General features: G+C 70.7%; 119 protein-coding genes (2 of these 119 cut by a window edge). 67 read left to right on the top strand and 52 right to left on the bottom strand.

Going from position 1 to position 109,453, the window contains the following annotated elements:
- The 9 genes from A3CQ_RS0121620 to A3CQ_RS0121580 all read left to right on the top strand — a co-directional run.
- Nucleotides 1-299, top strand: partial view of a flagellar motor switch protein FliM gene (locus A3CQ_RS0121620; RefSeq protein ID WP_020513037.1) — the final stretch only. The gene continues 619 nt to the left of window position 1, outside the view; the window shows 299 of its 918 coding nt (coding positions 620-918); its start codon lies off the left edge, out of view; it ends in the stop codon at nucleotides 297-299.
- Nucleotides 296-1,048, top strand: coding sequence for a flagellar motor switch protein FliN (fliN, locus tag A3CQ_RS0121615; protein WP_020513036.1), 753 nt, complete (start codon nucleotides 296-298; stop codon nucleotides 1,046-1,048). The genes A3CQ_RS0121620 and fliN overlap by 4 nt, the downstream gene beginning before the upstream one ends.
- Nucleotides 1,049-1,053: 5 nt before the next feature.
- On the top strand, nucleotides 1,054-1,419 hold the full coding sequence (locus A3CQ_RS0121610) for a FliO/MopB family protein (protein ID WP_020513035.1): 366 nt from the start codon (nucleotides 1,054-1,056) through the stop codon (nucleotides 1,417-1,419).
- Entirely contained in the window at nucleotides 1,416-2,252 is an 837-nt protein-coding gene (fliP, locus tag A3CQ_RS0121605; protein WP_026205999.1) for a flagellar type III secretion system pore protein FliP, read from the top strand. The genes A3CQ_RS0121610 and fliP overlap by 4 nt, the downstream gene beginning before the upstream one ends.
- Nucleotides 2,249-3,013 carry a flagellar biosynthetic protein FliR gene (locus A3CQ_RS0121600; RefSeq protein ID WP_020513033.1) on the top strand — a complete coding sequence of 255 codons (765 nt, stop codon included), beginning with the start codon at nucleotides 2,249-2,251 and terminating at the stop codon, nucleotides 3,011-3,013. The genes fliP and A3CQ_RS0121600 overlap by 4 nt, the downstream gene beginning before the upstream one ends.
- Before the next feature lie 13 nt (nucleotides 3,014-3,026).
- On the top strand, nucleotides 3,027-4,118 hold the full coding sequence (locus tag A3CQ_RS0121595; RefSeq protein ID WP_020513032.1) for an EscU/YscU/HrcU family type III secretion system export apparatus switch protein: 1,092 nt from the start codon (nucleotides 3,027-3,029) through the stop codon (nucleotides 4,116-4,118).
- Nucleotides 4,119-4,210: 92 nt separating this feature from the next.
- Nucleotides 4,211-6,253, top strand: coding sequence for a flagellar biosynthesis protein FlhA (locus tag A3CQ_RS0121590; RefSeq protein WP_020513031.1), 2,043 nt, complete (start codon nucleotides 4,211-4,213; stop codon nucleotides 6,251-6,253).
- The gene (locus A3CQ_RS0121585; protein ID WP_026205998.1) at nucleotides 6,231-7,754 is read left to right on the top strand and encodes a hypothetical protein; all 1,524 of its coding nucleotides are present in this window, start codon (nucleotides 6,231-6,233) and stop codon (nucleotides 7,752-7,754) included. Before A3CQ_RS0121590 ends, A3CQ_RS0121585 begins: the two co-directional genes overlap by 23 nt.
- Nucleotides 7,751-8,005, top strand: a complete 255-nt coding sequence (locus tag A3CQ_RS0121580) for a hypothetical protein (RefSeq protein ID WP_020513030.1) — start codon at nucleotides 7,751-7,753, stop codon at nucleotides 8,003-8,005. The genes A3CQ_RS0121585 and A3CQ_RS0121580 overlap by 4 nt, the downstream gene beginning before the upstream one ends.
- A 49-nt stretch (nucleotides 8,006-8,054) precedes the next feature.
- Here A3CQ_RS0121580 and A3CQ_RS57615 read toward each other — a convergent pair whose 3' ends face one another.
- The 14 genes from A3CQ_RS57615 to A3CQ_RS63695 form a co-directional block, all read right to left on the bottom strand.
- Nucleotides 8,055-10,055: a flagellar hook-length control protein FliK gene (locus A3CQ_RS57615; RefSeq protein WP_026205997.1), complete on the bottom strand. Its 2,001-nt coding sequence runs from the start codon at nucleotides 10,053-10,055 to the stop codon at nucleotides 8,055-8,057.
- A 32-nt stretch (nucleotides 10,056-10,087) separates the two neighbouring features.
- A complete protein-coding gene (locus A3CQ_RS63700; RefSeq protein ID WP_040432697.1) occupies nucleotides 10,088-11,089 on the bottom strand; it encodes a transglycosylase SLT domain-containing protein in 1,002 nt (333 codons plus the stop codon).
- A gap of 5 nt (nucleotides 11,090-11,094) precedes the next feature.
- Nucleotides 11,095-11,547: a flagellar FliJ family protein gene (locus A3CQ_RS0121565; protein WP_020513028.1), complete on the bottom strand. Its 453-nt coding sequence runs from the start codon at nucleotides 11,545-11,547 to the stop codon at nucleotides 11,095-11,097.
- A gap of 108 nt (nucleotides 11,548-11,655) precedes the next feature.
- Entirely contained in the window at nucleotides 11,656-12,963 is a 1,308-nt protein-coding gene (locus tag A3CQ_RS0121560) for a FliI/YscN family ATPase (protein ID WP_026205996.1), read from the bottom strand.
- A 20-nt stretch (nucleotides 12,964-12,983) separates the two neighbouring features.
- Nucleotides 12,984-13,664 carry a FliH/SctL family protein gene (locus A3CQ_RS0121555; protein WP_245577294.1) on the bottom strand — a complete coding sequence of 227 codons (681 nt, stop codon included), beginning with the start codon at nucleotides 13,662-13,664 and terminating at the stop codon, nucleotides 12,984-12,986.
- A complete protein-coding gene (gene fliG, locus A3CQ_RS0121550; protein WP_020513025.1) occupies nucleotides 13,648-14,673 on the bottom strand; it encodes a flagellar motor switch protein FliG in 1,026 nt (341 codons plus the stop codon). Before fliG ends, A3CQ_RS0121555 begins: the two co-directional genes overlap by 17 nt.
- A 90-nt stretch (nucleotides 14,674-14,763) precedes the next feature.
- Nucleotides 14,764-16,380 (bottom strand): flagellar basal-body MS-ring/collar protein FliF, encoded by a 1,617-nt coding sequence (fliF, locus tag A3CQ_RS0121545; protein ID WP_020513024.1) that lies wholly within the window; start codon nucleotides 16,378-16,380, stop codon nucleotides 14,764-14,766.
- Between the two features lies 1 nt (nucleotide 16,381).
- Nucleotides 16,382-16,708, bottom strand: a complete 327-nt coding sequence (gene fliE, locus A3CQ_RS0121540) for a flagellar hook-basal body complex protein FliE (protein ID WP_020513023.1) — start codon at nucleotides 16,706-16,708, stop codon at nucleotides 16,382-16,384.
- An 11-nt stretch (nucleotides 16,709-16,719) separates the two neighbouring features.
- The gene (locus tag A3CQ_RS0121535) at nucleotides 16,720-17,112 is read right to left on the bottom strand and encodes a flagellar basal body rod protein FlgC (protein ID WP_020513022.1); all 393 of its coding nucleotides are present in this window, start codon (nucleotides 17,110-17,112) and stop codon (nucleotides 16,720-16,722) included.
- A gap of 3 nt (nucleotides 17,113-17,115) precedes the next feature.
- Nucleotides 17,116-17,463, bottom strand: a complete 348-nt coding sequence (locus tag A3CQ_RS0121530) for a flagellar basal body rod protein FlgB (protein WP_020513021.1) — start codon at nucleotides 17,461-17,463, stop codon at nucleotides 17,116-17,118.
- 170 nt (nucleotides 17,464-17,633) lie between these two features.
- Nucleotides 17,634-17,954, bottom strand: a complete 321-nt coding sequence (locus A3CQ_RS0121525) for a hypothetical protein (protein WP_020513020.1) — start codon at nucleotides 17,952-17,954, stop codon at nucleotides 17,634-17,636.
- A gap of 4 nt (nucleotides 17,955-17,958) precedes the next feature.
- Entirely contained in the window at nucleotides 17,959-18,339 is a 381-nt protein-coding gene (gene fliS / locus A3CQ_RS0121520) for a flagellar export chaperone FliS (RefSeq protein WP_026205995.1), read from the bottom strand.
- Nucleotides 18,340-18,349: 10 nt separating this feature from the next.
- Nucleotides 18,350-19,762, bottom strand: a complete 1,413-nt coding sequence (gene fliD, locus A3CQ_RS0121515; protein ID WP_020513018.1) for a flagellar filament capping protein FliD — start codon at nucleotides 19,760-19,762, stop codon at nucleotides 18,350-18,352.
- Between the two features lie 116 nt (nucleotides 19,763-19,878).
- The gene (locus A3CQ_RS63695) at nucleotides 19,879-21,216 is read right to left on the bottom strand and encodes a flagellin N-terminal helical domain-containing protein (RefSeq protein ID WP_020513017.1); all 1,338 of its coding nucleotides are present in this window, start codon (nucleotides 21,214-21,216) and stop codon (nucleotides 19,879-19,881) included.
- A 253-nt stretch (nucleotides 21,217-21,469) separates the two neighbouring features.
- Here A3CQ_RS63695 and A3CQ_RS0121505 point away from each other — a divergent pair, with 253 nt between their 5' ends.
- From A3CQ_RS0121505 to A3CQ_RS0121475, 7 genes are all read left to right on the top strand, one after another.
- On the top strand, nucleotides 21,470-21,955 hold the full coding sequence (locus A3CQ_RS0121505; RefSeq protein ID WP_020513016.1) for a flagellar protein FlgN: 486 nt from the start codon (nucleotides 21,470-21,472) through the stop codon (nucleotides 21,953-21,955).
- The gene (gene flgK / locus A3CQ_RS0121500) at nucleotides 21,955-23,358 is read left to right on the top strand and encodes a flagellar hook-associated protein FlgK (RefSeq protein WP_020513015.1); all 1,404 of its coding nucleotides are present in this window, start codon (nucleotides 21,955-21,957) and stop codon (nucleotides 23,356-23,358) included. Before A3CQ_RS0121505 ends, flgK begins: the two co-directional genes overlap by 1 nt.
- A gap of 42 nt (nucleotides 23,359-23,400) precedes the next feature.
- A complete protein-coding gene (locus A3CQ_RS0121495; protein WP_020513014.1) occupies nucleotides 23,401-24,312 on the top strand; it encodes a flagellin N-terminal helical domain-containing protein in 912 nt (303 codons plus the stop codon).
- A 2-nt stretch (nucleotides 24,313-24,314) separates the two neighbouring features.
- Nucleotides 24,315-24,752 (top strand): flagellar assembly protein FliW, encoded by a 438-nt coding sequence (fliW, locus tag A3CQ_RS0121490; RefSeq protein WP_051115304.1) that lies wholly within the window; start codon nucleotides 24,315-24,317, stop codon nucleotides 24,750-24,752.
- A gap of 67 nt (nucleotides 24,753-24,819) precedes the next feature.
- Nucleotides 24,820-25,056 carry a carbon storage regulator CsrA gene (gene csrA, locus A3CQ_RS0121485; protein WP_020513012.1) on the top strand — a complete coding sequence of 79 codons (237 nt, stop codon included), beginning with the start codon at nucleotides 24,820-24,822 and terminating at the stop codon, nucleotides 25,054-25,056.
- Between the two features lie 136 nt (nucleotides 25,057-25,192).
- Nucleotides 25,193-25,918, top strand: a complete 726-nt coding sequence (locus A3CQ_RS0121480; RefSeq protein ID WP_020513011.1) for a hypothetical protein — start codon at nucleotides 25,193-25,195, stop codon at nucleotides 25,916-25,918.
- Nucleotides 25,919-25,999: 81 nt separating this feature from the next.
- On the top strand, nucleotides 26,000-26,869 hold the full coding sequence (locus tag A3CQ_RS0121475; protein WP_157296129.1) for an SRPBCC family protein: 870 nt from the start codon (nucleotides 26,000-26,002) through the stop codon (nucleotides 26,867-26,869).
- 13 nt (nucleotides 26,870-26,882) lie between these two features.
- On the opposite strand, the gene A3CQ_RS0121470 is transcribed toward A3CQ_RS0121475, so the two are convergent.
- Nucleotides 26,883-28,649, bottom strand: coding sequence for a sensor histidine kinase (locus A3CQ_RS0121470; protein WP_245577293.1), 1,767 nt, complete (start codon nucleotides 28,647-28,649; stop codon nucleotides 26,883-26,885).
- Nucleotides 28,650-28,704: 55 nt separating this feature from the next.
- On the bottom strand, nucleotides 28,705-28,917 hold the full coding sequence (locus tag A3CQ_RS0121465) for a DUF7455 domain-containing protein (protein ID WP_020513008.1): 213 nt from the start codon (nucleotides 28,915-28,917) through the stop codon (nucleotides 28,705-28,707).
- A gap of 248 nt (nucleotides 28,918-29,165) precedes the next feature.
- On the opposite strand from A3CQ_RS0121465, the gene A3CQ_RS0121460 reads away from it, so the two are divergent.
- The 3 genes from A3CQ_RS0121460 to A3CQ_RS0121450 all read left to right on the top strand — a co-directional run bounded on the left by A3CQ_RS0121460 (nucleotide 29,166) and on the right by A3CQ_RS0121450 (nucleotide 32,592).
- Nucleotides 29,166-30,353 (top strand): S8 family peptidase, encoded by a 1,188-nt coding sequence (locus A3CQ_RS0121460; RefSeq protein WP_020513007.1) that lies wholly within the window; start codon nucleotides 29,166-29,168, stop codon nucleotides 30,351-30,353.
- A gap of 76 nt (nucleotides 30,354-30,429) precedes the next feature.
- Entirely contained in the window at nucleotides 30,430-30,834 is a 405-nt protein-coding gene (locus A3CQ_RS0121455; RefSeq protein ID WP_020513006.1) for a response regulator, read from the top strand.
- Nucleotides 30,835-31,005: 171 nt separating this feature from the next.
- The gene (locus A3CQ_RS0121450) at nucleotides 31,006-32,592 is read left to right on the top strand and encodes a CBM96 family carbohydrate-binding protein (RefSeq protein WP_020513005.1); all 1,587 of its coding nucleotides are present in this window, start codon (nucleotides 31,006-31,008) and stop codon (nucleotides 32,590-32,592) included.
- 10 nt (nucleotides 32,593-32,602) lie between these two features.
- Here A3CQ_RS0121450 and A3CQ_RS53600 read toward each other — a convergent pair whose 3' ends face one another.
- Together A3CQ_RS53600 and A3CQ_RS0121440 are read right to left on the bottom strand one after the other, a co-directional pair.
- Nucleotides 32,603-33,406 (bottom strand): hypothetical protein, encoded by an 804-nt coding sequence (locus A3CQ_RS53600; protein ID WP_020513004.1) that lies wholly within the window; start codon nucleotides 33,404-33,406, stop codon nucleotides 32,603-32,605.
- Nucleotides 33,407-33,413: 7 nt separating this feature from the next.
- Nucleotides 33,414-34,166, bottom strand: a complete 753-nt coding sequence (locus tag A3CQ_RS0121440) for an SDR family NAD(P)-dependent oxidoreductase (protein ID WP_020513003.1) — start codon at nucleotides 34,164-34,166, stop codon at nucleotides 33,414-33,416.
- Between the two features lie 98 nt (nucleotides 34,167-34,264).
- Between A3CQ_RS0121440 and mshA the strand changes: the two genes are divergently transcribed.
- From mshA to gad, 4 genes are all read left to right on the top strand, one after another.
- A complete protein-coding gene (mshA, locus tag A3CQ_RS0121435) occupies nucleotides 34,265-35,572 on the top strand; it encodes a D-inositol-3-phosphate glycosyltransferase (protein ID WP_051115303.1) in 1,308 nt (435 codons plus the stop codon).
- Nucleotides 35,566-36,048 (top strand): type III secretion system chaperone family protein, encoded by a 483-nt coding sequence (locus A3CQ_RS0121430; protein WP_020513001.1) that lies wholly within the window; start codon nucleotides 35,566-35,568, stop codon nucleotides 36,046-36,048. Before mshA ends, A3CQ_RS0121430 begins: the two co-directional genes overlap by 7 nt.
- Nucleotides 36,049-36,601: 553 nt before the next feature.
- A complete protein-coding gene (locus A3CQ_RS0121425) occupies nucleotides 36,602-37,318 on the top strand; it encodes a YrhK family protein (protein WP_020513000.1) in 717 nt (238 codons plus the stop codon).
- A complete protein-coding gene (gad, locus tag A3CQ_RS0121420; protein WP_020512999.1) occupies nucleotides 37,290-38,666 on the top strand; it encodes a glutamate decarboxylase in 1,377 nt (458 codons plus the stop codon). Before A3CQ_RS0121425 ends, gad begins: the two co-directional genes overlap by 29 nt.
- On the opposite strand, the gene A3CQ_RS0121415 is transcribed toward gad, so the two are convergent.
- Together A3CQ_RS0121415 and A3CQ_RS53595 are read right to left on the bottom strand one after the other, a co-directional pair.
- Entirely contained in the window at nucleotides 38,647-39,885 is a 1,239-nt protein-coding gene (locus A3CQ_RS0121415; protein ID WP_020512998.1) for an MDR family MFS transporter, read from the bottom strand. The two genes, gad and A3CQ_RS0121415, sit on opposite strands and share 20 nt — an antisense overlap.
- A 74-nt stretch (nucleotides 39,886-39,959) precedes the next feature.
- A complete protein-coding gene (locus A3CQ_RS53595; protein WP_040432662.1) occupies nucleotides 39,960-41,321 on the bottom strand; it encodes an MDR family MFS transporter in 1,362 nt (453 codons plus the stop codon).
- Between the two features lie 99 nt (nucleotides 41,322-41,420).
- On the opposite strand from A3CQ_RS53595, the gene A3CQ_RS0121405 reads away from it, so the two are divergent.
- Nucleotides 41,421-42,176 (top strand): phosphoglyceromutase, encoded by a 756-nt coding sequence (locus A3CQ_RS0121405; RefSeq protein ID WP_040432661.1) that lies wholly within the window; start codon nucleotides 41,421-41,423, stop codon nucleotides 42,174-42,176.
- A 75-nt stretch (nucleotides 42,177-42,251) separates the two neighbouring features.
- Here A3CQ_RS0121405 and phoU read toward each other — a convergent pair whose 3' ends face one another.
- Nucleotides 42,252-42,905, bottom strand: a complete 654-nt coding sequence (phoU, locus tag A3CQ_RS0121400) for a phosphate signaling complex protein PhoU (RefSeq protein WP_020512995.1) — start codon at nucleotides 42,903-42,905, stop codon at nucleotides 42,252-42,254.
- Between the two features lie 198 nt (nucleotides 42,906-43,103).
- Between phoU and A3CQ_RS0121395 the strand changes: the two genes are divergently transcribed.
- Both A3CQ_RS0121395 and A3CQ_RS0121390 read left to right on the top strand, forming a co-directional pair.
- On the top strand, nucleotides 43,104-44,399 hold the full coding sequence (locus A3CQ_RS0121395; RefSeq protein ID WP_020512994.1) for a sensor histidine kinase: 1,296 nt from the start codon (nucleotides 43,104-43,106) through the stop codon (nucleotides 44,397-44,399).
- 31 nt (nucleotides 44,400-44,430) lie between these two features.
- Nucleotides 44,431-45,114: a response regulator gene (locus tag A3CQ_RS0121390; protein WP_020512993.1), complete on the top strand. Its 684-nt coding sequence runs from the start codon at nucleotides 44,431-44,433 to the stop codon at nucleotides 45,112-45,114.
- Between the two features lie 8 nt (nucleotides 45,115-45,122).
- Here the strand turns inward: A3CQ_RS0121390 and A3CQ_RS57610 are convergent, their stop codons facing one another.
- From A3CQ_RS57610 to A3CQ_RS0121370, 4 genes are all read right to left on the bottom strand, one after another.
- Nucleotides 45,123-45,569: a hypothetical protein gene (locus A3CQ_RS57610; RefSeq protein WP_020512992.1), complete on the bottom strand. Its 447-nt coding sequence runs from the start codon at nucleotides 45,567-45,569 to the stop codon at nucleotides 45,123-45,125.
- Between the two features lie 2 nt (nucleotides 45,570-45,571).
- The gene (locus A3CQ_RS53585; protein ID WP_020512991.1) at nucleotides 45,572-46,639 is read right to left on the bottom strand and encodes a WXG100 family type VII secretion target; all 1,068 of its coding nucleotides are present in this window, start codon (nucleotides 46,637-46,639) and stop codon (nucleotides 45,572-45,574) included.
- Entirely contained in the window at nucleotides 46,639-46,965 is a 327-nt protein-coding gene (locus tag A3CQ_RS0121375) for a hypothetical protein (RefSeq protein WP_026205991.1), read from the bottom strand. The genes A3CQ_RS53585 and A3CQ_RS0121375 overlap by 1 nt, the downstream gene beginning before the upstream one ends.
- 78 nt (nucleotides 46,966-47,043) lie before the next feature.
- A complete protein-coding gene (locus tag A3CQ_RS0121370; protein WP_020512989.1) occupies nucleotides 47,044-47,871 on the bottom strand; it encodes a DUF3109 family protein in 828 nt (275 codons plus the stop codon).
- Nucleotides 47,872-47,982: 111 nt separating this feature from the next.
- Between A3CQ_RS0121370 and A3CQ_RS0121365 the strand changes: the two genes are divergently transcribed.
- Nucleotides 47,983-48,804 (top strand): sugar phosphate isomerase/epimerase family protein, encoded by an 822-nt coding sequence (locus A3CQ_RS0121365; RefSeq protein WP_020512988.1) that lies wholly within the window; start codon nucleotides 47,983-47,985, stop codon nucleotides 48,802-48,804.
- A 61-nt stretch (nucleotides 48,805-48,865) separates the two neighbouring features.
- Here A3CQ_RS0121365 and A3CQ_RS0121360 read toward each other — a convergent pair whose 3' ends face one another.
- A complete protein-coding gene (locus A3CQ_RS0121360; RefSeq protein WP_020512987.1) occupies nucleotides 48,866-49,402 on the bottom strand; it encodes a CGNR zinc finger domain-containing protein in 537 nt (178 codons plus the stop codon).
- Between the two features lie 78 nt (nucleotides 49,403-49,480).
- Between A3CQ_RS0121360 and A3CQ_RS0121355 the strand changes: the two genes are divergently transcribed.
- From A3CQ_RS0121355 to A3CQ_RS0121335, 5 genes are all read left to right on the top strand, one after another.
- A complete protein-coding gene (locus tag A3CQ_RS0121355) occupies nucleotides 49,481-50,401 on the top strand; it encodes a proline dehydrogenase family protein (RefSeq protein WP_020512986.1) in 921 nt (306 codons plus the stop codon).
- Between the two features lie 171 nt (nucleotides 50,402-50,572).
- A complete protein-coding gene (locus A3CQ_RS0121350) occupies nucleotides 50,573-50,785 on the top strand; it encodes a helix-turn-helix domain-containing protein (protein ID WP_020512985.1) in 213 nt (70 codons plus the stop codon).
- A 181-nt stretch (nucleotides 50,786-50,966) separates the two neighbouring features.
- Nucleotides 50,967-51,068 carry a 30S ribosomal protein bS22 gene (locus A3CQ_RS59255; protein ID WP_007465623.1) on the top strand — a complete coding sequence of 34 codons (102 nt, stop codon included), beginning with the start codon at nucleotides 50,967-50,969 and terminating at the stop codon, nucleotides 51,066-51,068.
- Between the two features lie 69 nt (nucleotides 51,069-51,137).
- On the top strand, nucleotides 51,138-52,220 hold the full coding sequence (locus A3CQ_RS0121340) for an NAD-dependent epimerase/dehydratase family protein (protein ID WP_026205990.1): 1,083 nt from the start codon (nucleotides 51,138-51,140) through the stop codon (nucleotides 52,218-52,220).
- Complete coding sequence (locus tag A3CQ_RS0121335; protein WP_020512983.1) at nucleotides 52,217-53,227, top strand: lysophospholipid acyltransferase family protein; 1,011 nt, start codon at nucleotides 52,217-52,219, stop codon at nucleotides 53,225-53,227. The genes A3CQ_RS0121340 and A3CQ_RS0121335 overlap by 4 nt, the downstream gene beginning before the upstream one ends.
- 78 nt (nucleotides 53,228-53,305) lie before the next feature.
- Here the strand turns inward: A3CQ_RS0121335 and A3CQ_RS0121330 are convergent, their stop codons facing one another.
- Together A3CQ_RS0121330 and A3CQ_RS0121320 are read right to left on the bottom strand one after the other, a co-directional pair.
- A complete protein-coding gene (locus A3CQ_RS0121330; protein ID WP_040432691.1) occupies nucleotides 53,306-54,472 on the bottom strand; it encodes a DUF5667 domain-containing protein in 1,167 nt (388 codons plus the stop codon).
- 196 nt (nucleotides 54,473-54,668) lie between these two features.
- A complete protein-coding gene (locus tag A3CQ_RS0121320; protein WP_084699173.1) occupies nucleotides 54,669-55,532 on the bottom strand; it encodes an ECF subfamily RNA polymerase sigma factor, BldN family in 864 nt (287 codons plus the stop codon).
- 459 nt (nucleotides 55,533-55,991) lie between these two features.
- Here A3CQ_RS0121320 and A3CQ_RS0121315 point away from each other — a divergent pair, with 459 nt between their 5' ends.
- From A3CQ_RS0121315 to A3CQ_RS53575, 9 genes are all read left to right on the top strand, one after another.
- Nucleotides 55,992-57,479 (top strand): AMP-binding protein, encoded by a 1,488-nt coding sequence (locus A3CQ_RS0121315; RefSeq protein WP_245577292.1) that lies wholly within the window; start codon nucleotides 55,992-55,994, stop codon nucleotides 57,477-57,479.
- Nucleotides 57,476-57,724 carry a glutaredoxin family protein gene (locus A3CQ_RS0121310; RefSeq protein ID WP_020512978.1) on the top strand — a complete coding sequence of 83 codons (249 nt, stop codon included), beginning with the start codon at nucleotides 57,476-57,478 and terminating at the stop codon, nucleotides 57,722-57,724. The genes A3CQ_RS0121315 and A3CQ_RS0121310 overlap by 4 nt, the downstream gene beginning before the upstream one ends.
- A gap of 10 nt (nucleotides 57,725-57,734) precedes the next feature.
- On the top strand, nucleotides 57,735-58,376 hold the full coding sequence (locus A3CQ_RS0121305; protein WP_026205989.1) for an HAD family hydrolase: 642 nt from the start codon (nucleotides 57,735-57,737) through the stop codon (nucleotides 58,374-58,376).
- A 222-nt stretch (nucleotides 58,377-58,598) separates the two neighbouring features.
- Nucleotides 58,599-59,345, top strand: coding sequence for a redox-sensing transcriptional repressor Rex (locus tag A3CQ_RS0121300; protein WP_020512976.1), 747 nt, complete (start codon nucleotides 58,599-58,601; stop codon nucleotides 59,343-59,345).
- Nucleotides 59,342-60,631: a glutamyl-tRNA reductase gene (locus A3CQ_RS53580; protein WP_020512975.1), complete on the top strand. Its 1,290-nt coding sequence runs from the start codon at nucleotides 59,342-59,344 to the stop codon at nucleotides 60,629-60,631. Before A3CQ_RS0121300 ends, A3CQ_RS53580 begins: the two co-directional genes overlap by 4 nt.
- Complete coding sequence (hemC, locus tag A3CQ_RS0121290; RefSeq protein WP_020512974.1) at nucleotides 60,628-61,551, top strand: hydroxymethylbilane synthase; 924 nt, start codon at nucleotides 60,628-60,630, stop codon at nucleotides 61,549-61,551. Before A3CQ_RS53580 ends, hemC begins: the two co-directional genes overlap by 4 nt.
- On the top strand, nucleotides 61,548-63,134 hold the full coding sequence (locus tag A3CQ_RS0121285) for a bifunctional uroporphyrinogen-III C-methyltransferase/uroporphyrinogen-III synthase (protein WP_020512973.1): 1,587 nt from the start codon (nucleotides 61,548-61,550) through the stop codon (nucleotides 63,132-63,134). The genes hemC and A3CQ_RS0121285 overlap by 4 nt, the downstream gene beginning before the upstream one ends.
- An 18-nt stretch (nucleotides 63,135-63,152) precedes the next feature.
- Nucleotides 63,153-64,133, top strand: coding sequence for a porphobilinogen synthase (gene hemB, locus A3CQ_RS0121280; RefSeq protein ID WP_020512972.1), 981 nt, complete (start codon nucleotides 63,153-63,155; stop codon nucleotides 64,131-64,133).
- A 511-nt stretch (nucleotides 64,134-64,644) separates the two neighbouring features.
- On the top strand, nucleotides 64,645-65,091 hold the full coding sequence (locus A3CQ_RS53575; protein WP_245577291.1) for a helix-turn-helix transcriptional regulator: 447 nt from the start codon (nucleotides 64,645-64,647) through the stop codon (nucleotides 65,089-65,091).
- 25 nt (nucleotides 65,092-65,116) lie between these two features.
- On the opposite strand, the gene A3CQ_RS0121270 is transcribed toward A3CQ_RS53575, so the two are convergent.
- Nucleotides 65,117-66,079 carry a GNAT family N-acetyltransferase gene (locus tag A3CQ_RS0121270; RefSeq protein WP_020512971.1) on the bottom strand — a complete coding sequence of 321 codons (963 nt, stop codon included), beginning with the start codon at nucleotides 66,077-66,079 and terminating at the stop codon, nucleotides 65,117-65,119.
- Between the two features lie 148 nt (nucleotides 66,080-66,227).
- The gene (locus tag A3CQ_RS0121265) at nucleotides 66,228-67,619 is read right to left on the bottom strand and encodes a lytic murein transglycosylase (RefSeq protein ID WP_026205987.1); all 1,392 of its coding nucleotides are present in this window, start codon (nucleotides 67,617-67,619) and stop codon (nucleotides 66,228-66,230) included.
- A 121-nt stretch (nucleotides 67,620-67,740) separates the two neighbouring features.
- Between A3CQ_RS0121265 and A3CQ_RS59250 the strand changes: the two genes are divergently transcribed.
- Together A3CQ_RS59250 and A3CQ_RS0121260 are read left to right on the top strand one after the other, a co-directional pair.
- Entirely contained in the window at nucleotides 67,741-67,965 is a 225-nt protein-coding gene (locus A3CQ_RS59250) for an FmdB family zinc ribbon protein (RefSeq protein ID WP_040432659.1), read from the top strand.
- A gap of 692 nt (nucleotides 67,966-68,657) precedes the next feature.
- A complete protein-coding gene (locus A3CQ_RS0121260) occupies nucleotides 68,658-71,462 on the top strand; it encodes an adenylate/guanylate cyclase domain-containing protein (RefSeq protein WP_026205986.1) in 2,805 nt (934 codons plus the stop codon).
- Here A3CQ_RS0121260 and A3CQ_RS0121255 read toward each other — a convergent pair.
- Nucleotides 71,425-71,925 carry a phospholipase gene (locus A3CQ_RS0121255; RefSeq protein ID WP_020512968.1) on the bottom strand — a complete coding sequence of 167 codons (501 nt, stop codon included), beginning with the start codon at nucleotides 71,923-71,925 and terminating at the stop codon, nucleotides 71,425-71,427. The genes A3CQ_RS0121260 and A3CQ_RS0121255 overlap by 38 nt on opposite strands.
- A gap of 164 nt (nucleotides 71,926-72,089) precedes the next feature.
- On the opposite strand from A3CQ_RS0121255, the gene A3CQ_RS0121250 reads away from it, so the two are divergent.
- Nucleotides 72,090-73,103 carry a potassium channel family protein gene (locus A3CQ_RS0121250; protein ID WP_026205985.1) on the top strand — a complete coding sequence of 338 codons (1,014 nt, stop codon included), beginning with the start codon at nucleotides 72,090-72,092 and terminating at the stop codon, nucleotides 73,101-73,103.
- A 505-nt stretch (nucleotides 73,104-73,608) separates the two neighbouring features.
- Nucleotides 73,609-74,262, top strand: coding sequence for an NYN domain-containing protein (locus A3CQ_RS0121245; RefSeq protein ID WP_020512966.1), 654 nt, complete (start codon nucleotides 73,609-73,611; stop codon nucleotides 74,260-74,262).
- Nucleotides 74,263-74,272: 10 nt separating this feature from the next.
- On the opposite strand, the gene A3CQ_RS0121240 is transcribed toward A3CQ_RS0121245, so the two are convergent.
- Together A3CQ_RS0121240 and A3CQ_RS0121235 are read right to left on the bottom strand one after the other, a co-directional pair.
- The gene (locus A3CQ_RS0121240; protein WP_026205984.1) at nucleotides 74,273-75,310 is read right to left on the bottom strand and encodes a 2-oxoacid:ferredoxin oxidoreductase subunit beta; all 1,038 of its coding nucleotides are present in this window, start codon (nucleotides 75,308-75,310) and stop codon (nucleotides 74,273-74,275) included.
- Complete coding sequence (locus tag A3CQ_RS0121235; protein ID WP_040432688.1) at nucleotides 75,303-77,174, bottom strand: 2-oxoacid:acceptor oxidoreductase subunit alpha; 1,872 nt, start codon at nucleotides 77,172-77,174, stop codon at nucleotides 75,303-75,305. The genes A3CQ_RS0121240 and A3CQ_RS0121235 overlap by 8 nt, the downstream gene beginning before the upstream one ends.
- Nucleotides 77,175-77,379: 205 nt before the next feature.
- On the opposite strand from A3CQ_RS0121235, the gene ndhC reads away from it, so the two are divergent.
- The 5 genes from ndhC to A3CQ_RS0121210 all read left to right on the top strand — a co-directional run bounded on the left by ndhC (nucleotide 77,380) and on the right by A3CQ_RS0121210 (nucleotide 80,064).
- Entirely contained in the window at nucleotides 77,380-77,757 is a 378-nt protein-coding gene (gene ndhC / locus A3CQ_RS0121230; RefSeq protein ID WP_020512963.1) for an NADH-quinone oxidoreductase subunit A, read from the top strand.
- A gap of 69 nt (nucleotides 77,758-77,826) precedes the next feature.
- Nucleotides 77,827-78,348, top strand: coding sequence for a DivIVA domain-containing protein (locus tag A3CQ_RS0121225; RefSeq protein WP_020512962.1), 522 nt, complete (start codon nucleotides 77,827-77,829; stop codon nucleotides 78,346-78,348).
- Entirely contained in the window at nucleotides 78,345-78,827 is a 483-nt protein-coding gene (locus tag A3CQ_RS0121220) for an SRPBCC family protein (protein WP_020512961.1), read from the top strand. The genes A3CQ_RS0121225 and A3CQ_RS0121220 overlap by 4 nt, the downstream gene beginning before the upstream one ends.
- A gap of 81 nt (nucleotides 78,828-78,908) precedes the next feature.
- The gene (locus tag A3CQ_RS0121215) at nucleotides 78,909-79,508 is read left to right on the top strand and encodes a DNA-3-methyladenine glycosylase I (protein WP_026205982.1); all 600 of its coding nucleotides are present in this window, start codon (nucleotides 78,909-78,911) and stop codon (nucleotides 79,506-79,508) included.
- A gap of 13 nt (nucleotides 79,509-79,521) precedes the next feature.
- Nucleotides 79,522-80,064: a hypothetical protein gene (locus A3CQ_RS0121210; protein ID WP_020512959.1), complete on the top strand. Its 543-nt coding sequence runs from the start codon at nucleotides 79,522-79,524 to the stop codon at nucleotides 80,062-80,064.
- Nucleotides 80,065-80,166: 102 nt separating this feature from the next.
- Here the strand turns inward: A3CQ_RS0121210 and A3CQ_RS0121205 are convergent, their stop codons facing one another.
- From A3CQ_RS0121205 to A3CQ_RS0121195, 3 genes are all read right to left on the bottom strand, one after another.
- Nucleotides 80,167-80,979: a serine protease gene (locus tag A3CQ_RS0121205; protein WP_026205980.1), complete on the bottom strand. Its 813-nt coding sequence runs from the start codon at nucleotides 80,977-80,979 to the stop codon at nucleotides 80,167-80,169.
- 104 nt (nucleotides 80,980-81,083) lie between these two features.
- Nucleotides 81,084-81,872 carry an enoyl-CoA hydratase-related protein gene (locus tag A3CQ_RS0121200; protein ID WP_020512957.1) on the bottom strand — a complete coding sequence of 263 codons (789 nt, stop codon included), beginning with the start codon at nucleotides 81,870-81,872 and terminating at the stop codon, nucleotides 81,084-81,086.
- Nucleotides 81,869-82,681 (bottom strand): PaaX family transcriptional regulator, encoded by an 813-nt coding sequence (locus tag A3CQ_RS0121195; RefSeq protein ID WP_020512956.1) that lies wholly within the window; start codon nucleotides 82,679-82,681, stop codon nucleotides 81,869-81,871. Before A3CQ_RS0121195 ends, A3CQ_RS0121200 begins: the two co-directional genes overlap by 4 nt.
- A 274-nt stretch (nucleotides 82,682-82,955) precedes the next feature.
- Here A3CQ_RS0121195 and A3CQ_RS59245 point away from each other — a divergent pair, with 274 nt between their 5' ends.
- A complete protein-coding gene (locus A3CQ_RS59245) occupies nucleotides 82,956-83,123 on the top strand; it encodes a DUF3117 domain-containing protein (protein ID WP_014447667.1) in 168 nt (55 codons plus the stop codon).
- 199 nt (nucleotides 83,124-83,322) lie between these two features.
- Here the strand turns inward: A3CQ_RS59245 and A3CQ_RS0121185 are convergent, their stop codons facing one another.
- Nucleotides 83,323-83,895, bottom strand: coding sequence for an O-methyltransferase (locus A3CQ_RS0121185; RefSeq protein ID WP_245577302.1), 573 nt, complete (start codon nucleotides 83,893-83,895; stop codon nucleotides 83,323-83,325).
- A 273-nt stretch (nucleotides 83,896-84,168) separates the two neighbouring features.
- Here A3CQ_RS0121185 and A3CQ_RS0121180 point away from each other — a divergent pair, with 273 nt between their 5' ends.
- Nucleotides 84,169-85,449 (top strand): S1C family serine protease, encoded by a 1,281-nt coding sequence (locus A3CQ_RS0121180; protein ID WP_157296158.1) that lies wholly within the window; start codon nucleotides 84,169-84,171, stop codon nucleotides 85,447-85,449.
- Nucleotides 85,450-85,517: 68 nt separating this feature from the next.
- Complete coding sequence (locus A3CQ_RS0121175; RefSeq protein WP_020512953.1) at nucleotides 85,518-85,931, top strand: twin-arginine translocase TatA/TatE family subunit; 414 nt, start codon at nucleotides 85,518-85,520, stop codon at nucleotides 85,929-85,931.
- Between the two features lie 3 nt (nucleotides 85,932-85,934).
- Here A3CQ_RS0121175 and A3CQ_RS0121170 read toward each other — a convergent pair whose 3' ends face one another.
- From A3CQ_RS0121170 to A3CQ_RS0121160, 3 genes are read right to left on the bottom strand one after another with little or no spacing between them, the layout of a single operon-like run.
- Entirely contained in the window at nucleotides 85,935-87,083 is a 1,149-nt protein-coding gene (locus A3CQ_RS0121170; protein WP_020512952.1) for an Mrp/NBP35 family ATP-binding protein, read from the bottom strand.
- Between the two features lie 21 nt (nucleotides 87,084-87,104).
- Complete coding sequence (locus A3CQ_RS0121165; protein ID WP_020512951.1) at nucleotides 87,105-87,653, bottom strand: DUF1003 domain-containing protein; 549 nt, start codon at nucleotides 87,651-87,653, stop codon at nucleotides 87,105-87,107.
- Nucleotides 87,650-88,978: a magnesium transporter MgtE N-terminal domain-containing protein gene (locus A3CQ_RS0121160; protein WP_020512950.1), complete on the bottom strand. Its 1,329-nt coding sequence runs from the start codon at nucleotides 88,976-88,978 to the stop codon at nucleotides 87,650-87,652. Before A3CQ_RS0121160 ends, A3CQ_RS0121165 begins: the two co-directional genes overlap by 4 nt.
- Nucleotides 88,979-89,005: 27 nt before the next feature.
- On the opposite strand from A3CQ_RS0121160, the gene A3CQ_RS0121155 reads away from it, so the two are divergent.
- Complete coding sequence (locus A3CQ_RS0121155; RefSeq protein ID WP_020512949.1) at nucleotides 89,006-89,881, top strand: PhzF family phenazine biosynthesis protein; 876 nt, start codon at nucleotides 89,006-89,008, stop codon at nucleotides 89,879-89,881.
- Here A3CQ_RS0121155 and A3CQ_RS0121150 read toward each other — a convergent pair.
- Nucleotides 89,871-90,374: a hypothetical protein gene (locus A3CQ_RS0121150; protein WP_157296127.1), complete on the bottom strand. Its 504-nt coding sequence runs from the start codon at nucleotides 90,372-90,374 to the stop codon at nucleotides 89,871-89,873. The two genes, A3CQ_RS0121155 and A3CQ_RS0121150, sit on opposite strands and share 11 nt — an antisense overlap.
- Nucleotides 90,375-90,397: 23 nt before the next feature.
- Nucleotides 90,398-91,111, bottom strand: coding sequence for an HAD family hydrolase (locus A3CQ_RS53565; RefSeq protein WP_040432658.1), 714 nt, complete (start codon nucleotides 91,109-91,111; stop codon nucleotides 90,398-90,400).
- A 145-nt stretch (nucleotides 91,112-91,256) separates the two neighbouring features.
- Here A3CQ_RS53565 and A3CQ_RS0121140 point away from each other — a divergent pair, with 145 nt between their 5' ends.
- From A3CQ_RS0121140 to A3CQ_RS0121130, 3 genes are all read left to right on the top strand, one after another.
- Nucleotides 91,257-92,177, top strand: a complete 921-nt coding sequence (locus A3CQ_RS0121140; RefSeq protein ID WP_051115301.1) for a DMT family transporter — start codon at nucleotides 91,257-91,259, stop codon at nucleotides 92,175-92,177.
- 395 nt (nucleotides 92,178-92,572) lie between these two features.
- Nucleotides 92,573-93,007 carry a hypothetical protein gene (locus tag A3CQ_RS60950; RefSeq protein ID WP_157296125.1) on the top strand — a complete coding sequence of 145 codons (435 nt, stop codon included), beginning with the start codon at nucleotides 92,573-92,575 and terminating at the stop codon, nucleotides 93,005-93,007.
- A gap of 94 nt (nucleotides 93,008-93,101) precedes the next feature.
- Complete coding sequence (locus tag A3CQ_RS0121130; RefSeq protein ID WP_020512944.1) at nucleotides 93,102-94,013, top strand: SDR family NAD(P)-dependent oxidoreductase; 912 nt, start codon at nucleotides 93,102-93,104, stop codon at nucleotides 94,011-94,013.
- A gap of 160 nt (nucleotides 94,014-94,173) precedes the next feature.
- Here A3CQ_RS0121130 and A3CQ_RS63690 read toward each other — a convergent pair whose 3' ends face one another.
- From A3CQ_RS63690 to trxA, 4 genes are all read right to left on the bottom strand, one after another.
- Nucleotides 94,174-94,749, bottom strand: a complete 576-nt coding sequence (locus A3CQ_RS63690; RefSeq protein WP_040432686.1) for a DUF4190 domain-containing protein — start codon at nucleotides 94,747-94,749, stop codon at nucleotides 94,174-94,176.
- 88 nt (nucleotides 94,750-94,837) lie between these two features.
- Nucleotides 94,838-95,245, bottom strand: coding sequence for a CoA-binding protein (locus A3CQ_RS0121120; protein ID WP_020512942.1), 408 nt, complete (start codon nucleotides 95,243-95,245; stop codon nucleotides 94,838-94,840).
- Between the two features lie 499 nt (nucleotides 95,246-95,744).
- Entirely contained in the window at nucleotides 95,745-97,688 is a 1,944-nt protein-coding gene (locus A3CQ_RS0121115; RefSeq protein ID WP_020512941.1) for an intein-containing Rv2578c family radical SAM protein, read from the bottom strand.
- A 139-nt stretch (nucleotides 97,689-97,827) separates the two neighbouring features.
- On the bottom strand, nucleotides 97,828-98,190 hold the full coding sequence (gene trxA, locus A3CQ_RS0121110) for a thioredoxin (protein ID WP_026205977.1): 363 nt from the start codon (nucleotides 98,188-98,190) through the stop codon (nucleotides 97,828-97,830).
- 432 nt (nucleotides 98,191-98,622) lie between these two features.
- Between trxA and A3CQ_RS0121105 the strand changes: the two genes are divergently transcribed.
- The 7 genes from A3CQ_RS0121105 (at nucleotide 98,623) to A3CQ_RS0121075 (ending at nucleotide 103,661) form a co-directional block, all read left to right on the top strand.
- Nucleotides 98,623-99,255, top strand: a complete 633-nt coding sequence (locus A3CQ_RS0121105; protein WP_026205976.1) for a TrmH family RNA methyltransferase — start codon at nucleotides 98,623-98,625, stop codon at nucleotides 99,253-99,255.
- Nucleotides 99,256-99,319: 64 nt separating this feature from the next.
- Nucleotides 99,320-100,000, top strand: a complete 681-nt coding sequence (locus A3CQ_RS0121100) for a DUF6758 family protein (RefSeq protein WP_342663679.1) — start codon at nucleotides 99,320-99,322, stop codon at nucleotides 99,998-100,000.
- Nucleotides 100,001-100,132: 132 nt separating this feature from the next.
- On the top strand, nucleotides 100,133-100,291 hold the full coding sequence (locus A3CQ_RS61705) for a hypothetical protein (RefSeq protein WP_020512937.1): 159 nt from the start codon (nucleotides 100,133-100,135) through the stop codon (nucleotides 100,289-100,291).
- Between the two features lie 9 nt (nucleotides 100,292-100,300).
- Entirely contained in the window at nucleotides 100,301-101,149 is an 849-nt protein-coding gene (locus tag A3CQ_RS0121090) for a PH domain-containing protein (protein WP_020512936.1), read from the top strand.
- Nucleotides 101,150-101,230: 81 nt separating this feature from the next.
- A complete protein-coding gene (locus A3CQ_RS0121085) occupies nucleotides 101,231-102,091 on the top strand; it encodes a PHP domain-containing protein (RefSeq protein WP_026205975.1) in 861 nt (286 codons plus the stop codon).
- A 52-nt stretch (nucleotides 102,092-102,143) separates the two neighbouring features.
- The gene (locus A3CQ_RS0121080; RefSeq protein ID WP_020512934.1) at nucleotides 102,144-102,761 is read left to right on the top strand and encodes a MarC family protein; all 618 of its coding nucleotides are present in this window, start codon (nucleotides 102,144-102,146) and stop codon (nucleotides 102,759-102,761) included.
- Nucleotides 102,762-102,848: 87 nt separating this feature from the next.
- Nucleotides 102,849-103,661 (top strand): RecB family exonuclease, encoded by an 813-nt coding sequence (locus A3CQ_RS0121075; protein ID WP_084699172.1) that lies wholly within the window; start codon nucleotides 102,849-102,851, stop codon nucleotides 103,659-103,661.
- Nucleotides 103,662-103,830: 169 nt separating this feature from the next.
- On the opposite strand, the gene A3CQ_RS0121070 is transcribed toward A3CQ_RS0121075, so the two are convergent.
- Nucleotides 103,831-104,694 (bottom strand): oxygenase MpaB family protein, encoded by an 864-nt coding sequence (locus A3CQ_RS0121070; protein ID WP_040432657.1) that lies wholly within the window; start codon nucleotides 104,692-104,694, stop codon nucleotides 103,831-103,833.
- A gap of 67 nt (nucleotides 104,695-104,761) precedes the next feature.
- Nucleotides 104,762-105,196: a Fur family transcriptional regulator gene (locus tag A3CQ_RS0121065; protein WP_020512931.1), complete on the bottom strand. Its 435-nt coding sequence runs from the start codon at nucleotides 105,194-105,196 to the stop codon at nucleotides 104,762-104,764.
- Nucleotides 105,197-105,388: 192 nt separating this feature from the next.
- Here A3CQ_RS0121065 and A3CQ_RS0121060 point away from each other — a divergent pair, with 192 nt between their 5' ends.
- Complete coding sequence (locus A3CQ_RS0121060) at nucleotides 105,389-105,850, top strand: DUF2231 domain-containing protein (RefSeq protein WP_020512930.1); 462 nt, start codon at nucleotides 105,389-105,391, stop codon at nucleotides 105,848-105,850.
- A gap of 335 nt (nucleotides 105,851-106,185) precedes the next feature.
- Here the strand turns inward: A3CQ_RS0121060 and A3CQ_RS0121055 are convergent, their stop codons facing one another.
- Nucleotides 106,186-106,515 carry a hypothetical protein gene (locus tag A3CQ_RS0121055; protein WP_020512929.1) on the bottom strand — a complete coding sequence of 110 codons (330 nt, stop codon included), beginning with the start codon at nucleotides 106,513-106,515 and terminating at the stop codon, nucleotides 106,186-106,188.
- Nucleotides 106,516-106,578: 63 nt separating this feature from the next.
- On the opposite strand from A3CQ_RS0121055, the gene A3CQ_RS61700 reads away from it, so the two are divergent.
- Nucleotides 106,579-106,755 (top strand): hypothetical protein, encoded by a 177-nt coding sequence (locus A3CQ_RS61700; RefSeq protein WP_020512928.1) that lies wholly within the window; start codon nucleotides 106,579-106,581, stop codon nucleotides 106,753-106,755.
- Here the strand turns inward: A3CQ_RS61700 and A3CQ_RS0121045 are convergent, their stop codons facing one another.
- From A3CQ_RS0121045 to A3CQ_RS0121030, 3 genes are all read right to left on the bottom strand, one after another.
- Nucleotides 106,756-107,265, bottom strand: coding sequence for a hypothetical protein (locus A3CQ_RS0121045; protein ID WP_020512927.1), 510 nt, complete (start codon nucleotides 107,263-107,265; stop codon nucleotides 106,756-106,758).
- A gap of 214 nt (nucleotides 107,266-107,479) precedes the next feature.
- The gene (locus A3CQ_RS59240) at nucleotides 107,480-107,842 is read right to left on the bottom strand and encodes an FmdB family zinc ribbon protein (protein WP_084699161.1); all 363 of its coding nucleotides are present in this window, start codon (nucleotides 107,840-107,842) and stop codon (nucleotides 107,480-107,482) included.
- A gap of 67 nt (nucleotides 107,843-107,909) precedes the next feature.
- Nucleotides 107,910-108,530, bottom strand: coding sequence for a 5-formyltetrahydrofolate cyclo-ligase (locus A3CQ_RS0121030; protein ID WP_026205974.1), 621 nt, complete (start codon nucleotides 108,528-108,530; stop codon nucleotides 107,910-107,912).
- 81 nt (nucleotides 108,531-108,611) lie between these two features.
- Here A3CQ_RS0121030 and A3CQ_RS0121025 point away from each other — a divergent pair, with 81 nt between their 5' ends.
- Nucleotides 108,612-109,453, top strand: the start of a protein-coding gene (locus A3CQ_RS0121025; protein ID WP_026205973.1) for a diguanylate cyclase. 1,087 nt of this gene lie beyond the right edge of the window; the window shows 842 of its 1,929 coding nt (coding positions 1-842); its start codon is at nucleotides 108,612-108,614; the stop codon falls past the right edge of the window.

The raw sequence follows: 109,453 nt of genomic DNA, 5'->3' as shown, positions 1-109,453 counted from the left end.
TCAGCGACAGCGAGCGGGCCAGTCGCGACCTGGCGCTGCGCAACCTCACGGCCGGACTTTTCGCGGCTCCGATCGACGTTGCGGTGCGATTTCAGCCCATTCGCATGCGTACCGATGACATCGTGGATCTGCGTCCCGGTGACGTCGTGCCGCTGGCTCACGCGACCAGCCGGCCGCTCGAGGTGACCGTCAACGAGACCGTCTTCGCTCACGCAGTTCCCGGTAATCAGGGCGCCCGCCTCGCGTGTCTCGTGGTGCCGGCGCCCCCGGAGTCGTCCAAGGAGTCTGGCCGCCCATGACCGCGCCCACCATCACCGCGCCGCAGCTGGCGCTCGCCCGGACCGCCGCCGAGGCCGCACTCGCCGTCCTGCCCACCAGCCGCGAGCTCGCCGTTGCCGCCCCGGTTGCCGCGACCGTGGACGCCCTGACCGAGGGCCAGGCGGTCACGGCCAAGTTCAGCGGCGCGGCCAACGGCGAGGTCGTCGTGGTGGTCGGCCAGGACCTCGCGGACGCGCTCAAGGAGAGCCCGCTCGGCGAGCTGGACCTGACCGCCGCCGTGCGGCCGGCCCTGGAGGCGGCCGCCCGGGTCTTCGGGCCGGTGGTCCTCGACCCCGGCGTGGTCATGGAGCCCGGAGTCGCGCTGAGCGCGCTCGCGGCCAAGGACGACGCCGTGGCGGTTCCGCTGGTCGAGGGCGAGGAGGTACGCGCGGTGCTCGCGCTCGCGCTGAGCCCGTGGCCGAGCGACGAGCCGGGACAGGTCGACGTGGCCCGCCGGGAGAACGCGGCGCCGGCCGTACGCCGGGGCGGCCTCGACATGCTGCACGACGTCGAGATGGAAGTCTCGGCCGAGCTCGGTCGCACCCGGATGAGCGTGCGGGAGCTGCTCTCGCTGAACCCGGGCGCGATCGTCGAGCTGGACCGGGCCGCCGGGAGCCCGGCCGACCTGCTGGTCAACGGCCGCCTGATCGCGCGGGGCGAGGTGGTCGTGGTGGACGAGAACTTCGGCATCCGGATCACCGAGATCGTCGCACCGGGCGCCGAGGGGTAACGGCCTTGTTCGAGCTCGTCCTGCGGATCGGCTTCTCGCTGTTCGTCGTCCTCGGCCTGATGTGGGCCCTGGCGCGAGTGGTTCGCCGGCCGCTGGGCGCGGGCCGGGCGCACGGCCAGCTCGCGGTGCTGAACCGGCAGCAGCTGACCCGGGGCGCGGCGGTGACGGTGGTGAAGGTAGCCGACCGGGCGATGATCCTCGGGGTCACCGAGCAGCAGGTCAGCTTCCTGGGCGAGGCCGACATCGCGGAGTTCGAGCACCACCCCGAGCAGCGGGACCACGTCGAGCTCCCCGGCACCCATCCGGAGGCAGCCGTCGGCCGCCTCGACCGGACTCTGGACTATCTCCGCGACCGGACCTCGAGGCGATGATGCGACGCGCGATCCTGCTCCTGCTGGCGAGCGTCGGCCTGGCGCTGGTGCTGCTCCCGGGTGCGGCCTCGGCCGAGCCGCGCCCCCCGGCGCCGGTGGCCGTGACCGTGGCGCTGCCGGATCGCGCACCGTCGCCCACGCCGCCGGTGGCGCCGACCAAGCCGAGCATCAACCTCAACATCAACGGCACCAACCCGGACGGCAGCAAGCCCGCCTCGTCGCTGGTGATCATGCTGGGGCTCACCGTGCTCTCGGTGGCGCCGGCCCTGCTGCTGCTCTGCACGTCGTTCACCAAGATCTTCATGGTCCTCGGGATCACCCGCAACGCGCTCGGCCTCACCAGCATGCCGCCCAACCAGGTGCTCGCCGGGCTGGCGCTGTTCCTGAGCCTGTTCATCATGGGCCCGACCGTCTCCGCCATGAACCAGCAGGGAGTGCAGCCCTACCTCAAGGGCGACAAGTCGCAGTCGGTGGCCTTCCACGACGGCGTGCAGCCGCTGCGCGACTTCATGTGGAAGACGACCCGCCAGGACGAGGTCGCGCTGATGGTGAAGCTCGCCGGCACCGAGCAGCCGAAGAACAAGGACGACGTCCAGCTCACCATGCTGATCCCGGCGTTCATCCTCTCCGAGCTGCGGGCCGCCTTCATCATCGGCTTCGTCATCTTCATCCCGTTCCTGCTGATCGACATGGTGGTCTCCGCGTCCCTCATGTCGCTGGGCATGATGATGCTGCCCCCGGTGACCGTGTCGCTGCCGTTCAAGCTGCTGCTCTTCGTGCTGGTCAACGGCTGGGGGTTGATCCTGACGGCGCTGGTGGCGTCGTACCGATGAACTGGGACGTCCCGATCGCGGACCTGCTCGCGATCATGCTGGGCGCGGCCCGCACCGGGGCCTGGCTGATGATCGCCCCGCCGTTCAACTCCCGGTTCATCCCCGGCACGGTCAAGGCGCTGCTGTCGATCGGGCTCACCCTGCCGCTCGCGCCGTACCTGCGCGGGACGATCCCGTCGCTGGGCACCGCCGACATCATCGCCAGCGCGGTGCTGCAGATCTTCGTGGGGGCCGCGCTCGGCTTCATCACCGCGCTGCTGTTCGCGGCGCTCCAGGCCGCCGGCGACCTGCTCGATCTGTTCGGTGGCTTCACCCTGGCCATGGGGTACGACCCGCTGTCGCTCAACCAGAGCTCGGTGTTCGGACGTTTCTACAATCTGGTGGCGGTCACGATCCTGTTCGCGACCGACGGCCATCAGGTGATCCTGCGCGGGTTCCTGCAGTCGTTCCGGACGATGCCGCTGAACCTGCATTTCGACCTGGCCACCTTCAGTCAGCTGCTGCTCAAGGGCATCGGCGAGATGTTCCTGGCCGCGCTGCAGATCGCCGGGCCGCTGGTGGTCGTGCTGTTCCTCACCGACGTCGCGTTCGGCCTGCTCAACCGGGTGGCGCCGGCGCTCAACGCGTTCCAGCTCGGCTTCCCGGCCAAGATCTTCCTGGTGCTGGTCCTCTCCGGGATCGCCATCAGCACCCTGCCGCAGGTGATCGAGACGCTGGTCGACCGGTCGGTGACCGCCGTGCTCAAACTCACCGGCGGATAAAGGGGGAGGTGGGATGGCCGGGGAGAAGACCGAACAACCGACTCAACAGCGGCTCAAGAAGGCCAAGCGGGAAGGCCAGATCGGCCGCAGTCCGGACATCGGCGCCTGGTTCGGCATGCTGGCGGCGAGCATCATGCTCCCCCGCACCATGGGGACCGCGCTCGACCACGCCCGTGACCTGCTGTCGAAGGTGCCCGAGGTGATGGAGAACCCCGAGCCCGCCCTGGCCATCCACATGCTCAAGGACGCCGGGCTCGGCCTGGCCTGGGCGGTGCTGCCGCTCGCGGCCACGCTGATGGCGGTCGGCATCGCGGCGGCGGGCGCGCAGGGCGGCATCCGGGTCGCCACCAAGCTGTTCATCCCGAAGTTCAGCCGGCTCAACCCGCTGCCCGGGATCAAGAAGATGTTCGGGCCGCAGGCCCTCTGGGAGGCGACCAAGGCCCTGGTCAAGACCTCGGTGCTGGCCGCCGTGCTGTACACCACGACCAAGGACGTCATACCCACCCTGATGACCGCCGGTCAGCTGCCGCTCGCGGCCCTGCTCGCGGTGGTCAAGGACGCCACGATCGGGCTGATCCGGGCCGCTTCGGTGGCCGGCATCGTGATGGCCGCGGCCGACTATTTCGTGGTGCGCCGGCGCACGAACAAGCAACTGCGGATGACCAAGGAAGAGGTCAAGCAGGAGAACAAGAACACCGAGGGCGACCCGCTGATCAAGGCACAGATCCGGGCCCGGCAGATCGCGATGGCCCGCAACCGGCAGATGGCCGACGTGCCCACCGCCGACGTGGTGCTGGTCAACCCGACGCACGTGGCGGTGGCGCTGCGCTACGAGCCGACCAAGGGCGCGCCCCGGGTGGTGGCCAAGGGGCAGGGCCCGGTCGCCACCAAGATCCGCGAGCTGGCCGCCGAGCACCGGGTGCCGATGGTGCAGGACGTGCCCCTGGCTCGCGCGTTGCACGGCGGGTGCGACGTGGGCGCCGAGATCCCGGCCGAGTTCTTCGCCGCGGTGGCCAAGGTGCTGGCGTTCGTGATGAGTCTCAAGGCGCGCGGCTCGGCTGCCGGTTTGCACCGCAACCCACACTCCGCCCCAGCAGCCGCATAACCGAAAATTTAGGAGATTTCCTCACATGCGTCCCTCGAACGGGGGAGGATCTGGCTGATGGGTGAGCCACACCCTGTTCTCGGGAAGGTGCCGTGAAGAACCGCAACATCAGCCGTCTTGCCGTACCCATCGGGGTCATCGGCATCATCATCATGATGGTCGTACCATTGCCGACCTTCCTGCTGGACACGCTGATCGCGTTCAACATCACCGGCGCCCTGCTCATCCTCCTGACCAGCATGTTCGTCCAGCGGCCGCTCGACTTCTCGGTCTTCCCGGCGCTGCTGCTGGTCGCCACTCTCTTCCGGCTCGCGCTCAACATCAGCGCCACCCGGCTGGTGCTGCGCGACGGCGACGCCGGCAAGGTGATCCACGCGTTCGGCAGCTTCGTGGTCGGGGGCAACCTGGTCATCGGCCTGGTGATCTTCCTGATCCTGGTGATCGTCCAGATGATCGTGGTCACCAAGGGCGCCGAGCGGGTCGCCGAGGTGGGCGCCCGGTTCACCCTCGACGCGATGCCCGGCAAGCAGATGGCGATCGACGCCGATCTCAACGCCGGGCTGATCGACGAGAGCGAGGCCAAGAAGCGCCGCGCCGAGGTGGCCGCCGAGGCCGACTTCTACGGCGCCATGGACGGTGGCTCCAAGTTCGTCAAGGGCGACGCGATCGCGGCCATCATCATCACCCTGATCAACCTGATCGGCGGCTTCGCGGTCGGCATCATCCAGCAGGGCCTGTCGGCGACCGACGCGATGAACCAGTACAGCCTGCTGAGCGTCGGCGACGGCCTGGTCTCCCAGGTGCCCGCGCTGCTGCTGTCGGTCGCCACCGGTCTGATCGTGACCCGCTCGGCCACCTCCGGCGACATGGGCAGCAGCGTCACCGCCCAGCTCAGCCAGAACAAGCTGGCGCTGAGGATCGGCGGTGGCGCCGCGCTCGCCCTCTGCGTGATCCCGGGCCTCCCCAAGATCCCGTTCCTGCTGGTCGGGGTGGTCGTGCTGGTGATCGCGCAGCGGGTCAAGGACCCGGTGCCCGAGGACGAGGCCGCGGTCACCGAGGCGGTCGAGATGCCGGCCGCCGACTCCCCGGAACAACTGCTCGGCGAGATGCGGGTCGACCCGCTGGAGCTCGCCCTCTCCCCGGATCTCGTCGACCTCGTCGACGCGAGCAGCGGGGACCTGCTCGACCGGGTGCGCGCCCTGCGCCGCAAGATGGCCATGGAGCTCGGCGTGATCATGCCGCCGGTGCGCACCCGGGACGATCTGGACCTGCCGCTCTCCTCGTACGCGATCAGGATCTCCGGTGTCGACGCCGGCACCGGCGAGGCCCCGCCCGGCACGGTGCTGGCGATCGGCGAGGGGCTTCAGGGCCTGCCCGGACGCGCCGGAGTCGAGCCCGTCTTCGGCCTGCCCGGCAAGTGGGTGCCGGCGGAGCTGCACTACCAGGCCGAGCTCTCCGGGGCGACGGTCGTGGACCGGGCCAGCGTGATCATCACGCACCTGGCCGAGGTGGTGCGCAGCAACGCGAGCCGGCTGCTCGGCCGCGAGGATGTGCGGGCGCTGACCGAGGTGGTCAAGCGCACCCATCCGGTGGTGGTGGAGGAGCTGACCCCGTCGCTGCTCAGCCTCGGCCAGATCCAGAAAGTCCTGCAGGCCATGCTGGACGAGGGCGTGCCCATTCGCGACCTCGTCCGCATCTTCGAGGCGCTCAGCCTGCGAGCGAAGATCTCCGTCGACCACGACGGCCTGGTCGAGGCGGCCCGTGCCGCGCTCGGACCGGCCATCGCCGCCCAGTACACGACCGGCGGCCGGCTCACGGTGATCACTCTCGAACCCATGCTCGAGCAACAACTGCTCGAATCGTTGCGGCCGAGCGAGACGGGAGCCTTCATGGCGATCGACGGCTTGCGTGCCGAGGCGATCGTCAGCGAAGCCGCCCGCTTGGCCGAAACCGCGGAGCAGCAGGGGCTCGCGCCCGTGCTCGCCTGCTCGCCACAGCTGCGGCTGCCACTGATGCGACTGCTGCGCGCCGGCTCGCGCCGGGTGCAGGTGTTGTCGTACGGCGAAATCTCTGGTTCCACAGCACAGATCGAGACGATAGGGGTGGTGAACGGTGCCTACGCGGGTGCTGCTTGAGGGACCGGCCATCGAGCCTTTGCTGGCTCAGGTACGCGATGAGTACGGCTCCGGTGTCCGGATCATCTCCGCCGACAAGGTCCGCAGTGGCGGCGTCGGTGGCTTCTTCGCGAAGCAGCATTACGAGCTTTCCGTGGAGGTTCCGGACCCGAACGAGGACAGGAATGACATGGCGAAACGTATGACCGCGGAGAACAGTCACACGCTGGAGCGATTGCTCGAGCGGGCCGAGTCCCAGGATCGGATGGACGAGCCGGGCCGGCCGGCGCGGACGGTCACACCCGCCACGTTCGGCACGGCGCGGCCCGGCGAGACCACCTTCTCGCGCCCGGCCGCACCGGCCCGCCCGGCCGCACCACGACCGGCGGAGCCGCCACGCGCCGCGCCGCGACCGGCGGAGGAGGCGAGTCCCGATGCGGAGCTCAGCCGCGGCGCCGGGGTTCAGGACACCAGCGCGGCCTTCGCCGAGCTCATGGCGGGGCTGGACACGAGCGCCGAGCCGGGCATCGAGCGCACGCCGCCGAAGCCCAAGGTCGCGACACCGATACGCGGCGAGGAGACACCGACGGTCCGCCCGTTCCGCCCCGCCGCGACCACGGAGACGCCGGTCAACGCGCCGCAGAAGGCGGCCATGCCCAGCCTCGCCGAGCGGATCGGCGGTCTGGCCGGTGAGGTCGAGATCGAACAGGACGCTCCGATCGACGTACCGGAAAAGGAGCGTGAGCCGGCTCCGGCCGCGGTCGCACCGACGATGAAGCCGATGTCGCCGGCATCGCCGGCGCACGCGGCGCCGGTTCCGGACAACGAGCCGGTCGTCCGCAACCTCATGTCGGTCGGCATGCCCGAGCCGATGGCCCGGCAGATCACCGGCGCCGACACCTACGCGGGTGTGCTCAGCGTGCTCGCCGCGCGGCCCTCGGCGCCGGGCATCCCGGACGGGCCGGGCGAGATCCTGGTGCTCGCCGGGGACGTCAACCTCGGCGTGGCCATCGGGCGGCAACTGCTCGACCAGATCGGCGTGCCGGAGAACCATCTGCTGCTCGCGGCGGAGACGACCGCCGGCACCGGGCTGCACTCGTCCCGGCTGATCTCCACGCAGGAGGCGGCCGAGTCCCGGGTGGAGAAGCTGCACAACGCCGAGCAGGCGTGGGTCGTGGTGATGGACGCTCCGGTGGGTGGCACCGACCCGCTCTGGGTCAACGAGATGTGCGACGCGATCGGGGCCACCGCGGTCTGGGCGATCGTCGACGCCACCCGCAAGACCGCCGACACGGCCCGCCACCTGCGGACGCTCGGCGAGGTCGAGGCGCTGCTCGTGCACAGCGTGGAGATCACCGCCGACCCGGCCTCGGTGCTCGGGCTCGACCTGCCGATCTTCTCGCTCGACGGCAAGCCGGCCACCCCGCACGTCTGGGCCGCGATGCTCTGCGCCCGGATCGCCACGGACGTCATGCCGGTGGCGGCCCCGCCCCGGCGGGCGTCCCGTCCGGTGCGGCAGTGATTCGTCCGTCGGTCCTGCTTTTCGCGCTGGTGATCAGCGCTCCGGCGCTGTACCGCCTCGTGCTCGACCAGTTGGACCTCACCGACGTGCTGATCCGCTTCATCATCGCGGTGCCGATCGCCGCGCTGCTGCTGGCCGCGTTGCGCTTCGTGACGGCGGGGTACGGCCGCACCGAGGACGACGAGGAACCGGAGGGCACGCTCGTGACGCCCACCCCGGTGGACGTGCACGAGATGGAGAAGCCAGCATGAAAGCGCCGGTGGACACGTGTGGTGTCCACCGGCGCTGTGCTCTCCCGAATTAGGCGTGCACGTCCAGGCGGCTGCTCCCGGGCGCCCGCCGGACCGCGGGCCCGGTCTCGATGACCGGGGCGGTCGGCGCGGCCGGTCCCGAGTCGCGCCGACCCGACGAGGCGTACTCGGCCGAGGCGAACTGCTGGCGGGCCCGCTCCTGCTGTGCCGTGCCCTGACGCAGGTCGAGCGTGCAGTTGGAGAAGCCCGAGTCCTCGAGCTCCCGGCGCAGGTCGCCGAGCGCGTCGCGCAGCGCGTCCGTGCCCGCGTCCGTGGTGCCGGTCAGCTGGAGGCTGATGTCACCGTTGCGCACCTCGGCCACCACCTGGATCGGTCCGAGGTCGACCGGGTGCAGGTGGACGGTCAACCGATGCACGCCGTCGGGCTCCAGCCGCAGCGGCGCGATCCGCATCGCCATCTGGGCGGCCGGCGGCGGAGTCGGTACGGCGGTGGGGCTCGGCGGCGGGGTTCCGGCCGCCGGGGCGGCGGGAGCGGTGGGTTGCGGCCCGGTGACACCGGCCAGGCCGGCCTGACCGAGTACGCCCGGGGTCGCCGCGCCGTCGGCCGCGACTCCGGGGGTCGTCGCCGGGGCCGGCGGCAGGCCGGTCGGCGACGGGGTCGTGGCGTCGGGGGTCGCCCGCTCGGCGGCGGGCGCGGGGGCCGGCGGGGTGGCGGCACTCTGGGCGGTGGCGTCCGGGGCGGGCGGCGTGGTCGCGGGCGCGGCCGGCTGGGTGCCGGCCTGGGCGTCCGGGGTCGCCTTCGCCGGGCCGGGCTGCGGGGCCGGGTCGGCCGGGGCGGCCGTCTTGGCGGGCTCGGCCGGGGTCGCGGGCGCTGCTGTCGTCGCGGCCGGTCCGGGCTGAGTGCCCGGCGTCGACGGGGTCGCCGGAGCGTCCGCGGCCTTGACTCCCGGCTGGGTGGCCGGTGCGTCCGCGGCCGGCTTGCCCGCGGCGTCGCGGACCGTGCCGGTGGGCGCGACCGTCGCGGCGACCGCGTTTCCGCCCGGTCCGGCCGGCGTGGCCGATCCGGGTGCGGCCGGCTGGGCCCCGGGCTGAGCCGGGGTGCCGGGCGCCGCGGCCGGGGTCGCGGGCGTCGTGGCCGTCGGTGCGGTGGCGGGTGCGACCGCCGAGGCCGGCGCGACACCGGTCTTCGCCGGGGGAGCGTCGGTCTCCTTCTGGCCGGCGGTGGCGGGTGTGGCGGCGACCGGGCCGGGCGCCACCGCCACCGCGGCCGCGGCGGCCGCGGCGGGGAGGCCGGGCTGAGCCTGGACGGGCGGCTGGGCCGGCTCGGTGCCGGTCGTCTTGGCGTCGCCGGTCTTCGCGTCGTCCTTGCCCTTGGCGGCGTCGGTCTTGCCGGTCTCGTCCTTCGTGTCCTTGGCCTCGACGGGTGACTGGTCGCTCGGGGCGTCCTTCACCTCGTCGGCGCCGTCGTTGTCGTCGGCCGTCCTGGCCTTGTCCGCGCGGGCCTTGTCGGCCTGAGACTTGTCGGCCCGGGCCTTGTCGGCCTGGGTCTTCGCGGCGCGCGAGGCATCGGCACGGTCGCTGTCGGCCCGGCTGGCGGTGTCCCGCTGCAGCGCGTCGTGGTCGGCCGCGGCCTTGTCGGCCGCCCGGTTGTCGGCTGCCCGGTTGGCGGCGGCCTTGTCGGCCGCGCGGTTGGCGGCGGCCTTGTCGGCCACGGCCCGGTCCGCGGCGGCCCGGTCTGCGGCGGCGCGGTCGGTGGCGGCCCTGTCCGCGGCGGCGCGGTCTGCGGCGGCCCGGTCTGCGGCGGCCCGGTCGGTGGCCGCGCGGTCGGTGGCCGCCCGGTCCGCCGCGGCGCGGTCGGCCCGCTGGGCGGCGGCCTTGTCCGCGGCATCGCGGGTCGCGGCGGCCGTGGTGTCCTGGTCGCGGCCGGGCCGGTCCAGCTCGGCCGAGAGCGCCGAGCCGAAGTCGGCGTCCCCGCGCTTACCGCCGGCGCGGCGTCCGGCGTCGGGCGCGCCGGCACGCTCCGGTCCCGTCACGGAAGTCGGCATCTTCATGCGGTTCTCCTGGTCAGTCGTGGGATCGGAGGTCAGCCGCCGAGCGCGGCGAGGGCGTTCTGGACCTTCGGCACGTAGGCCTGGGTCTCGGCATAGGGCGGGATGCCGCCGTACTTCTTCACGGCGCCGCCGCCCGCGTTGTAGGCGGCCAGCGCCAGCGGCAGCGACTTGAACTCGTGCAGGTTGTGGGCGAGCAGCTTGGCCCCGCCGAGGATCGCCTGCTCGGGGTCGAAGGCGTCGTCGACACCGAGGCCCTTGGCGGTCGACGGCATGAGCTGCATCAGGCCGCGGGCGCCGACCTTGCTGACCGCCTGCGGGTTGTAGCCGGACTCGACCTTGGCAACCGCGGCGAGCAGCTTCGGCGAGACGCCGTACTTCGTGCCGGCCTGGACGAACAGGTCCGCGTACGGGACGCCGTCGAGCCCGCCGGTGCCACGCAGCGCGGCCGGCCGGAGCGCGGCCATGTTCTGCGCCGCGACCGCCGCCGCGTCGGTCACTACGCGGCGGATGTGGGTCGGCTCCTCGTACACCTTCTGGATCTTGACGTGGTCCCCGGTCTTGGGCGCCGCGATCATCTGGTTGTCGCCGAGGTAGATGCCGACGTGGTGCACCGGCGAGCCGAAGGCGAGGATGTCGCCCGGTTTCGCCTCGGCGAGGCTCGCCACCGGCTGACCGGCCTTGGCCTGCTCCCACGAGTTGCGCGGCAGCTGGATGCCCAGGTCGGCGTAGGTGCGCTGCACCAGGGCCGAGCAGTCCAGGCCCTTGTTCGCGTCGGTGCTGCCGAAGACGTACGGAAGGCCGAGGTACTTCTTGGCCGACGTCACGACGTCGTCACCGGAGACGCTGCCGCCCGCGTCGAGCGACGGCCCGCCACCGGTGGCGTCGGAGAGCAGCGCGGCGAACGTGGGGTCGGTGGTCGTCCCCGGCCGGGTGGTGACGGTGCCGCTGACGACGTTGGTGTCCGGGTCGACCGGGTTGGTGGTGAGCTGGCCCTGCAGTTCCTGGATCCGGGAGAGCACCCCGGAAACGCCCATCAGCGTCACGCCGTGCTCCCCTCGACGAGGTTGCGAGCCCGGTTCCGGGCCTTCGAGGTCACCGCCAGCTCGTCCAGCGCGGCCTGTTCGACCCGCAGGTCGTGGGCGCGGATGATCTCGGCGTGGCGCTCGGCCATCATCTCGACGGCGCGCCGGCGCTTGGCCGCGTCGGCGAGGATGGCCTGCCGCTCCCGCTCGACCTGCTCGGCGTCGTGCACCATGCGCTGGGCGCTGAACAGGCCGGCGGCCAGCGACTGGCGGGCGACGAGCGAGGCAACCATCGCGCGGGCGGTGCCCTCGGTCGGCGCCTCGGCGCCGACCAGGTCAAGGTGACGGCGCTTCACCAGGGCCTGAGCCTCGCGGATCTCGGCGCGGGTCTGGGTCACGGCACCACGGGCGGCGTCCTCCTGCGCCTTGCGGGCGCGGAGCACGGGGCCGAGTCGGAACAGGCGGTTCAAGGTTTTCTGCCTCCTAGCGCGGGCGGGCTGGGCCATCCCTCACATGACCGGTTCGGCCCGGTGCCCGCAGCGCTGAGGCCTGCACCCGACTAGCAACAGACCTCGGGCTCAGGTCGCCGTGACGATGGCGTGCAGGGCGGCCCAGGAGGCTTCGGGGGTTGTCTGCTCGTCGAGGTCCTGGCGCAGGAAGGCGGTGATGTGCGCCCAGAGGGCGTTGGCCCGGTCGGCCTCCGGGTTCGTGCCGGGGACGTACGCGCCGATCTCGACCAGCTCGCGCACCTCCCGGTGGGCCGCCAGCAGACGGCGCAGCTCGGTCGCGTCGGCGCGCTGCTGGGGCGTGGTGATCCGGTTGGCCACCCGGGAGATCGAGTCGAGGGCCTGGACGGCCGGGAAGTGGCCCGCGGTCGCCATCTTCCGGTCCAGCACGATGTGCCCGTCGAGGATCGAGCGGGCCGCGTCGGCGATCGGCTCGTTGTGGTCGTCGCCCTCGACCAGCACCGTGTAGAGGCCGGTGATGCTGCCCCGCGCGCCCGGCCCGGCCCGCTCCAGCAGCGACGCGAGCATGGCGAAGACCGACGGAGGGTATCCCCGGGTGGCCGGCGGCTCGCCGACCGACAGACCGACCTCGCGCTGCGCCATCGCCGCTCGCGTCACGCTGTCCATCAGCAGCAACACGTCGGCGCCCTCGTCCCGGTAGTACTCGGCGATCCGGGTCGCCACCGCGCCGGCCCGCAGCCGCACCAGCGGCGCCGCGTCCGAGGTCGCGATGACCAGGACCGAGCGGGCCAGGCCCTCCGGCCCGAGGTCGTGCTCGATGAACTCGCGCACCTCGCGGCCGCGCTCGCCGACGAGGGCGACCACGTTCACCTCGGCCGAGGTGCCCCGGGTGATCATGCTGAGCAGGCTGGACTTGCCGACGCCGGAGCCCGCGAAGATCCCCATCCGCTGCCCTCGGCCGCACGGCACGAGCGTGTCGAGCACGCGTACGCCCAGGGGCATGGGCGCGTCGACCAGCTGGCGCTCCATCGCCGAGGGTGGCGCCGCGGTGATGCTGACCTGCTCCCCGCGCAGCGGCGGCCCGCCGTCCATCGGGCGGCCGAGGCCGTCCAGGATCCGGCCGATCAGGTCGGGGCCGACGGGTACCCGCAGCGGCCCGCCGGTGCTGGTCACCGGGGTGCCGGTACCGATGCCGGCCAGCGGGCCGAGCGGCAGGCAGGAGAGTTTCTCGCCGTCGAGCGCGGCCACCTCGGCGAGCACCGCGTCCGGGCCGTCGCCCATCCGCAGCAGGTCGCCGACCCGGGCCTCGAGCCCGCTCACGGTCACCCGCAGACCCACCGCGCCGGTCACCTTGCCGCGGGCGAGCGGCCGGGCCGCCTTCACCGCCGCGCTCATCCGATGACGGAACAGATCGGTCATGATCAAGCCTCCCAACGGGGTCAGACCCGCAGCGCCTCCCGGGCGCGGGCCACCGCGGACGCGATGGTGGCGTCCACGGATGCCATGCCGGTATCGGCCGTGGCGTCGCCCGGCCGCAGCGTGGCGTCCGGCCGCAGGCTCACGTGGCGTCCCTCGTAGTCGAAGTCGTCCGTCCCGTCCGTGCCGACCAGCGTCTGGTAGTCCTCGGGGGAGAGGCTGACCACGAGCGGGCCGGAGTCCGGCGCCGCGGCCATGGCCCGGCGCAGGGCGTCGGCGGTCCGCCGCTGCGGGTCGTCCAGGGATCGCCCGACGATCGCCTCGGCCAGCTCGAAGGCGTTCGCGAGCAGCACCTCCTGCAGCTCGGCGAAGGTCGGCATGAGCTGGTTCTCGAGCTCGGTGACGGCCCGGCCGAGCGCGTTGACCGCCTGGGCCAGGGCGGCCGCGCGACGCTGGTCGTACGCCTGCTCGGCGATCCGGGCCCGGTCCGCGGACTCCGCGGCGGCCACCGCCGCCTCGCGTTGACCCTGCGCCCAGCCCTCGGCGTACCCGGTGGTGCGGGCCTGCTCCTTGGCCCGCTCGATGCCCTCGGCGCTGTCGGCCGGGGCCGGATGGCGCAGGTCCTTGCCGAACTTGGCCGCGGCCGCGCCCTCCGCGACGGCGCCGCGGATCACCGGGTTGCGTGGGTCAGGCGATGAGCTCATCGGCCTCGCCGCCGCGCTGGACCTCGATCTGGCCGGAGTCCTCGAGCGAGCGGATGACCGAGACGATCTTCGCCTGGGCCTCCTCGACCATCTTGACCTTGACCGGGCCGAGGAGGTCGATCTCCTCGAGCAGGTTCTCCCGGCCGCGCTCGGACAGGTTCTTGGTGACCTTGTCGCGGACGGTCTCGGGCACGCCCTTGAGGGCGGTGGCCAGGTCGGCCGGCTCGACCTGCCGCAGCACCAGCTGCACGGCGCGGTCGTCGAGGTTGATGATGTCCTCGAACATGAACATCCGGCGCCGGATCTCCTCGGCCAGCTCGGGGCTGCGGGCGTCCAGGGCCTCCAGGATGAGCCGCTCGGTGGTGCGGTCGGCGCGGTTGATGATCTCGACGAGGGGTTGCAGGCCGCCGACCGTGGAGAGCTCGTCGGGCTGCAGCACGGTGGAGAGCTTGCGCTGCAGCGCCGCCTCGACCTGGCGGATGATCTCCGGCGAGGTGCGGTCCATCACCGCGATCCGGTGCGCGACCTCGGTCTGCACCTCCAGCGAGAGCCCGGCCAGGATCGACGAGGCGAGCGCCGCGGGGATGTGCGCGAGGACCAGCGCGATGGTCTGCGGGTGCTCGTACTGCACGTACGAGAGCAGCTGCCGGGGGTCGGCGTGGCTGAGGAAGTTGAACGGTATGTCGTTCATCGAGGCTTCGAGGCGGTCCAGGATCAGCGCCGCGCGCTCCTTGCCCAGGGACGCCTCGAGCAGCTCGCGGGCGTAGTCCATGCCGCCGGACCCGGCGTACCGGGTGGTCGCCATGGCGTAGAACTCATCCAGCACGTCGTCGACGACTATCGGGTCGAGCTTGCCCAGCCGAGCGATCTCGGCCGAGATCATCTCGACCTCTTTCTCCGACATGCTCGCCAGGACCTGCGCGGAATGCTCCTTGCCGAACTGCACCAGCATGATTGCCGCTTTGCGCACGCCCGTCATCGACAGCGTGGTGAGTTGCGGTGTCGTCAACGCGTGCTCCCTCAGCCCGGCCTAAATCCATCTTAAAACGCAGATCGCAGCAAAACGGGCGGCCGGCGAAAGCCGGCCGCCCGTCCGGGCTCAGTGCGCCGCGTCGGCGGCGAGCCAGCCGCGCAGCAGCGTTGCCATCTCCTCGGGCTGGTCCTTGACCATCTGCTCGATCTCCCGCACGCGCTCCTCGCGGGCCTCCCCGTCCGAGTACGTCTCGGGCGCGGCCTCGAGCATCTGGGCCGGGATCGCCTCGTTCAGCTCGATCAGGCGTTGCTGCTCGAGCGCGGCCTGCATGTCCTCGAGGTGCCTGCGCTCCTCCGCGGTCAGCGACTTGCGCTTCTTCGACCGGCGGCTGGCCCGCCAGGCGAGGAAGAGCAGCGCCAGGACCACGGCGCCGAGCGCGCCGGTCTTGATCAGCGACACCTGCTTGGCCGACTGGTCGGCCGCCGCGGCCGCGTTCAGGGCCTTCTGGGCGGCCTGGGCCGCGCTGGTGTCGAACGGCATCGCGCTGACCGCGATCGTGTCGCCGCGGGTGGCGTCGACGCCGGCCGCCGCGCTGACCAGCTGCTGCACCTGGGCCGGGTCGATGGTGCCGGCCGTGGTGCTGTCCAGCAGGACCGCGACGTTCATCTTCTTGATGCTGCCGGGCGCGCTCTTGCGGACCTCGTTGGTCTCGTTGATGGCGTTGTTCTTGACGGACTGGCTGTTCTCGTACTGGCCGGTGCCGGTGGTGCCGGTGTTGCAGCCCGGGCCCGAGATGTTGTCCGGGCCGAGGACGCCGCCGGCACAGTTGCCGGCCCCGTTGTACGCCTCGCGGCTGTTGCTCTCGGAGAGCGCCGGCAGCGACGGGTCGGAGTTGTAGGTCTTGCTGGTCGTCTGGGTCTGGTCGAAGTCCAGCTCGGCGGTGGTGGTGACCACCGCGTGCCCCGGGCCGACCACGCTGTCGAGCATGTTCTGCAGCGACTGGTTCATCCGGTTCTGGAACGCGATCGTCTGCGCCTCGTTGCCGTTGTCCCCGCCCGTGCCGATGGCCTCGCCGCCGCCGGTGGACAGGATCTTGCCGTCCGCGCCGGCCACGGTGATCTCGGTCGGGTCGAGGCCCTCGACGCTGGAGGCGACCAGGTGCACGATGGCCTGCACCTGCTGGCTGCTCAGCGGCTGGGTGGTCTTCGAGGCGACCAGGACCGAGGCGGTGGGCTTGTCCTGGTCGTCCGCGAAGACGTCCTTCTGCGGGATGACGAGGTGCACGGTGGCCGCCTCGACGCCGTCGATCGACTTGATGGTGTTGGAGAGCTCGCCTTCCAGGGCCCGCTGGTAGTTCGTGTGCTGCATGAAGTCGCTGGTGGTGATGCCCTGCTGGTCGAGCAGCGCGTAGCCGGTGCCGGCGTCGCCGGGCAGGCCCTCGCCGCTCAGCGACAGTCGCAGGCTGTTCACCTGGTCCTGCGGGACCAGGATGGTCTGCCCGTCGTTGGCCAGCTCGTACTTGGTGCCGCCCTTTTGCAGCGACTCGACGATCGCGCTGGCGTCCTTGGTCGACAGGTTGTTGAACAGGATCGAGTACGTCGGCTTCGACGCCCACGTGGCGAAGAAGTAGGCGCCCACGATGAGGGCGATCACCGCCGCGATGGTGACGGCCTTCTGGCCCGGCGTGAAGGACCGGAAGGTGTCCGTGATGCGGCGAACCGGAGCGGGAAGGCGGTCCGTCATGTCAGGCCTGCATCCTCATGATCTCCTGGAAGGCTTCGACGGCCTTGTTCCGGATGGCGAGCGTGAGCTGAAGTCCGAGGGAGGCCTCGGTCGCGGCCATGGTGTACTGCGCCGGGTCCTGCAGCGTCCCGTCGGCGACCTGAACCGCGAGGTTGTCCGCGTTGGTCTGCGAGTCCTGCACGGACTGCAGGCCCTTCGAGAGCATGCTCGTGAAGTCCTCGTTCGGACCCTGGGCGGCGGTCGTTCCGGCGCTCGCGGCGAGCCCGTCGATGCCCTGCACGGGGTCGAGACCGCCGACCGCGGAAAGCGCGCTGATGGGAGAGGTCATCTACGTCGTCCTCACTTTCCGAGGTTGATCGCGGCGGTGTACGAGTCCTTGGCCCGGTCGACGACCGCCAGGTTCGCCTGGTAGGCGCGCTGGGCCATCATCATCTGGGCCATCTGGCCGCCGAGGTCGATGTCCGGGCGCCGGACGTAGCCCTTGGCGTCGGCCAGCGGGTTCTCCGGGTCGTACGTGAGAATGCCTTGCGCGCTGCCGAAGGCGACGCCGCCGACCTCGGCGCCGTTGCCGTCCTGCGCCTCCTGGGCGACGACGTACCGGGCCTGGAAGGCCTTCTCCGAGGTGCGGCTGACGTTGTCGATGTTGGCGATGTTGTCCGACACCGCGTCGAGCCACTTGCGGTAGACGGTGACGCCGGTGCCGGCGACCCCGATCGCGTTGAACGTGCTCATCTATCAGGCCCCCTTGATGGCGTCGCGCAGCATGCCGTACTTGCTGTCCATGGCCCGCAGGGTCAGCTGGTAGCGCATCGTGGTGTCGATGTGCGACAGCGTCTCCTCGTCGAGGTTGACGTTGCTGCCGTTGAGCCGCGTGGGTTCCAGCGAGGTCTGCGTGCTCGGGGTGATCCCGGCCGGCGACTCGCCCCGGGCGACCGCACCGTGCAGGGCCTGCTCGAATTCCACCTTACGGGCCCGATAGCCGGGGGTTTCGATGTTCGCGATGTTGTTGGCGATGGCGCTCTGCCGGGCGGCGAGACCCGCGGCGGCGACGCGAAGGGAGGACGACGAGAGATCGTCGAACACAGCAGCTCCTTGGATGAGTCAAGGGGCGCCGATCCGTGGCTTTTCCTCTGAGCAATCCGTGCTCGTACCATGCAGTTCGGCCTGACCTGCGATCCGCTGAGCGTGTAACGGTTGCCGCGAGGTTGCACACGAAAACGTCCCGGAGCCCCCAGGGGGACTCCGGGACGCGGTCACATCGCGCAGTCGACGTAGACGGGGCGCTTGATCGCCTCGCCCGTCTCGATCCGCGAGGTCATCGCCATCTGCTGCCGGTTGGCGGTGAGCCGCCGGGCGATCTCCTCGGCGGCCCGCAGCTGGCGGGTGAGGATCTCGTCGGCCCGCGGCTTGAGCTCCAGCGGCAGCGCGCCGAGCTCGGTGGGCGGGCGCCACAGGCTGGCCGGCGGCGTCTCGGCGTGCCGGTGCTCGTCGGCCAGCATGATCTCGACCTGCGACACGTCGAGCTCGAGATCGTCCAGGGCGGCGGTCCAGGCGCCGCGCCAGTCGTCGGCCATCGGCTCAGCCGGCGACCGCCGCGGCGGCCGCCTCTCGCCAGGCGTCGCGCAGCGGCTCGACCAGAGTCCGGCACGCGGCCACCCGATCGGTGTCGCGGGCGATGTTCGCCCCGATGAGCTCGGTGAGCAGGTAGCCGTAGAGGTTGGCCAGCGCAGGAGCGCCGGACCAGGCCTCCACGTCGAGGCTGGTGCGCAGCTCGAGGACGATCTCCTGGGCGTGGGTGAGCCGCTCGTGCGACTGCTCCCGGTCGTTCGCTTGCAGCGCCTCCTCGGCCTTCATGAGGTCGAGCACGAGCCGGTCGTACAGCATGAGCAGGAGCTTGCCGGGCGAGGCCGTGTTGATCGAGTCCTGCAGGTAGCGGTCACGCAACTGCGGAGAAGTCATCGGTTTCCAATCAGGAGAGGCCGGCGAGCTGGCCGGAGAGCCAGCTGGACTGGTCCTTGAGCTTGCCGAGCGCCACCTCGAGGTCGGAGTACTGCTTCTGCAGCGCCTCCCGCTTCGCGGCGAGCCGGACGTCCCAGTTGCTGATCTGGTCGTTGAGGCTGCTGATCTCGTTGTTCCGGCCGGTGATCACCGAGGTGAGGTTGGTCGACATCGTGCCGCCCATCTTCTCGATGGTGTCGCCGAACCGGATGCCGGCCTCCTGGGCGCGGGCGGGGTCCTCGGAGTACGTGTTCAGGAACGCGGCCCGGTCGAAGCTCAGCTGCCCGGTCGAGTCGAGCTGGATGCCCAGCTCCTTGAGCGTGTTGATCTTCCCCGAGATGTCCGTGCCGGCCTTCTTCTCGGCGCTCCAGTCGACGCCGAGGCTGACCGAGCCGAGGATCTGCTGCGACATGTTGCGCACGGCGAAGTCGCCGGTCAGCGGCGAGCCGGTCTTGGTGGCGGCGTCGTACTTGGTCTGCGTGCCGATCTCGGTGAGCGCGGCGTTGGCCGCGTCCACCATCGCCTGGAACTTGTCGGCGATCGCGCCGGTGTCGTTGGAGACGTCGACGGTGACGTTGTTCTCCTTCTGCGACACGGTCAGGGTCACGCCGGCCATCAGGTTGGTGAACGTGTTGGTGCTGCTGTTGACGGTGTACGTGCTGCCACCGCCGCCGTTGACCGTGAGCTGCGCGTCGGACGCGTACGTGGTCAGTGGCACCTCGCCGCCCGAGCCCGCGCCGTCCAGGCCGTCGATCTGGAAGCCGTTGGACGCGCCGGACTTGGCGCTGGTCATCTGCAGGACGCCGGCGGTGTCGCCGGTCTTCATCACGTACGCCGTGACGCCCGCGTTGGCCGCGTTGAGGGCCTTGGCGATCCCGGCCGCCGACTTGTCCGCGTGGATGTCGACCGACACCGGCTGGCCCGATCCGGCGGTGAAGACCCCGTCCGCGTCGTACGACCCGGTGGTGACCGTGATCGTGTCGGGGACGTTCAGCTGAACCGGGTCGTCCAGCTTGCCGTCCGCGTCCTTGGCGTAGAACGTCGTCACCGGCAGCGTGGTGACCTGCTTCGAGGCCAGCGACGTCACGTTGAAGGAGAGGCTGCCGGTAGCGGCGTTGATGTTGGTCGACGTGGTCGCGCTGACGCTGGTGGAGCTCGAGGTCGCCTTGATGGCGCGCCACGAGGAGAGCTGGCTGAGGGCGTCGCCGGCGCTCTTGAACGTGGAGATCTTCGAGTTGACCGACTGATATGAGGTCACGGCGGTCTGCGCCGTGGACACCTTGGTCTTGAGCCGGTCCTGCGGAGCGGCCTCGACCGTCATGAGCTGCTGGATCAGGGACGAGGTGCTGAGGCCGCTGACGAGTCCGTCAACAGAGCTGGTCACAGTGGCCTGCCTTTCAAGCGGAAAAAGAAGCGGGGGCAGCCGGCGCCGTCTGCCAGCTACCCCCACCTATTCGGCTGTGAGCGTTGAGTATTCAGTTCGCGAGGGTGGTAACTCGGTTAGCGGAGCAGCGAGAGCACGTTCTGCGCGGACTGGTTCGCCTGCGACAGCATCGACGTGCCGGCCTGGGTCAGGATCTGCGCCCGGGTGTAGGACACCATCTCCTGGGCCATGTCGGTGTCGCGGATGCGCGACTCCGACGCGGACAGGTTCTCGACCGCCACGTTCAGGTTGTTGATCGTGTGGTCGAACCGGTTCTGGTACGCACCGAGCGAGGCACGCGAGTCGGAGACCGACTGGAGCGCCTTGTCGAGAACCGTGATCGCGGTGTCCGGGTCGCTGGTCAGGTCCAGGGCAGCGGTGCCCAGGTTCTGCGAGTCCACGGCGCCGATCTGGATGTTGATCTTCTGGTTGGCGTTCGCGCCGACCTGGAACGCGCCCTTGTTGCCACCGGTGGTGTCGAGCGCCGTGGTCAGGTCGATGCCGAGACCGCCGGTGTTGACCGTCGCTCCGGCCGCGACCGCGGGCGCGCCGCTCAGGATGCCGTCGGCGGTGTCGTCGACGGTGAAGTCACCGGCGCCGCTCATGCTGTACGTGGTCGCGTTGTTGGCGTCGACCTTGACCGACATGGTGATCTCGTTGCCCTGGAAGCCGCGCGCCTTCAGCGCGTCGGAGAGGGCGCTGTTGACCGCCTTCGCGACGTCCTGCGGCGTCGCGTCCGAGGCGAGCGCCGGAATCTCGACGGCGATCGGCGTGCTCGTGAGGTCGGTCGTGCCGGTGTCGTTCGGCGCCTTGCTGAGGCCGGCGACCTGGGTGAGGCTGAAGCCCCAGACGGGGGTGATGCCGTCCGCGGCGGTACGGGTCGGCGCCACGATCTTTCCGGTCGGGTCGAGCGACGCCAGCTTGCCCGAGTCGGTGGTGATGGAGTTGGTCGCCGCATCGGTGAAGTGGGTCTTCACCGTGGCACCGAAGGTCCCGTCGAGCAGCTTCTGCTTGCCGAAGGCGGTGGTGCTGCCGATCCGGTCAAGCTCCGCGTTGAGCTGCGACATCTCCTTGTTGGCGGCAGCGGCCGCGTCCGCGTCGGTGGCGCCGGAGTTGGATGCCTGCACGGCGAGGTCGCGCATGCGCTGCAGGATCGAGGTGACCTCGTTGAGCGAACCCTCGGCGGTCTGCGCGACGCTGACGCCGTCCTGGGTGTTGCGCACGGCGACCTTGAGACCGCCGATCTGCGAGCGCAGGCCCTCGGAGATCGAGAGGCCGGCCGCGTCGTCGGCCGCACGGTTGATGCGGAAACCACTGGACAGCTTCTCCAGCGACTTCGACATCTGGCTGTCGGTGATCGACAGGTTCCGGTAGGCGTTCTGCGCGGCGATGTTCTGGTTGATGCGGAGACCCATGTGAATTTCCTCCTTGAGGGGTCAGTCCGGCCCATCCGTGAGCCGTGGCGTTACGCCGGGTCCGATCGGCGTGCCGCCGCCGGTCATGAGCAGTCTCCGAGATTTCTTCGCCCTTTTCCGGCGAACCGGAAGAAAGCCCTTGATGGTCCGATCGGGGGAAATTCCTCAGCGGAGCGGCGGACGTGCCGACCTGTCCGAATGAGCGGGCATGTCGAGGGGGCACGCCCGACCAGAAGCGAGACGGAGGACCAGGGTGAGTCTGACCGACCTGGCCAGCGTCCTGTGGCGATCACGTGAGCTGCTGGAGATGCTGCTGTTCAAGCTTGAGGAGGAGCAGTTGCTCCTCGCGTCCAACCGCTCCCGCTGGCTCAGTCACGCCACCCGCGAGGTGGAGGTGGTGCTCGACCAGATTCGGCAGACCGAGGTCATCCGGGCCGCCTACGCACAGGACGTCGCCGTCGAGCTCGGGCTCAATCCGGAGGCCTCGCTGGGCGAGCTGGCCGACGCGGCGCCCCCGCCCTGGGCGGACCTTCTTCACCAGCACCGTAAGGCTTTTCTGATGCTGACGTCCGAGATCGCGGCGCTCGCCGACGTCAACCGGGACCTGCTCACGGCCGGCCAGCGCGCAGCGCGCGAAACCATGCTCGCGTTCGCCGAAACTGTGGAAACGTACGGACCGCAGGGCCAGACCGTTTCCGGCGGCGTGCGCCGCTCCAGCCTGGTGGATGAGGCGATCTGATGGCGAGCACATTCGGCGGTATCAACACGGCGCTGACCTCTCTCTACGCGCAGCGCCGCGGCCTGGACGTCACCGGGCAGAACATCGCCAACGCGAACACCGAGGGCTACACCCGGCAGCGGGTACGGATGCAGGCGCAGACCGGCAGTCTGAACCCCGGCGTGTACGCCACGACCGAGCAGGTCGGCACCGGCGTCACGGTCGCCGCCGTGGAGCGTGGCCGCAACGTCTACCTCGAGGAGCGCGGGCGCACCGAGCACGCGAACTCGGCGTACCTGTCCAGCCAGAAGGCCTCGTACGACCAGATCGAGAGCGTGCTGGCCGAGCCGAGCGACACCGCGCTGCAGGCCCGTCTGCACGACATGTGGGACGCCTGGAACGACGTGGCGAACAACTGGCAGGACCCCTCGACCCGGACGGCGCTGATCGAGCGCAGCAACACGGTGGCGGTCACCCTCAACGACGCCCACGGCTCGCTGTCCAACCAGTTCCAGTCGCAGAACAACGAGATGGACGCGTACGTCGATCAGGTCAACGCGCTGGGCAGCTCGATCGCCCAGATGAACCACGAGATCGTCATCGCGCAGCAGGCCGGCCTCCCGGCCAACGAGCTCCAGGACCAGCGCGACAGCAAGATCATGGAGCTGTCCGAGCTGGCCGGGGCGAGCGCGCAGGCCACGCCGAACGGCGCGGTAAACGTCTACATCGGCAGCACGGCGCTGGTCGAGGGCTTCAACTCGCGGTCGATGACCCTCACCGGCCCCACCACGCTCGACGGCATCACCAGCACCGATCAGGTCGAGCTGCAGTGGGACGACACCAAGACGAACGCCACCCCCGGCGGCACGATGGGCGCCATGCTCGACACGATGAACACCATCATCCCGGGCATCGTGTCCGACCTGGACGGCGTGGCCGAGGCGATCGCCACCACGGTCAACCTGGCCCAGGCCGGCGGCTTCACGAAGGACGGCGTACCGGGCGGCGACTTCTTCACCGGCACCACGGCCGCCACGATCAAGGTGGCCGTGACCAAGCCGGAGGACGTCGCGTTCTCCAAGGGCGATCCGACCGACCCGACCACACCGGCCCTCGATCACCTCGTCGCCGACAAGCTCGCCGACATCGGCAACTCGACGACCGGCCCGGACGCGACCTATCAGGCGATGATCGGCCGGCTCGGCGTCTCGGCCCAGGCGACCTCCCGCCGCAGTGAGATCCAGGATTCGGTACGCGACCAGGTGGACACCTCCCGGGACGCCGAGTCGGGGGTCAACCTCGACGAGGAGATGACCAACCTCCTGACCTACCAGCGCGGTTACGAGGCGGCCTCGCGCGTGCTCACCACGATCGACGCGATGCTCGATCAGCTGATCAACCGCACCGGCCTGGTGGGCCGGTAACCAGGTCCGGTAACAGGGGCCGGCAACAGGGGGCAGTGAACCATGACGATTCCCAGCAGGGTCACCGAGACCAGCATGTCGACCCGGGCGCTGAGCGACCTGCAGCGCTCCCTCCAGCGTGGACAGAAGATCCAGACTCAGATCTCCAGCGGCAAGCTGCTGAGCCGGCCGTCCGACTCTCCGACCGGCACGGTCACGTCGCTGCAGCTGCGCGGCGAGGTGCGGTCCACGCAGCAGTACGGGCGCAACGCCGAGGACGGCCTCGGCTGGCTCGGGACCATTCAGGACACTCTCGGCGACGCGTCGACGTCGATCATTCGCGTCCGCGATCTGACCCTGCAGGCGCTGAACTCGGGCAACAACGACCAGTCCCGCGATGCGCTGGCCGTCGAGATCGACAACATCCGGGAGACGCTGCTCGGCCAGGCCAACGCCAAGTACATGGACCGGCCGGTCTTCGGCGGCACGACGCCGGGCGGGGTGGCGTACGAACAGGACACGACCACCGGCGAGTACACGTACGTCGGCAACGACAACCCGACGACCCGGACGGTCGGGCCGAACGCCAAGGTGCGCATCGAGTCCACCGGCCCGGAGGCGTTCGGCACACCCGGTAGCAGCACTGAGCTGTTCTCCGTTCTCAAGAGCATTTCGGACGCCATCCGCAGCGACGATTCGACCGCTCTCAACACAGGTCTGGAAAATCTCGATAGCGCCCACGATTTACTAAAATCCGCCCTTTCGGATGTAGGCGCCCGATATAATCGGGTTGAACAGATGAAGCAGTCCGCAGATGACCATCTGTTATCCGTGTCGTCGCAGCTGTCCGACATCGAGGATGTCGACCTGCCCAAGGCGATCATGGAACTGCAGATCCAGCAGACCTCGTACCAGGCCGCCCTGGCCGCCACGGCCAAGGTGATCCAGCCCTCGCTCATCGATTTCCTGAGGTGACCATGAGTACTCGCACCGCGTCCCGACCGATTGAGGCCACGATGATCGACCCGTCGCTGGGCCTGCCGACCATCTCGATGGCGGTACCCATGCCCGGGTTCCCGGCACACCGGGAGTTCGTCCTGGTGCGGCTCAACGACGACGGACTGCTCTACGCCTTCACGTCCATTCAGGACCCGGAACTGCGCTTCCTCGTGGCCCCGCCGGAGCCGTTCTTCCCGGACTACGCGCCGGAGATCGAGAACGAGGTGTTCGCGGCCCTGAACACGAAGGACCCCGACCGCCTGCTGCTGATGACGGTCATCACGGCCGGCGTCGACGAGACCACGGCCAACCTGCTGGCGCCGATCGTTCTCGACCGTGACAGCATGCGCGCCATGCAGGTCGTGCTCAGCGGCTCCGGGTACCCGGTCCGCGCGATCATGCACCGGGCCTACTGACGTCCGGTTGCCGGCGCGGTCGCCGGATTGATGCTGTCCGTCCACGGATGGAGGAGGGCACCGGACGATGCTTGTGCTGACCCGCCGGGCAGGGGAGAGCGTGATGATCGGCAACGACGTGATCATCACGGTTCTCGAGGCGCGTGGGGATGTCATCCGGCTCGGCATCCAGGCGCCGCGTGACGTGCAGGTCCATCGCGAGGAAGTGTTCCGGGAACTGCAGGCGGCCAACCGCGAGGCGGCCTCGCCCACCGAGGACGCGGTCCGGGCGGTCACGGAGATGCTGCAGACGCCGGAGGAGTGAGGGACCACCCCGCCCCTCCGGCTCAGCGGCCGCTTAAAACCGGACTGCACCGGCCAAGGACCGCGTCGTCAACGCAACACCCGCACTCTGAGTCAGGACGGGAGGAGCCCGTCGTCTTGAGTCCGGGGAGTTATCAGTGGGCGCAGAGCGGGAATCCGTGATCGAGGCGCTGGACCTCACGATCGACGCGCATGTGCACACCGGCTTCGCGGCCGGCCGGGACAGCGTCGGCGTCGTGGTCTCGGCCGCCGACCAGGCCGGGCTCACCGCGCTCACCTTCGCCGACCAGGTCGGCCCGGAAACCACCTGGCTCTCGGCCTACGCGGACGCCGTGCGCCGCGCCCGCCAGCGTACCGAGATGACCCTGCGGGTCGCCGCCGAGGTCGAGGTCGTGCAGCCGGACGGCTGGCTGGCCTGGCCGACCGATCTCGGACACCTCGAGGCCGTCTCGGTCGCGGTCTCCCGGCTGCCGCTCAACCATGGCCTGTACGCCCCGCGCGAGGTGCGCGCGATGCTGACCACCGGCGAGCTCACCCCGGAGCAGGTCGCCGAGGGCCTGGTCACCGCCACGGTGCAGGGCCTCCAGCGCGCCTCCCGGTACGCGCCCACCCAGCTCGCCCGCCCGCTGAGCCTGCTCGCCCAGGTCGGTCTGGACGACGCCGTGATCACCCCGGATCTCGCCGCCGCGTTCGCCTCCGCCTGCCGCGAGACCGGCACGCTCGTCGAGATCAGCGAGGCTTGGCGGTGCCCGTCGGCCCGGCTGGTGGCGCTGTTGCGCGCGGCGCACGTGACGCTGGTGCCCGCGAGTGACGCCCGGTACGCCGCCGAGGTCGGCCACTGGCAGTACGTCCGCCGCGTATGACCGAAAACAGACACGATCAGTAACCGTCTCCGTACGCTCGATCATGCCGAGTCGAAACCTGCAAGGCATGGGAGAGATGCGATGAGTATGGTTCAGCAGGCCATCGAGGTGAGTGCACCGCTGCACACGGTGTACGAGCAACTCGCCGCGTTCGAGAACTACCCGCGGTTCATGAGCGGGGTCCGCGAGGTCACCGCGATCGGCGCCGACCAGACGCACTGGATCATGGATGTCGACGGCAAGCGCCGCGAGTTCGACGCGCAGATCACCGAGCGCTCACTCGACGAGCGAGTCTCCTGGTCGACGATGGAGGGTCCGCTGCTCGCCGAGACGATCACGCTGCGCCCGCTGGGCGAGACGAAGACGCAGATCGTCGCCCAGCTCGAGGCGGACATCGCTTTCCTCATGCCGAGCGACCGGCACGGACAGGCATCGCTGACCAGGCGGCTCAAGGAAGACCTGACCACCTTCAAGGGCCTGGTCGAGAGCGGGGTGCTGGGCGGGCGGCCCAAGGCGGTCGGCACCCGGCCGTCGCCCAAGCGCCCGACGCCCGGCGCGAGCACGAAGCGGCTGTCGGCCGTGCCGAACACGACCGCCGCGAACCCGGCCGCGGTGGCGGCCCGGATCCGCAACCGCAACCCGCACCCGGGCGCCGGTTGGGGCACCAGCGCGGCCGAGCAGAGCAACGCCAGCCGCGTGAACCTCCCGCGGCACGATCTGGACCCCGGCAAGATGGGCACGAACGTCGACATCACCTCGGCGCCGGGCATCACCGGCGAGCACGATCTCGACGACGTGCTGGCCCCCGGCCGCCGGATCGCCCGGTCCGGCCCGATCACGGGCGCCGCGGCCGGCGGCAGTGCGCCGATGGGCGGCCGCACCAACCAGAAGGACACCTGGGGCGACGGCATGATCAACGAAGAGGACCGAGGCTCGGCCCACGACATGTGAGGCCCACGAGGCTCTAGATCGGCGCCGCCTCGAGAGTGACGATCAGGCGCGCACCCCGCGGCTCGGCCCGCTCGTAGCGGACCGAGCCGCCGTTCGCCTCCATGAGGTGCCGCACGATGAACAGCCCGAGCCCGGCCCCGCGCACGAATCGGCCGAACAGGCTCGGCACCAGCTCCTCCGGTACGCCCGGGCCACTGTCCTGCACGACGATCTCGACGAGGTCGCCCCGCCGCCGGGCGGCCAGCCGCACCGGCGGGTCGCCGTAGGTGAGCGCGTTCTTCAGCAGGTTCTGCAGCACGACGGTCAGGTGCCCGCGGTCGGCGAGCACGGCCAGCTCCTCGGCGACGTCGATCTCGACACCGTCGAAGCCGGTGGCGGCGGAGGAGGCGGCCACCTCGAGCAGCGGCACCGGCGCCCGCCGGGCGGTGACCGAGCCGGTGTCCAGGCGGAACAGCAGCTGCAGGTCGTTCATCATCTTGATCAGCCGCTGCGTGTTCTGGTCGATCTTCGTGGTCAGCTCGAGCCGGATGTCGTCGGGCAGGTCGGCCCAGTCGGCCCGGAGCAGCTCGGCGAGGCTCGCGATCGAGCTGAGCGGCTGCGCGACGTCGTGGGTGAGCATCGAGGTCAGATCGTTCTTGAAGGCCAGCGCCGCCTCGAGCCGCGCGTTGGCCTCCCGCAGCTCGGCGTTCTGCTCGCCGAGCGACTCCTCGGCCCGCTTGCGGTCGGCGATGTCGACGTAGGTCGCCACGTACGCCCGCGGCGCGCCCTCGGCGTCCGGGATCGTCGCCACCGTGGCCAGCACCGGCACCATTGTGCCGTCGACCCGGGGCATCAGGTAGTCGCCGCCGCCGGCCGGCGGCAGCGGCGGCGGGTCCAGGCGGATCGGCTCATCCGGCCCGTGCCCGGTCAGCTCCCGCCAGCGCCGGTTCACGTCGATCACCCGGTGGTTGGCGTCGAGCACCATCACCGCCTCGCTCATCGACTGCAGCAGCGTGGCCGCGAACTCCTGCCGGTCGTTCAACTCGCCGACCAGCCGCCGCTGCCGCCGGTCGGCGGTGTCCAGCGTGCGTACCAGATAGCCGACGAGGCCGAGCAGGGCGAGCGCCGCGAGGATCGCCCCGGTGCTGATCGCGGCGGCCGGGCGTCCGATGCCGGTACGCGCGGCGAGGGCGCTGACCAGGGCGGCGACGGCGGGCACGGCGATCAGCGCGGGCAGCGTCCGGCGCACGGTGGTGCCGGGCCCGGCGGTGGTCTCGGCGGTGCGCAGCGGACCGGTCTCGGGCCGGGCCAGGATGGTGCCGAGCGCGAGGGCGAGCAGCCCGCCCGCCGCGGCCGGCGACATCACCCCGCCCGGGCCGCGACCGGGCGGAAAGGTCGGATCGAACATCCTCGGCACGAGCGCGACCAGCGCGATGATGGCGGCCCCGGCGACCAGCGGGTCGGCGACCCGGAAACGCGAGCGGGCGACCCGGAGGTCCAGACCGGCCAGGCCGAGACCGGCGAGCACGGTGGCGGCCGCGGCGGCCGGGTGCGAGGCGAGAGACAGGGCACCGGCGCCCGCCGCGATCAGGGCGAACGCGAGAGCCGCCGTACGCGTGCCCTTGGAAGCCGGCAGCGTCTGCAGCAGCAGGGCGAGGCCGGCCGGAAACAGAGCGGCCGCCGGCCTGGAGGCCGGCGGCACGCGAACCGCGGCGAGGGCGCCGATCACGGCGACCGCGACACCGGCGCACCCGGCGGTCAGCCGGGAGAGCCGTCCTAGATCATGAGCCGCGATTTGCACACAATCCCCTCGGATACGAGGAAATGAGCATAACGCGGCTTATTTCGTCAAGTGGTTACTTGCCCGCCCACTCGAAGCCCTCCTCGAGCACGATCCGCCCGGCCACCCGGACGATGTCCTCGCGGTGACGGTTCGCGTGGTGCCCGCAGAAGGCGAGCTCGCCGCCGCTGGCCAGGCTGACGACCAGCTTCGCGGCCGCGCTGCACCGGTCACAGCGATCGGTCAGCTCGTCAGCGGTGGTGATCTCGGGCGACAGCAGGCTGGTCATATCGCTCTCCTTGCTCGGTGGCGGTGTGCAGCGGTACAGCGGGTAGATCGGCCCCCCTACGCACAGCCTTAGCTCTTTGCCTCCGGTCTTCCCGGCCGTCCGCCCTGGGCGGAAGCCCTTGCACCCCAGCTCTCACCCGGAGGATCCCGCTCCCGCAGGGCGCTCTCCCCACCATTTCCCTCAGCCGTCTTCGGCATGCCTGTCTCCCCCGGTGAAGCGGGCCGAAGCCAACCGAGAGGAACCTCAGCTTGCGCACCCACACCGGCCGTCTCGCCAGTCGCCTCGCACTGCTCACCGCCGCCGCCACCAGCACGCTCTGCGGCATCGCCGGCACCGCGATGGCACATCAGCCCGTGGCACGCACCGGCGTCATCCTCGACGCCGGCTCCGCCGACGCCATCGCGAACAGCTACATCGTCGTGCTCCGGCCCGGCGAGTCCGGCGTCGGCCTTCTTCAGCGGTACGGGGGTCAGCTCGTCGACACCTACACGAGCGTCCACGGTTTCCACGCGACCATGACTGCCCAGCAGGCCGCGCACCTCGCCGCCGACTCGTCCGTCAAGTACGTCGAGCAGGACGCCACGGTCGCCGCCGCCGACGACCCGGCTCCGTGGGGCCTGGACCGGATCGACCAGCGCGCCCTGCCGCTGTCGAAGTCCTACACCGCTCCCTCGGCGGCGGGCGTCACCGCGTACGTGATCGACAGCGGAATCCGGATCACGCACCGGGAGTTCGGCGGGCGCGCCACCAGCGGCTGGGACTTCGTCGACAACGACGCGAACGCGGACGACTGCAAGGGCCACGGCACGCACGTGGCCGGCACGATCGGCGGCGCGACCTACGGCGTGGTCCGCGGCATCAAGCTGGTCTCGGTGCGGGTGCTGGACTGCAAGGGCAGCGGCGCGTACTCGGACATCATCGCCGGAATCGACTGGGTCACCGCGCACGCGGCCAAACCGGCTGTCGCCAACATGAGCCTCGGCGGCACGGTCAGCAAGGCGCTCGACGACGCGGTCGAACGCTCGATCGCCAAGGGCATCACATACGCCGTGGCGGCCGGCAACGACCACCGCGACGCCTGCAAGCAGTCGCCGGCACACGCCCCGGATGCGATCACGGTGGGCGCCACCGACCAGAACGACGCCCGCGCGACGTTCTCGAACTTCGGGTCCTGTGTCGACATCTTCGCGCCCGGCGTCCGGATCCAGTCGGCCGCCAGCGACTCCAACACGGGCTCGAAGCTGATGAGCGGCACGTCGATGGCGAGCCCGCACGTGGCCGGCGCCGCGGCGCTGGTGCTCGCCGCCCACCCTTCCTGGACGCCGGCCCAGGTCCGCGACGACCTGGTCGGCCACGCGGACGCCGACCTGATCCGTGGTCCCGGCAAGAACTCGCCCAACAAGCTGCTGTTCACCGGCTACCTGTCCCGCTCGTAGATGTCGCAAAGACCGGTTGGCGCAACCAGGTGCCGATAGCGTGAAACGGGAACTCGACGCGTACTCAGGAGGACCCATGTCGCAGGCGCCCGACGCGGAGAACCGGCCCACCGTCCTCGTCGTCGACGACGAGGAGGACCTGCGCGACATCATGCGCCGCATGCTGGAACGCCGGGGCTTCGAGACCCTGGTCGCGGGCGACTCGCAGCAGGCCGTCGCGGCCTGCCGCGATCATCCCGGCGAGATCGACATCCTGGTCACCGACCTGGGCCTGCCCGGGGTGTCCGGGGGTGAGCTGTCCCGCACGGCCACCGAGCTGCGGCCCGGCATGCGGGTCGTCTACATCTCCGGGCTGCCCAAGGAGATGGCCGTGGCGGACGGCCTCATCGAACAGGACGCGCTGCTGGTCAAGAAACCGTTCAGCACGGAACTGCTGATCGAGGCGCTGCGCTCGGTGCTGGCCGAGCGGGCAACGCCCTGACGAAGAAGGAGTCCCGAGCGCCGCCGTCACCCTGACGGCGGCGCTCTTTTTCGGTCCGCGGTCCACATCGGCCCGCACCTCAGCTGCACCCGGGCATAGACCGACCCGGCACCCGCCCCGCCCGAACGTGGAGGTCGAACGAGCGATTCGACTATTCACGGGGGTAAACACGTGGAGGCCAGAAAGGCAGCGATCGGGGCGGCGGCCATCGGAGCGGCGGTGAGCGCCGGCTTCGTGATCTCCGGAACGGCGGACGCGGCGACCACGCCGGCAATCCGCACTGTCTTCGCCGGTGACGACGCGTACGTCTCGAACGTACGCACCAAGACCAACTTCGGCACGGCCGACAAGCTGGTCGCGGGCGTGGCCGACGGCGAGACCAAGACCTCCTTCGTGAAGTTCACGACCGGGTCGTTCCCGGCCGGGGCGACCGTCACCAACGCCCGGCTGATCCTGCCGTTCGACGGCACGCCGCCGGCCGCGCGGATCACCGCGTACCCGGTGACCGGGGCGTGGAGCGAGGGCGCGATCACCGGCGGGAACCAGCCGGCGGCCGGCGCCGCGGTCGGTTCGGCGATGCCGAAGACCTCGGACACCTCGGTCACGATCGACCTCACCGGCACGGTGACCGGGGCGGGGACGTACTCGTTCGCGCTGCGTTCGGCCTCGACGACGACCGCGACCCGGTTCCTGTCGGCCGAGTCCGGCGACGGCAAGACGGCGGGCCCGCGCCTGGTCGTCAACTACGTCCCGGCCGCGACGACGCCGGTCACGACGACACCGAGCACTCCCGTACCGACGGCCAAACCCGAGAGCTGCGAGACCGGCGCGCTGCTCGTGCCCAGCTGCGGCGTGCTGTGGGGAGCGGCGGCCGGCGGCTTCACCGACACCCCGCACGACACCGCCCTCAAGAGCTGGGAGGCGCTCACCGGCCGCACCTCGACGATCTTCCACGCCTACCACAAGGGCGACGAGAAGTTCCCGACCAAGGCCGAGATCGCGATGACCCGGGACGCCGCGCACCCGCGCGTGCTCCTGCTCAACTGGAAGGTCGCGTACGGGACGACCTGGGCGAATGTCGCGGCCGGCGGCAAGGACGCGCGCATCGACGCGTGGGCCTCGTACGTCAAGGCCAACTACGGCACCCAGAAGTTTTTCCTGGCCCTGCACCACGAGCCGGAGAACGACGTGAACCCGGCTGCCGGCTCGGGGATGACCGCGAAGGACTACGCGGCCATGTACCGGCACGTCATCGGGCGGCTGCGCGCCGACGGTGTGACCAATGTGGTCAACGTCGTCGCGCTGATGGGCAACGAGAAGTGGATGGCGCAGTCCTGGTGGAAGGACCTCTACCCCGGTGACGACGTCGTCGACTGGGTCGGCCTCGACTCCTACGTGAGCGTCGAGAAGGGCTACTACCACTTCGGCGACTTCGGCAGCCTGCTCGACCGGCGGCCCACCGGCGGCGGCCTCGGCTTCTACGACTGGTCGGTCACCAACCACCCGAGCAAGCCGATCATGGTGGCCGAGTGGGGCATGTACCACCGGATCGCGTACCCGACCAGCAAGGCTGCCGCGTTCGGCACGGTGGTGGGCGAGCTCGCGAAGCACCCGAAGGTCAAGGCGATCGTCTACTTCGACACCGCGAAGGACGACACCGGCGACCGGAACATCGCCGTCGACTCGACCGCGGACAGCCTCACCGCGTTCCGCAAGGTCGCGGCGAACCCGATCTTCGACGTCGACATCGACAACTAGAGAGCTTTACTCACCCCCTGAGGTCGGGCCGGTCCACTGCGGAGGACCGGCCCGATCTCGTTCCCGGCCACGGCACAGTCAGCTCGCCGCGCCCCCAGCGGGCCGGCCCGTCCAGCACGGTGTGTCCCTCGTCGCGCAGCCGTCGGCAGGCCGCCAGCCAGCGCTGCCGCGGACCGAACGGCGTCGCCTCGGTCTCCCACGCCCGGCCCACCGCGCGCAACAGGTCGTGAATCGGCTCGCCCTCGACGTTGTGGTGGATCAGCGCCTTGGGCAGCCGCTCGGCGAAGGTGGCCGGATGGTCCAGTGAGGACAGCCGGGCCGAGAGCGTGAGCGTCCGCGGTTCGCCGTCCTCGACCACCGCCCAGGTGGCGATCCGGCCCAGCTCGTCGCAGGTGCCCTCGACCAGCAGGGCGCCGGTCGCGGTCATCTGCCGCCAGGCCGCGGCCACCTCGTCCTCGGCGTACTGCCGCAGCACGTTGAGCGCCCGCACCACGACCGGGCGCAGGCCGGCCAGCTCGAACCCGCCCCGGCGGAAGTCGAGACCCGGGGGCTCCGCGTACGGCCGCGCGGCTTCGACGCGTACGGGATCAATCTCCAGACCCACCACCGCGACGTCCGGTCGGACGGCCGTCGCCAGACGGCCGCGCAATTCCACCGCGGTCACCGGCGTGGCCCCATAGCCCAGGTCGATGACCAGGGGGTCGGTGGCCTCTCGCAGGAGCCCGCCGCACCGGTACGCGATGAAGTTGTCGACGCGGCGGAGCCGGTTGGGATTGGTCGTCCCCCGGGTGATCGCGCCGACCGGCCTGCTCACCTGCTGCCTACTTCTCCCGGTAGACCTTGTGCTGCGCGGCCTGCGCGATCGGGCGCACCACGAGCCGGTCGATGTTGACGTGGTGCGGCCGGGTCGCCGCGAACGCGATGCAGTCGGCGATGTCGTCGGCGACCAGGGGTTCCTTGACGCCGTCGTAGATCGCGTCGGCCCGGCTCCGATCGCCGCCGAAACGCTTGAGCGAGAACTCGTCGGTGCGCACCATGCCCGGGTCGATCTCCACGACCCGCACCGGCTTCCCGACGATCTCCAGCCGCAGGGTCCCCATCAGGGCGTTCTGGGCGTGCTTGGCCGCGGAGTAACCGCCGCCGCCCTCGTAGACCACGAACGCCGCGGTCGAGCCCACCGTCACGATCGTCCCGTTGCCGCTCGCCTCCAGCGCCGGCAGCAGCGCCTGCGTGACGCGCAGCGTGCCGAGCACGTTCACGTCGTACATCCGCTGCCAGTCGTCGACCGAGCCGGTCGCCACCGGGTCGAGGCCGAACGCGCCGCCCGCGTTGTTCACCAGCAGGGTCAGCGGGCCGTCGAGGCCGGCCACGACCGACGCGAGGCCGGCCACCGAGGCGTCGTCGGTCACGTCGCACTCGACCGCGGTCGCCGCCTCGATCTCGTCGACCAGCGTCTGCAGCCGGTCGGCCCGGCGCGCCGCGGCGACCACGTGGAAACCCTCTCGAACCAGGCGCCGAGCCGTGGCCGCACCGATTCCGCTGGACGCACCCGTCACCACCGCGATGTTCACCATGCCCCCATCTTTCCCGATGACTTGAGTCACCCTCACGCGCCTGGATGGTGGTTCGGCGACCATCCGTGGGGAAGATATTGACTTGACAAGTACGTAACATCTGCGCGGTACTTTGGAACGCTTCGGAGGGAAATATCGTGGTTGAGTGGCCGACCCCCCGGCGCATAGCCACCCTTTCGGTGCACACATCCCCCCTGGAACAGCCCGGCACCGGCGACGCCGGCGGCATGAACGTCTACATCGTCGAGGTGTCGAAGCGGCTCGCCCGCCTCGGCGTCGAGGTGGAGATCTTCACCCGGGCCACCCGCAGCGAGCTGCCCGCGGTCGTCGAGATGGCGCCCGGCGTGACGGTCCGGCACGTCACGGCCGGCCCGTTCGAGGGGCTCGCCAAGGAGGATCTGCCCTCGCAGCTGTGCGCGTTCGCCAACGGCGTGCTGCGCGCGGAGGCGGCGCACCCGCCGGGCCGATACGACCTGATCCACTCCCACTACTGGCTCTCCGGCCAGGTGGGCTGGCTGGCCCGGGAGCGCTGGGGCGTGCCGCACGTGCACACCGCGCACACCCTCGCCAAGGTCAAGAACAGGCTGATCGCGGCCGGTGACCGGCCCGAGCCCAAGGCCCGCGTGATCGGCGAGGAGCAGGTTGTCGCGGAGTCCGACCGCCTCGTGGCCAACACCCGCTTCGAGGCGCAGGATCTCGTGGCCTACTACGACGCCGCGCCCGCGCACACCGCCGTGGTGCAGCCCGGGGTCGATCTCGATCGCTTCCGCCCGGGTCCCTGCTCCCGGGCTCGGCTCGGACTGCCGCCCAGCGGGCGAATTGTTGCTTTTGTCGGCCGCATCCAGCCGTTGAAGGCGCCCGACGTGCTGATCTCCGCGCTGCCGTTCCTGAAGGACGGCGACACCACGCTGGTGATCTGCGGCGGCCCGAGCGGCAGCGGCCTCGACCGGCCCAGCGCGCTGATCGAGCTGGCGGCCTCGCTCGGCGTCACCGACCGGGTGCTGTTCCTGCCCCCGCAGACCGGGGACGACCTGGCCGACCTCTACCGCTGCGCGGACGTGGTGGCGGTGCCGTCGTACAACGAGTCGTTCGGCCTGGTCGCGCTCGAGGCGCAGGCCTGCGGCACGCCGGTGGTGGCGGCCGCGGTCGGCGGGCTGATCACTGCGGTCCGCGACCGGGTGAGCGGCCTGCTGGTCGACGGGCACGACCCGCGGGACTGGGCGCACGCGCTCGACTCGCTGCTCGCCGCCCCGCGGCTTCGGGCCTCGCTCTCCGAGGGTGCGGTCGCGCACGCGGCAGGCTTCTCCTGGGACCGTACGGCCGAGGGTCTGCTCGACGTCTACCGTGAGGCCGTGGTGCAGCACCGCGCGATGATCGCCGCCCGCCTCGAGGCGTACGCATGGTGACCGCCCTGATCGAGAAGGTGCTGGCCGACCGCGAGTTGGACTGGGAGAAGACCGGCGAATCGTCGTACGTCGTGAGTCTCCCCGGCACCCACAAGCTCAAGACGGCCTGCAACCTGATCGTCGGCGAGCACGCCCTGCGCATCGAGGCGTTCGTGATGCGCCGCCCCGACGAACGGCACGAGGAGCTGTGGGCCTGGCTGCTGCGGCGCAACGCCCGCATGTACGGCGTCTCTTTCTCGATCGACGGGGTCGGCGACGTCTACCTGACCGGCCGGGTCTCGCTCCGGTCGCTGGACGAGGACGAGCTCGACCGCCTGCTGGGTGCCGTGCTCACCTATGCCGACGAGTCCTTCGACACGATGCTCGAGATCGGCTTCGGTACGTCGATCCGGCGCGAGTGGGAGTGGCGGGTCAAGCGCGGCGAGTCGCTGGCCAATCTCCAGGCCTTCAAGCACCTCGCGCCGCCCGCCTCCTGAGCCGGCCCTCTTGAGCCGGCCCTCTTGAGCCCGCCCTCTCGAGCCCGCGCGGGATTTGCCCAAAATGCCGCTAATATTGCCCCATCGACTCGCGATCACAAGATTGATAGGGTCGTGCGCATAATCATGCAGCTGCCCGCTCCGGGTATTTGCCGGGCGGTGTTCGCGATGAACGAGTGGTGAACGAGACCTCTCGCCGAGGCGGAGAGGGGCCCGGATGTCGGACGGGTCGATCCGCCGATCGGCCATTTGTCGTTGACTGTGACGGTCCAGACAGATGGCAGACAGCCAACTGGCTTGTAAGCCTTGACCTCCCCAACTAGCGTAATCAATGGACGCCGAACCGTTAGTTCGGGGAACTGGTGATCAGCAATGGTCACCGCGGTCGGCGTTTGGGGACGGGTGGCATATGCCGTTGGGGGACGGCGCGACCCGAGACCGGCGGTTAGTGCGGGCGACGCCTATGGGGATGGGCGTCGTCCGCCGCCGCCGGTGCATTGTTTCCGGGCCCTTTTCTTGACCATCACGTGTCATCCGTGGTGGATGACGCCCGGTGCCGGTGCTCCTGCCGACGATGAGCGGCATGCGGATCCGCCCGGCCCGGCTCAACGCGGCGACAGCGAGCCTGTTCGTGCTCGGCTCGGCCTGCTTCGTGGTCGGATCCGTCCCGGCCTACGCCGACGCGGTCGGTGAGACCGCCGACGGCGTCACCTACTTCGCCGGCTCGATCTTCTTCACCGCCGCGTCGTTCCTGCAGCTGGTGCAGGCACAGACGCCCTCGGCCGAGCCCCTGGTCTTCTGGCGGCGGTTACCGCACGACCGGGGCTGGCTCGCGGCGATCACTCAGTTCGCCGGGACGCTGGCCTTCAACGTGAGCACCCTCGCCGCGCTGGCGCACAACGCCTCGGTGCGGGAGCAGGACCGGCACGTCTGGCGGCCGGACGCCGTCGGATCGACGCTGTTCCTGGTGGCGAGCGTCTTCGCCATTCTCGCGATCGGGAGCTTCTGGAGCTGGCGGCCGCGATCGCTGCCCTGGCACATCGCCTGGCTGAACATGCTCGGCTCGATCTTCTTCATGGTCTCGGCGCTGGCCAGCTTCGTCCTGCCCGGCACCGGTGAACTGCTCGACGACCGGATCGCGGTGGCCGGCACCCTGCTCGGCGCTCTCTGCTTCCTGATCGCGTCCGCGCTGATGTTCCCGGCCTTCGAACCCACCCCTGACGCCGTACGGAGGAAAGCGAATGACCACGGCATCTCACGGCAACGATGACACGGCGATCTTCGGCAACCGGTTCGCCACGAAGGAGGTGCCGACCCGGACGTTCCCGTCGACGGGCATGCCCGCCCAGGACGCGTTCCGCCTCGTCGCCGAGGACCTCGTGCTCGAGGGCGACCCGGCCCGGAACCTGGCGACCTTCGTCACCACCTGGATGGAGCCGGAAGCGCAGCGGATCATCGCCGAGAACCTGCACCGGAACTTCATCGACCACGCCGAGTATCCGCGGACGGCGGAGATCGAGCAGCGCTGCATCCGGATGCTCGCCGATCTTTACCACGCGCCGGGCGAGACGATGGGAGCGCGCACCCAGGGCTCGTCCGAGGCGATCATGCTGGGCGGTCTCTCGCTCAAGTGGAACTGGCGCAAGCGGCGGACGGCGGCCGGCGCCTCGACCGAGCGCCCCAACCTCGTCTTCGGCGGCGACGTGCACGTGGTCTGGGAGAAGTTCTGCCGGTACCTCGACGTCGAGCCGCGGATCGTGCCGCTGCGGCCGGGCAAGTACACGATCGGCCCCGACGACGTGCTGCCGCGCGTGGACGAGAACACGATCGGGGTGGCGGCCGTGCTCGGGACGACCTTCACCGGGCACAAGGACGACATCGTCGGCATCAACGACCTGCTCGTGCGGATCAAGCGCGAGCGCGGGCTGGACGTGCCGTTGCATGTGGACGCGGCCAGCGGTGGCTTCGTCTGGCCCTTCCTCTATCCCGACTCGCCGTGGGACTTCCGCCTCGAGCAGGTGCGCTCGATCAACACCTCCGGGCACAAGTTCGGCCTGGTCTACCCGGGCATCGGCTGGCTGATCTTCCGGGAGAAGGCCGACCTGAACGAGGACCTGGTCTTCACGGAGAACTATCTCGGCAAGACCGACGCGACGTTCACCCTGAACTTCTCCACCGGCTCGTCGATGGTGCTCGCCCAGTACTACAACTTCGTGCGCTACGGCCGGGCCGGGTATACGTACATCATGCAGAACATGCAGGCCAACGCCCGTGCGCTCGGCGAGAAGCTGGCGGCGATGGGCCTGTTCGAGCTGATCGGCGCGGACGAGGAGCAACTGCCGCTCGTGGCGTTCCGCCTCCTCGATCACAACGGGTTCGACGAGTTCGACGTCGCCTGGCAGCTGTCGGCCGAGCGCGGCTGGATGGTGCCCGCCTACACGATGCCGCCGGACGCCCAGCAGGTGACGATCATGCGAGCGCTGGTCAAGGAGACGATGAGCCGCGAGCACGTCGACACGCTCGCCCGGGACATCGAGCAGGCGTGCGCGACGCTCGCGAAGAAGGGCGGTGCGCACGAGTACGAGCGGAGCCGGATGGTCACCGGATCCGGCCACTGACGACCGGGCCACCGGCGGCCGTCTCGTCGCGGATCTCGGCGACGTGCCGCTCGCGGCTGGGCCCGGCCGCCAGGTGCAGCGTGGCGGCGCCGAACCCGACCGCCGCCACGACCAGCCAGTGCGCGGTGCCGAGATACTGCAGGCCGGCCCCGCCCAGGGTCGGCGCCAGGAACGCCGCGGCCGGGAACGTGAGGTAGAACACGGCCTGGTAGCGGCCGCGCAGGACGGGCGGGGCCAGCTCCGAGTTGATCTCGGCGTTCGGGGGAGCGGCGAGCATGCTGCCGACCGTCCAGATCACGGCCGCGGCGACGTAGGCCGGCAGCCGGTCGGCGACGAACAGCACGGCGAAGCCGGCGGCCATCACCGCCTGGGCGAACGCCAGCACCCGGTCCTTGCGGTGCCGGTCGATCAGCCGGGGCACGAAGAGCTGCCCGAGCACGATGAGCGTCCCGCTCAGCGCAACCACCGAGCCGTAGGCGCCCGCGCTCAGCCCGTCCGCACGCATCGCCAGCGGCACGATCGTGCCGATCTGCGTGTAGAGCAGGGCCTGCAGGAGGGTCAGCCCGGCGAAGACCAGAAAGATCCGATCACTCAGCACCGTGCGCAGGCCGCGCGGCCGAATTTTCCGCGGGGACGAGACCGGCAGCGTCTCCGGCACCTTCAGGGCGATCACCACGGCCGCGATCAGGGTGGTCGTCCCGTCGACCAGGAAGAGCGCGACGTAGCTCCACTCGGCGAGCAGGCCGGCGAGCAGCGACGCTCCGGCCGTACCCAGGTTGAAGGCCCAGAACTGCAGGTTGAACGCGCGCGAGCGGCGCTCGGCGGGCACCAGGTCGATGATCGCGGCGACGAACGCGGGCGCCGGCATCGACTGGAACAGACCCAGGAGCGCGCAGAGCGCGGCGATCACCGCGAGGTGGCTGACCAGCGCGAGCGAGACGAGCGCGGCCGCGCCGGCCAGGTGGGACCAGACCAGGGTGCGGCGGCGCCCCCATCGATCGGTGAGGACGCCGCCGGCCAGGGTGCCGATCACCCCGCCTATGCCGTACGTCCCGACGACCAGTCCCGCGACCGCCGCGCCGGCCCCGCGCTGGGCGGTGAGGTAGAGCGACAGGAACAGGACCGCGAAGCCGCCCACCCGGTTGATCAGCAGGCCGGCCCAGAGATACCAGTACGTCGCGGGGAGACCGCCGGCCGTGTCTCGCAGCCAGCCGCGCACGGCGCCTCCATTTGAAAGGAGTCTTTACAGTTACGAGCGAGACGTTACCCCGCCGGGCACTCGGCCTGCGACCGCTATCCCGCGCTGCGAGCGTCGTCGGCGACCGGCTCGGCCACGAGCGGCGGCAGGGCGATCGGCGTCTCCGTCGAGGCCGGGCCGGCCACGGCCGGAGTCGCCAGCAACTGTGAGATGCGCCGCTCCCGCCGCGGCCCGGTGATCAGCTGACCGACCGCCACCAGCGCGCACACCCCGAAGCACCCGGCCCACAGCGCCGCGTCGCCCAGGTGCTGCTGGGTGAACCCGCCGAGCACCGGCGCCAGCGCGGTCCCGGCCGACCAGTTCAGCGAGCTGAGCCCCTGGTAGCGCCCGCGCAACGTGGGCGGGGACAGCGCCGCGACGGTCGCCGCGTTGGACGGGGACTGCAGCATCTCGCCGAGCGTCCAGATCACCACCGTGAGCGCGAAGAACCAGGCCGCGTCCGCGAACGCCGCCAGCCCGAACCCGATTCCGATGATCAGCGCGGCCAGGGCCAGCACCCGGGACCGGTCGAAGCCCTCGATCAGCCGGGGCACGAACAGCTGGCCGAGCACGATCAGGACGCCGTTGACCGCGATCACCCAGCCGTAGGTGGCCGCCGACAGCCCGTCGGAGGCCATCGCGATCGGCAGCGTCGACAGGTGCTGCATCATCACGATCACGGTGCCGAGGCTGATCACCAGGTAGATCACGAAGGTACGGTCGCGCAGCGCCAGCATCAGCCCGCCGCCGCTGCTCTTCTGCCGCCGGGCGCTTTTCGATTGCCGCAGGCTGGTGCCGTGTGCGGCCGCCGCCGGCCGCGTCTCGGCCAGGAAGACCAGGCTGATCAGCGCGGTGACCAGGGTGCTGCCCGCGTCGACGACGAACAGCAGCAGGTAGTCGGCCTTCGCGGCGAGGCCGGCGCCGACCGCGGACAGCGCGAAGCCCAGGTTGATCGCCCAGTAGTTCAGCGAGTACGCCCGCACGCGATCGTGGTCGGGCACGACGTCGACCATCATGGCCGAGAACGCGGGCCGGACGGCCTCGGTGACCACCCCGAGCGCGAACGTGACGGCAAGGATCTGCCAATAGGCGTACGCGAAACCCAGGGTGAGCATCAACGCGGCCGCGCCGAACTGGGCGGTGAGCATCGTGGGCCGTCGTCCCCACCGGTCGGCCAGCACCCCGCCGACGGTCGTGCCGATCGCGCCGCCCACGCCGTAGAGCCCGATCACGAGGCCGGCCTGGCTCTGGCTGAAGTGCCGCTCGGTGGTCAGGTAGATGGCCAGGAAGATCACCACGAACGACCCGAGGCGGTTGATCAGAGTGCCGATCCACAGGAACCAGAACTGCCGGGGCAACCCACCCGTTGCCTCCCGGAACCAACCCCGCAACGTCGCCTCCCCGTAAGTGCTGTTCATGCTTCCTGCACTTACAACCTAAGGGCCGGGGCAATCGAGTTTCCACGTGGTGGTCACCACTGCCGGGTCCGCGCTCGCCCCGATCGGGCCTGCGGCAGGATGGAGCCCATGACAGGGACTTTGGTGCTGCTGCGACACGGCAACAGCGAGTGGAACGCCAAGAACCTCTTCACCGGCTGGGTCGACGTGGACCTGGACGCCAAGGGCGAGGACGAGGCCCGCCGCGGCGGAGAGCTGCTGAAGGAGCACGGCGTCCTGCCGGACGTGGTGCACACCAGCGTTCTGCGCCGCGCGATCCGGACGAGCGAGATCGCCCTGCACATCGCCGACCGGCACTGGATTCCGGTGAAGCGGTCGTGGCGGCTCAACGAGCGCCACTACGGCGCCCTGCAGGGCAAGGACAAGAAGCAAACCCTCGAGGAGTACGGCGAGGAGCAGTTCATGCTCTGGCGCCGGTCCTACGACGTGCCGCCGCCGCCGATCGAGGCCGACTCGGAGTTCGCGCAGTTCGGCGACCCGCGGTACGCGCAGCTCCCGCCCGAGCTGATGCCGAAGGCGGAATGCCTCAAGGACGTGCTCGAGCGCGCGCTGCCGTACTGGTACGACGCGATCGTGCCCGACCTCGCGGCCGGTAAGACGGTGCTGGTCGCGGCCCACGGCAACTCGCTGCGCGCGATCGTCAAGCACCTCGACGGCGTCTCCGACGAGGCCATCGCGAAACTGAACATCCCGACCGGCTTCCCGCTGCGGTACGACCTCGACGCCGACTACCGCCCGACCAACCCCGGCGGCACCTACCTCGACCCCGACGCGGCCAAGGAGGCGGCCGCCGCGGTCGCCAACCAGGGCCGATAACTCCGTTCAGAGACGAGAAGGCCGGGACGCCCCCGTGGCGTCCCGGCCTTCTGTCGGCCCGGCGAGCGTCGCCGCTCAGCTCAGGCCGGTCACCGGCTCACCGGTGATCAGGTAGACCAGCTGCTCGCCCACGTTCACGGCGTGGTCGGCGTACCGCTCGTAGAAGCGGCCCAGCAGCGCGCCGTCGATCGCGGTCTCCGCGCCGTACGGCCAGTCGTCGTCGAGCAGCACCTGGAACAGCCGCCGCTCGAGGTTGTCCATCTCGTCGTCCGCGTGCTCGAGCTTGGCGGCCTTTTCCGCGTCGGGTGTGGCCAGCAGCTTGGCGATCCGGTCGGCCATCTGGTCGGCGACCTCGGACATCTCCTTGAAGACCGGGCGCAGCTCGGCCGGCACGGCCGGCGACGGGTGGCGCCGCTGCGCCGTCTTGGCGACGTGCTCGGCCAGGTCGCCCATGCGCTCGAGGTCGGCCGAGATGTGCAGGGCGGTGATCACCATGCGCAGGTCGCCGGCGACCGGCGCCTGCCGTGCGATGGTGTCGGCCACCTTGGTCTCGACCTGGCCGTAGATCGCGTCGACCTCGACGTCCCGTTCGATGACCGCCTCGGCGGCCTTGAGGTCGGCGGTCAGCAGCGCCGTGGTCGCCTTACGCATGGCGGCGCGCACGGCCTCGGCCATGGTCACCAGCAGGCGGCTGATCTCGTCGAGATCAGCCTGGAACTCCTCGCGCATGTCCTCGTCCCGGGGTCGGGGTCGCCCCCGTTTGGGCAGGGCACGACCTTGGTTGATGCCTACGCTAGGTCCACCCGACGGCCTCAACGTGAACACCGATGAACGACGCCGGGCGCAGTGGTGAACATTATTCGACACGCGCCCGATATGTCCAGTTCAGCGTAGGAGCCAGGTAAACAATGACCCTACGATCGCTGCGTGGACTTGGCGTACAGCATCCTCCTCGCCCTCGTCGCGCTCGCCGTCGGCGCGGTCGCGGGTGTGCTGTTCGCTCGCGCCCGCAGGTCGCCGGAGCACGCGGAAACCGCCGGCTCCCGGCCGAACGAGGGGGGACGCACCATCAACACGGACGACGAGGCGCACGCCGGAAACAACGGCTTGAAGGGCCTCGGCCGCAAGAGTCTCGACTCGTTGCGCGTGGGTGTGGTCGTTCTCGACTCGGAAGACCATCCGGTACTGGTCAACCCGGCCGCGCGGGCGATGGGCCTGCTGCGCTCGGGCGGCGCTCCCGGCACGATCGCGGCGCATCCGATCCTCCGTACGCTGGCCGGACAGGTGCGACGCACGGGCGTGCGTCGCGAGGTCGAGCTCGATCTTCCGCGAGGTCGCGCCGGGGGTGGGAACGCGCCGCTCGGCCTGCACCTGCGCGCCGTGGCTCTCAATGCGACACACGTCGCGATCGAGGCGGCCGACGTGACCGACGCGCACCGGCTCGCCCGGGTGCGCCGAGACTTCGTGGCCAACGTGAGCCACGAGCTGAAGACCCCGATCGGCGCGCTGCAGTTGCTCGCCGAGGCGCTGCTCGACGCCACCGAGTCGGCCGCCGGCATGGAGCCCGAGGACGAGAAACTCGAAGACCTCGTGGCCGCCCGGCGCTTCGCCGAGCGCATCCACCACGAGTCGGCGCGGATGGGCCGCCTGGTGAACGAGCTGCTCGAGCTCACCCGCCTGCAGGGCGCCGAGCCGCTGCCCACGCCCGAGCCGGTCTCGGTCGACTGGGTGATCGCCGAGGTCATAGACCGCACCCGTACCACGGCCTCCGCCAAGAGCATCGAGGTCTCGTACGCCGGCCCCAAAGGCGCGATGGTGTACGGCAGCGACAGCCAGGTCGCGACCGCGGTGACCAACCTCGTGGAGAACGCGATCGCGTACTCGGGGGAGGACACCAAGGTTTCGCTTACGCTGCGTCAGGACGAGGACTGGGTCGAGATCGACGTCGCCGACCAGGGCATCGGTATCGCCGCGCACGACGTCGACCGGATCTTCGAGCGGTTCTACCGGGCTGACCAGGCCCGGTCCCGGTCGACCGGCGGCACCGGCCTGGGCCTGGCCATCGTCAAGCACATCGCCACCAACCACGGCGGCCGCGTCGACGTCACCAGCACGCTTGGTGATGGCTCGACGTTCACCCTGCGCCTACCGGCGCGCCCCCCTGAAGCCCCTTTGCCGTTACCAGCGGCAATTGAGATCGAGTCCGGTGCGGCCGGGCGCTAGTCCCCGGAACCGGAAGATGGAAGGAACCACATTGGCCCGCGTGCTCGTGGTCGAGGATGAGGAGTCGTTCTCCGACGCCCTGTCGTACATGCTGCGCAAGGAGGGCTTCGAGGTCTCGGTCGCTCCGACCGGTACCTCGGCACTCACGCAGTTCGATCGGACCGGTGCCGACATCGTGCTGCTCGACCTGATGCTTCCGGAGATGTCCGGCACCGAGGTCTGCCGCCAGCTGCGGCAGCGCTCCGCCGTCCCGATCATCATGGTCACCGCCCGGGACAGCGAGATCGACAAGGTGGTCGGCCTGGAGATCGGCGCCGACGACTACGTGACCAAGCCGTACTCGCCGCGCGAACTGGTCGCCCGCATCCGAGCCGTCCTGCGCCGGCAGGGCACCGAGGCGGCCGAGGTGTCGACCCCGACGCTCGCCGCCGGCCCGGTCCGCATGGACGTCGAACGCCACGTCGTCACCGTCGACGGCGCCGGCGTACAGCTGCCGCTGAAGGAGTTCGAGCTGCTCGAACTGCTGCTGCGCAACGCCGGCCGCGTCCTCACCCGAGGCCAGCTGATCGACCGGGTCTGGGGCGCCGACTACGTCGGCGACACCAAGACCCTGGACGTCCACGTCAAGCGCCTACGCTCCAAGGTGGAGCCCGAGCCGTCGGCGCCGCGCTACATCGTCACGGTGCGCGGCCTCGGCTACAAGTTCGAGCCGTAAACCGACCCTCACACGTAACGCGCCAGGTCCTCGACGATCGGCCCCGAGTCGGGGACCCGGCGCCACCACCACGGGCGACCGGTCAGATCCACCTCGGCAATCTTGGCCATCTTCCCGTCCGGGTCGTCGACGGTGTACGAGCGGAAGCGCTCGTCCACCTCGGCGACCCAGGCGGTGAGCCGTTCCCGCAACGGTGTCGGCAGCTGGGCCATGGACCGCTCGAGGAAGTCCCGTTGGTGCAGGCTGCCGGCCAGGTCGTGTTCGTTCCACACCGTGCGATCGGTCCAGGCCAGGGCGCGATCCGCGTCGAACTTGGCCACCCGGGTGGCCCATCCGGCCGCGAACTGGAGAGCGTCGACGACTTGATCGTTGCCGAACGGAATCGCCCGGGCGGCGATCTCGGTGAGCTCGTCCGGCCCGAACAACGACCACGGCTCCCGGGTGAGATCAGCCATGCTCAGCCCCTGTCGACCCGGTAGGCGGTCGACCGCCACGGCATGTCGTAGTTCAGGATCACTTTGACGTCTCCATATCGGAACAGCTCGGCGTTCTGGCCCTCCAGCTTCTGCGGGGAGGCCTTCGTCAGGGCCTCCTCGACCTCCGCCTCCGTCGGCCGGGGCATGCTCGGGTCGGCGTCGCCGGTGTGCCCGTTCACGAACTGAACGTACTCGTCCGTGCTGTACTCGCTGCCGCGGAAGCCCTCGGTCGGCTCGTAGTCGCCGCCGCCGGAGCCCTCGTGGTCGGTGCGGGCCGGGGTCACGCCGTCGTCGCTCGCCGCGTGCATCATCAGGTCGGTGGTGCCGGTTAGGGCCAGGCCGCCACCCGCGGCGATCACGCCGGCCGACGCGACGTTGAGTGGTATGCCGACAGCTCCGCCGACGACGGTCAGGTCGAGCAGACCGCCCCCGACCTCGCCGGCTGCGCCGAGCACCATCAAGCCGGTGCCCGCGGCCATCAGCGTCGTGCCGCCAGGGTGATGGATCATGGCGTTGCCGAACGAGGCCAGGCCGTTGACGACGTGCCCACCGGCGTTGGCGAGGCCGGCGCCGACGTCCTCGAAGAAATCGCCGACCTTGCTCCAGAACCCTGGTTTCTCGGGCGCCCTGTCCCGCGCCGAGCCGACCGTTCCGGCCGCGGCGTCGCCGGCACCGTCGAGCTGATGGCGGGCGTTGTCGAGAGTGTCGCGGGCCGCCGCGTCCTGCCCGGCGTTCCACTGTGCGATCGCTCGCGCCGCCTCCCGCTGCGCCCAGGTCAGAGTCCCCGAGTAGCTGGTGAGGGCGTCGGCCGCGGAGTGGAAGCAGTCACCCGCCTCCAGCCACCTGCCCGGTTGCCCCTGGAATCTGGCCCGGAACGCGTCGGCGGCTCTGCCGCTCCATCCGTCTCCGGTGTCGATCCGTCGAAGTCCCGTGCCCGCCTCGTGGAGCGCGTCGCCGCGTGCGCGAAGCTGCTGGGCGGTCGCGACGATCGCGGTGGCATCGCCCGGCACGAGTGCGCGGGGGTCGTCGGTCTCGCCCAGTTCGGCCATCAGTCCGCCGCCGGATCCGCCCCGGACTGCCGCTGCAGAATGCCGTCCATCCGGCCCTTCGCGGCCTGATCGACCTTCAGGTACGCCTGCACCGACCGTGACAGTCGGCCGGCGATCTCCTGCCCGTCGGTCGCCAGGTGCTCGACCCCCAGCTCCCACCGGTCGCAGAAGTCAGTGATCGTGCCGGCCAACCTGTCGTGGCCGTAGTCGGCCTCCCGGCCGTCCAGGTCGTCGATCCGTTTGGCCTTGAGGTCGTTCAGCGTCGTGTTGATCCCGATCGCCGCGTCCTCGAGCGCACCGAGATCCACTCGAAAACCGTCCGACATGAGTCACGCTCCGTCCGCACCACATCGCTGAGAGTGGATGCCCCGGTTTCAGTGGACTCCTCGGTGTCAACCCTTCGCTTACCTGGGGGACGCGGGCTCGCGGCCGCCTCGGGTGGTGGGGTGGCCGGCCGCGGCGGTGGCCGGGTGGATGGCGATCAGGCCGGACTTGGCGCGGGCGGTGCAGAGCTCGGACAGTTTGCTGTACGCCTGTTTGCCTATCAGGGCGGTCAGCTCGGGGCCGTAGGTCAGGTACATCGGTTCGGAGCCGACGTGGGCCTCGGGGGACGAGGTGCACCACCAGTCGAGGTCGGCGCCGCCCGCGCCCCAGCCTCGGCGGTCGAACTCGGTGAGGGTGGACTGCAGGATTTTGGTGCCGTCGGGGCGCTTGACCCAATCCTGTTCGCGGCGGATCGGTAGCTGCCAGCAGACGTCGGGCTTGTAGGTGAGCGGGTGTACGCCGTCGCGCAGGGCCTGGGCGTGCAGGGCGCAACCGCCGCCGCCGGGGAAGTTCGCGTCGTTGAGGAAGACGCAGGGGCCGTCCTCGGTGCGGATCGCGGTGCGGCGGGCCGGGTTCGCGCCGTCGACCGTGTCCATCTCCGTGTAGTTCTTGAAGCCCTTGCGATAGTGCTGCCAGGTCTGGGGAGTTAGCTTCGCGGCCGCGGCCTTGACCCGGTTCTCGTCGTCGGCGTCGGTGAAGAAGGCGCCGTGCGTGCAGCAGCCCTCGTGCGCGCGGCCGGCCACGATGCCGTGGCAGGCGGAGCCGAAGACGCACGTCCAGCGGGACAGCAGCCAGGTGAGGTCGGCGCGGATGAGGTGCTGATCGTCGGCCGGGTCGAGGAACTCGATCCATTCCCGAGGGAAATCGAGGCCGACCTCGCGGGGGCGAATCTGGTCACTGCGGGTCACTCGCGACAGCGTACGCGTGCAGGTGACTATTACCGCGTTGCCGCCCGGTATCGCCGCATTTACCCGCCCGAGGCAACGGCCCGCGCGACAAACGGGTCTACCCTTTACCTCGTGAAGTCCCGCGTCCCCGTCCTCCTGTCCAGCTCCTCCGTCTTCCCCGAACCGACCGCCGCTGCCTTCGAGATGGCCGCCACGGTGGGCTACGACGGTCTCGAGGTCATGGTCTGGACGGACCGTGTCAGCCAGGACGCCGGCGCCCTCAAAGGGCTCGCCGAGCATTACGACGTTCCGGTCCTCTCGGTGCACGCTCCGTGCCTGCTGGTGACCCAGCGGGTGTGGAGCTCCGACCCGTGGGAGCGGCTGTCGCGGGCCGCCGAGCTGGCCGACACTCTGGGCGCCCCGACCGTGGTGGTGCACCCACCTTTTTCCTGGCAGCGCGACTACGCCCGCAACTTCGCGGCCGGCCTCGACAAGGTGCAGCAGCGCTTCCCGGGGATCAGTTTCGCGATCGAGAACATGTTCCCGGTGAAGATGGCGGGCAGGTGGTTCGTGCCGTACACGCCGGGCTGGGATCCGACCGAGTCCGGCTTCGACGCTTACACGCTGGACCTGTCGCACTGCGCGGCCTCGCGGACCGACGCGCACGCGATGGTCGACCGGATGGGCGCCGGCCTCAAGCACGTGCACCTGGGCGACGGCACCGGCGAGGGGCGCGACGAGCATCTGGTGCCCGGCCGGGGCAATCAGCCCTGTGCCGACGTGCTGCGCACGCTGGTGGCTCGCGGGTTCACCGGCTCGGTGGCCCTGGAGGTCTCGACCCGGCGCGCCTCGAGCCGGGCGACGCGCGAGGCCGATCTGCGCGAGTCGCTCGAGTTCGCCCGGCGCCACTTGGCCCCGGCGCAAAGCGCCACTCCGGCCGGCACGCGCGCCTGACGCTCGGTCAGGCAAGCGCGGTGCTGAGCCGCGTACGCAATCTTGGTGGTCTTGAAGGGTTTCAGGCGGGCGTGAGGTTGGCGGCGCGCTTGCGGGCCCGGTGTGCGGCGACGTGCGAGCGGGTGGCGCAGCGTTCCGAGCAGAAGCGCCGGCAGTTGTTGGACGACGTGTCGAGGTAGACGTTGCCGCAGCGCTCGTCGGCGCAGATGCCGAAGCGGGCGCTGCCGTACTCGCAGAGCCAGACCGACAGGCCCCAGACGGCGCCCGCGAGGTATTCCGCGCTGACCGAGGCGCCGCGGCTGGTGACGTGCATGTGCCAGTCGCTGGCGTCGTGGCCCGAGATGCGTGGCTGCACGGGGAAGTTCTCGAGGAGAGCGTTGAGCTCGGTGACCGCATCGGCGTCGCGGCCCGTGGTGCCGAGCTCGAAGACGTCGCGCAGCCGGCGCTGGGCGCGACGCAGCACGCCGAGGTCTTTCTCGGTGACGTGCTCGCGCATCCAGCCCTGGTCATCGGCGAACAGGACTCGCATGCCGGCGAGGTCGCCCAGATCCGCGTTGACAAGGTCGACGGCGGTCCGCGCGTACTCATCGAAGTTCACCCGACAACGGTAGCCGCACCTCGCCGCGACGGACACGGTTGCCGCGACCGGCGCGGTTTCGGGCGATACCCTCGGCGCATGCTCCGTTCCGTCTTCCTGGCCGCCGCGGACTCGTCCCGCCTGGGGCGGCTGGTCTCCTCGGCGTCTCTCAGCAAAAATGTGGCCCGTCGCTACGTGGCCGGTGACGACGTCGACGCCGTGCTGGTCGCGGCGCGCGAGCTGGCCGACGACGGGCTCACGATCACGGTCGACCACCTGGCCCCCGAGACGGCAACCGCCGACGACGCCCGGGCGACCCGCGACGAGTACGTCACGCTGCTGGGTCGTTTGCGCGCGGCGGGCCTGACCCCGACGGCGGAGGTGAGCGTCAAGCTCTCGGCGCTCGGCCAGCGCCTCGACGAGAAGGTGGCGTTCGAGCACGCGCTGGCCGTCTGCGCCGCGGCGGCCGAGGCCGGGACCTCGATGACGCTGGACGCCGAGGACCACACCACCACCGACTCGACCCTCGAGATCCTCGGCGACCTGCGCAAGGAGTATCCGTCGACCGGGGCGGTGCTGCAGGCGTACCTGCGTCGCACCGAGGGGGACTGCCGCGAGCTTTCCCGTGCCGGTTCGCGGGTGCGGCTCTGCAAGGGGGCGTACGCGGAGCCCGAGTCGGTCGCGTTCACCGACGCGCTCGACATCGACAAGTCGTTCGTCCGCTGCCTGAACATCCTGATGTCGGGCGAGGGCTACCCGATGGTGGCGACCCACGACCCGCGGCTGATCGCGATCGCCGAGGACCGGGCGCGCTGGTTCGACCGCTCGGCCGACGAGTACGAGTTCCAGATGCTCTACGGCATGCGTACGGAGGAGCAGGCCCGGCTCGCGGCGAGCGGCAACATCGTCCGGATCTACCTGCCGTACGGGCGGCAGTGGTACGGCTACCTCATGCGCCGGCTGGCCGAGCGCCCCTCGACCGCGGTCCAATTCGCCCGGAGAATCCCCCAAAAGGGCTAAACCACTACAGATCCGGCGTGTCGGCCTTGACTTTTTATGGCCATTTCACGGAACGCATCGCGCTGGTCACAGCCGTATCGATACCGTTCTGATGACACGCACGTAAGCCGTCGCGTCGCGAAGCCTGTCCGGTCGCGGCGGAGCGTGCCTGCGAAAGGATCGGTGCGAGGGATGACGGGTCCAGCCCAGACCGAGGAACGCCTCTCGGAGGTGCGGTTTCTGACCGTGGCCGAGGTGGCCGCCTTGATGCGGGTCTCCAAGATGACCGTTTACCGGCTGGTGCACGGCGGCGATCTCACCGCCGTCCGGGTCGGCCGTTCGTTCCGTGTGCCCGAGCACGCGGTGCACGACTACCTGAGGGGCGCCTTCTCCCAGACCGCGTAAACCATCGGACCCGTTTGGGCTCGTCGCGGATCGGCCGGTAAGCTGGTGCGGTTGGTTCCCGGTCCGCCACCCGCCGCTGCTTCGCGCGGCGACCAAGACCGGGACGCCGTCCAGATCGGAGTCGGTGCGTGCCGGTATGCACCCCGGGTCCGAGCCACATGGTTTCGAGAGGCAAATTCGTATGGGCTCCGTGGTCAAGAAGCGCCGCAAGCGTATGGCGAAGAAGAAGCACCGTAAGCTGCTGCGCAAGACCCGCGTCCAGCGTCGCCGTCTCGGCAAGTGACGGTCGGCCAGGTGTAATACCCTGGCCCCGCGCTTGCCGCACACCGCCATCGCGTCGGAAGGTGCACCCGTGGTGACCTCACCGCCCCGCGTTGTCGTCGTGACCGGAGTCAGCCGGCCGCTCGGTGCCCGGGTGGCCGCTCGCCTCGCCGCCGATCCGCGTATCGAACGCGTAGTCGGCCTGGATCCGCACGAACCTCCCCCGGCCCTGCGGGCCGAGCTGGAGGACGTCGAGCTGATCCGGGCCGATCCCCGCGCGGCCTCCGGCGCCTTCACCGACCTCGGCGCCGAGGCGGTCGTGCACATGGCGGTCAGCAGTTCGCCCGACGCGCAGCACGGCGGCCGTCAGGCTATGAAAGAACAGAACGTCATCGGCACGATGCAGCTGCTCGCCGCCGCCCAGGGTGCGCCCGGCCTGCGCAAGCTCGTGGTGCGCTCGTCCACGGGCGCGTACGGCGCCTCGTTCCGCGACCCGGCCGTCTTCACCGAGGACACCGAGCCCAGGGCGGTGCCGCGCGGCTCGTTCGCCCGCGACATTCTTGACATCGAGGGGTACGTCCGCGGGTTCCGCCGGCGTCGTCCCGAGGTGACCGCGACCGTGCTGCGGTTCGCGCCGTTCATCGGCTCCGACGCGCATACGACGCTCACCCGCCTGTTCGCCCAGCCGTTCGTGCCGACCGTCTTCGGCCGGGACGCCCGGCTGCAGTTCGTGCACGTCGACGACGCCCTCGAGATCCTGCACCGGTCGGTGATCGAGGACCACCCGGGGACGTTCAACGTGGCCGGCGCCGGGGTGCTCGCGCTGTCCCAGGCCGTACGCCGGGCCGGGCGCATCGCCGTGCCGCTGCCCGAGGGCACGCTGTCCACCGCGCTCGCGGTCGCCCGCAACGTCGGGCTCGGCCAGATCGGCCTCGACCAGATCGACCTGTTCGTGCACGGCCGCGTGGTCGACACCACGAAGCTGGTCCGCGAGTTCGGCTTCACGCCGCGCGACACGGCGGCCGCCTTCGACGACTTCATCGCGGCGCACGCGAACGGCTTCTCGCTCACCGCCGACCGGCTCGCCGCGGCCGAGCAGGCGATCCTCGACGGCGTACGCCGCGCCCGCGCCGCGATCAGCGAAAAGGCATCCGTCGGGGGCGATGCGCCGTGAGCCAGCACGAGTACCGTGACATGCTGCCCGGCCACGCCGATTTCACGCTGCCCAAGCCGGCCGCTCCGGCCAAGGTGAACGGCCGGCGGCCGATCCCGGAGGTGCCGCAGATGAACGGTCATCCCGCGGACTCACCCGAACCGGCCGAGGAGAAAAAGGACCAGGTCGACATCTGGGACCAGCGCGTGGCGAACGGTCTGGCTTTTCTGCGCCGCCGCCTCGCCGGGGCGTACGAGGTTGATGATTTCGGCTTCGACAAGGAGCTGACCGACGCGGTCTTCCATCCGCTGCTGCGGCTGCTCTACCACGACTGGTTCCGCACCGAGGTGTACGGCGTCGAGAACGTGCCGGCCGACGGCGGTGGGCTGGTCGTGGGCAACCACTCCGGCACCGTCGCGCTGGACGCGCTCATGCTGTCGGTGGCGATCCACGACCGTACGCCCGCGGCCCGGCACCTCCGTCTGCTCGGCGCCGACCTGGTCTTCCGCGTGCCGTTCCTGAGTGAGCTGGCCCGCAAGTCGGGCGCCACGGTGGCCTGCAACCCCGACGCCGAGCGCCTGATGAGCGGCGGCCAGCTGGTCGGCGTCTTCCCCGAGGGCTTCAAGGGGATCGGCAAGCGCTTCGCCGACCGGTACAAACTGCAGCGCTTCGGCCGGGGCGGGTTCGTCTCGGCGGCGCTGCGCACGGGCACCCCGATCGTCCCGGTGGCGATCGTCGGCGCCGAGGAGACCTATCCGATCCTCGCCGACGTGAAACCGCTGGCCCGGCTCCTCGGCCTGCCGTACTTCCCGCTCACCCCGACCTTCCCCTGGCTGGGGCCGCTCGGGTTGGTGCCGCTGCCGAGCAAGTGGCTGATCCAGTTCTGCCCGCCGATCCCGACCTCCCACCTGACCGAGCACGCGGACGACCCGATGGTGGTCTACAACCTCGCCGACCAGGTACGCGAGACGATCCAGGCGACGCTGCTGGAGTTGCTGGAGAAGCGGCCGGACCCGTTCGGAATCTGACGCAAGTCGCCTATAGTGACAGATGAGGGGCGGTCCGGTAACTCCCGGCAACCGCCCCTCGCCATGTCCTGCGTCTTCTCAGTGGATCCCGAACAGCTCGCCGAGCAGGCCCCCGACCGAGTGGGAACCGTCGTCGGTGGTGGTGTCGGCCGGCGGCTCCGAGGTGACCGGCGTCCCGCCGAGAGGCAGGGCCGGGGCGGTCGACACCGCCGGCTCGGCCGAGTCGACGGCGTCGGTGGTCGCGGACGGGCTGGCCGACGGGGTGGCCCGCTCCGGCTTGACCTTCGTCTGCTTCGGCTCGCGGGCCGTCACCTTGCCGCTGCGGCCGGCCGTCTTGCCGGTGGCCGTGCCCTGCGCGGTCGTGGTGCAGTCGCGCAGCCTCGGCCCGAGGTCGTCCGAGCCCGCCGACAGCACCGTCGGGCAGTTCAGGCCGGTCCGCAGGTCGTCGGTGCGCCGGCCGACCGAGTCGAGCAGCGACAGCGACGCCGCGGCCCGCTCCTGGTTGGCCGGGCTGAGCCGGTCGAACACCGGCATCAGCGTCTGGCGCTGGCGGTCGACGAACGCGTCGACCGTGGTCAGCGGCTTGACGTCGCGGCGGGCGACCGCCGAGGTGTCCAGCAGGCGTACGCCCTTGCGGGTGTCCGCGTCCATGTCGTCCAGCACCCCGCCGAACCCGGTGGCGTCGCCGGCCATGGCGGCCGCCTCGTTGAGCCGGGTGCGGGCGAAGTCCAGCGAGAGCTGGCCGCGGGTGACGTCGGAGCCGGCCATGGCCAGCTGTGCGCGTTCGGTCGAGCGCTTGACCCCGTACAGAGCATCGCCGGGCGACGCGTTCTCGCTGGCCGCGGAGATCCCGGAGACCGCCAGCGCGCCGGCGGCGACCCCGATCACGATCGCGCCCCGCGCCCGGATCCGCCGGCCACCGCGGCCGAGGACCAGGCCCTTGATGCCCCGGCCCTCGGGCGCCGTGTCGGCGGCGTCCGGCACCGTGGCGGTCGCGTTGGCGGAGGCGTCCCGGCCGATGCCGTCCCGCTCCGCGGTGGCGACGAGCATCGCCCGCAGACCGACACGGAACTCGGGCTCGACCTGGATCTCGGGCCGGGTGGCCCGAAGGGTGTGACCGATGGCGACCAGTTCGGCGAGCTGTTCGTCGGCGGGGCCGTGGCTGTGCCGCCGTCCGCCGGGGCGCTCGTCGAGAAGCTCCGCGAAGCGCTCGGCGCTCCGCCGGTCCAGGAAATCGAAGTTCACCGCGGGCACCTCCCCTCGCTCGTGACTGTCTCGTCGGCAGCGTCGCCGACGGTCGCGACGATGCCGTCGGCCGTCCTGGCCGTCCGGGGTCGCACCGGGACAAACGCGTGAGGCTCGCACCCGGTTACGGGGACGAACGGCTGGTATCGGGCCGGAAAGATCGACAGGCGCTTCTGTGCGGGCTTCAATTCGCGGGTCACCACTGGAACCCTTCGGGCAGCAGGCGGGCGAGCGCCCGGACGGCCCGGTATTGGAGAGCCTTGATCGCGCCCTCGTTCTTGCCCATCGTCTGCGCGGTCTCGGCCACCGAGAAACCCTGCAGGAAGCGCAGCACGATGCACTCCTGCTGCTCCGGGTTGAGCTGCTTGACCGCGGTGAGCAGCGCGACGTTGGTGATGTGATCGACCACCGCCGACTCGGGGCTGCCCTCGGGCCCGCGGTCCTCGCGGTCGGCGTCGAGCACGTCGCCGGTGGTGACCTCGAGGCGGTACCGGCCGGACTTGAAGTGGTCGGCGACGAGGTTCCGGGCGATCGTGACCAGCCAGGCGCCGAGGTCGCGGCCCTGCCAGGTGAAGCTGCCGATGCGCTTGAGCGCCCGCAGGAACGTGTCCGAGGTGAGGTCCTCGGCCAGCTGCCGGTTGCCGACCCGGAAGTAGACGAACCGGAAGACCGTGTCCATGTACCGGTCGTAGATCAGGCCGAACGCCTCGGCCTCGCCGGCCTGGGCGCGCTCGACCAGCGCCCACACCTCGGCCGCGGCGTCGCCCGGGTCCGGGCGGGCAGGGTACTTGGGCGGCTCGGTCTCGCTGGGCGGCCCCGTGGTGCTCTGCGCCGGGACGACCACGGTGAGGTCGTTGGACGGGCTCTCCGGCAGGTTGCTGCGTTGTCCGGCGGTGGGTTGCGCCGGCATGGGCGGCCGGCCGGGCACCGCGACCCGGCCGCCACTGGGGATGGGTTTGGCGTTGCCGGCCGGTGGGATCCGCACCCCGGGCGACTCGTTGACGTGCCGCCGGTTGCTGGTGCGTTTGGCGCCCTCGCCCCGGATCGTGTTGGTGATCATCGAGTCGACGGACTGACGGAGGGCGGTCAGGCCCTCGTTGACGGCCAGGTGGTACGGGTCCCCGGCGTAAACATGACTCACTGCGCCTCCTCAACCCGGCGGTTCTGGTCCGACCGCACTTCCGTCCCGCCAGGCGTGGAAGTGCGGTAATTCCGTGCGTTTTGTGGCACAGCGGCCTCCTCGGGATGAGGGGTGATCACTCATAGCAAAAGGGGTGGGGCGGCCCACAAATCGTCGGTCCGACCTCACCCAGGGCTGTGGAGTCCGTTACACAGACGCGAAGTATCACGGACTCCGAACACACGGAGTCGCACACCGTGTGCGCTGCGCGAAAATACTACGAAGTGGCGCAGACAAGACACAAGGAACGTCTGCCACCATGGTGGACACCCTCGGCGGGTCGACGGACAGGCTGTCCGCCGTCCCCCTCCCGGCACGCTTGTGCCAGACTCGTGCCTCGTGGATGAGGTCGCCGCTGCCGCCGCCAACCGCCCCGACCACCTCGCGCTGATCACCGCCGACGCGGCGCTGACCTGGGCCGAGCTCAACGCCCGGGTCGAGGCGGCGTCCCGGCGGCTGGTGATGCTGGCCCGGCCGCGCGAGCGGGTCGCGATCGTCCTCGGCAACTCGCTCGACTTCGTGGTCACCTACTGCGGGGTGCTGCGCGCCGGCCGGGTCGCCGTCCCGCTCAACCCCGGCTACACGGCCGACGAGCTCGCCTATGTGATCGCGGATTGCCAGGCCGCGGTCGTGGTGGCCGAGCCGGCCGCGCGGGCCAAACTGCGGTCGGCGACGCCTCCTTGCGTACCGCCGGACCTCGCCGGCCCGACCGGCGACCTGCCGGAGGTCTCGGCAAATGATCTCGCGGTCCTGCTCTATACGTCCGGGACCAGCGGGCGGCCGAAGGGCGCGATGCTCACCCGCGCCGCGCTGGCCGCCAACCACGAGCAGCTGGACGCGATCGATCCGCCGGTGGTCGGCGCGGACGACGTGGTGCTGCTCGCGATGCCACTTTTTCACGCGTACGGGCTCAACACCGGGCTCGGGACGGTCGCGCACTACGCGGCGACCGGGGTGCTGATCGACCGGTTCGACCCGGCGGCGTCGCTCTCCGTGATTGCGGAGCGTGCCGTCACGGTGACGGTCGGCGTTCCCGGCATGTACGCGGCGTGGTCGCGGCAGCCGGGCGTGGAGAACGCGCTGACCAGCGTGCGCACCGCCGTGTGCGGCGCGGCGCCGATCGCCCCGGCCGAGGCGGCGCGGTTCAGCGCGGCGACCGGCAAGACCATCATCAACGGGTACGGCCTGACGGAAACGGCACCGGTGCTCACGACCACGGCCGTCAGCGATCGCGGCAAGCCCGGCTCGATCGGCCGTCCGCTGCCCGGCGTCGCGCTGCGGCTGCGTAACGCGAACGGCGACATCCTGTGGGAGGACGGCACCACCTCGCCCGACGAAGACCTGGCGGAGCTCGACCTTTCCGTCGAGGACTCGGCCGGCACGGACCCCGGCGAGATCGTGGTGCGCGGCGCGAACCTGTTCTCCGGGTACTGGCCGGACGGCCGCGACGGGCCGGACGCCGACGGCTGGTGGGCGACCGGCGACGTGGCCTACGCGGACGGCGACGGCGACCTGCATCTGGTCGACCGGATCGGCGAGCTGATCCTGGTGAACGGCTTCAACGTCTACCCGGCCGAGATCGAGCGGGTGCTGGACGCGCACCCGGCCGTGGCCGAGTCGGCGGTGGTCGGCGTGCCCGACGACGATTCCGGGCAGCGTCCGCACGCGTACGTCGTCGCGGCGCTCGACCCCGCGCCCACGCCCGCCGAGCTGCAGGTCTACTGCGCCGGGCAGCTGGCCCGGTTCAAGCTGCCGACGATCGAGCTGGTACGTGAGCTTCCGCACTCGGCGACCGGCAAGGTCAGGAAGAGGGAGATCGCCTCGTGAACCGGGTGACCCTGATCAGCCGCGACGGCTGCCACCTGTGCGCGGACGCCGAGGCCGTGCTCGACCGCATTTTGCCTGGTCAGTGGACTCGGGTCGACGTCGACTCGGACATCGGGCTCGAGCGGGACTACGGCGACCGGGTACCGGTCGTGCTGCTCGACGGCGCCGAGCACGGCTACTGGCGGGTCGAGGAGGCCCGGCTGCTTCGGGATTTGGCGAGACAGCCGGGGGAGCCCCGCATATAGGTTGTTCGCCGTGACGCGAACGCACCTGGTCTGGGACTGGAACGGCACCCTTCTCGACGACCTCAGCCTCGTGGTCTCCGCCACGAACGTGGCCTTCGAGGCGGTCGGCGGCCGCGCGGTCGACGCCGACGAGCACCGGGCGCGGTTCCGCCGGCCGGTGGCCGAGTTCTACGCCGAGATGCTCGAGCGGGCGATCGACGACGAGGAGTTCGGCCGCCTCGACAAGATCTTTCACGACGCGTACCGGCTGGGACTGGCCAGTATGACGCTGGCCGGCGACGCGATGACCGCGATCAAGTCGTGGCCGGGCTCGCAGTCGCTGCTGTCGATGTGGTTCCACAGCGAGCTCGTGCCGGCCGTCGAGACGTACGGGCTCAATGGTGTCTTTGCCCGGGTCGACGGGCTGCGCACCGAGGTGGGCGGCCACCTCAAGGCCGCGCATCTGGCCCACCATCTGGACGGGTTGGGCCTGGCCGGCGGGCAGGTCGTGCTGATCGGGGACTCGCTCGACGACGCGGCCGCGGCCGACTCAGCGGGCGCCGGGATCGTGCTCTACACCGGGGGTTTCACCCACCCCGATCGGCTGCGTGCCTCGGGCCGTCCGGTTGCCGACACGCTCGTCGAGGCCGTGGAGATCGCCAAGTCGCTGTAGCGGGTGGTCGGTGCGCAGACGACCGGGGCATACTTTTGGACGGGCGGTTCCACTAGCACGCTTGTGGATCTTTGTCCATTCGTAGCACCAAGATCGCGATTTGTGCACGCCTTCACAAGCGCCTACTCTGTGACTTCGAAGAGCCCCAGTATCACAGCCGGTCGAGCCAGGCGTCAGAGGGCTCGCACCGCAAGGTTCGACACCTCGTCGGCACGGAGTCAGATGAGTCAGCAGCGTCACGGAAGCACGCCCGGCAGTGGATCGGGCAACGTCCCGGCCTTCCCGGATCTCCCGGAGGCGACGATCGCCCGGCTGCCCGAGTACCTTCGCGCACTGCACAACCTCGGCGAGGGCGGGTCCGACACGATCTCGAGCGAGGGACTCGCGGCCGCCGCCGGGGTCAACTCGGCGAAGCTCCGCAAGGACCTGTCGCACCTCGGGTCGTACGGCACCCGGGGGGTCGGTTACGACGTCGCCCTGCTCATCGAGCAGATCGAGTACGTGCTCGGCCTCGACCAGCGCCGCGCGGTCTGCCTGGTCGGCGTGGGTAATCTCGGTCACGCTCTCGCCGGGTACGACGGGTTCGCGAGCCGCGGGTTCAAGATCGTCGCGCTGCTGGACGCCGACGAGGCCAAGGTCGGCGAGGTCATACACGGTCTGGCCGTACGGCACATCGACGAGCTCGCCCAGGTCGCGGTCGAGGAGAGCATCGCGATCGGGGTCATCGCCACTCCGGCCGGCGCTGCCCAGGCCGTCGCCGACGAGCTGGTCGCCGCGGGCGTCACCAGCATCCTGAACTTCGCTCCGTGCGTGCTGTCGGTGCCCGCGAACGTCGACGTACGCAAGGTCGACCTCGCCATCGAGCTGCAGATCCTCTCATTCCACGAGCACCGCAAGGCGACGCTCACCGCGCTGCCGGGCGGCCGATCCGCCACGGGGGCGGGAAATCAGGAGGCGGTCGGGTCGTGAACCTGCTCAGCGTCGGTGCTTCCTATCGCACCGCCGACGTCAGCACTCTGGAGCGGCTCACCATCGCGGAGGACGCCGTCCCCGCACTGCTGCAGAAGCTGGTCAGCCAGCCGTACGTCGGTGAGGCCGTGGTCCTGTCCACCTGCAACCGGGTGGAGATCTACGCGGCGGTCAGCGGCTTCCACGGCGGCCTCGGCGACGTCTGCAACGTGCTCTCCGAGGTCTCCGGCATCCCGGCCACCGAGCTGGCCGGACACCTCTACGTGCACTACGACGAGGCCGCGGTGCAGCACTCGTTCCGGGTGTCGGCCGGGCTCGACTCGATGGTGGTCGGCGAGGCGCAGATCCTCGGGCAGCTGCGGGACGCGTACCACGCGGCCACCGACGCCGACACGGCCGGGCGGCTCCTGCACGAGCTCATGCAGCAGGCGCTGCGGGTCGGCAAGCGGGCGCACGCCGAGACCGGCATCGACAAGGCCGGCCAGAGCGTGGTCACCGCCGCGCTCGAGGTCGCCGCGTCCAAGCTGGGCGATCTCGAGGGCAAGCCCGCCCTGGTCATCGGGGCCGGCGCGATGGGCGCGCTCTCGGTCGCCACGCTCACTCGGGCCGGTGTCGGCCCGGTGCGGATCACCAACCGCAGCGCCGCGCGCGCCGACCGGCTGGCCGAGGCGTACGGCGCCGTCGCCGTCCCCTTCGACGAGCTGGACGCGGCCCTGCGCGACGCCGACCTGGTGATCACCGCGACCGCCGCGACCGAGCCGGTGCTGACCCGCGCCCGGCTGGCGGCGGCCGGCCCGCTCGTGGTGCTCGACCTGGCCGTCCCGCGGGACGTGGCCCACGACGCCATCGACCTGCCCGGCGTCACCGTGATCGACATCGACAGCCTGGCCACGTCCCGGCGAGAGCTTCCGGCCGCCGCCGAGACCGCCGCCGTTGAGCAGATCGTCACCGGTGAGGTCGAGCACTTCCTCGGCTGGCTGCGCGGCGCCGACATCGCGCCGACCGTGGCCGCGCTGCGCACCCGGGCCGAGGACGTGGTCGCGGCCGAGCTGCGCAAGCTCTACTCGCGCCGGTCGGAATTCACCGAGGAGCAGCGGGCGGATGTTTCCCGTACGCTGCATCGGGTCGTTCAGCAGTTGCTGCATTCGCCGACCGTGCGGGTGCGCCAGCTGGCCGCCGAGCCGGGCGGCGATCAGTACGCCGCGCTGCTGCGTGAGCTGTTCGACCTCGACGTTCCCCATGCCACACAGGCAGACGCCGTACCGGAGATCGGAGGAAAAGCGTGACCGCCCTGCGCCTTGGCACCCGCAGCAGCGCGCTGGCCCTCGCCCAGTCGCAGCTGACCGCCGACGCTCTGACCGCGGCCACCGGCCGCCCGGTCGAGCTGGTGCGGATCGTCACCCCCGGCGACCGCTCCAACGCCCCGGTCGCCCAGCTCGGCGTGGGTGTCTTCGTCTCGGCACTGCGGGACGCGCTGCTCGCCGGCGAGATCGACTTCGCCGTGCACTCGTACAAGGACCTGCCCACCGGTGACCACCCGGGCCTGCACATCGCGGCCGTCCCGACCCGGGAGGACCCCCGCGACGTGCTGATCGCCAAGGGTGACCGGGCGCTCGCCGAGCTGCCGCCGGGCGCCACCGTGGGCACCGGCGCGGTGCGCCGAATCGCGCAACTGCGGGCTTTGGGCCTAGAGTTGCAGGTCACGCCGATCCGCGGGAACGTCGACAGCCGGATCGCCCGGGTTCACGGGCCCGAGGCCGATCTGGACGCCGTCGTCCTCGCCCGGGCCGGTGTGGCGCGTCTCGGCCGGACAAGTGAGATCACCGAGACGCTCGACCCGATGCTCATGCTGCCCGCCCCGGCCCAGGGAGCGCTGGCGGTGGAGTGCCGGGCCGACTCCGACCTGGTCGAGCTGCTGGCCGCACTCGACCACGCACCGTCCCGGGCCGCCGTCGTGGCGGAACGGGCGATGCTTGCGACGCTCGAGGCCGGGTGTTCCGCCCCGGTCGCGGCACACGCCGAGCTCGCCGAGGGCGAGCACGGTGACGAGATCTACCTGCGCGGTGCGGTGATCAGCCCGGATGGGTCCCGAGCCATCCGCCTGTCGCGCACCGGAACGCCCGCCGACGCGGCGGAGATCGGCAAGGCGCTCGCCGCCGATCTCCTCGACGCCGGCGCCGACACCCTGATGGGGAGCACAGAATGACCACCCGCACCGCCCGCAAGCCAGCAGGACGCATCGCGTTCGTCGGCGCCGGACCAGGCGACCCGGAGCTGCTGACCCGTCGCGCGCACGCCGCGCTCACCGACGCCGACCAGGTGGTGTACGACCGGGGAGTCCCCGACTCCCTGCTGTCCGCGATCAAGGCCGAGGCCAAGACCGACGCCCAGTTCAGCCCGGCCGAGGGCGCGCCCGGCGACGTCGCCAAGGTGCTGCTGTCCGCGGCCAAGTCCGGACTGTCCGCCGTGCACCTGGTGTCCGGCGACCCGTTCGGCCACGACTCCGTGGTCAAGGAGGTGCAGGCGGTCGCGCGTACCGCCGTGCACTTCGAGGTCGTGCCCGGCATCGGGCAGGCCGAGGGCGTCGCCACCTACGCCGGCGTGCCGCTGCCGTCCGTGCGTACGACGGCCGACGTCGGCGACGTGACCGCGCTCGACTTCGACGCGCTCGCCGCCTCCTCCCGCAAGGGCTCGTTCGCCGTGGCGGTCGACGCCGGTGACCTGGCCGCCGTGCGGGACGGTCTGCTCGCGGCCGGCGTCGAGCCGGGCACCCCGGTCGCGGTGACCGGCGACGGCACCGGCGAGACCCAGTACACGACCACCTCGACCGTCGACAGCTTCGTCGCGGCCGCGCTCGGCTTCACCGGCCGGGTGGTGCTCACGGTCGGCACCGACGTGGCCGAGCGCGACGCGCTGAGCTGGTGGGAGAACCGCCCGCTGTACGGCTGGAAGGTCCTCGTCCCGCGGACGAAGGAGCAGGCCGGCGCGATGAGCGCGCGCCTGCGGGCGTACGGGGCGATCCCGTGCGAGGTGCCGACCATCGCGGTCGAGCCCCCGCGCACCCCGGCCCAGATGGAGCGCGCGGTCAAGGGCCTGGTCGACGGCCGGTACGCCTGGGTCGTCTTCACTTCGGTCAACGCGGTCCGCGCGGTCTGGGAGAAGTTCGACGAGCACGGCCTCGACGCCCGCCACTTCGGCGGCGTGAAGATCGCGTGCATCGGGGAGGCCACCGCCGACGCGGTCCGCTCCTTCGGCATCCAGCCCGAGCTGATCCCGGCCGGCGACCAGTCGAGCGAGGGACTGCTCGCCGAGTTCTCCCCGCACGACGAGATCCTCGACCCGGTCGGCCGGGTGCTGCTGCCCCGGGCCGACATCGCCACCGAGACGCTCGCGGCCGGGCTCATCGAGCGCGGCTGGGAGGTCGACGACGTGACCGCGTACCGGACGGTGCGGGCCGCTCCGCCGCCGGCCGAGATCCGCGACTCGATCAAGTCGGGTGGCTTCGACGCAGTGCTGTTCACCTCATCCTCCACCGTACGCAATCTGGTCGGCATCGCCGGAAAGCCGCACGCCCGCACGGTCGTCGCGGTGATCGGGCCGAAGACCGCCGAGACCGCCACGGAGTTCGGCCTGCGCGTCGACGTCCAGCCCCAGCACGCCTCCGTGCCGGACCTGGTCGAGGCGCTCGCGTCGTACGCGATCGAGCTGCGCGAGAAGCTGGCCGCCATGCCGGCCAAGCAGCGGCGTGGCTCGAAGGTTCAGGGACCCACCGCACTGCGCTTCCGCTGATTCGTTTTTGGAGTCGCCATGTCGTTCCCCGATGTGCGCCCGCGCCGACTGCGGCGTACCCCGGCCCTCCGCCGCCTGGTGGAGGAGACCCACATCGCGCCGTCCGAGCTGGTCCTGCCTCTCTTCCTCAAGGAGGGGCTGACCGAGCCCCGGGCGATCAGCTCGCTGCCCGGCGTCGTACAGCACTCCCGGGAGTCGCTGCGCAAGGCCGCGCACGAGGCGGTCAGCGCGGGCGTCGGCGGCCTGATGCTGTTCGGCGTGCCGACGAACGAGCACAAGGACGAGACCGGCTCGTGCGGTCTCGACCCCGACGGCATCCTCAACGTGGGCATCCGTGACCTGGTGGCCGAGGTAGGCGACGCCACGGTCATCATGAGCGACCTGTGCCTCGACGAGTTCACCTCGCACGGCCACTGTGGAGTGCTGGCCCCCGACGGTTCGGTGGACAACGACGCAACATTGGCCATTTATGCCGATATGGCGGTGGCGCAGGCGTCCGCCGGCGCCCACATGGTCGGCCCCTCGGGAATGATGGACGGCCAGGTCGGCGTCGTCCGCCACGCACTGGACAAAGCGGGCTATCAGGACACGTCGATCCTGGCCTACTCGGTGAAGTACGCGGGCGCGTTCTACGGCCCGTTCCGTGAGGCCGTCGAGTCAACCCTCAAGGGCGACCGTCGCCAGTACCAGCAGGACCCGCCCAACCTGCGGGAGGCACTGCGCGAGGTCGACCTGGACGTGGCCGAAGGCGCCGACATAGTCATGGTCAAGCCCGCCCTGGCCTACCTCGACGTCATCGCCGCGGTCCACGACCGAGTCACCGTCCCGGTAGCCGCCTACCAGGTCTCCGGCGAGTACGCGATGGTCGAGGCCGCCGCCGCGAACGGCTGGATCGACCGCGACCGCGTCATCATGGAGTCGCTGACCGCGATCAAGCGAGCCGGCGCCCAGATCACCCTCACCTACTGGGCCACCGAGGTAGCCCAGCGCCTCCGCTGACCCCCCGCGTCACCCGACACGCCGTTCGCCTCCGCTGCCGGCCCCAACTCACCGGCCGGCAGCCAGGACGGCGATGACCGGTGGCCATGCGCAACTGTGTCCGTTGCCCGATCCGTCACTCAAACGACGCGTCGTAAACACGCATGATCACCCGCACCCCCGAATCCCCGAATAGGCGCCGCCCACTTTGCTCTGCGCACCTATACGCCCTGCTCTGCGCACCCATACGCCCTGCTCTGCGCACCGATACGCACTGCTCTGCTTACCCATACGCGCGACGGGAATCTGAGCGTCTGGGGAAGGAAGCTGCACACGTCAGTTGCGCGTATATGTGAGCAGAGCAAAGGGCTGCGGAGCCGTACTGCCGTCGGAGGCATGCGGGGGGGTTCCGCGCGGAGCGAAGCTAATGGCTTCGACGTTATCCACAGGCGGTCCCGGACGGCGTCGTGAGGCTGCCATAGTCTTCCCCATGTCATCAGCAAGTCCTGCCGGACCGGAGGTTTGGCTTCCCGTGCCCGGCCTGGTTCGGCGCGTCCGCCGCATCGCGGGCATCAGCCAACGTGAGTTGGCGGTGGCCGCCGAGGTCTCCCGGTCCACGATCGGTCGTATCGAGCGGGGCTCACTAATGCCGAGCCTGCCTATCTTCGAACGGATACTTGGCGTGGCCGGCCTCGGCATGGTGATTGTCAACGATGACGGACGAGTGATTTTGCCGATGCGGGATCGGGACGACGCTCTCGATGGGGCCGATCGGCGGTATCCGAGTCACCTCGACACCATCCTGGATCCCGAGCCGGGCGAATGGTGGGGCGATCAATATGGCCTTGCTCGTCCGCCGGAGACCTTCCACCGTGATCGGCGAACGCGAGAGATGCAGCGACGGCGGAGTCAGTGGGAGGTCAGAGTCAAGAAGTATCGCGATCAACCTCCGCCGCCGCAGATGCCCGGCTATCGCTGAAGAGGCCAGGCATCGCGCGGCGAAGTTACTCGATCGGCTCGAGGAGCTGGACCAGCTGGGCCACGTCGGCGCCGTACTCGAACCAGTCGCGGTCGGGCTGGTAGCCGAGTTCGGCGTTGACCTTGAGCATCGACTCGTTGTTCTGCGCGTTCCAGGTTTGCACCTCACGCAGCCCGGGCTCGGCGTCGCGGAGCTCGAACAGCATGCGTGCCTTGATCGCGCGGTCGATGCCGTAGCCGCGGTGCGCCCGGACGACGATCGTGTCGTACTGGTCGGCGCGCTCCGGATGCTGGGCCGGCACGACCACCTCGGTCAGGCCGGCGACGTCGCTGGTCGCCTCGTGGATGGCGAGCACGATGTACGGCTTCAGGCCGCGCTTGTGCAGCGTGTTCAGCGAGTCGCGCAGCCGCTGCGGATCGGAGGAGCGCGGCGCCAGGTCGAGGTCGTCGTCATCGTCCTGCGCCTCGAGCTTGGCCTGCGCGTACGCCTCCAGAAGATCTTCCGGAGGGCCGCCGGGGTGGTACTCCACGCGGTAGCCCGGGGCGATGCCGACGGCCATCTCGCGCAGCGCCGGCCAGTCGACTCCGCCCAGGGTGAGCACGCTGCGGGTTTCCACATACTCCCGCTCGAAGCCGAGCGCCTCGTAGAACGGGATCGCCGGGGTGCCGCCGATCGCCTCGACGCCGATCGACGAGAAACCCTCGAGATAGGCACGGCGGGCGGCCACGGCCACCAGCTGCCGGCCCAGGCCGCGGCGGCGCAGCGACGGTTTGACCATCACCTCGAGCACGCCGATGTCGCCGAGCAGCAGGACGCTGACGTGGGCGAAGATCTCACTCTCCCCCTCGGGGAGGCGGTCGTCCTCGGCCACCCAGCAGATCCGGCGTTCACCGGGGACGGTCTCGGCGAGATACTCCCTGACCTGGACGTCCTGCCACGGTGGATCGTCGGGGAGATCCACGGCCAGGACCGCGTTCACCGTCTCCACGAGCGATCGGATCTCCCCTGCCGACGCTGACCGGGGATCCCACTCTCGCACCCTCACCCGTACAGCTTGCCGGTAAGCGGACCTTCAGGGAAGTGCCGCGAACGTAAATGTGCGGGTGCCGTCACTGTGCGTCTATGTTCGGTTCCCATCATCGGCTGCGCTGACCGTAGTCGTTGGCTGCTTCAAAGACCTTTTGGGCGTACGGCTGAACAGCGTTGTAGGAAAGAATCGCGTCCCACCAGGATTCCGCCTTGGACAGGTCGCGCCCGCCCTGGCACAGGTAGACGGCGGCGGTCAGTGACGCATCGTCGATGTCGTTCGGGTCGGCCACGCCGTTGTTGTCGGCGTCCATCTTGTATTGGTTCCAGGTGGACGGGATGAACTGCAGTGGACCGACGGCCCGGTCGTAGGTGGTGTCCCCGTCGATCGCGCCCTGGTCGGTGTCCCGGATGAGCTGCCGCCCACCCTTGCCGTCCAGCGGCAGACCGTAGATCGGCGGCTGCACCGAGCCGTCCGCGCCGAGCACCGCGCCGTTCGCGCTGCCGTGCGCCGACTCGACCTTGGCGAGCGCGGCGATCGTCGTCCAGCTCAGGTGGCAGGCGGGCATGGTCTTGCCGACGACGAGCTCGGCATAGCCGTACGCCTGCACGGCCACCACCGGGATGCCGACCTTGGTGCCAACCTGCTGGGCCCAGCCGTTCAGGGCGTCGGCCGGGCGCTGGCCGGGCTGTCCGACCTGGCCGTTCTGCCCTTGATCGGGCGGAATGGTCCCGGTGGGCGCGCCGGTGGCGCCGAGCGGGGCCGATCCGGTGGGCAGGCTGGCCAGTGGTCCCGAAGCCGTGGCTTGGCCGGGGAAGGCGGGGGTGGCGGTGGGCGCGGCGGCGTTCAAGGCCTCGGGCACGAGGTAGATGCCGGCGGTTCCGGCCGCGCCGAGCAGGAGCAGGGCGATGATGCCGGGCAGGACGAGGCGACCGCTGGGGCGCTTGGCCCACGCCGACGTGTTGCGCCCGGCCTTCCGGACGGCTCCCACGGGACCGGCCCGCCGGAGCGGCACCGGGTCGACCTTGGGCTTAGCGTCAGGCTTGGCCCCTGCGTCAGGCTCGTCGGGCTTGGCTCCCGCGCCGGGCAGGGATCCCGCTCCCGCCTTTGCCGCCGCGTCGGGCTTGATCTCGGCCTCGGGCTTGGCTCCCGCGTCGGGCTGGGCCGCTTCGCCGGGCTTGGGCAACGCCGCGGTCTTGGCCTCCGCGTCGGGCAGGGAATCGGCGTCGGCTTTTGCCGTCGCGTCGGGCTTGATCTCGGCGTCGGGCTTCGCCTCGGGCCGGTCAGCTGCCGCCTTGTCCGGTGCGATGGCCTTCGTCGGGGCCTCGGATGCGCTCTGCCGGGCCTCCACGGGCCTCGTGATGGCTTCCGTCTTGTCGGAGGTATCGACAGCCGGTGCTGTCTCGGGGGCCGCACCGGAACTGCCGAGTGGCCCGCCCTGGTGCGGCGCGGCCGCGCGCAGCTCAGGTTGCCCCACCGGTGTCTTCCGCCCGTTCGCCACGGCCCGACCATACCCGCCAGAGGCTCGCGGCAAGAGGTCGCATCGAGGCAGGCACATGACGTTACGGCTGGGTAGGGGCGCCGCGTGCATTTCTGTCGTATCCGGGGCCTACTCTTTGCCAATGCCGCGTTACGAGTTCCGGTGCCGCGCTTGTGGCGACACGTTCGAGGTCAGCCGCCCGATGAGCGAGGCCGCCGCGCCCGCCGCCTGCCCACAGGGCCACGGCGATACGGTCAAGCTCCTCTCCACCGTCGCGGTCGCCCGTGGCGGCGCCGCGGGGAACGCCGGCGCGCCCTCCGCTCCACGCCAGGGCGGCGGCTGTTGCGGCGGTGCCTGCGGCTGTTAACGCAGACCGCGCGCTGAGACCGACCGCCGCCGACGGCAAGCACCCACCGGCTGCCAACCGGGCGAGTGACGCCTGGCGGGATGTGGGCCGGCCTGGCGGGGGCTTGCGGCGGGAGCGCGCCGTCCCTGGCAGCACGCGGCTGGCCGCCAAGCGTGACGTAGCTCGCGGCAGCGACCGGCGGCCCGTGATCGGCCTGGCGGCTCGCGGCGCTCAACGGCGGTACTGGCAGCAGGCCGTCGCGCCGCCTGTGACCACCGCGGCCGGTCGGCGCGAAGGACCCGTGAGGCTCGGCGTGAGAAAAAGTCGCGAGAAAGTTATGCGCGGGTGCGCACGTCCAGAAGGGGTGGCCTTTGTGCACCGACACGGCATATGGTCCCGGCGATCGATCTTCGGGGGCGGGCCGCGACTACGGAGCGCAGTGACCGAGCGACGTGGAGAGACGTCAGGCGGGTGACTCTTGCGGGTACGCCCGAACGGTCGGCCGGAACTGACCAACCGCGGCGTGTCCTGGCTCGATCCATTTCGTTACGTCACGCGTAGTGCATAGAGAACGTCGATGACTTTCGGGTGAACGTCCTTCGTCCGGGGTCAGCCGTGACGGGCGGATCGTTACCGTCCGTTTCTACGATGCACGGTAACGCTGTGATACGGCAGCATGAGACACGACTTCCCAAAGGAGGCGGAGGTTCACCGTGTCGGGACGGACCGAGCTGCCGAGCGGCCGGGTGACCTTTATGTTCACGGACATAGAGGGCTCGACTCGTCTGGCCAGGATGCTCGGTGACGACTACGCGTCCGTCCTTCGTGCTCACCGTACGTTGCTACGCACGGTGTTGAGCGATTTTGACGGTGTCGAGATGTTTACAGAGGGTGACTCTTTCTTTGTTGCCTTCCGTGAGGCAGGCTCCGCGCTCGCCGCCTGTGTGGAGGCGCAACGGCGACTGTCCGCACACGAGTGGCCGGGTCGCGACGCCATGCCCCGGGTCCGGATGGGCATGCACACGGGGTGGGCCCGCCCGATCGGCGACGAGTACGCGAGCATCGAGGTGCACCGCGCGGCCCGGGTCGCGGCGGCCGCACACGGCGGTCAGATTCTCTGCTCGGGCGCGACCGCCCTGGCCGTGCTCACCGCCGGCGTCCCCGCCCCGTTCGAACCGTCCGTGCCGATCGCGACCCTGCTGATCCCGGTCGGAGCGGGCGCAGGAGCAGGAGCGAGCGCAGGAGCAGGAGCGAGCGCAGGAGCCCGCCCCAAAGCCGCGACGATCACGCAAGCCAGCACAGTGGAGAACCCCGTCGCCGACTGCCTCTCCGGCGTCGACCTGCTCGATCTCGGCCCGCACCGGCTGCGCGGCTTCGACGACGACGAGCGCCTCTTCCAGGTCGTCGCGGCCGGCCTCGACCGTGACTTCCCCCGCCCGCGCACCCCGGGCTCGGCCCGCCACAACCTGCCCGCCCCGCTGACCTCCTTCGTGGGCCGCCGGGCCGAACAGGCCGAGCTCGCCGACCTGCTGACCAGGCACCGGATCGTCACGATCGCCGGGCCGGGCGGCGCGGGAAAGACCCGCCTGTCCCATGCGGTGGGCGAGCGGGTGCTCACGGCGTACCCGCAAGGGGTTTGGACGGTCGATGCCGTCAGCGCGGCAACCGGCCTGGCCCCCGCCCTCGCCGCGGCACTCGGGCTGCGCGCCGAGCCGGGCCGGCCGATGCTCGAGACCCTGCTCGAAGAGTGCGCCGGCCGGCGGATGCTGCTGCTCCTCGAGACATGCGACGCCGCCCCCGAGGCCTGCGCCGGCCTGGTCCGCCGCCTGCTCGCCGCCTGCCCGGGCGTGGACGTGCTGGTCACCGGCCGCGAACCCCTCGGCGTGCACGGCGAGCTGGTCTGGCGCATTCCGCCGCTCACCCCGGCCGACGCCTTTGCTCTGCTCAGCGAGCGTTCGCAGGCCGCGCGCGGCGGACGGCCCGGCCCGCTCGAGGAGAGCACCGACCTGGCCGAGGTGGCCGCGCGGCTGGAGGGATCGCCGCTCGCGATCGAGCTCGCCGCCGCCCGGATGCGGCTGTTCACGGCCGCGCAGCTGGTGACGCGCCTCGACGACCCGATCGCCGCGCTCGACCCGATCCGGGCGGAGCCCGAAAAAGAGCCGCGGCCCGACAGCGACCCGGCGGAGCGCCACGAAAGCCTCACCGCCTCGCTCGACTGGTCCTATCGGACGCTCAGCGTGCGCGCCGCCGCCCTGCTCCGGCGGCTCTCGGTCTTCGCGGGCCCGGTCGACATGCCGACCGTCGAGTGGTGCGGCCCGGACGCGATCGGCTCGCTCACCGAGCTGACCGAGAAGTCCCTGATCGAGGTCGTCCCCGGCCCGCGCTACCGGATGTCCGAGCAGGTCCGGGCGTACGCGTCCCGCCGGCTCACCGCGGCCGGCGACGAGCGCGCGGCCCGCGACCGGCACGTCTCCTGGTCGCTGCACACGCTCACCGGGGTCACCGTGGACACCGACGGCCAGCCGCGCACGGTCTCGCTCACCGAACGCGCCCCCTACGTGCGGGAGTGGCAGTCGGCGCTGCGCTGGGCGGCCGCCGACGGCAGCGTCGAGGCGGGACTGCGGCTGGCCGGCGCCCTGGACCCGTGGTGGCGCGAGCACGGCGGTTCCCGGGAGGGACGTGACCTGCTGTTCCGTCTCTACAGGCGGCTCGACGAGGCTTCGGTGGCGCCCGCCGGCCTGGCGAGCGCCTACCTTGTGCACGCCCGGCTCGCCGACGACCCGGAGGAACGGATCCGCTTCTTCGAGCGGGCCGAGCGCCAGGCGCGCGAGGCCGACGACCAGGGCCTGCTGGTGCGGGCGCTGTCCGGGCACCGGCTCGCGCTGGTGGAGGAGCGGCAGTTCGACGCGGCCGAGCGATGGTGCCGCGAGATGATCGCGCGCTCCGAGGAGTACGGCGTGCCCGAGGCGGCGCTGCCGGCCGTGGTGACGCTGGCCGAGCTGCTCTGGCGGCGGGACGCGGTCGACGAGGCGGCCGAGCTGCTCGGCGGGGCTCGTCAGCTGGAGGCCGGCCGTCCCGAGGACCGCGGCCGCCGCACCGTCGACTGGCTACTGGGGATGGTGGCGCTGCGCCGCCGCGACCTGGTCGCCGCCCACGACCACCTGGTGGTGGCGCTGCGGTCCCGGCTGCGGCACGGGTTCCGCGGCGCGGCGGCCGACGCGGTCGCGGCGATCGCGGTCCGCTGCTCGCTCGGCGGTGACCCGGAGATGGCGGCCGTCCTGTTCGGCGGGGCCGAGGCGGCCCGCGGCGCCCGCCGGACAGACTTGTTCGGGCACTTCTGGTCGACGCAGCAACTGTCGCTGCGCACCGCCCTCGGCGACGCGGCATTCGACACCGCGTACGCCGAAGGGGTGGGTCTTGGTTTTGATCGGATTGTGGCCATGGCGTTGGCCGTGGAGCACCCGGATCTCGAGGACGGCGCTACGCGGTTTGCCGCATCAGGGTTGACGCTCGATTGAGGTCGGCCTGCTTGACCGCGGACAGCGAGCCGAAGTTGTGTACTGCCTCGTAGTACGTCCAGGCCAGGCTGTAGCAGGCCGGGCGCACGAGCGTGCTGTAGGTGGCGCACTTGCGCTTGAGATCGGCGTAGAACATGTCGTCGACCCGGTCCTTGTTGGCCGGGAACGCGCCGATCGCCTTGTAGTTGCGGTACCCGAAATCGTGGTGCCAGCAGGACAACGTGAAGTCGAAGCCGAGCGGCTTGTCCGGGCTGGCCGAGCAGTAGTCGGTGGACCAGTCGAAGTTGTAGGACTGCCAGGGCGCGCGGTCGAGGCGGGCCGCGTTCCAGGCGTTGGTGCTGGCCGCCGTCGTCTGCGTCCACCCGAGCAGGACGGACGACTTGTCGGTGGCGGCGGAGGCGGCCGTTGCGGGGATCAGCACGCCCAGGGTGAGGACCAGAACGAGGAGGATGCGTCGGGTCATGCGGGCAGTCTTGGCTCGGATCTCCCAGCCATACAGATCTGTCGATCTCGTTTGCCGTACCGTGCCGAAGTTACCGGCGGGTATTCCCTAACGATCGTTAATGTGATGTCCTGGAGGGCGTGCCTGTGCGCGGCCAACTATGGTGTGTGCGTGCGGGACGAGAAATGATCCATCTGCCTCTGGTTCGCCATAGCCCCCTGCGCGCGCTTGGCGTCCGGGTGGCGTTCGCGGTCGCGTTGGTCCTGGTCACGGTCACGATCATCTACATCGACCGGGACGGGTACCGGGACATCAACGAGGATGGCCTGTCACTGCTCGACTGCTTCTACTACGCGGTCGTGACGCTCTCGACGACCGGTTACGGCGACATCACCCCGGTCACCCAGGACGCCCGGCTGGTGAATGTCCTGGTGATCACCCCAGCGAGGGTGCTCTTCCTGATCATTTTGGTCGGCACGACCCTCGAGGTCCTCACCGACCAGTACCGCAACAGCCTGCGTGTGGGCCGGTGGAGGCGCAAGTTGAAGGACCACGTCATCGTCTGCGGCTACGGCACCAAGGGCCGGGCCGCGGTCGCCGCGCTGCTGGAGAACGGTTACGACAAGGCGCGCATCGTGGTGGTCGAAAATCGCGAGGTCGCGCTGCGCCAGGCCGCCTCGACCGGTCTCGCCGCCATCGAGGGCAACGCCACCCGCTCGTCCGTCCTCAACGAGGCCGACGTCAAGAACTGCAAGGCCGTCATCATCGCCACCGACAGCGACGAGGCGTCCGTCCTGATCACCCTCACGGTCCGCCAGCTGACCGCCGGCCAGGTCCGCATCATCGCCGCCGTCCGCGAACAGGAAAACGCCGCCCTCCTCAAACAGAGCGGCGCCCACCACGTGATCGTCTCCTCCGCCACCGCCGGCCGCCTGCTCGGCCTGACCACCACGGCCCCGCCCCTGATCGACGTGGTCGAAGATCTCCTGACCCCCGGCCAGGGCATGGCGCTGGCCATGCGCAGCGCCGAACGCAGCGAGGTAGGCCGAAACCCGCGCGAACTGACCACCCTGGTGGTCGCCCTGATCCGCCGGGGCAAGGTGCTTCCCCTGGGCGGCGAGCAAGCGGTGACCATCGAAACCGGCGACATGCTGGTCTACATCCGCGTCGAGGAAAGCAGCGTGGGTCTCTCCGTCTGATCGGCCGGCAGCAACCTCCAAGACCAGGTCAAATTCATGAAGTCGTGCCTGGTTGCATGGTGCAGACCGTCGCTCCCGCCGAGGCCGGCCTGGGGCCCAGCTGCGCTGGCCCGAGGCCTTCATTCTGCGTGAGTGGCAAACCCCGAACCGCCCTCCGCGACCCGGACATCATCCGCTGGCTAGCCGGGATCCTCCGCACAGCGCGCTATATCGGTCGACGGGCGATATGCGCCCCGTGTCGGGCTCGCGACACCGAGTGGATCGCGCCCGCCGCATTCGCGCCGAAGTCTGAAGCCCTAGTGAGCGGCCGGCGTTTACGAACAACTCCCCGGTTATTGGTAGATGCGTTCCGATGTCATCACCTCTAGACTAGGCGTAAGACTACGTTACACGCCGCTAGATGGGCGAGGGCAAGAAAAAACGGCCCCCGAGGGGGCCGTCCTGCCGTATCTCTCGGCGTCGAGCTTGTCTAGCGTACACCCCCTCGACCGGGAGAGCAAAAGCAATGGCGTCACTTGCCGCCTACATCGACGGCTTCAACCTCTACTACGGCATGAAAAGCAAGTACCGGCGAAAGTACATGTGGCTCGACCCGGTTGACCTGATTCGTCTCCTCAGGCCGAAGGACGATGTCGTCCTCGTCCGCTACTTCACCGCGCTGGTGCGCAATGACGCCGAGGGTGTCCACAATCAGCTCGGCTACCTTGACGCGATGCGGGCACGGAACGGCTCTCGCCTCGACGTGCACCTGGGCCGATTCAAGGACCGTACGATCCGCGCGTGCCGTCGATGCGGCGCTCCCTACCGCTGCGGATGCGGCCTGGAGTATCGCTCGCACGAGGAGAAGGAGACGGACGTCGCCCTCGGCGCCATGATGGTGGCCGACGCGGCGCTCGGGGTCTCCGACACCAGCCTTCTCGTGAGCGCCGACACCGACATGCGGCCGGCACTACAAGCCGTCCGGCTCGTGGTGCCTGGCCAGCGCCTTTACGTCGGCATGCCGCCGGGCAACACCAAACTCTCGCGGCATCTGCTGAGCGTGGGAAACCTCGGCCACTTCTTCATCCGTGAGTCGGTCCTCCGGAGCGCGCAAATGCCTGCGGTCGTCCAGGACGCTACGACCGGTCGCACGTTCCAGCGCCCGGACAAATGGCGCTGAAGGGCGGCAGCTACATGATGGTCCAGGTGTCGGCGGCGTTCAGCAGGGAGTCGAGCATCTCGTCGGGGGTGCCGGTGGCCTCGGCCTTGGCGTCCTCGAGCTGCTTCTGCAGGATCTGGTCGTAGGTGGGGCGGCGGACGTCGCGGAAGACGCCGATCGGGGTCGTGGACAGGTCGGAGCCCGAGAGGCGGGACAGGGCGAACGCGTACGCCGGGTCGTCGACCGTGGCGTCGTGGACGACCGGGGACTCGTTGCCGATCGAGGTCGAGTCGCGGACCGAGAGGCCGAAGCCGCCGGCCGGGTGGACGACCGAGAACTGGCCCTCGCTGCCGAAGGTGATCGGCTGGCCCTGCTCGAGGCGGATCAGGTGGTCGTCGCGGGTGGACGGGTCCTTGATGAGCTCGAAGGCGCCGTCGTTGAAGATGTTGCAGTTCTGGTAGATCTCGACGAAGGCGCTGCCCTCGTGCTGGGCGGCCGCGCGCAGCACCGACTGGAGGTGCTTGGCGTCGGAGTCGATCGTGCGGGCCACGAAGGAGGCCTCGGCGCCGAGGGCCAGCGACAGCGGGTTGAACGGCGAGTCGGCCGAGCCCGCGGGCGTCGACTTCGTGATCTTGCCGAGCTCGGAGGTCGGGGAGTACTGGCCCTTCGTCAGGCCGTAGATCCGGTTGTTGAACAGCAGGATCTTGAGGTTGACGTTGCGCCGGAGGGCGTGGATCAGGTGGTTGCCGCCGATCGAGAGCGCGTCGCCGTCGCCCGTGACAACCCAGACGGACAGGTCGGGGCGGGAGGCCGACAGGCCGGTGGCGATCGCCGGCGCACGACCGTGGATCGAGTGCATCCCGTACGTGTTCATGTAGTACGGGAACCGGGACGAGCACCCGATGCCGGAGATGAAGACCGTCTTTTCCCGCGGGATGCCCAGCTCGGGCATGAACCGCTGCATGGCCGCGAGGATCGAGTAGTCACCGCAACCGGGGCACCAGCGGACCTCCTGATCGGACTTGAAGTCCTTGGCGGTCAGCTTCAACTCAACGGCAGGGCTAGCCATTCTTGACCACGTCCTCGAGCATGCTTTCCAGCGTCGCGGCGGTGAACGGCAGGCCGCTGATCTGGTTGAACGGAACGGCGTCGACCAGGTACTTCGCCCGGATCACGTGAGCCAGCTGGCCCAGATTCATCTCGGGGATCACTACCTTGTCGTACGCCTTGAGCACCTCACCGAGATTGCCCGGCAGCGGAGCGAGGTGCCGCAGGTGGGCCTGGGCGATCGGCAGTCCGCGCTGCCGCAGGGCCCGGCAGGCGGCACCGATCGGGCCGTAGGTCGAGCCCCACCCCAGCACCAGCACCTTCGAGCCCTGGCCGTCGCCGTTCTCGGCGTCCGGGTCCTCCACCTCGATGTCGGGCACCTCGATGGCCTCGATCCGGGCCGCCCGGGTGCGCACCATGAACTCGTGGTTGGCCGGGTCGTACGAGATGTCGCCGGTCTTGTCGGCCTTTTCCAGGCCGCCGATCCGGTGCTCGAGGCCCGGCGTGCCGGGGATCGCCCACGGGCGCGCCATGGTCGACGGGTCGCGGAGGTACGGCAGGAAGCGGCCGTCGTCGCCGTTCGGCGCGGCGGCGAACTCGACGCTCAGGTCGGGCAGCTCGCCGGCCTCGGGCAGCAGCCACGGCTCGGAGCCGTTGGCCACGTAGTTGTCGGAGAGCAGGATGACCGGCGTGCGGTAGGTCAGCGCGATCCGCGCCGCCTCGATCGCCGCGTGGAAGCAGTCGGACGGCGATTTCGGCGCGATCACCGCGAGCGGCGCCTCGCCGTGCCGGCCGTACAGCGCCATGTTGAGGTCGGCCTGCTCGGTCTTGGTCGGCATGCCGGTGGACGGCCCGGCCCGCTGCACGTCGACGACGACCAGCGGCAGCTCGAGCGCGATCGCCAGCGAGATCGTCTCGCCCTTGAGCGCCACGCCGGGGCCCGAGGTGGTGGTGACGCCGAGCGCGCCGCCGTACGAGGCGCCCAGCGCCGCGCCGATCGCCGCGATCTCGTCCTCGGCCTGCATGGTCGTGATGCCGAACTTCTTGTGTTTCGACAGCTCGTGCAGGATGTCGGAGGCCGGGGTGATCGGGTAGGCGCCGAGGAACACCGGCAGCTTGGACCGGACGCCCGCGGCGACGAGACCGAGCGCGAGCGCCTGGTTGCCGGTGATGTTCCGGTACGTCCCCGGGAGCATCTTGGCCGGCTTGATCTCGTAGCGGACCGCGAAGTCCTCGGTCGTCTCGCCGAAGCTCCACCCCGCGTTGAAGGCCGCCTTGTTCGCCGCGACCAGGTCGGGGCGCTTGGCGAACTTGCGCTCGAGGAACCGGATGGTCGACTCGAACGGGCGCGAGTACATCCAGCTGAGCAGGCCGAGGGCGAACATGTTCTTGGCCCGCTCGGCGTCCTTCTTGGAGACGCCGTGGTCGGCGAGCGCGCCGACGGTCATCGAGGTCAGCGCGACGGGGTGAACCGCGTACCCGTCCAGCGAGCCGTCCTCGAGCGGGTTGGTCGCATATCCGACCTTGGCCAGGTTTCGCTTGGTGAACTCGTCGGTGTTCACGATGAGGTCGGCGCCGGACGGGAGGTCGGAGAGGTTCGCCTTCAGCGCGGCGGGATTCATCGCGACCAGAACGTTCGGTGCGTCGCCGGGGGTGAGGATGTCGTAGTCGGCGAAGTGCACCTGGAAGCTCGACACGCCCGGCAGCGTGCCTGCTGGTGCGCGGATCTCGGCCGGGAAGTTGGGCAGCGTGGAGATGTCGTTACCGAGCTGAGCGGTCTCGGACGTGAACCGGTCACCGGTCAGCTGCATGCCGTCGCCCGAGTCGCCGGCGAATCGGATGACCACCCGATCCAACTGCTCGACTCGCTTTGCTCCAGCGGCCACGATCTCAACCTCCAAGGGGCGCCGGCCGGGCGGGGTACGCACGTCTATGGGCCGGCCCACGTTAGTCATCTCCAGCCTACGTCGGCGGTCCTTACTACCCGCCGCAGGCCGCTGCCCACAGTACTGACGTGATGCTTGCTCGATCCAGAAGAGTCCACCATCCGGCGGGTCATGCATCTCACTCGGTTTACTAGGCTGTCGCCTCGTGGACGGATATCTCGGGTCGTACGCCACGCTCGCGCTGGTGATCGGGGCCGGCGTGGTCGTCTTCGTGGGTGCCTTCTCGGCCAACCGGCTACTTCGCCCAGGTGATCCGGCCGAGCCGCCGGGCAAGTTCATCGCGTACGAGAGCGGTATCGATCCGGTCGGCGGCGACTGGGCGCAAGCACAGATCCGTTACTACGTATATGCGTACCTTTATGTGCTTTTCGCCGTGGAAGCCGTTTTTCTCTTCCCCTGGGCCGTGGTCTTCGACCTGCCGGGATTCGGCGCCGCCACGGTCACCGAGATGGCGATCTTCATTGCCGTGCTCGCGCTGGGGATCCTCTATGCCTGGCGTAAAAAGATCCTGACCTGGACCTGACCGGACCGTGACCCCGCGGTCGGGGTGGCGGGCTCGCCACCAAACGGCGGGCATGCCAACATCGTGCGCATGGGTCAGCTTTTCCTCTTCATCGTGGTCGCCTTGGTGGTCGCCGCGATCGTCTTCGGCGTGACCGTGATGCTGAGCGGAGGCGACTCCGGATTGACGCCCGTCGAAGCCGATGGCAGTGCCGTGCCGCTGCCGACCGACCGCCCGCTCGACGAGGACGACATCTCCGGCACCCGTTTCGACACGGCCTGGCGCGGCTACCGGATGGCGCAGGTCGACCAGGCGCTGCAGCGTGCCGCCTACGACATCGGGTACAAGGGTGAGCTGATCAGCGTGCTCGAGGCCGAGGTCGCCGCGCTGCGCGAGGGCCGTACGGCGGACGCCGACGCGCTGCGCCGGGCGCGCGAGGCCGCGATCGCGCCGGTCGCCCCGCCGCCGGCCGCCACGACCGACGACGGCGCCCTGATCGAGCTCTCGGCCGTACCGCCGCCGCCGGACGACGTGCCCGAGGAGTCCTCAGTCCGGTCGACGGCGGTCGCGGGCCGGCCGGACGGAGAGTCCGAGCCGGCGGAGCCGCGGTGAGCGACGGGCTGGACGACGCCGCCAGCCCCGGTACCGGCGAGGTGACCGCAACGGTCATCGTGAACGCGCCGGCCGCCAAGGTCTTCGCCGCGTTCCTCAACTGGGAGGGTCAGTCCCAGTGGATCCCGTTCACCCGGGTGCGCGTGGTCGAGGGCGACGGCGGCGAGGGGAGTCTGGTCGAGGCGGTCACCGCGATCGGGCCCGCGTCGTTGCGTGACGAGCTCCGGGTCGTCAAGGTCAACCCCCCTTTCGAGGTACGAGTGGTGCACTGCGGCAAGGTCCTGCGGGGTCCGGGATCGGTCCGCTGCACGGCGATGTCCGGCGACCGCACCCAGGTCGTCCTGCACGAGTGGTTTCATCTGCCCGCCGGGCCGGCCGGAAAGGTGGCCTGGCCGGTGCTGTGGCCGGGGTCGAAACTGGGCTTCACGGGCGCGCTGCGCAAGTTCGGGCGCCTGGTCGAGCAGGGCCGTCTCCCCTAGCCCCCCCATCCGACCGCCCCACCGCCGCCCTTGACCGGCCTGAAGGCAATTTTGTCGGAGGGTCCCCCTACGGTGGTCGCCATGACAGACGAATCCGGGCTGGTGATCGGGCCCGACGGCCGCGCCCGCTGCTTCTGGGGCGGCAGCACCCCCGACTACGTGGGCTATCACGACACCGAGTGGGGCCGGCCGGTCCGCGGTGACGACGCGCTCTTCGAGCGGATGAGCCTCGAGGCGTTCCAGTCCGGCCTCTCCTGGATCACGATCCTGCGTAAACGGCCGGCGTTCCGGGCAGCCTTCGACAACTTCTCGATCGACAAGGTCGCGGCCTTCTCCGACGCCGACGCCACCCGCCTGATGGCCGACACCGGCATCGTCCGCAACCGGGCCAAGGTCGACGCCACCCTGCACAACGCGCGGGTCGCCGCCGACCTCCCCGACGGCCTTTCCGTCCTGCTCTGGTCGTTCGCGCCGACGCCGCGCCCGCCCCGCCCGAGCGGCCGGGCCGGCATTCCGGCCACCACGACCGAGTCGATCGCGATGGCCAAGCGCCTGAAAAAGCTCGGCTTCAAATTCGTCGGCCCCACCACGGCGTACGCGTTGATGCAGGCCACCGGCATGGTCGACGACCACGTGGCGGGCTGTTGGGTCCCACCGATCTCGGCCGACGCGACCGCGTGATGAGATGGAGCGCATGGCGCAGTGGGCGGTGATCATTCCGGCGGACCAGTGGGCGACCGAGCGGCTCTTCCACAACGAGACCGTGACAATGCCGGGCGCGGCGACGTCGCCCTCGGGTGCGGTCGCGCCTGACGATGAGGTGCTGCTGATCGCCGACGACCACGTGGTGGCGCTGGCCCGTGCGGCGAAAGCCGACGGTGACGACCTGGTCCTGACCTATCTGCGCCACGCCTTCGACAGCCCGGTCGCCGCGGCGGGCCTGGCCGCCGGGGGCGGTCCGGTCGAGGTCGAGGCCCAGCAGTTCCGCCGGCTGGCGGCGGCGCTCGCCGGCGAGCCCGGGCCCGGCACGCCGACCTGGCTGGTCAGCCTGGCCCTGCCGATCGAGGCGGCGACCCCGGCCGACGCGGTGCGCCAGTTCTGGACCCACGTGGTCGAGCTGGGCCCCAAGGAACTGCCCACCTACGTCTGGCCCTCGGGCGACGAGCTGGCCATGCAGGCGTTCGTCCTCGGCGAGGAAGCCAACCAGGACCCCGAGGAAGAGGACGACGACGACTGACGGCAGACCACGGCCCCGCAGCAGGGCAAACCGAGGCTGCGGGGCCGTGGGATGCGACGCCGGGCCGGCTGGGCGAGTAGCGGCCGGTGTCGCGGTCCGGCGTCAGCCGCCCAGGCTCGCGGCGGCCGACTTGATGGCGGCGGAGAAGTAGCTGACCTGGCTGTAGACGCCGGGCTTGTTGGGCCGGGCGCAGCCGTCGCCCCAGCTGACGATGCCGACCTGCACCCAGGCGCCCGCCGAGTCGGTGCGGAACATCGGGCCGCCGGAGTCGCCCTGACAGGTGTCGACGCCGCCGGCCGTGTAACCCGCGCAGATCTCGTCGGTCGCGATGACCTCGCCGTTGTACATCGACGCCGAGTTGCAGGTGGCGTCGCTGACGAACGGCACCTGGGCCTTGAGCAGGTAGCGCTGCTGCCCGCCGCCCTCGGTTGCCGCACCCCAGCCGGCAATCGTGAACGTGCCCGAGTCGTACGCCGTGCTCGAGGCGATCGGCAGCGTCGCCAGTCCGGTCACCGGGCTGGCCAGCCGGATCAGCGCCCAGTCCTTGCCATTGCCGTTGTACCCGGGCGCCCGGTAGACGTAGTTCGACTTCCGGGTGATCCGGCTGCTCGACTGCAGGTCGACCACCCCGAGCGTGGCGGTGATCGACGTGTTGGTGCCGGTGCGGCTCACGCAGTGCGCCGCGGTGAGCACGATCGTCGGGCTGTACAGCGCCCCGCCGCAGCCCATCGAGAGCCGCACCATGAACGGGAACTCGCCCTGCGCGGCCCGCGAGCCGCCCACGACGTTGGTGCTCGGCGCGACGCCGTCCCCAGAGCCCGCTGAGGATGCCACGGCGGGGGACGCGGTCGCGCCCATCGCCGCGGCGGTGAGTACGGCCACGGCCGTACCCAGAAGAATCCGCCACCTGACCATCGAGGTCCTCCCAGGGGTCGAGACGCGCCCGGTAGGACGCGATGGGAGGAGCCTAGAGATAGACCACTATGAATGTGGTGATCCCAAATCGGTCATAACACGTCCTAGCGGCCCTCGAAGACCGGCTTCTGCTTGGCCAGGAACGAGCTGACCGCCGCCTTGTGGTCGGCCGTGCCCCCGCAGATCGCCTGGGCCTGGGCCTCCGCGGCCAGCGCGTCGGAGAGTGTCCCGGCGTCCCCGATCGACAGCTCGCGCTTGATCGCCCCGTACGCCACGGTTGGGCCCGCCGCCAGCCGAGAGGCCAGTTCCTGCGCCGCCGGCAGCACCTCGTCGTCGGAATCCACCAGCCGGGAGAGCATGCCGTACTTCTCCGCCTGAGGGGCGGCGATCGGCTCGGCCAGCAGCAGCAGCTCGAGCGCCCGCGCGTGCCCCACGATCCGCGGCAGCGACCAGGAAACGCCGCTGTCGCCGGCCAGCCCCACGTTCGCGAACGCCATCAGGAACTTCGTCGACGGGCCGCCGATCCGGAAGTCGGCCAGCAGCGCGAACGAGGCGCCGGCCCCGGCCGCCATGCCGCGCACCGCGGCGATCACCGGCTTGGGCATGCTCGCCAGCCGCTGCGCGATCGGGTTGTAGTGGGCCCGCACCGTGTCGAGGTCGGTGTGGCCGGACTCCAGCTGCTCGGCGTGCTCGCGCAGGTCCTGCCCCACGCAGAAGCCGCGGCCCGCGCCGGTCAGCACGATCGCCCGGCAGGCGCGGTCGGTCTCGAGCGACGCGAGCGTGTCGCGCAGCGCCACCTTGAGGTCGACGTCGAGCGCGTTCATCGCCTCGGGGCGGTTGAGCGTGAGCGTGACGACCGCACCGTTGCGATCGACGAGCAGGGAATCTGTCATGAGTCTGAGAATCCCACACGGGCGCCCCTGCTGACCGACTGCAGGCAGCGTTCGACATAGCGATCGGCGGCCGGCCGCAACCGGGTCGCGTGCCGGTCGAAGAAGCCCGCCGCGCTCAGCCCGGGCCACCGCGCCGGCAGCAGCGACGGCGGCAGCTGCGGGTCGCGGAACAGGAACGAGCGCCAGGCGTGCACGAGCCGGAACCGGGCCGCGTACGCCTCCTCATCGCTGCTGCGGGTGTTGACCGCGGTCACCACCGGCCGCAGGTCGGCGACGAACGACTCGTACGACGAGGCCAGCGACGGCAGATCCCAGGCCTTGCCGACCACCTCGGCCGCGCCGGGCGAGCCGGCCGCGTGTGCGGCGCTGAACCGCTCGTAGCCCACGCCGGCGTCGACCAGGACGGCGTCCACCTCGTCGGCGGCGCGCGGCGCGACCCAGGCGTGATCGCCGAGCGTGCCGTACCCGAGGAACGACAGGCGGTTGGCGTCCTTCTTGGCGAGCGGGCCATGCAGCAGAATGAGGTCGAAGCGCCCGTCCCATCCGGATCGTCCGGTGCGGTAGATACGGGCCGCCGCCTCGTCCAGCCGGCGCGCGGCCTTCGGGGTGAGCAGATAACCCGGTCCGGAGACCAGGCGCAGGGGGTGCAACCAGCCCTGACGCACCATCCGGGAGACCGCGGTACGCACCGCGGGCGGCGCTATTCCGAGCGGCGCCAGCAGCCTGACCAGGGCGGCGACCGGCGCCCGCCCGCCTCGAGGGCGGAGGTAGTCGCCGTACAGGTCGAAGAGTGCCGACCGCGCCTGCATGACCGCACATTGTGACAGCCCAAAAGACGATATGCTAGACGCTGTCACATCCGCCCGGGCTGGGTTTGGGTTCGCCGGTGTTCATCAGGGAAAATGTTTGATCGGCACGGTGGGCCGGGTCGCATGAAGCGCGCGATGGCCCTCGGCCGAGGGTCGGATAACGAGGTACCACGCCGCGTGGGGCTGAGCACGCGGCGTTGAGCTGAGCTAGCCGAAGAGCTGTGGCTGTGGGGAAACCCACCGACACCCTGATGTAGGTCTGAGGGGAGACGAAATGGCGGCGATGAAGCCGCGGACGGGCGATGGTCCGCTGGAGGTCACCAAGGAGGGGCGGGGCATCGTCATGCGCGTCCCGCTGGAAGGTGGTGGCCGTCTCGTCGTTGAGATGACTCCGGACGAGGCCAACGCGCTGGGTGACGCGTTGAAGTCGATCGCCGGCTGACGTTTCACGCGAGCCCGCCGGTACGGTACCGCCCGTACCGGCGGGCTTTCCACGTCTTCGCGAAAGGTCACGCTCTCGTGTTTCCGATCCGGTCGGCCGCTCGTCCCGACGACGACCGGACCAGGATCGCCCCGATCGCCACCTCGGGCCCACTGTCCCACGAAGAAGACCGGCAGGCTGCGGAAACAGCCCGTGAAGCTCAGCGCTTGACCGCCGCCAGCAGACCCGCCCCGGACGGGATCACCGCCGGGATCCACTCCTCGGCCTCGCGGACCATGCGGACCGTCTCGCGGATGGTCAGCGTGTCCACGTCGCGGGCCGAGGGATCGCTTATCCGGCCGTTGGCCATCGCGCCGTTGACCACCAGCACGCCGCCCGGCCGCAGCAGCCGCAGCGCCGCCTCCGCGCACGCGCCGAACTCGGTCGCGTCCGCGTCGACGAAGACCAGGTCGTAGACGCCGTCGGCGAGCCGGGGCAGCACGTCCAGCGCCCGGCCGGTGATGATCCGGGTACGTGAGGAGGCGAAGCCGGCCTCGAGGAAGATGCGCCTGGCGATCCGCTGGTGCTCGTTCTCCACGTCGATGGTGGTCAGGACCCCGTCGGCGCGCATGCCCCGCAGCAGCCAGACGCCGCTCACCCCCGTACCGGTGCCGATTTCGACCATCGCCTTGGCGCTGCCCGCGGCAGCCAGCAGACGCAGCACGGAGCCCGCGGCCGGGGTGACGCAGTCGAGGCCGAGCTCGTGGGAAAGGCCCCGCGCAGTCTGCAGCACGATGTCCTCGCTGGCGTAGGCCTCGGCGAACTGCAGCGACTGCGCGGTCTGCGGGCCGATCGGACGGGCGGGCGGGACGATGACGACCTCCGGGGGCGAGGGGGATGCACGTGCGGAACGGGCGTACATCGGATAAGAGAGTAGAGCGATGCTCTCCCGGGACGCACCGGGCCGTCGATGGGATAAAGAGGCCGGGGCCGGGAGCGCTCGGGGATCCGTGTCATTCTGGAGGGGGAGCCGGGCTCCTAGGGACCACGAGTGGGAGGCACCGACGTGACCGACGGCTGGAACGCGCGCTCCGCTCCGCCGCCCGCTTCCGGCTCGCGCACGCCCGCGTACGGTGCGAACGGCGCGAACGGCGGCTCGCCGTGGTGGTCCGACGCGCTGGCCGACCCGTGGCGTGACCCCTACGCGCCGTCCCAGGTCGTCGTGCCGGCCGCCGGCGAGAGCACCGGCCCCGCCCCCGAGCCGGTCGTCGACCCCGACGCCCCGCGCCGCTCGCTCGCCCCGGTCCTGCTGATCTGCCTGGTCACGGCCCTGCTCGCCGGGGGTCTCGGCGGCACGCTCGGTTTCGTCTTCGCGGTCCGCGGCGGTCTCGCGAACGGCGGCAACACCCAGCTCGGCGCGCCACAGGCCGACCCGTCGGCCGCGGTCAACCGGGCACCCGACTCGCTGGCCGGGGTCGCGAAAAAGGTGCTGCCGAGCGTGGTGACCGTGCGGGTCACCGGCGCGATCGGCTCCGGTTTCGTGGTCTCGGCGGACGGCTACGTGATCACCAACGACCACGTCGTCGAGGGCGCCGACGACACCATGTCGGTGTCGTTCAGCGACGGCTCCACGGCCAAGGCGAGCCTCGTCGGCCGCGAGCCCGAGTCCGACATCGCTGTGATCAAGGTCGCCAAGACCGGCCTCTCCCCGGTGACGCTCGGCAACTCCGACTCGGTCGCGGTCGGTGACCCGGTGCTCGCGTTCGGCTCGCCGCTGGCGCTGGTAAACACCGTGACCGCCGGCATCGTGAGCGCCCTCGACCGCACGCTGCAGTCCGGCGACCCGGGCGGCACCACCCGCTACTACGCGGCCATCCAGACCGACGCCGCGGTCAACCAGGGCAACTCGGGCGGCCCGCTGGTCAACGCGGCCGGTCAGGTCATCGGGGTCAACTCGGTGATCCGCTCGCTGAGCGCCACCGAGGCCGACGCCGGGAACATCGGCATCGCCTTCGCCATCCCGATCAACCAGGCCAAGCGCATCGCGACCGACATCATCGACCACGGCAAGGCCCGCCGTACGGTGATCGGCGCCGACGTGGTCACCGGGACCGCCACGGTCACCGGCGCCCGCCTGCGCTCGGTCGAGCCGTCCGGTCCGGCCGCCGCCGCGGGCCTCAAGGCCGGCGACGTGATCACGAAGCTCGACAACCACGTCCTCGAGGACGGCACCGACCTGATCGCGCTCGTCCGCAAGTACGCGCCGGGCACGGTGGTGCCGGTCGAATACCGCCGGGGGAGCAAGACCTCGACGACGTCAGTGACGCTCGTCGCGGACAGCAATTGATCTCCCGGCCGGGGGTGTGTACACGCCGCGCGCGTGCGTAGGCTTGGCGCGGACGTCAGGGAGGCCACATGTTCGAGAACCTGAACTGGTGGGAGATCGGCGCGCTGCTGTTGCTCGCGCTGCTGATCTTCGGTGAGCGCCTGCCGAAGGTTATCGGCGACGGCATGCGCATGCTGCGCGGCCTGCGCGCCATGGCGCAAAACGCCACCTCCGACCTGAACAAGGAGCTCGGCACCGATCTCCAGCTGCAGGACCTGCATCCGAAGGCGTTCATCCGGAAGCACATCCTCAGCGAGGAGGACGAGGAAGCCCTCCGCAAGCCGCTGCAGGGCCTCTTCGAGGACGTGAAAAGCGACCTGAACGGCGTCAAGGCCGACCTGTCCGAGGTGGCCGCCGCCGCCGACATCAAGAAGCCGGCCACCCCCAGCACCGAGGTCGCGAAGCGCCCGGCCGCGCAGAGCTTCGACCTGGACGCTACGTAAGAGTTACCGCTTGGCGTTGACCATCAGGCCCAGCGGCTTGCCGACGAGCGAGTCCCGCCGGACGGCGAGCCGGCCCGCCACCTCGTCGAGCGCCTTCGCGGCGGCCGTCTCGGGGTCGGCCAGCACCACCGGGGTCCCGGCGTCGCCGGCCTCACGCACCCGGGTGTCCAGCGGCACCTGACCGAGCAGCGGCACCGAGGCGCCGACCGTGCGGGTCAGCGAGTCGGCCACGGTCTGCCCGCCGCCCGACCCGAAGACCTCCATGCGCGAGCCGTCCGGCAGCTCGAGCCAGGACATGTTCTCCACGACGCCGAGCAGCCGCTGGTGGGTCTGCAGCGCGATCGCGCCCGCCCGCTCGGCCACCTCGGCCGCCGCGGCCTGCGGCGTCGTCACGACCAGGATCTCCGCGTTCGGCAGGAGCTGGGCCAGCGAGATGGCCACGTCGCCGGTGCCCGGCGGCAGGTCGAGCAGCAGGACGTCGAGGTCACCCCAGTAGACGTCGGCGAGGAACTGCTGCAGCGCGCGGTGCAGCATCGGCCCGCGCCAGACCACGGCCGCGTTGCCGGACGTGAACATGCCGATCGAGATCACCTTCACGCCGTGCGACTGCGGCGGCATGATCATGTCTTCGACCCGGGTCGGCCGGCCCTCGACGCCGAGCATGCGCGGGATGGAGTGGCCGTAGATGTCCGCGTCGATCACGCCGACCGCGAGCCCGCGCTTGGCCAGGGCCGCGGCCAGGTTGACCGTCACGCTCGACTTGCCGACGCCGCCCTTGCCGCTGGCCACCGCGTACACCCTCGTGCGGGAGCCGGGCTGGGCGAACGGAATGACCGGTTCCGCCGCGCCGGAATCACCGCGCAGCGTGGCCTGCAAGGCCTTGCGCTGCTCCTCGGACATCACGCCGAAGTCGATGCTCACCGAGGTGATCCCCGGGATCTTGGTTACGGCGGCGGTGATGTCCGTCGTGAGCTTGTCGCGCAGGGGACAGCCGGCGACGGTCAGCAGGAGCTCGACCTTGACGTGGCTCTCGGCGACGGTGAAGCCCTTGACCATGCCGAGGTCGGTGATCGGGCGGCGGATCTCGGGGTCATCGACCGTGGCCAGCGCGGCCTGGATCGCGTCCTCGAGCGTGGGGGCGGGAGCGGACATGGGATCGACTCTACTTCGTGGCTAAGTGCGGTCGGCTTCCCAGTCCTTGCGATCCTCCTCCCACTCCGAGCGAGCCCTTTTCTCTCGCCGGAGCGCGGCTTCGTCCAGCTCATCGGCCAGGCGGGCCAGCTCGTTGCGCAGGAAGTCGCGGGTGGCGACCTCACCGAGAGCGATGCGCAGGGAGGCGATCTCGCGGGCCAGGTACTCCGTGTCGGCCTTCTGCATGGCGGCCCGACGGCGGTCCTCCTCCATCGCCAGGCGATCGCGGTCGGCCTGCCGGTTCTGCGCGAGAAGGATCAAGGGCGCCGCGTAGGACGCCTGCAAGGACAAGATCAAGGTCAAGAACGTGAAGGTGTACGGGTCGAAGCGCAGCGCCGCCGGAGCGAGAGTGTTCCACGCGAACCACGCCCCGATCACGATCGTCATCCAGACGATGAACTGGGCCGTGCCCATGCCCCGGGCGATCGCCTCCGACCAGCGGCCGAACGTCTCCGGATTGAGCCGGGGCAGCCGCACCCGGCCGGGCTCCACCGGCTGGTCGAGGCGGTCCCGCCGCGGCTCGGTGCTCACGGCTCCACCCGCGGCCCGCCGCCGGCGTGTTCGGCGGCCGTCTGTACAGCGGTGGCCACCTCATCGTTGGTCAGCGCGTCGCGGTCACGCCAGTCGCGGGGCAGCGAGTGGTCGAGCACGTCGTCGACCGTGACCGCCCCGAGCAGCCGGTGTGAGCCGTCCACCACCGGCATCGACACCAGGTCGTACGTCGCCATCCGCTTGGTGACCTCGGCCAGCGTCACCTCGGGCCGCAGCGGTTCCAGATCGCTGTCGACCAGGCCGCCCAGGATCGACGCGGGCGGCTCGCGCAGCAGCCGTTGGAAATGGACCATGCCGAGGTACTTACCCGTCGGCGTGGCCGAGGGCGCGCGCGCCACGAAAACCTGCGCGGCGACCACCGGGGAGAGCTCGGGCTCACGGATGCGGGCCAGCGCCTCGGCGACCGTCGCGTCCGGCGTGAGGATCACCGGCTCGGAGGTCATCACGCTGCCCGCGGTGCCCTGCTGGTAGTTCATGAGCTGGCGGACCGGGGCCGCCTCCTCGGGCTCCATCAGGTCGAGCAGCACGGTCTGCTCGGTCTTGGGCAGCTCGGCGAGCAGGTCGGCGGCGTCGTCCGGGTCCATCCGCTCGAGCACGTCGGCGGCGCGCTCGCGGTCGAGGCGTACCAGAATCTCGACCTGGTCGTGCTCGGGCAGTTCCTCGAGCACGTCGGCCAGCGTGCGGTCGCTCATCGCGGCCGCGACCTCGTTGCGCCGGGCGTCGGGCAGGTCCTGCAGCGCGTTCGCCATGTCGGCCGGGCGCATCTGCTCGAGCAGGGCCAGCAGGTTGGACGTGCCCTGGGTGTCGGTGGGACCGAAGAGGTTGCGGATCCGCTCGTACTCGGCCTGGTAGACGTGGCCGCGCCGGGCCAGCCGGCCGGTGTGCTCGCGCACCGCGACCCGGGTGACCAGCCACTCGTTGCTGCGGTTCTGCTCCATGCCGATGTCGACGACGTTGGCCATGGCGCCCGGCCCGTCGCCGCTCTCGGGCATCACCGTGACTCGCCGGTCGAGCAGGTCCTCCACCACGAGCAGCTCGTTCGGCCGCTTCTCGAAGCGGCGCAGGTTGAGCGTGCCGGTGCTGAGCACGACCGCCTCGGAGTCCATCGAGGTGATCCGCCCGATCGGCAGGAAGATCCGGCGGCGCAGCGCCATCTCGGCGACCAGCCCGACGATCTGCGGGGGCCGGTTCGTGGTGCGCAGCCGCACGACCGCGTCGCGCACCCGGCCCACCCGGTCGCCGTTGGGGTCGAAGACGCTCAGCCCGGCGAGCCGGGCCAGATAAACGCGCGTCCCCATGGTCACAGCTCAAGCCTAGGTTAGGGTCCGGACATGTCCACCGTGGCGTACGAGATCGTCGACGTGTTCACCGACCGCCCGTTCGCGGGGAATCCGCTGGCCGTGATCTACGGCGCCGAGGACCTGGCCACCGACCAGATGCACACGCTGGCCCGCGAGTTCAATCTGGCCGAGACGGTCTTCGTGCTGCCGCCGACGACCGCGGCGACCTATCGCGCGCGGATCTTCACCCCCGAGAGCGAGCTGCCCTTCGCCGGCCACCCGAGCGTCGGCGCCGCGGTGACCTCGATGCGCCGCGGTCTCTTCCCGCCCGGCGACGTGGTGCAGGAGTGCGGCGCCGGCCTGCTGCCGATCACCGTGCGCGAGACCGGTTCGGCCACGCTGACCGGCGGCGAGCCGTCGCTGGGCGAGGCGCTCGACCCCGCGCCGCTGCTGGCCGTGGCCGGCCTGACGGCCGAAGATCACGAGATGGCCGGGCTCGCTGCCCCACGTTCCGCCGGGTGCGGTCTGACCTGGGTGTTTCTTCCCGTACGTCGGGAAGCGCTCGCGCGGATCCGCATCGACAACGCGGCGGCGGAGAAGGCGGGCGTCACCGAGCTCTGCGTCTTCTCGTGGTCGGACGGCGGCGAGGCGCACTCCCGCGTCTTCGTGCCCGGGGCGGCCGTTCCCGAGGACCCGGCGACCGGCTCGGCGGCCCTCGGTCTGGGCGTGTGGCTGGTCGGCGCCGGCGTGCTGCCCGCCGACGGCACGTCCCCCTACCGCATCCACCAGGGCATCGAGATGAAGCGCCCGTCCCTGCTGGACTGCACGGTCACCGCCACCGCCGGCCGGGCGACATCGGCCACGGTCACCGGCCACGTCTGCCCGATCGCCCGCGGCGAGATCGCGATCCCGCCCTTCATCGGCTAGGTCGGTCGGCCCCGCGGACTCGGTGGAGGCGGTAGGGGCGGCGCGTCTCGTTGCGGGCCGGAGTCTCGCGCGGGGCCGTGGCACCCGAGTCGGAGGGCAGCCCGGGGGCCGTCGTGTCCTCCTCGGGAGTCAGCCGGACGACCGCGCAGCCCGTCTCGGCCCAGCGCGCGACCACGTCGTCGGCGGTGCCGGAGGCGTTGAGGCGCTTCTGAGCCAGTTGTGGGGCGACCGTCTCCCAGTCGTCAGTGCCCGGGGCCAGCCGGCTCACGGACATCTCGGCGATCACGATCAGGCCGCCGGTGTCGCCCCGGAGGCGCACGGTGGCCCGGGACGCCTCGGCCAGGCCGGGTGCGTACTGCTCGCCGGGGCCGGTCACCACGATCAGCGAGCCCTCTAGCGGCAGGCACCAGACGCCGAGGGCCGGTCCGTCGCCGACCGAGACCCAGGCGAGCGAGGCCTTCTTGAGCGCCTCTTCCAAGACCGCAGACGTCACCGCGCCATCCTCGCACGCCGGGCTCAGTGGGAGGCGACCTCGTGGTGGAGCTGGGTGTGGTCGATCAGGCCGACCACCTCGGTGAGGGATCGGACGGTGCGGCCGGCGAAGTTGGTGTCGGCGTCGAAGACCAGGTGGTGGGCCAGGTCGGGGGCGGCGAGGCGCACTGGGGTCATGCCGATCGCGGCGGCGCCGGTCAGCTCGTTGCTGCCGCCGTCGCCGATGTAGAGGCACTCGGACGGGTGCACGTCCAGTTCGTCGCAGGCGGCCAGGTAGATCGTGGGGTCGGGCTTGCAGACGCCCAGGTGTACCGAGTAGATCGTGGCGTCCAGCAGCGGGGCGACCGGGAGGCTCGGCAGGAAGGCCGGCAGCTCGTGGGTGCAGTCGCTGACCACGGCCGTGGCGAGCCCGCGCCGGCGGATCGCGGTGAGCGCGCTGACGGCGTCGGCCCGCAGCCGGGTGTCGGCCCGCAGCGCGTTGACCCGGGCCGGCACGCCCGCGCGCAGCTGGGACGGTTGGGGGCGGCCACCCGCCTGCTCGATGACCCACCGTAGGGTGGCCTCCGCGGAGCCGTAACGGCCCCGGGCCCGGGCCCGGAACGTGCGGTCGAGCACACCTCGCACCGCGTCGGGGTCCGCACCCAGAGATCGGGCGATCTCGGCGTGCTGGGGTCCGCGTTGGACCGCGCGGGTAAGGGTGCCAAAAAAGTCAAACACGACCGCACGGTATGCGGACACGGTAAATCAGCCTCCCGAGGCATCGGATGGTCAAAAGGGGCAGGGCAACCTCCGAGACTGTAGTCACGTCGTCACTTTCCGTTCAATAGCAGGCTGCAAACGTGCTGAGAAACTCTGCAAGAAACGCAAGAAGCGACGGCCGGGGATGAATACGCGCTCACCTCGCCAACGGCCTGGATTGACGACGGTCGTCGCGCTCGTCGTGGCCGTGCTCGCGGTCTCTTCGTCGGCGCCGTTGATCGCGTTCGCGGCCGCTCCGGCCCTGGCCATCGCGTTTTGGCGGAACGGACTGGCCGCCGTGGCGCTCACCCCGGTGACCCTCGGGCCCCGTCGCCGCGAGCTCGCCGGCGCCACCCGCCGAAGCCTGGCGTTCTGCTTCCTGGCTGGGGTGGCGCTTGCGGCACATTTCGCAACATGGATGCCGAGCGTCCAATTGGGCTCGGTGGCGACCGCGACCGCTCTTGTCGCGACCCAGCCGGTCTGGCAGGGGCTGATCGCCGCCGCGCAGGGCCGCCGCCCCTCGACCGCCGGGTGGATCGGCATCGGTCTGGCCGTCGCCGGCGCGGCCTGGGCCACCGGCGTCGACGTGGGCGTGTCGGGACGGGCCGTCTTCGCCGACGTGCTGGCACTGCTGGGCGCGGTGGCGGCGGCCGTGTACACCGCGCTCGGCGAGCAGGCCCGGACGACACTGAGCACGACGACCTACACCTGGATCTGCTACGGCACCTGCGCGGTCGGTCTGCTGCTGGTGTGCCTGGTCGGCCGGGTCGATCTGGCCGGCTACGACGCGCGCACCTGGGCCGCGATCCTCGCCCTCGTGGCCGGCGCCCAGTTGCTCGGGCACTCGATGTTCAACTACGCCCTGCAGCACACGTCGGCGACCACGGTCAGCGTGCTGATCCTGCTCGAGGTGCCGGGGGCGGCCCTGCTGGCCTGGGTCTGGCTCGGGCAGCGACCGCACGCCGACGTGCTGCCCGGCCTGCTGCTCCTGCTCGCCGGCGTCGCCGTCGTGGTCCTGGGCGCCGCCCGCGCGAACCGCGCCGTGGAGCCCGCGCTCGCCGACTAGCCCGTCATCCACCCACCCACCGGGCCGGATGCCGGGGTACGGCCTTTCGTTGCAGCTGGCTGCTGCCCCGCAGGCAAGGCGTTGTTCGCTGCGGTTGGGGGCGGTTGGCGCCTCGTACGAAATCGGTGAATTGCCGGAAAGCGTGGGTCGCTCGTTGAGTGAGGGAAGTGGTAGAGAGGGGGAATGCGATGTGCCGGCGGTTGCGGATCGGGCTCGCGCTGGGCGTGGTTCTCATGATCGGTGGGTGTGGTGATCCGGGGGACGGGGAAATCGTCGACTCGCCGGGGCTGACCGGCGGATGGAGCACCGCGGGGTGTGGAGTGCCGCGCACGCCCGGGCATCTCACCGTCGGCGGGGTCGAGGTGCCGGTCACGCCGCCCCGGCTGGAGTCCGTTATGGATCGGATCGAGCGGGCGGGCAAGGGGGAGTTCGGGGAGAGCTACGCCGGGATCGAGGTTGATCAGGAGCAGGTGCGGGCGATCGTCTTTCGCAAGCCGTCGGCGGCCTTTGACGACTTCATCCGCAAGTCGGCCGAGGATGCTTGCGTGGTCGTGCGCGATGCCGACCACTCCGCCCGGGAGCTTGCTGTCTGGCATGACCGGGTGCTCGCCGACCTGCCCTATTGGGCCCATCGCGGGGTGCGGATCGTCAGCATCGGGGCGCGTCACGACGGCAAGGGGGTCGAGGTGGGCGCCCGCGATGCCGAGGAGGCCCGGCGTGAGTTGCTGGCCCGTTACGGGGCCACGGCACCGCTGATTTTCCAGCCGGCCGATCCGGTGCGGCCGCTGCCGGCCCCGACGAGCCGGATAGCGCCGCCGCCGAGCATCTGAAGTGTCACTCCAAACCGCCAGGTCACGCGCGCTTGATGTGCGCCACATGGGTGCGATGTTTGCCCTGGCCCGGGCGACGGGGCAGGATCGCCGCATGGTCTTCGACGCCCGCTCCGCCAGCGGAAGCCGTTCTCGCCGCGACGCCACCCGACCCGCGGCCGGTCGCCGGCCGCGTTCCAACACGCCCGATGCGCCCGATTCGGCGGATGCGCCGGTCGAGGCCACCGACCCGGGAGAGGCCCCTGTGACGCTCCGCCTGGACGGCAAGGTCGCGCTGGTCACCGGCGCGGGCAGCCCCGACGGCATCGGCTATGCCACCGCCCGCCGCCTGCGTGATCTCGGCGCCCGGGTCGCGATCGTCTCCACCACCCGGCGCATCCACGAGCGGGCCGCCGAGCTGGGCGTCACCGGTTTCGTGGCCGACCTGACCGACGAGGCCGAGGTGGGCGCGCTCGCCGACGCCATCACCGACCAGGTCGGCGACGTCGAGGTGCTGGTCAACAACGCCGGCCTGGCGAGCCGGGCCAGCCCCGAGGTGCTGCGGCCGGTCGCCCAGCTCACGTACGACGAGTGGAAAGCGGAGATCGACCGGAACCTGAGCACGGCGTTCCTGTGCAGCCGCGCGTTCCAGGGCGCGATGGCCGAGCGGGGCTGGGGCCGGATCGTGAACCTGGCCGCGACCGCCGGCCCGGTGAACGCCCTGCCGACCGAGGCGGCCTACGCGGCGGCGAAGGCGGGAGTCGTGGGGTTGACCCGTGCGCTGGCGATGGAGCTGGTCGCCGACGGGGTCAACGTGAACTGCGTGGCCCCCGGCACGATCTACACGGCCGCCTCGACGGTCACCGAGATCAAGCAGGGCCTGGGTACGCCGATCGGCCGCCCCGGCACCCCGGACGAGGTGGCGGCGGCGATCGCGTTCCTCTGCTCGCCGGCGGCGTCCTACATCACCGGCCAGATGCTGGTCGTCGATGGGGGGAACAGCGTGCGCGAGGCCGAGTTCCGCTGAGTCTTGCGGTGCGCTGGCCGGCCGCTGCCCGGCCAAGCTTTCGCGGTGCGCTGGCCGGCCAAGTTTTCGCGGTGCGCTGGCCGGCTGAGTTTCGCGGTGCGCTGGCCGGTTGAGTTTCGCGGCCGGGGCCGGACGGTGATGCCGACCGGCCCCGGCGCGCTCAGAACGTGCCGCCGCTGTTGTTGGCGGCGTCGCCGATCGCGAAGATGATCACGATCACGTAGAAGGCGCAGACCAGCACGCCGATGATCGTGAAGATGTAGCCGAGCCAGAGGCCGGCGGTGGCCAAGCCCTCGCCTTGCTCGCCGGTCTGCCGGATCTGCTTCTTGGCCAGGTGGCCGAGGACGATCGCGGCGGGCGAGAAGACGAAGGCGAAGACCAGCGCCAGGATGGCCAGCGTGTTGGTGCCGGCCACGGGCACGTAGACCGGCTGGCCGTAGCCGTAGCCCGGCTGCTGCCCGTACGGCGAGGGCTGCCCGTAGGCGGGCGGCTGGCCGTAGGGCTGGTCGCTGGCCGGGGGCTGTCCATAGGCGGGCTGTCCGTACGCGGGCTGGCCGTACGGCTGGCCGCTCGACGGGGGCTGACCGTAGGCAGGCTGGCCGCTCGACGGGGGTTGGCCGTAGGCGGGCTGGCCGCTCGACGGGTCGCCCGGGTTGGCCGTGGGGTCGTAGGGCTGACCGTACGGCTGCTGGGGCTGATATGGATCCGGCGTGCCGCCGGGCGTCGGATATGACATGAGGTCCTCCTCGTTCCACGGCACCGTACTAGCCGCCGCGAAGCGAGGGGACACCATAGGCGCCGATCGGACTCCGGTTAGACCGACTTCACGCCAGCCTGGTGAGGCTCCCGACGGCTCGTTCGACGGCGAGGCAGCGGTCCTCGACGTAGTCGATCCCAGCCTCCTCGGCGAGCCGCCGCGCCTCGGCCGACACGATGCCGCTCTGCAGCCACACCGCCGGCGCCTTGATCGCGATCGCCTGCCGGACCACCTCGACCGCGTCCCGAGCCGGCCGGAACACGTCGACCAGGTCCACCGGCTCGCCGATGTCGGCCAGCGTCGGCACCGTCTTGACCCCGAAGACCTCGTCCACGAACGGGTTCACCGGAATGATCCGCCACCCGTGCCGAAGCATCTGCAATGGCACGGTGTGCGCGGGCTTGAACGGATCACGCGAAGCCCCGACCACGGCGATGACGTTGGCCTCCGCCAGGATCTCCTGTGCACTTCTCATGCGATCGACTGTAGTCACGACCTCCCTCCCCGACGTGATCCGTCAATCACACTCCGGCCTGCGTGATCACAGCCGCGGGCCGGTGGGTGCGGCCCGCCGTTGATCGCGCGGGCGAGGTCGACCGCACGGCCGCCCTTGACCCGCACGGCACCCGCGAGGGCGCCCTTGACCGGCACGGCACCCGCGCGGCGCCCTTGACCCGCACGCACCCCTCACCGGCCGCCCGCCTCTGGCTGCCTCGGCCGCCTGCCTCTGGCTGCCTCGGCCGCCCGCCCGTGGCCGCCCGCCGTGGCTGCCCCTGGCCGCCTGCCCCCTGGCCGCCTGTCCTTGGCCGCCTGCCCCTGGCTGCGCGCTCGTGGTCGCCCGCTTGTGGCCGGCCGCCCTTGCCGGGTGTCGGCCTGGCCCGGGTAACGGCCTCGTCGGGCGACCGCGCTCAGCGGCGACGGCCCTTGGCGGCGATCCCCTCAGCGGCGACCGCCTGGGTGGGGACCGCGCCGGATCAGAGCAGGGTCATCTGGCGCGGTGGCGGTGGGGGCGTGGGCGTTGACTCCGGGGCGGGGTCGACGTCGCGGGCCTGGTAGGCGTCGGGGCGGTGCAGGCCGTGGCGGCGGGCGGCCATGCGCACGCGGGCGGTGGTCTCGGCCTGGTAGGCGTCGGGGAGGTAGGAGCCGTCGCCGTACAGCTCGCGGTAACGCGGGGCCAGGGCGGGGTGGGTGCGGGTGAGCCACGATGCGTACCACTCGCGGGCGCCGTGGCGTAGGTGCAGCGGGATCGGGGTGACGCCGACGGCGCCGGCCTCGGCGATGGCGGCTACCGTCTCGTCGATCGACTCGTCGCTGTCGGTCAGGCCGGGGAGGATGGGCGCCATCAGCACGCCGACCGGGAAGCCGGCGTCGGTCAGGCGGCGCACCACGTCGAGCCGCCGCCGCGGGCTGGGGGTGCCGGACTCGACCGAGCGCCAGACCGTCTCGTCAAGGAAGCCGACCGAGACCGCGAGCCCGACGCGGGTCACCTCGGCCGCCTGCTTGAGGAGCTCGAGGTCGCGCAGGATCAGCGTGCCCTTGGTGAGGATCGAGAACGGGTTGGCGTGGTCGCGCAGCGCGGCCAGGATCTCGGGCATCAGGCGGTACCGGCCCTCGGCGCGCTGGTAGACGTCGACGTTCGTCCCCATGGCGATCGGGGCGCCGGTCCAGCGGGGCGCGGCCAGCTCGCGGCGGATCAGCTCGCCCGCGTTGACCTTGACGACGACCTTGGTGTCGAAGTCGTGGCCGGCGTCGAGATCGAGATAGGTGTGGGTGTGGCGGGCGAAGCAGTTGTGGCTGACCACGCCGTCGGCGATGAAGTCGCTCGTGCCGGTCGAGATGTCGAACAGCGGGAGGGCGAGACCGAGGTCCTCGATGTCGGCGACCGCGAGCTCGCGGCTGCTGCGCACGCCCACCCCGGAGGCGTCGAGCCGCGCGCCGTCGACGCCGGTGAGGTGCCGGAAGCGCAGCGCCGCCCACAGGTCGCGGTCGATCTCGACGCTGCCCGCGGCACCCGGCCGGGTGGTGACCGGGGCCCGGCTGGGCAGGCCGAGCCGGGTGAGCGCGTCGGTGACCCGGCTGAGGAAGAGCTGGTCGCCGCTGGTGAAGGTGATGGCGAGCCGGTCGGCCCGGCCGGTCGAGCCGAAGGCGCCGGCCAGGAATCCGCGGTACCACCCGGAGGTGGGCTGCTCGGGCCAGCGCAGGGCCTCGTGGAGCGGGAGGTCTTCCAGATAGCCGTCGGCGCGGACCCAGGCGTCACCCTCGCGGGCCGTGCGACCGCCCACCGCGGCGTCGCCCCGGATCAGGCCGCAGAGGAAGCCCGCCTGGTATTCCGGTGTCTCCTTGGGCGGCTCGGCGAAGTGGCCGACGCCGAACATGAGGTCGCCGACCGCGAGCGCCGGGTGGTGTGGCTCGGCCGGGCTGACGTGCCGCCAGCCGCGGTCGGTGAGAAAGCGGTGGTCGCCGCTGGCGACCAGCCGGGTGCCGTCGGCCAGGGTGACGCGGAACGCGGGCTTCTGGGTCGACCAGTGGTCGAGGACCGTGGTCGACACGTACCGCCGGCAGGCGCCGGCCCCCATCGTGCCCATGATGGCGTCGCCGGGCCGCAGCTCGGCGAGCGGCCGGGTGGTGCCGTCGGCCATCAGGATCGGGGTGTCACCGGCCAGGCAGTACGAGCAGGCGTGCGAGCAGCCCCGATAGGGGTTGACGGTCCACTCGAAGGGCACCCGCGACTTCGACGGGACGCGGTTGATCAGGCTTTTCGCCCGGATCTCGTAGAACGTCATCCCGGCGAAGCCGGGGGTGTCGAAGGTGCGGACCGTGGCGCCGGGCAGCGCCAGCGGCAGGGGTGGAGCCGCCGGCGCTGCCCTGTCGAGGAGCGAGTCGCCGTCGTGGGGAGCCGACAGGTTGGACCATCGCATGGGGAGGATTCGAACACATGTTCGATCTCGTTGTCCACTCGGGCGCGGCGTGTCGTGGCGGGGAGAAATCGCGCGCGTCCGGACGGCGAAACGGCCCGCGGACCGGTTCGGTCCGCGGGCCTGGTGCTATGGGCCTACGTCAGTGGCTGTGGGCCGCGAGCTGCTTGCGCACGTCGTCCATGTCGAGCTTCTCGACCTGCTCGATCAGGTTCTCCAGCGCCGACTCCGGGAGGGCGCCGGGCTGCGAGAAAACGATGACGCCGTCGCGGATCGCCATGATCGTGGGGATCGAGCGAATGTCGAACTTCGCGGCGATCGCCTGCTCGGCCTCGGTGTCGACCTTGCCGAACGTGATCTCCTGGTGCTTCTCCGAGGAGCGCTCGTACGTCGGCGCGAATCGGATACACGGGCCGCACCAGCTCGCCCAGAAGTCGACCAGGACGATGCCGTCCTTGTTGGTGACCTCGTCGAAGTTCTCAGCGGTCAACGCCAGGGTCGCCATGATGTCTCCGTCCACGGGAAAAAAGGCTTGCGTTCATGAAACTCTTCGCCCCCCTGCCCCATTCCCGCTCGGCGAACGGGTGACACGTGTCCTGGGGCACGTTTTCGGAACAGGGTGTTGGCCTCGGACCACTCATCGTAACGATAAGTAGGGAGAGCGCTCTCACTTCTGAAGCAGGTTGTGACGTCCGTTTTGCAGCGAGAAACCGCGACATGGCATCCGCGAGGGGCCCACACCACCGCTGGCCTGCGTCACTTGCCGTACCGACGGTAATAGTTAATAAACCTAAATGTGATTTGGCTCACATCTGAAAGTCCTTCACATCGATACTCACGGTGAGGCAGACTGGCCTTCAACAGAGCGTGGGCGGCGGGTGCCGGGGAGGGCCCCGCCGCTCATTGCGTCTCCACCCGCTGGGTAGCGTATCCGCCCGTGACTGCCGATGAGGATCAGTCGACCGAGGTGGGCGTGGGGCCCTGGGTGGGCGAATTCCCGACCGATCCGCGGTACGACCCCGAACTGCTCGCGCAGGGTGACCGCCGCAACGTCGTGGATCGCTATCGGTACTGGCGGCGGGAGGCCGTCGTGGCCGACCTGGACACCCGCCGGCACGACTTCCACGTGGCGATCGAGAACTGGCAGCACGATCTCAACATCGGCACGGTGGTACGCAACGCCAACGCGTTCCTCGCCGCCGAGGTGCACATCGTCGGGCTCCGGAAGTGGAACCGGCGGGGCGCCATGGTCACTGATCGTTATCAGCACATCCGGCACCACCCGACGATCGGTGAGTTCATCGCCTGGGCGGCCGAGAGCGACCTCCCGGTGATCGGGATCGACAACCTGCCCGGCTCGCGCCCGATGGAGACCGTCACCCTGCCGCGCCGGTGCGTCCTGCTCTTCGGTCAGGAGGGGCCCGGGCTGTCCGATTCCGCCCGCGCCGCCTGCAGCCAGTTGTTCTCCATCGCGCAGTACGGGTCGACCCGTTCGATAAACGCCGGGGTGGCCAGCGGGATAGCCATGCACGCGTGGATCCGCGCCCACGCGGTACCCCCGCCCGAGTGAATCTTTCTGATAAGTCCGGGTTCTGCGGATCCGCTTGACGAGGGCTTCCCTAAACCGCACGGTTATGTGTGTGGGTGTCACGGTGAGTTGCCCCAGGTGCGGTGCGCAGGTCCGGAAACCGGATCTGATGCACAGCGACTGGCGCTGTGACAACTGCGGCGACGTACCGCCGTTCCACGTCGCGGAGCACATCAGCGCCGAGATCGTCGAGAGCATGCTGCGGCAGCGCACCCCGCGGGCGGAGAAGGTGCCGTTCTGGTGCCCGTGGCCGCTGCCCGCTGGCTGGATGGTGACCGGGGTCGGCTGGGCCGGCGACGACCGCACGGGCGTACGCGCCAGCGCGATCTCGTGCAGCGGCCCCGAGCCCCTCGCGGGCGGACCGGCCGATGTGGTTCTGATCGCCGAGCAGCCGGGCGTCGGGCTGGGTACCCGATTCGCCGGAATCCCCGGCATAGACCCGGGATATCTGATCACCGAGGCGCTCGCCGACCCCAGTGGACACCCCGGCCCGCATGCCAAGATCAAGGCGGCCGGCCACCCCACTCCACTGTGGTGCGTCAAGTCCCCGGAGGATCGAAGCGCCTACGTGAGTGAGGCAAAAGGAATGTGGCTCTATGCGGTAGCGTGGCCCGCAAGCGCGGGTTACTTCCTCGCGGAGCACGTCGTTCTGCACGACCTCTCCGAGGGGGTGCCGCCCGAGCTTGTGTACGGAGCGCCGTCGCCGTACCTGCACGGCCGGGCCTGATACTCGAGGGCCCTGACCTGCGGTTACGGTATCGGCTTTTCGGTCACATTGTTCACACCGAGCGACGAAGCTGATACCGTCAGTACTGCCGCGGCGCTGACCGTCACCCGCACCCACAGGAGAAGGCCCGCCATGATCAAGAAGGTTCTCACCTGGCTTGGTATCGCGTTCTTGATCTTTTTCATCGCCTTCAACCCGAACTCGGCGGCGGATGTGTTCGCCTCCCTCGGAGGGACGATCGCCGATATTGCCCGGGGCTTCGGCCAGTTCTTCACGAACCTTGTCGCTTAGCATCACTACATGGGTGGTCCTGCTGAGCCGCACGAGCCTCGAGGCGAGGGTGCCGGGCGCCCTCGGGACGACGACGAGAGCTTCGGTTACGAAGATCCCGCGTACGAAGATCCCGACTATCCGCCGCGGCGGCGCTATTCGGAAGGTCCCGGCTTCTCGCCGGACGCGGGCTTCAGCCCCGACGCCGGCTACTCCCCCGACGTGGGCTATGCGACCGACGCGGGCGAGTACGAAGCGCCGATCATCACCGAGGAGGAACTCGCCGGCCTCGGCCCCGAGGGTGGTGGCGGCGGACCGCGCCGGGTGCTTCCGCTCGAGGACGAGCCGACCACCCTTGTCGCGCGCTATCTCTTCCCCACCGAGCGCTATCGCGGCGAGTGGAAACGGCACTGGATCCACCTCTCCATACCGCTGTTGATCGGCGCGGGCGCCACGCTCCTGCTGGGTTACCTGGCCGGCTTCCTGACTCGCCAGCACGTCGACGGCATGGTCACGGTCGCCGTGCTGGTCTGGCTCGGGGTCATCGGCTGGGTCGCGTGGCGAGTCTTCGACTGGTATTTCGACCGCTTCATCCTCACCAACAAGCGGGTGATGGTGGTCAACGGCATCGTCACCCGGCGGGTGGCGATGATGCCCCTCCTGCGGGTGACCGACATGAAGTACGAACAGTCCGCGCTGGGCCGCATGCTCAGCTACGGCACGTTCGTGCTGGAGTCGGCCGGCCAGGACCAGGCGCTCCGCGAGGTCAGGCACCTGCCCAACCCCAACGAGCTCTACCTGCGGGTCGTCGAGGAGATGTACGAGCCGCAGGCCGTCGAGGCGCGGCTGGGTAAGGACGGGGACGGCGACGACGCCTGACCGTCGGGCATGTGACGAAGGGATCTCGCTTCCCCGCGGTCGCTGGTTGTGTGCGGCCGGTAACGTTTTCGGGTGACCAGAATCGACCTGCCCAGAATCGACTTGCACTGCCATTCGACCGCCAGCGACGGCACCCTCACCCCCGCGCAACTGGTCACCGCGGGGGCGGCCGCCGGTCTCGACGTCATCGCGATCACCGACCACGACACGACCGGCGGGTGGGCCGAGGCCGCGGCGGCGCTCCCGGAGGGGATGCGGCTGGTGCGCGGCGCCGAGCTGTCCTGCCGCTGGTTCGGCGGTGAGGAGTGGCCGATCGCGCTGCATTTGCTGGCCTATCTCTTCGACCCGGCCGAGCCGCGGCTCGCCGCCGACCTGGCCGCGCTGCGCGACGACCGGGAGCAGCGGGCGGAAAAGATCGTGAACAAACTGCGCGCCGACGGGGTGCCGATCACGTGGGACGAGGTGCGCGGCTACTCGGCCGGCGGTTCGGTCGGGCGGCCGCACATCGCTCAGGCCCTGATCCGGGCGGGACTGGTCCGCACCACCAACGAGGCATTCGCCTCGCGCTGGCTGGGCTCGCGATATTTCGTACCCAAGGCTGATCTTGATGTTTTTGAAGGCGTGCGAGCCGTACGGGCCGCGGGTGGGGTGCCGGTTTTCGCGCATCCACGGGCGACGGTGCGGGGGCGCGTAGTGCCTGACCGGTTGATCGCGGAGCTCGCCGACGTGGGCCTTTTCGGACTCGAGGCCGACCACGAGGACCACACGCCCGAGGAGCGGGCGCACGTGCGCGCACTGGCCGAGGGGCTCGGTCTGGTGGTCACCGGATCATCCGACTTCCACGGTTCGCACAAGACGGTCGGGCTGGGTGCGTTCACCACCGCTCCCGAGGCGTACGAGAAAATCGTCTCCGCCGCGACGGGAGTGCCGGTCCTGGGGTGACCCTCGCCCTACCGGCCCGCATGAACGGAGCGTCAACCCCTACCTTGATCGGGTGAATCTGAAGCTCCTCGGTGAGGTCTACGTGACCCTGCTGGTCATCGTCGACCCGCCCGGCATGGTGCCCGTGTTCCTGGCGCTGACCGGAACCATGGCGTCGATGGCCCGGATGAAGGCGGCCACCCAGGCGGTGCTGCTCGCCCTCGGAGTCATCGTCGGGTTCGCGGTCGCGGGGCAGACGCTGCTCGACTACCTGCACGTCCAGCTGCCCGCGCTGCAGGGCGCCGGCGGCCTGCTGCTGGTGCTGGTCGCGTTGCAGCTGCTCACCGGCAAGACCGACGAGCCCTCCGAGCAGGGCGGCACCAGCAACGTGGCGCTCGTGCCGATCGGCACGCCGCTGCTGGCCGGGCCGGGTGCGATCGTCGCGACCATGCTGTTCGTACGGCGTGCCGACGGGTTCGACGAGTACCTGGTGATCGGGATCGGCATCCTGCTCGTGATGCTCACGGTCTGGCTGGTCCTGCGCTTCTCCGGAGTGATCGTCAGGCTGCTGCGCCCGGCCGGCATCGAGGTGCTGACCCGCATCGCCGGCCTGCTGCTGGCCGCGATCGCCGTGCAGCTGATCGCCGACTCGGTGGACGCCTTCGTGGAGCTGTACACGGCCGCGCGCTGAAATTTTGTCGGGGGGTGCTGGCAGGATTAGCACGTGGCCTTCACCAGATCCGCCCGGTCGGTTCCCGAGCAGCTCGGCTTCGACGGCATGCCCGAGCGGCTGTTCGTCTGCACGCCGAGCAAGCTGGGCACGTTCGTCGACTGCCCCCGGCGGTATCGGTATTCCTACGTCGACCGTCCGACCCCGCCCAAGGGGCCGCCGTGGGCGCATAACTCGCTCGGGGCCAGCGTCCACACCGCCCTGAAAAATTGGTATGCGTTGGCCGCCGATCGCCGCACACCCGTCGCGCTGGCCGGCCTGCTCCGGCCGACGTGGGTGCGTGAGGGCTATCGCGACGTCGATCAGGAGCGGGCGGCCTACAAGCAGGCGCAGCATTGGCTCGAGGGTTACGCGGCGAGTCTCGACCCGGGCGAGGAACCGTTGGGCGTCGAGCGGGTCGTCGCCACGAAGACGTCGGTGCTCGCGTTCAACGGCCGCGCCGACCGCATCGACGGCCGCGACGGCGAGGCGGTGATCGTCGACTACAAGACCGGCCGCAACGGGCTCGATGCCGATGACGCGCGGGGGTCTCAGGCGCTGGCGCTCTACGCGTGGGCGGCGCAGCGGGTGTTCCGCCGGCCGTGTCATCGGGTCGAGCTGCATCATCTGCCGACCGGCACGATCGCGGCGCACGAGCACACCGAGGATTCGCTGGCCCGTCAGGTGCGGCGCGCGGAGGAGACCGCGGGCGACATCATGGCCGCCGAGCGCGCGGTTTCCGGCGGCGCCGACGCCGACGCGGAGTTCCCGACGAATCCGGGGGTGCTGTGTGGCTGGTGCGACTTCCGCAAGGTCTGCCCGGCCGGTCAGGAGGTCCCGGCCAAGGAGCCGTGGGCGGCGGTGGAGCATCTGGGCAGCTGACGCGTCGCTCCTGCCCGGCGGCGCGGGTGGGCTGGCGCGCAGCGGGCTGACGGCGGGGCCGGCGCCCGGTGGGTGGTGCGCTGCGCGCTGACGGCGGGGCCGACGCCCGGTGGGCGGCGTGCTGCGCGCTGACCGCGGGGCCGACGCCCGGTGGGTTGGCGGGTGCGGGCTAGGAGCCCGAAGCGGCTGCGGCTCGGGCTAGGGCGGCTTCGCGCATGGGGGTTACGCGGAGGCTGCGCGGGATCGTGGACAGGACTGTGGAGAGCAGGAGGCGCAGGCCGCGGGCGGAGAGGTCGGCGGTCAGGTCGGTGCCGGGCCAGCCGAGTCCGCCGTAGAGGCGGCGGGCCCACGGGGGCAGCATGCCGATGGCCGTGGCGGCGATGCCGAAGTAGGCCCAGCGGGTCGGGCCCAGCGTCAGGCCCAGGCGGAAAGCGCGGCCGCCCCAGCTCCGTGGCACCGATGGCACGGTCAGGAACAGGGCCGTGTCGACGCTCTCCCGGGTCAGGCTCAGCTGGGGCTGCACCTCGTCGTAGTAGGCGGTCACCTCGGCGGCGGTCGCGGGGACCGTGGTCGGGTCGATGCCCATCAGCTCGGCCGCCTTGAGCTGCTCGGTGTAGTAGCGGTCGATCTCGTCGGAGGTCAGGCGGACGCCGGCGCGGACCGCGGTAGTCAGGAACGACTCGACCTCGGCGACGTGCACCCAGCGCAGCAGCTCGGGCTCGTCGATGCGGAACCGCTCGCCGGTGCGCGGGTCGACCGCGGTCATCCGGGCGTGCAGGCGGCGCACCCGGCTCGCGGCCAGCCGCGCCTCCTCGGTGGTGCCCCAGATGACCGTGCCGACGTAGGTCGAGGTGCGGGTGAGGCGGCCCCACGGGTCGGAGCGGTAGTTCGAGTTCTGCGTGACGCCGGCGACCGCGCGTGGGTGCAGAGCCTGCAGATAGAGCGAGCGGAGCCCACCGAGCATGAGGATCGGTTCCCGGTGCAGTCTCCAGGTGACGGAATCCGGCCCGAACAGCCCCAAGTCCCCACTCATGAACTCAAGATTGCCACGGAGTACGGGGAAACTTGAACCCGTTCAGGAAGGGCGACCCGCTCGGGTCTTAGAGTGCCGCGTCCGCCCGGCGTTGCGCCTGGCAATCGGGGCACAGGCCCCAGAAGGTGACCTCGGCCTCATCCAGCTCGAAACCCTGGGAGTCGCTCGGGGTCAGGCACGGGCGCTCGCCGACAGTGCAGTCGACGTCGGCGATAGCGCCGCAGCCCCGGCACACGATGTGGTGGTGGTTGTCGCCCACCCGGGCCTCGAAGCGGGCGGGGCTGCCGGCCGGCTCGATGCGGCGGGCCAGCCCGGCCCGGGACAGGGCGCCCAGCACGTCGTACACCGCCTGGGTCGAGACCGAGTCGAGCCGGGTGCGCACCTGGCGGGCGACGTCCTCCACCTCGAGGTGGCCGCCGGCGGTGAGAACCTCCAGCACGGCGAGGCGCGGGCGGGTGACCCGGAGGCCGTGCGCGCGCAGCAGATCTTCGCCGGTGGACATCCGTCCATGAGAGCACGGTTACCGGAAAAGCCCAACTCGTGACCCTGCGAGGCCGCCCGTTCTGGTGGGATATCACAAGATCGGCCGACCGGTGAACCGGAGTAGGCCGCCCGGCGTAAGCGCACACAGCGGATCTTTGCGCCGTCAGACACTTTCCGGCTGGCGGTCCCGTTCCACGATCGAGGAGGCGACTTGTTCGACCAGATAAACGGCCTGCCCGTGCACGTCCTCGTGCTGCACGCGGCGGTCGTCTTCGTTCCGCTCCTGGCACTCGGCGCCATCGTCTACGCGCTGGTCGGGCCATGGCGCGCGAAGATCGGCTGGGCCGTCCTGCTGCTCGGCATCGTGGCGCCCATCTGCACGTTCGTGGCCAAGGAGTCCGGCCAGAAGCTGTACGACCGGCTCGCGCCGAACATGTCGGCCAACGGCAAGGTGATCCTCGACGACCACATGCACTTCGGCACGATGACCTTCTGGTTCACGCTGGCGCTGGGGCTGGTCAGCATCGTGGCGGTCATCCTGGCCCGGGGCTCGGCGCCCAAGATCGTGCAGTGGGTGCTATCGGCGGCCATGATCGTGCTGGCCGTGATCGCGGGGTACTACGTCTACCGCACCGGCGACTCGGGCGCCCACGCGGTCTGGGGCAGCTACTAGGGAAGATGCTCGCGCCGGCCGCCCGAGAGGCGGCCGGCGGCGACCGCGGTCAAAGAGGGTGCGGTCAGATCAGGCCCTGGTCAGATCGGGGCCGTGGTTACCGCGGAGCGCGGGCGCAGAGCGGGCCGCGGTCACCGCAGCGCGGGGCGCGGTCGGCGTTGGGCGGGGGCGCAGCGGAGGGCGGGTGCAGGGCGCGGTCGGGTTCGGGCGGGAGCACAGCGGAGGGCGCGAGTGCAGGGCACGGGCGCGGTCGGCGTTGCGCGGGGGCGCGGCGGAGGGCGGGTGCAGGGCGCGGTCGGCGTTGGGCGGGGGCGCGGCGGAGGGCGCGGGCGTGGTCAGAAGAGGGCTCGGGCGCAGAGCAGGCACATGAGGATGAGGGCGATCGCGCCCGCCACCAGGCCGACGCCGTAGGTGACCGTGCGTGCGGAGCCCTCGGCGTCGTCTAGGGCGTCCATGTCCTGCGGGGGCAGGGCGCGGGGCGCCGGGGGCGGGGTGAACGTGGGTGGCCGCCAGTCGGGCGGCGGCGGGGTCGCGCGCGGCGGGCCCTGATAGGCGGGGCCGGAGGTGGGCTTGGCCGTGGGGGCCGGCGGCGGGCCGGGCGGGGTGGACTCGGGATCGGGTCGCTGCCAGTACGCGTCGTCCGGGGCGCCGGTGGGGGAGCTCACGTTCACCGACGGTACAGCCGAAGGGGGAAGACGGCTGCAGCGGCGCGGCTTACCCTCGAAGCCGTGGACATCCTGGATGAGCCTGAGCGCGACAACGACGCGGAACGCGAGGTCGACTTCGAGTCCGAGGAGGCGGTTGTCCTGCCGGACCAGACCCGCGACGACACCGAGCGTGGTTGGGGGGAGCGCGGCGACAGCAACGACGAGCGGCTCTGGGAGGACCGCCCGCCGCACTGGTGATCATCCCGAGCGGATCAGGATCGCGAAACCGTGGCCGGGGGCGGCCACGGCCCGATCGGCCTCGCTGGGTGACAGGGCCAGCAGCAAGCCGCCGGCGGTGGGGTCGCCGGCCCCGGTGACCCGCAGGACCAGGGCGGACGCGGCAACGGCCGTGGTGTCGCCCGCATCGTCGACGCTGAGCAGATCGATGCGGTTGCCGGGGCGTACGAGGCTCAGGGCGGTGGGATCGGCCAGCCGGACGGGCACGCCGACGCTGCCGGGCGGCACCGCACCGGTGGAGGCACGCGCCGAGGCGGAGGCGGAACCCGAGGGAACGGCCGGGGCGCAGGACCCCGACGGTGCGGGTGACCACGACGCGACGGCGGCGGTCGCCAGCAGCACCGCGGCCGCTACCAGGCGGAGCAGCGTGCCGCGGGACGGCCGGCGCCGGCGCACGGGATCCAGGCGCCGATCGGACCCGCGTGCCGAGGAATGGGCCGTCCCGAACCGGGGCTTGCCGGGCCTGCCCATTGGTCGATCCTTCCCGTCTGCCGAAGCGCCGTGGTCGTGGCGCCGGGACAGAAGCTAGGCCGGATCGAAGATCGCCCGCGGGGAACCTGTGGACAGCCGCGAGCTGTGGACAACCCCCGCGGCGGCGGCGATCTTGCTAAGGCCCGCAGCCGGGGCACAAAGACGCGCGCCAGGCCGGTGGCCTGGCGCGCGACGAAGCTGTGCGGAAAAGAGGTCAGGCGGCGGCGGTCGTGGACGACGACGACCCCGACGACGACCCCGACGAGCCCGAAGACGAAGACGAGCCCGACGAGGACGACGTCGACGCGGCAGCGGTGGAGGACGACGTAGCGGGGGACGAGGTCGTGGACTCGGACTTCTTCGCGTCGGAGCCGTTCGACTTCTCGGCGCTCACGGCACCCGCGCGGGAGTCGTTGCGGTAGAAGCCGGAGCCCTTGAAGACGATGCCGACCGAGTTGAAGACCTTGCGGAGCTTGCCCTGGCAGTTCGGGCACTCGGTGAGCGCCGCGTCGGAGAACGACTGAACGGCCTCGAGCTGGTGTCCGCACTCGGTGCAGGCGTACTGGTAGGTAGGCACGGCCCCTCCGGATCCTTCGGCTGCTGGCACTCGCCAACTCCGAGTGCCAATGTTGCGCCATCGGAGGTCATTTCGTCCACTCGGCTGCGCGGTTGAGAGTCAAGCCACCACGAGGTGTGATCGCGCCGTGCACCGGCCGGTCGTGCGGCTCGGCCGGCACCGCGTCGACGAACTCGCCGTCGTGCAGCAGCGCGACGACCAGCGGCGGCCGGCCGACGGGCAGGCGGGTCAGCACCCGGTCGTAGGAACCGCCCCCGCGGCCCATCCGTACGCCGGACGCGTCGACGGCCAGCGCCGGCACCAGCACGAGGTCGGCCCCGGAAACCGCCGAGACGCCCAGCCGTGGCCCGTCCGGCTCCAGCAGCCCGCGCGGCCCGGGCGATACCGATCCGGTGAATGTTGCCCAGTCCAGGTCATTGTCCGGCAGCAGGACCGGCAGCAGGACGCGGGCGTGTGCGGCCAGCACCGAGGGCAGGTCGGAGCCGCCGGGTTCGGATCCGACCGGGAGATACGCGGCGATCGTGGACGGGTGCTCCCGCCGTACGAAAGCAAGAATGTGATTTTGAAGGAGAGACGCGGCGGCCAGCCGGTCGCTGGGAGTGAGCGCCCGTCGTGCTGTAATCAGGTGACTGCGCAGCGCGATCTTGGCTGCTCGTGATCGTTCTTCGTCACCGGTTAAATCGGACATGCAACACCCCCTTTCAAAAAGCGGCAAACGGTGCACACTATGTCAGCATCGCTCCAAAGAGGGCCACTCCCGGGAGGATGCGTGACGCTACGTGGCCGGTTGACCACCGCGTTCCTGGTGGTCGTTCTCGGTCCGGTCCTGCTCGGGTGCATCTTCGTCGCGCTGACCGTCGCCACCGTGAGCCGTGATCGGACGGCCGAGCGACTCGATCATGCCGCGACCACCGTGCGTACCGGAATAGGGGCGATCTGCCGTCAGCTGCAGGCCGCCGCGGACGCCGTCGCCGTCGTGCCCCCCGGGGAGCGGACCGCGGTCGCCAACCAGCTCGTCGCGCGCGGCCTGGCCAGCGACATCCACATCCTCGAGTCCGTACCCGTTGGCGCGAGCGACAGCTGGCAGGACTGTGCCGCGCCCACCGGCGGCCAGGCCGACGCGATCGCCGCCACCGCCACGATCGGCACGGTCGCGATCACCGCGGCGCAGTCGGTCGACGATTCCTTCCTCGATCGCCTCGCCGCCACCAGCGGGGCGAGCATCAGCCTCGACGGCCACGCCACGCCGGGCAGCCGCGAGCTGAGCGCGGGGCCGGGCCAGCCGCTGCGACTCACGCTCACCGTGCCCAGGACCAAACCCACCTTCCTGTACGCCGTCCTGCTCACCGTCGTCCTCGCCGCGGGCGCCGCCGGGATCGTCGTGTCCCGCTGGCTGGCGCGGTCGACCACCCGGCCGCTGGGCGATCTGGCCTGGGCGGCCGACCAGGTGGCCGGGGGCGACCTGGACACCCGGGTGCCGATCGTGCGCCCCGACGAGCTCGGGCGGCTGGCCGCCACCTTCAACCGGATGACCCGCGAGCTGCAGGCCTACGTGCAGGCGCTCACCGCCAGCCGCGACCAGCTCCGCGGACACCTCGCGATCCTCGGCGA

The organism is Paractinoplanes globisporus DSM 43857 (assembly GCF_000379645.1).
Lineage (GTDB): Bacteria > Actinomycetota > Actinomycetes > Mycobacteriales > Micromonosporaceae > Actinoplanes > Actinoplanes globisporus.
Note: the sequence above shows the minus strand (reverse complement) of the source record. Positions and strands in the feature narration are given on the sequence as shown.

Excerpts from the sequence above, each read along its gene's own strand:
- fliN (WP_020513036.1), top strand. The coding sequence starts at position 296 with ATGACCGCGCCCACCATCACCGCGCCGCAGCTGGCGCTCGCCCGGACC.
- fliP (WP_026205999.1), top strand. The coding sequence starts at position 1,416 with ATGATGCGACGCGCGATCCTGCTCCTGCTGGCGAGCGTCGGCCTGGCG.
- A3CQ_RS0121600 (WP_020513033.1), top strand. The coding sequence starts at position 2,249 with ATGAACTGGGACGTCCCGATCGCGGACCTGCTCGCGATCATGCTGGGC.
- A3CQ_RS0121595 (WP_020513032.1), top strand. The coding sequence starts at position 3,027 with ATGGCCGGGGAGAAGACCGAACAACCGACTCAACAGCGGCTCAAGAAG.
- A3CQ_RS57615 (WP_026205997.1), bottom strand. The coding sequence starts at position 10,055 with ATGAAGATGCCGACTTCCGTGACGGGACCGGAGCGTGCCGGCGCGCCC.
- A3CQ_RS63700 (WP_040432697.1), bottom strand. The coding sequence starts at position 11,089 with ATGGGCGTTTCCGGGGTGCTCTCCCGGATCCAGGAACTGCAGGGCCAG.
- A3CQ_RS0121560 (WP_026205996.1), bottom strand. The coding sequence starts at position 12,963 with ATGACCGATCTGTTCCGTCATCGGATGAGCGCGGCGGTGAAGGCGGCC.
- A3CQ_RS0121555 (WP_245577294.1), bottom strand. The coding sequence starts at position 13,664 with ATGAGCTCATCGCCTGACCCACGCAACCCGGTGATCCGCGGCGCCGTC.
- fliF (WP_020513024.1), bottom strand. The coding sequence starts at position 16,380 with ATGACGGACCGCCTTCCCGCTCCGGTTCGCCGCATCACGGACACCTTC.
- fliE (WP_020513023.1), bottom strand. The coding sequence starts at position 16,708 with ATGACCTCTCCCATCAGCGCGCTTTCCGCGGTCGGCGGTCTCGACCCC.
- A3CQ_RS0121535 (WP_020513022.1), bottom strand. The coding sequence starts at position 17,112 with ATGAGCACGTTCAACGCGATCGGGGTCGCCGGCACCGGCGTCACCGTC.
- A3CQ_RS0121525 (WP_020513020.1), bottom strand. The coding sequence starts at position 17,954 with ATGGCCGACGACTGGCGCGGCGCCTGGACCGCCGCCCTGGACGATCTC.
- fliS (WP_026205995.1), bottom strand. The coding sequence starts at position 18,339 with ATGACTTCTCCGCAGTTGCGTGACCGCTACCTGCAGGACTCGATCAAC.
- A3CQ_RS63695 (WP_020513017.1), bottom strand. The coding sequence starts at position 21,216 with ATGGGTCTCCGCATCAACCAGAACATCGCCGCGCAGAACGCCTACCGG.
- flgK (WP_020513015.1), top strand. The coding sequence starts at position 21,955 with ATGGCGAGCACATTCGGCGGTATCAACACGGCGCTGACCTCTCTCTAC.
- A3CQ_RS0121495 (WP_020513014.1), top strand. The coding sequence starts at position 23,401 with ATGACGATTCCCAGCAGGGTCACCGAGACCAGCATGTCGACCCGGGCG.
- fliW (WP_051115304.1), top strand. The coding sequence starts at position 24,315 with ATGAGTACTCGCACCGCGTCCCGACCGATTGAGGCCACGATGATCGAC.
- csrA (WP_020513012.1), top strand. The coding sequence starts at position 24,820 with ATGCTTGTGCTGACCCGCCGGGCAGGGGAGAGCGTGATGATCGGCAAC.
- A3CQ_RS0121475 (WP_157296129.1), top strand. The coding sequence starts at position 26,000 with ATGAGTATGGTTCAGCAGGCCATCGAGGTGAGTGCACCGCTGCACACG.
- A3CQ_RS0121465 (WP_020513008.1), bottom strand. The coding sequence starts at position 28,917 with ATGACCAGCCTGCTGTCGCCCGAGATCACCACCGCTGACGAGCTGACC.
- A3CQ_RS0121455 (WP_020513006.1), top strand. The coding sequence starts at position 30,430 with ATGTCGCAGGCGCCCGACGCGGAGAACCGGCCCACCGTCCTCGTCGTC.
- A3CQ_RS0121440 (WP_020513003.1), bottom strand. The coding sequence starts at position 34,166 with ATGGTGAACATCGCGGTGGTGACGGGTGCGTCCAGCGGAATCGGTGCG.
- A3CQ_RS0121430 (WP_020513001.1), top strand. The coding sequence starts at position 35,566 with ATGGTGACCGCCCTGATCGAGAAGGTGCTGGCCGACCGCGAGTTGGAC.
- gad (WP_020512999.1), top strand. The coding sequence starts at position 37,290 with ATGACCACGGCATCTCACGGCAACGATGACACGGCGATCTTCGGCAAC.
- A3CQ_RS53595 (WP_040432662.1), bottom strand. The coding sequence starts at position 41,321 with ATGAACAGCACTTACGGGGAGGCGACGTTGCGGGGTTGGTTCCGGGAG.
- A3CQ_RS0121405 (WP_040432661.1), top strand. The coding sequence starts at position 41,421 with ATGGAGCCCATGACAGGGACTTTGGTGCTGCTGCGACACGGCAACAGC.
- phoU (WP_020512995.1), bottom strand. The coding sequence starts at position 42,905 with ATGCGCGAGGAGTTCCAGGCTGATCTCGACGAGATCAGCCGCCTGCTG.
- A3CQ_RS57610 (WP_020512992.1), bottom strand. The coding sequence starts at position 45,569 with ATGGCTGATCTCACCCGGGAGCCGTGGTCGTTGTTCGGGCCGGACGAG.
- A3CQ_RS53585 (WP_020512991.1), bottom strand. The coding sequence starts at position 46,639 with ATGGCCGAACTGGGCGAGACCGACGACCCCCGCGCACTCGTGCCGGGC.
- A3CQ_RS0121375 (WP_026205991.1), bottom strand. The coding sequence starts at position 46,965 with ATGTCGGACGGTTTTCGAGTGGATCTCGGTGCGCTCGAGGACGCGGCG.
- A3CQ_RS0121355 (WP_020512986.1), top strand. The coding sequence starts at position 49,481 with ATGCTCCGTTCCGTCTTCCTGGCCGCCGCGGACTCGTCCCGCCTGGGG.
- A3CQ_RS0121350 (WP_020512985.1), top strand. The coding sequence starts at position 50,573 with ATGACGGGTCCAGCCCAGACCGAGGAACGCCTCTCGGAGGTGCGGTTT.
- A3CQ_RS59255 (WP_007465623.1), top strand. The coding sequence starts at position 50,967 with ATGGGCTCCGTGGTCAAGAAGCGCCGCAAGCGTATGGCGAAGAAGAAG.
- A3CQ_RS0121320 (WP_084699173.1), bottom strand. The coding sequence starts at position 55,532 with ATGATCACCAACACGATCCGGGGCGAGGGCGCCAAACGCACCAGCAAC.
- A3CQ_RS0121300 (WP_020512976.1), top strand. The coding sequence starts at position 58,599 with ATGAGTCAGCAGCGTCACGGAAGCACGCCCGGCAGTGGATCGGGCAAC.
- A3CQ_RS0121285 (WP_020512973.1), top strand. The coding sequence starts at position 61,548 with ATGACCACCCGCACCGCCCGCAAGCCAGCAGGACGCATCGCGTTCGTC.
- hemB (WP_020512972.1), top strand. The coding sequence starts at position 63,153 with ATGTCGTTCCCCGATGTGCGCCCGCGCCGACTGCGGCGTACCCCGGCC.
- A3CQ_RS59250 (WP_040432659.1), top strand. The coding sequence starts at position 67,741 with ATGCCGCGTTACGAGTTCCGGTGCCGCGCTTGTGGCGACACGTTCGAG.
- A3CQ_RS0121255 (WP_020512968.1), bottom strand. The coding sequence starts at position 71,925 with ATGACCCGACGCATCCTCCTCGTTCTGGTCCTCACCCTGGGCGTGCTG.
- A3CQ_RS0121250 (WP_026205985.1), top strand. The coding sequence starts at position 72,090 with ATGATCCATCTGCCTCTGGTTCGCCATAGCCCCCTGCGCGCGCTTGGC.
- A3CQ_RS0121245 (WP_020512966.1), top strand. The coding sequence starts at position 73,609 with ATGGCGTCACTTGCCGCCTACATCGACGGCTTCAACCTCTACTACGGC.
- A3CQ_RS0121240 (WP_026205984.1), bottom strand. The coding sequence starts at position 75,310 with ATGGCTAGCCCTGCCGTTGAGTTGAAGCTGACCGCCAAGGACTTCAAG.
- A3CQ_RS0121225 (WP_020512962.1), top strand. The coding sequence starts at position 77,827 with ATGGGTCAGCTTTTCCTCTTCATCGTGGTCGCCTTGGTGGTCGCCGCG.
- A3CQ_RS0121215 (WP_026205982.1), top strand. The coding sequence starts at position 78,909 with ATGACAGACGAATCCGGGCTGGTGATCGGGCCCGACGGCCGCGCCCGC.
- A3CQ_RS0121210 (WP_020512959.1), top strand. The coding sequence starts at position 79,522 with ATGGCGCAGTGGGCGGTGATCATTCCGGCGGACCAGTGGGCGACCGAG.
- A3CQ_RS0121205 (WP_026205980.1), bottom strand. The coding sequence starts at position 80,979 with ATGGTCAGGTGGCGGATTCTTCTGGGTACGGCCGTGGCCGTACTCACC.
- A3CQ_RS0121200 (WP_020512957.1), bottom strand. The coding sequence starts at position 81,872 with ATGACAGATTCCCTGCTCGTCGATCGCAACGGTGCGGTCGTCACGCTC.
- A3CQ_RS0121195 (WP_020512956.1), bottom strand. The coding sequence starts at position 82,681 with ATGCAGGCGCGGTCGGCACTCTTCGACCTGTACGGCGACTACCTCCGC.
- A3CQ_RS59245 (WP_014447667.1), top strand. The coding sequence starts at position 82,956 with ATGGCGGCGATGAAGCCGCGGACGGGCGATGGTCCGCTGGAGGTCACC.
- A3CQ_RS0121175 (WP_020512953.1), top strand. The coding sequence starts at position 85,518 with ATGTTCGAGAACCTGAACTGGTGGGAGATCGGCGCGCTGCTGTTGCTC.
- A3CQ_RS0121170 (WP_020512952.1), bottom strand. The coding sequence starts at position 87,083 with ATGTCCGCTCCCGCCCCCACGCTCGAGGACGCGATCCAGGCCGCGCTG.
- A3CQ_RS0121155 (WP_020512949.1), top strand. The coding sequence starts at position 89,006 with ATGTCCACCGTGGCGTACGAGATCGTCGACGTGTTCACCGACCGCCCG.
- A3CQ_RS0121140 (WP_051115301.1), top strand. The coding sequence starts at position 91,257 with ATGAATACGCGCTCACCTCGCCAACGGCCTGGATTGACGACGGTCGTC.
- A3CQ_RS60950 (WP_157296125.1), top strand. The coding sequence starts at position 92,573 with ATGGATCGGATCGAGCGGGCGGGCAAGGGGGAGTTCGGGGAGAGCTAC.
- A3CQ_RS0121130 (WP_020512944.1), top strand. The coding sequence starts at position 93,102 with ATGGTCTTCGACGCCCGCTCCGCCAGCGGAAGCCGTTCTCGCCGCGAC.
- A3CQ_RS63690 (WP_040432686.1), bottom strand. The coding sequence starts at position 94,749 with ATGTCATATCCGACGCCCGGCGGCACGCCGGATCCATATCAGCCCCAG.
- A3CQ_RS0121120 (WP_020512942.1), bottom strand. The coding sequence starts at position 95,245 with ATGAGAAGTGCACAGGAGATCCTGGCGGAGGCCAACGTCATCGCCGTG.
- A3CQ_RS0121115 (WP_020512941.1), bottom strand. The coding sequence starts at position 97,688 with ATGCGATGGTCCAACCTGTCGGCTCCCCACGACGGCGACTCGCTCCTC.
- trxA (WP_026205977.1), bottom strand. The coding sequence starts at position 98,190 with ATGGCGACCCTGGCGTTGACCGCTGAGAACTTCGACGAGGTCACCAAC.
- A3CQ_RS0121100 (WP_342663679.1), top strand. The coding sequence starts at position 99,320 with ATGTGTGTGGGTGTCACGGTGAGTTGCCCCAGGTGCGGTGCGCAGGTC.
- A3CQ_RS61705 (WP_020512937.1), top strand. The coding sequence starts at position 100,133 with ATGATCAAGAAGGTTCTCACCTGGCTTGGTATCGCGTTCTTGATCTTT.
- A3CQ_RS0121090 (WP_020512936.1), top strand. The coding sequence starts at position 100,301 with ATGGGTGGTCCTGCTGAGCCGCACGAGCCTCGAGGCGAGGGTGCCGGG.
- A3CQ_RS0121075 (WP_084699172.1), top strand. The coding sequence starts at position 102,849 with ATGCCCGAGCGGCTGTTCGTCTGCACGCCGAGCAAGCTGGGCACGTTC.
- A3CQ_RS0121070 (WP_040432657.1), bottom strand. The coding sequence starts at position 104,694 with ATGAGTGGGGACTTGGGGCTGTTCGGGCCGGATTCCGTCACCTGGAGA.
- A3CQ_RS0121065 (WP_020512931.1), bottom strand. The coding sequence starts at position 105,196 with ATGTCCACCGGCGAAGATCTGCTGCGCGCGCACGGCCTCCGGGTCACC.
- A3CQ_RS0121045 (WP_020512927.1), bottom strand. The coding sequence starts at position 107,265 with ATGGGCAGGCCCGGCAAGCCCCGGTTCGGGACGGCCCATTCCTCGGCA.
- A3CQ_RS0121030 (WP_026205974.1), bottom strand. The coding sequence starts at position 108,530 with ATGTCCGATTTAACCGGTGACGAAGAACGATCACGAGCAGCCAAGATC.